The sequence below is a fragment of the Deinococcus radiopugnans ATCC 19172 genome, assembly GCF_006335125.1.
Classification (GTDB): Bacteria; Deinococcota; Deinococci; order Deinococcales; family Deinococcaceae; genus Deinococcus; species Deinococcus radiopugnans.
The window spans coordinates 1-115,343 of sequence record NZ_VDMO01000007.1; the positions used below are offsets into that span (position 1 = coordinate 1).

General features: G+C 64.7%; 99 protein-coding genes, 2 tRNA genes and 6 pseudogenes (1 of these 107 running past the window's edge). 56 read left to right on the top strand and 51 right to left on the bottom strand.

The genetic code is table 11. The features are described from left to right. Nucleotides 1-486 precede the first annotated feature (486 nt). Both FHR04_RS07585 and tnpA read right to left on the bottom strand, forming a co-directional pair. Nucleotides 487-1,608 (bottom strand): RNA-guided endonuclease InsQ/TnpB family protein, encoded by a 1,122-nt coding sequence (locus FHR04_RS07585; protein ID WP_139402166.1) that lies wholly within the window; start codon nt 1,606-1,608, stop codon nt 487-489. Beyond that, nucleotides 1,609-2,007, bottom strand: a complete 399-nt coding sequence (gene tnpA, locus FHR04_RS07590; RefSeq protein WP_139402168.1) for an IS200/IS605 family transposase — start codon at nt 2,005-2,007, stop codon at nt 1,609-1,611. 29 nt (nt 2,008-2,036) lie between these two features. Here tnpA and FHR04_RS07595 point away from each other — a divergent pair, with 29 nt between their 5' ends. The 8 genes from FHR04_RS07595 to FHR04_RS07630 all read left to right on the top strand — a co-directional run bounded on the left by FHR04_RS07595 (nt 2,037) and on the right by FHR04_RS07630 (nt 11,057). Beyond that, nucleotides 2,037-2,873 (top strand): RNA-guided endonuclease InsQ/TnpB family protein, encoded by an 837-nt coding sequence (locus tag FHR04_RS07595; protein WP_249039027.1) that lies wholly within the window; start codon nt 2,037-2,039, stop codon nt 2,871-2,873. A gap of 62 nt (nt 2,874-2,935) precedes the next feature. Then, nucleotides 2,936-3,883 (top strand): nucleoside hydrolase, encoded by a 948-nt coding sequence (locus FHR04_RS07600; protein ID WP_170213891.1) that lies wholly within the window; start codon nt 2,936-2,938, stop codon nt 3,881-3,883. A 62-nt stretch (nt 3,884-3,945) separates the two neighbouring features. Then, complete coding sequence (locus tag FHR04_RS07605; RefSeq protein WP_139402171.1) at nt 3,946-5,115, top strand: GGDEF domain-containing protein; 1,170 nt, start codon at nt 3,946-3,948, stop codon at nt 5,113-5,115. A 129-nt stretch (nt 5,116-5,244) separates the two neighbouring features. After that, on the top strand, nt 5,245-5,946 hold the full coding sequence (gene ddrC, locus FHR04_RS07610) for a DNA damage response protein DdrC (RefSeq protein WP_139402173.1): 702 nt from the start codon (nt 5,245-5,247) through the stop codon (nt 5,944-5,946). Nucleotides 5,947-6,059: 113 nt separating this feature from the next. Then, a complete protein-coding gene (locus FHR04_RS07615) occupies nt 6,060-6,377 on the top strand; it encodes an LptF/LptG family permease (protein WP_476699082.1) in 318 nt (105 codons plus the stop codon). 1,670 nt (nt 6,378-8,047) lie between these two features. Then, entirely contained in the window at nt 8,048-9,481 is a 1,434-nt protein-coding gene (locus FHR04_RS07620; RefSeq protein WP_139402177.1) for a zinc ribbon domain-containing protein, read from the top strand. After that, nucleotides 9,478-10,398 (top strand): phage NrS-1 polymerase family protein, encoded by a 921-nt coding sequence (locus tag FHR04_RS07625; RefSeq protein WP_139402179.1) that lies wholly within the window; start codon nt 9,478-9,480, stop codon nt 10,396-10,398. The genes FHR04_RS07620 and FHR04_RS07625 overlap by 4 nt, the downstream gene beginning before the upstream one ends. After that, entirely contained in the window at nt 10,395-11,057 is a 663-nt protein-coding gene (locus tag FHR04_RS07630) for a hypothetical protein (protein ID WP_139402181.1), read from the top strand. The genes FHR04_RS07625 and FHR04_RS07630 overlap by 4 nt, the downstream gene beginning before the upstream one ends. A 74-nt stretch (nt 11,058-11,131) precedes the next feature. Here the strand turns inward: FHR04_RS07630 and FHR04_RS07635 are convergent, their stop codons facing one another. Continuing rightward, nucleotides 11,132-11,794: a hypothetical protein gene (locus tag FHR04_RS07635; protein ID WP_139402183.1), complete on the bottom strand. Its 663-nt coding sequence runs from the start codon at nt 11,792-11,794 to the stop codon at nt 11,132-11,134. 1,324 nt (nt 11,795-13,118) lie between these two features. On the opposite strand from FHR04_RS07635, the gene FHR04_RS07640 reads away from it, so the two are divergent. Next, nucleotides 13,119-13,370, top strand: a complete 252-nt coding sequence (locus tag FHR04_RS07640; protein ID WP_139402185.1) for a hypothetical protein — start codon at nt 13,119-13,121, stop codon at nt 13,368-13,370. A 557-nt stretch (nt 13,371-13,927) separates the two neighbouring features. Here FHR04_RS07640 and FHR04_RS07645 read toward each other — a convergent pair. Together FHR04_RS07645 and FHR04_RS07650 are read right to left on the bottom strand one after the other, a co-directional pair. Next, complete coding sequence (locus tag FHR04_RS07645) at nt 13,928-14,506, bottom strand: hypothetical protein (protein WP_139402187.1); 579 nt, start codon at nt 14,504-14,506, stop codon at nt 13,928-13,930. 625 nt (nt 14,507-15,131) lie between these two features. After that, nucleotides 15,132-15,872 carry a hypothetical protein gene (locus FHR04_RS07650; protein ID WP_139402189.1) on the bottom strand — a complete coding sequence of 247 codons (741 nt, stop codon included), beginning with the start codon at nt 15,870-15,872 and terminating at the stop codon, nt 15,132-15,134. A gap of 1,233 nt (nt 15,873-17,105) precedes the next feature. Between FHR04_RS07650 and FHR04_RS07655 the strand changes: the two genes are divergently transcribed. The 6 genes from FHR04_RS07655 to FHR04_RS07680 all read left to right on the top strand — a co-directional run bounded on the left by FHR04_RS07655 (nt 17,106) and on the right by FHR04_RS07680 (nt 28,393). After that, nucleotides 17,106-18,392 (top strand): hypothetical protein, encoded by a 1,287-nt coding sequence (locus FHR04_RS07655; protein WP_139402191.1) that lies wholly within the window; start codon nt 17,106-17,108, stop codon nt 18,390-18,392. A 1,102-nt stretch (nt 18,393-19,494) separates the two neighbouring features. Next, complete coding sequence (locus tag FHR04_RS07660) at nt 19,495-22,239, top strand: RNaseH domain-containing protein (protein WP_139402193.1); 2,745 nt, start codon at nt 19,495-19,497, stop codon at nt 22,237-22,239. A 217-nt stretch (nt 22,240-22,456) separates the two neighbouring features. Continuing rightward, on the top strand, nt 22,457-22,987 hold the full coding sequence (locus FHR04_RS07665; RefSeq protein ID WP_139402195.1) for a hypothetical protein: 531 nt from the start codon (nt 22,457-22,459) through the stop codon (nt 22,985-22,987). A gap of 241 nt (nt 22,988-23,228) precedes the next feature. After that, nucleotides 23,229-24,275: an LptF/LptG family permease gene (locus tag FHR04_RS07670; RefSeq protein WP_139402197.1), complete on the top strand. Its 1,047-nt coding sequence runs from the start codon at nt 23,229-23,231 to the stop codon at nt 24,273-24,275. Nucleotides 24,276-24,378: 103 nt separating this feature from the next. Then, entirely contained in the window at nt 24,379-25,485 is a 1,107-nt protein-coding gene (locus tag FHR04_RS07675; RefSeq protein ID WP_139402199.1) for an LptF/LptG family permease, read from the top strand. Nucleotides 25,486-26,236: 751 nt separating this feature from the next. Continuing rightward, a complete protein-coding gene (locus FHR04_RS07680) occupies nt 26,237-28,393 on the top strand; it encodes a recombinase family protein (protein ID WP_211344179.1) in 2,157 nt (718 codons plus the stop codon). Between the two features lie 14 nt (nt 28,394-28,407). Here FHR04_RS07680 and FHR04_RS07685 read toward each other — a convergent pair. Continuing rightward, nucleotides 28,408-29,145 (bottom strand): annotated as a pseudogene (locus tag FHR04_RS07685) (transposase family protein); the annotation flags it as partial. Nucleotides 29,146-29,316: 171 nt separating this feature from the next. Beyond that, nucleotides 29,317-30,564, bottom strand: coding sequence for a lipopolysaccharide biosynthesis protein (locus FHR04_RS07690; RefSeq protein ID WP_170213892.1), 1,248 nt, complete (start codon nt 30,562-30,564; stop codon nt 29,317-29,319). A 164-nt stretch (nt 30,565-30,728) separates the two neighbouring features. On the opposite strand from FHR04_RS07690, the pseudogene FHR04_RS07695 reads away from it, so the two are divergent. Continuing rightward, nucleotides 30,729-31,847 (top strand): annotated as a pseudogene (locus FHR04_RS07695) (IS3 family transposase). A 131-nt stretch (nt 31,848-31,978) separates the two neighbouring features. Here the strand turns inward: FHR04_RS07695 and FHR04_RS07700 are convergent. The 21 genes from FHR04_RS07700 to FHR04_RS07800 all read right to left on the bottom strand — a co-directional run bounded on the left by FHR04_RS07700 (nt 31,979) and on the right by FHR04_RS07800 (nt 55,996). Further along, a complete protein-coding gene (locus tag FHR04_RS07700) occupies nt 31,979-32,773 on the bottom strand; it encodes a hypothetical protein (protein WP_139402203.1) in 795 nt (264 codons plus the stop codon). Between the two features lie 53 nt (nt 32,774-32,826). Beyond that, nucleotides 32,827-34,080 carry a hypothetical protein gene (locus FHR04_RS07705; RefSeq protein WP_139402205.1) on the bottom strand — a complete coding sequence of 418 codons (1,254 nt, stop codon included), beginning with the start codon at nt 34,078-34,080 and terminating at the stop codon, nt 32,827-32,829. A 160-nt stretch (nt 34,081-34,240) separates the two neighbouring features. Further along, complete coding sequence (locus tag FHR04_RS07710; protein WP_139402207.1) at nt 34,241-35,443, bottom strand: DegT/DnrJ/EryC1/StrS family aminotransferase; 1,203 nt, start codon at nt 35,441-35,443, stop codon at nt 34,241-34,243. A gap of 2 nt (nt 35,444-35,445) precedes the next feature. Then, entirely contained in the window at nt 35,446-36,105 is a 660-nt protein-coding gene (locus tag FHR04_RS07715; RefSeq protein WP_139402209.1) for an acetyltransferase, read from the bottom strand. Next, nucleotides 36,105-37,934, bottom strand: a complete 1,830-nt coding sequence (locus tag FHR04_RS21585) for a sugar transferase (RefSeq protein ID WP_276341359.1) — start codon at nt 37,932-37,934, stop codon at nt 36,105-36,107. Before FHR04_RS21585 ends, FHR04_RS07715 begins: the two co-directional genes overlap by 1 nt. A 9-nt stretch (nt 37,935-37,943) precedes the next feature. Continuing rightward, nucleotides 37,944-39,095, bottom strand: a complete 1,152-nt coding sequence (gene wecB, locus FHR04_RS07725) for a non-hydrolyzing UDP-N-acetylglucosamine 2-epimerase (protein WP_139402213.1) — start codon at nt 39,093-39,095, stop codon at nt 37,944-37,946. Next, nucleotides 39,092-40,195, bottom strand: a complete 1,104-nt coding sequence (locus FHR04_RS07730) for a polysaccharide biosynthesis C-terminal domain-containing protein (RefSeq protein WP_139402215.1) — start codon at nt 40,193-40,195, stop codon at nt 39,092-39,094. The genes wecB and FHR04_RS07730 overlap by 4 nt, the downstream gene beginning before the upstream one ends. After that, on the bottom strand, nt 40,192-41,211 hold the full coding sequence (locus FHR04_RS07735) for a polysaccharide biosynthesis protein (protein ID WP_183944818.1): 1,020 nt from the start codon (nt 41,209-41,211) through the stop codon (nt 40,192-40,194). The genes FHR04_RS07730 and FHR04_RS07735 overlap by 4 nt, the downstream gene beginning before the upstream one ends. 21 nt (nt 41,212-41,232) lie before the next feature. Further along, nucleotides 41,233-42,381 (bottom strand): glycosyltransferase, encoded by a 1,149-nt coding sequence (locus FHR04_RS07740; RefSeq protein ID WP_139402218.1) that lies wholly within the window; start codon nt 42,379-42,381, stop codon nt 41,233-41,235. After that, nucleotides 42,378-43,484 carry a glycosyltransferase gene (locus FHR04_RS07745; protein WP_139402220.1) on the bottom strand — a complete coding sequence of 369 codons (1,107 nt, stop codon included), beginning with the start codon at nt 43,482-43,484 and terminating at the stop codon, nt 42,378-42,380. The genes FHR04_RS07740 and FHR04_RS07745 overlap by 4 nt, the downstream gene beginning before the upstream one ends. A gap of 148 nt (nt 43,485-43,632) precedes the next feature. Beyond that, a complete protein-coding gene (locus FHR04_RS07750; RefSeq protein ID WP_139402222.1) occupies nt 43,633-44,736 on the bottom strand; it encodes a DegT/DnrJ/EryC1/StrS family aminotransferase in 1,104 nt (367 codons plus the stop codon). Beyond that, complete coding sequence (locus FHR04_RS07755) at nt 44,733-45,335, bottom strand: acyltransferase (protein ID WP_139402224.1); 603 nt, start codon at nt 45,333-45,335, stop codon at nt 44,733-44,735. Before FHR04_RS07755 ends, FHR04_RS07750 begins: the two co-directional genes overlap by 4 nt. 1 nt (nt 45,336) lies before the next feature. After that, complete coding sequence (locus FHR04_RS07760; RefSeq protein WP_139402225.1) at nt 45,337-46,296, bottom strand: Gfo/Idh/MocA family oxidoreductase; 960 nt, start codon at nt 46,294-46,296, stop codon at nt 45,337-45,339. Further along, complete coding sequence (locus FHR04_RS07765; protein WP_211344180.1) at nt 46,293-47,609, bottom strand: nucleotide sugar dehydrogenase; 1,317 nt, start codon at nt 47,607-47,609, stop codon at nt 46,293-46,295. Before FHR04_RS07765 ends, FHR04_RS07760 begins: the two co-directional genes overlap by 4 nt. A 153-nt stretch (nt 47,610-47,762) precedes the next feature. Further along, entirely contained in the window at nt 47,763-48,827 is a 1,065-nt protein-coding gene (gene galE, locus FHR04_RS07770) for a UDP-glucose 4-epimerase GalE (protein WP_139402230.1), read from the bottom strand. A 31-nt stretch (nt 48,828-48,858) separates the two neighbouring features. Continuing rightward, nucleotides 48,859-50,133 (bottom strand): cation:proton antiporter, encoded by a 1,275-nt coding sequence (locus FHR04_RS07775; RefSeq protein WP_139402232.1) that lies wholly within the window; start codon nt 50,131-50,133, stop codon nt 48,859-48,861. Nucleotides 50,134-50,324: 191 nt separating this feature from the next. Next, complete coding sequence (locus tag FHR04_RS07780; protein WP_139402234.1) at nt 50,325-51,680, bottom strand: ArsB/NhaD family transporter; 1,356 nt, start codon at nt 51,678-51,680, stop codon at nt 50,325-50,327. Nucleotides 51,681-51,902: 222 nt separating this feature from the next. Next, nucleotides 51,903-53,408, bottom strand: a complete 1,506-nt coding sequence (locus FHR04_RS07785; protein WP_139402236.1) for a SulP family inorganic anion transporter — start codon at nt 53,406-53,408, stop codon at nt 51,903-51,905. Between the two features lie 290 nt (nt 53,409-53,698). After that, on the bottom strand, nt 53,699-54,205 hold the full coding sequence (locus FHR04_RS07790) for a multidrug DMT transporter (RefSeq protein WP_139402238.1): 507 nt from the start codon (nt 54,203-54,205) through the stop codon (nt 53,699-53,701). A gap of 132 nt (nt 54,206-54,337) precedes the next feature. Next, a complete protein-coding gene (locus FHR04_RS07795; protein ID WP_139402240.1) occupies nt 54,338-55,543 on the bottom strand; it encodes a S1C family serine protease in 1,206 nt (401 codons plus the stop codon). 72 nt (nt 55,544-55,615) lie between these two features. After that, nucleotides 55,616-55,996, bottom strand: coding sequence for a hypothetical protein (locus tag FHR04_RS07800; protein WP_139402242.1), 381 nt, complete (start codon nt 55,994-55,996; stop codon nt 55,616-55,618). 147 nt (nt 55,997-56,143) lie between these two features. Here FHR04_RS07800 and FHR04_RS07805 point away from each other — a divergent pair, with 147 nt between their 5' ends. Further along, nucleotides 56,144-56,857 carry a S24 family peptidase gene (locus FHR04_RS07805; RefSeq protein ID WP_139402243.1) on the top strand — a complete coding sequence of 238 codons (714 nt, stop codon included), beginning with the start codon at nt 56,144-56,146 and terminating at the stop codon, nt 56,855-56,857. A 26-nt stretch (nt 56,858-56,883) separates the two neighbouring features. Beyond that, on the top strand, nt 56,884-57,336 hold the full coding sequence (locus FHR04_RS07810; protein ID WP_276341364.1) for a gamma-glutamylcyclotransferase family protein: 453 nt from the start codon (nt 56,884-56,886) through the stop codon (nt 57,334-57,336). 69 nt (nt 57,337-57,405) lie between these two features. Here the strand turns inward: FHR04_RS07810 and rpsO are convergent, their stop codons facing one another. Next, entirely contained in the window at nt 57,406-57,681 is a 276-nt protein-coding gene (gene rpsO, locus FHR04_RS07815; protein WP_039685017.1) for a 30S ribosomal protein S15, read from the bottom strand. A 182-nt stretch (nt 57,682-57,863) separates the two neighbouring features. Between rpsO and FHR04_RS07820 the strand changes: the two genes are divergently transcribed. After that, nucleotides 57,864-57,947: transfer RNA gene (locus tag FHR04_RS07820), tRNA-Leu, on the top strand. A 57-nt stretch (nt 57,948-58,004) separates the two neighbouring features. On the opposite strand, the gene FHR04_RS07825 is transcribed toward FHR04_RS07820, so the two are convergent. The 3 genes from FHR04_RS07825 to FHR04_RS07835 form a co-directional block, all read right to left on the bottom strand. Further along, entirely contained in the window at nt 58,005-58,532 is a 528-nt protein-coding gene (locus tag FHR04_RS07825) for a GNAT family N-acetyltransferase (RefSeq protein WP_139402247.1), read from the bottom strand. Then, complete coding sequence (locus tag FHR04_RS07830) at nt 58,522-59,442, bottom strand: carbon-nitrogen hydrolase family protein (protein WP_139402249.1); 921 nt, start codon at nt 59,440-59,442, stop codon at nt 58,522-58,524. Before FHR04_RS07830 ends, FHR04_RS07825 begins: the two co-directional genes overlap by 11 nt. A gap of 76 nt (nt 59,443-59,518) precedes the next feature. Further along, nucleotides 59,519-59,989 (bottom strand): hypothetical protein, encoded by a 471-nt coding sequence (locus tag FHR04_RS07835; protein WP_139402251.1) that lies wholly within the window; start codon nt 59,987-59,989, stop codon nt 59,519-59,521. Between the two features lie 101 nt (nt 59,990-60,090). On the opposite strand from FHR04_RS07835, the gene FHR04_RS07840 reads away from it, so the two are divergent. The 7 genes and pseudogenes from FHR04_RS07840 (at nt 60,091) to FHR04_RS07870 (ending at nt 69,000) form a co-directional block, all read left to right on the top strand. Then, nucleotides 60,091-60,693, top strand: coding sequence for a 5-formyltetrahydrofolate cyclo-ligase (locus FHR04_RS07840; RefSeq protein ID WP_039685011.1), 603 nt, complete (start codon nt 60,091-60,093; stop codon nt 60,691-60,693). 56 nt (nt 60,694-60,749) lie between these two features. Further along, entirely contained in the window at nt 60,750-61,367 is a 618-nt protein-coding gene (locus FHR04_RS07845; protein ID WP_139402253.1) for a DinB family protein, read from the top strand. A 276-nt stretch (nt 61,368-61,643) separates the two neighbouring features. Further along, a pseudogene (locus tag FHR04_RS07850) lies at nt 61,644-62,723 on the top strand (PilT/PilU family type 4a pilus ATPase); the annotation flags it as partial. Nucleotides 62,724-62,815: 92 nt separating this feature from the next. After that, nucleotides 62,816-63,565 (top strand): acetylglutamate kinase, encoded by a 750-nt coding sequence (argB, locus tag FHR04_RS07855; RefSeq protein ID WP_139402257.1) that lies wholly within the window; start codon nt 62,816-62,818, stop codon nt 63,563-63,565. Between the two features lie 78 nt (nt 63,566-63,643). Next, nucleotides 63,644-66,844 (top strand): ATP-binding protein, encoded by a 3,201-nt coding sequence (locus FHR04_RS07860; RefSeq protein WP_139402259.1) that lies wholly within the window; start codon nt 63,644-63,646, stop codon nt 66,842-66,844. A 164-nt stretch (nt 66,845-67,008) separates the two neighbouring features. Then, complete coding sequence (locus tag FHR04_RS07865) at nt 67,009-67,461, top strand: cupin domain-containing protein (protein WP_139402261.1); 453 nt, start codon at nt 67,009-67,011, stop codon at nt 67,459-67,461. A gap of 126 nt (nt 67,462-67,587) precedes the next feature. Then, the gene (locus FHR04_RS07870) at nt 67,588-69,000 is read left to right on the top strand and encodes an FAD-binding oxidoreductase (protein ID WP_139402263.1); all 1,413 of its coding nucleotides are present in this window, start codon (nt 67,588-67,590) and stop codon (nt 68,998-69,000) included. Nucleotides 69,001-69,031: 31 nt separating this feature from the next. On the opposite strand, the gene FHR04_RS07875 is transcribed toward FHR04_RS07870, so the two are convergent. Genes FHR04_RS07875 through purE form a run of 3 tightly spaced genes read right to left on the bottom strand, consistent with a single transcriptional unit; the run spans nt 69,032 to nt 71,183 of the window. Beyond that, nucleotides 69,032-69,589 (bottom strand): GNAT family N-acetyltransferase, encoded by a 558-nt coding sequence (locus FHR04_RS07875; RefSeq protein ID WP_139402265.1) that lies wholly within the window; start codon nt 69,587-69,589, stop codon nt 69,032-69,034. Beyond that, complete coding sequence (gene purK / locus FHR04_RS07880; RefSeq protein WP_139402266.1) at nt 69,586-70,689, bottom strand: 5-(carboxyamino)imidazole ribonucleotide synthase; 1,104 nt, start codon at nt 70,687-70,689, stop codon at nt 69,586-69,588. The genes FHR04_RS07875 and purK overlap by 4 nt, the downstream gene beginning before the upstream one ends. Beyond that, the gene (purE, locus tag FHR04_RS07885) at nt 70,686-71,183 is read right to left on the bottom strand and encodes a 5-(carboxyamino)imidazole ribonucleotide mutase (protein ID WP_375782584.1); all 498 of its coding nucleotides are present in this window, start codon (nt 71,181-71,183) and stop codon (nt 70,686-70,688) included. Before purE ends, purK begins: the two co-directional genes overlap by 4 nt. A gap of 79 nt (nt 71,184-71,262) precedes the next feature. Here purE and FHR04_RS07890 point away from each other — a divergent pair, with 79 nt between their 5' ends. After that, nucleotides 71,263-72,420 (top strand): glutamate ligase domain-containing protein, encoded by a 1,158-nt coding sequence (locus FHR04_RS07890; protein WP_249039030.1) that lies wholly within the window; start codon nt 71,263-71,265, stop codon nt 72,418-72,420. 26 nt (nt 72,421-72,446) lie between these two features. Then, nucleotides 72,447-72,522 (top strand) — tRNA-Lys (locus tag FHR04_RS07895). 373 nt (nt 72,523-72,895) lie between these two features. Here the strand turns inward: FHR04_RS07895 and FHR04_RS21670 are convergent. Beyond that, nucleotides 72,896-73,015 (bottom strand): annotated as a pseudogene (locus tag FHR04_RS21670) (IS3 family transposase); the annotation flags it as partial. Nucleotides 73,016-73,592: 577 nt separating this feature from the next. On the opposite strand from FHR04_RS21670, the pseudogene FHR04_RS07905 reads away from it, so the two are divergent. The 7 genes and pseudogenes from FHR04_RS07905 to FHR04_RS07935 all read left to right on the top strand — a co-directional run. Further along, a pseudogene (locus FHR04_RS07905) lies at nt 73,593-74,266 on the top strand (IS5 family transposase); the annotation flags it as partial. Between the two features lie 84 nt (nt 74,267-74,350). Next, complete coding sequence (locus FHR04_RS07910) at nt 74,351-74,620, top strand: transposase (protein ID WP_139402272.1); 270 nt, start codon at nt 74,351-74,353, stop codon at nt 74,618-74,620. 20 nt (nt 74,621-74,640) lie between these two features. Continuing rightward, nucleotides 74,641-75,528 (top strand): IS3 family transposase, encoded by an 888-nt coding sequence (locus FHR04_RS07915; protein WP_139402274.1) that lies wholly within the window; start codon nt 74,641-74,643, stop codon nt 75,526-75,528. Nucleotides 75,529-75,573: 45 nt separating this feature from the next. Then, nucleotides 75,574-75,672 (top strand): annotated as a pseudogene (locus FHR04_RS07920) (IS5-like element ISDds9 family transposase); the annotation flags it as partial. Between the two features lie 295 nt (nt 75,673-75,967). Continuing rightward, nucleotides 75,968-76,123 carry a nucleotide-binding protein gene (locus FHR04_RS07925; protein WP_170213894.1) on the top strand — a complete coding sequence of 52 codons (156 nt, stop codon included), beginning with the start codon at nt 75,968-75,970 and terminating at the stop codon, nt 76,121-76,123. Between the two features lie 74 nt (nt 76,124-76,197). Beyond that, entirely contained in the window at nt 76,198-76,548 is a 351-nt protein-coding gene (locus tag FHR04_RS07930) for a ParA family protein (RefSeq protein WP_139402278.1), read from the top strand. A gap of 367 nt (nt 76,549-76,915) precedes the next feature. Beyond that, nucleotides 76,916-77,755 (top strand): hypothetical protein, encoded by an 840-nt coding sequence (locus FHR04_RS07935; protein WP_139402280.1) that lies wholly within the window; start codon nt 76,916-76,918, stop codon nt 77,753-77,755. Here FHR04_RS07935 and FHR04_RS07940 read toward each other — a convergent pair. Then, entirely contained in the window at nt 77,697-78,395 is a 699-nt protein-coding gene (locus FHR04_RS07940; protein ID WP_139402281.1) for a hypothetical protein, read from the bottom strand. The genes FHR04_RS07935 and FHR04_RS07940 overlap by 59 nt on opposite strands. Before the next feature lie 221 nt (nt 78,396-78,616). On the opposite strand from FHR04_RS07940, the gene FHR04_RS07945 reads away from it, so the two are divergent. Further along, the gene (locus FHR04_RS07945) at nt 78,617-79,054 is read left to right on the top strand and encodes a hypothetical protein (protein ID WP_139402283.1); all 438 of its coding nucleotides are present in this window, start codon (nt 78,617-78,619) and stop codon (nt 79,052-79,054) included. Between the two features lie 81 nt (nt 79,055-79,135). Next, nucleotides 79,136-80,317: a tyrosine-type recombinase/integrase gene (locus FHR04_RS07950; protein ID WP_139402285.1), complete on the top strand. Its 1,182-nt coding sequence runs from the start codon at nt 79,136-79,138 to the stop codon at nt 80,315-80,317. 232 nt (nt 80,318-80,549) lie between these two features. On the opposite strand, the gene FHR04_RS07955 is transcribed toward FHR04_RS07950, so the two are convergent. Both FHR04_RS07955 and FHR04_RS07960 read right to left on the bottom strand, forming a co-directional pair. After that, complete coding sequence (locus FHR04_RS07955; RefSeq protein ID WP_139402287.1) at nt 80,550-82,379, bottom strand: DUF262 domain-containing protein; 1,830 nt, start codon at nt 82,377-82,379, stop codon at nt 80,550-80,552. Between the two features lie 78 nt (nt 82,380-82,457). Beyond that, on the bottom strand, nt 82,458-83,039 hold the full coding sequence (locus FHR04_RS07960; RefSeq protein ID WP_139402289.1) for a hypothetical protein: 582 nt from the start codon (nt 83,037-83,039) through the stop codon (nt 82,458-82,460). 145 nt (nt 83,040-83,184) lie between these two features. Here FHR04_RS07960 and FHR04_RS07965 point away from each other — a divergent pair, with 145 nt between their 5' ends. Next, the gene (locus FHR04_RS07965) at nt 83,185-83,445 is read left to right on the top strand and encodes a helix-turn-helix domain-containing protein (protein ID WP_139402291.1); all 261 of its coding nucleotides are present in this window, start codon (nt 83,185-83,187) and stop codon (nt 83,443-83,445) included. 701 nt (nt 83,446-84,146) lie between these two features. Then, nucleotides 84,147-84,434, top strand: a complete 288-nt coding sequence (locus FHR04_RS07970; RefSeq protein WP_139402293.1) for a type I restriction-modification enzyme R subunit C-terminal domain-containing protein — start codon at nt 84,147-84,149, stop codon at nt 84,432-84,434. 57 nt (nt 84,435-84,491) lie between these two features. Here FHR04_RS07970 and FHR04_RS07975 read toward each other — a convergent pair whose 3' ends face one another. Together FHR04_RS07975 and FHR04_RS07980 are read right to left on the bottom strand one after the other, a co-directional pair. After that, entirely contained in the window at nt 84,492-84,917 is a 426-nt protein-coding gene (locus FHR04_RS07975; RefSeq protein ID WP_139402295.1) for a hypothetical protein, read from the bottom strand. A gap of 7 nt (nt 84,918-84,924) precedes the next feature. Further along, nucleotides 84,925-85,560, bottom strand: coding sequence for a hypothetical protein (locus tag FHR04_RS07980; RefSeq protein WP_139402297.1), 636 nt, complete (start codon nt 85,558-85,560; stop codon nt 84,925-84,927). A 167-nt stretch (nt 85,561-85,727) separates the two neighbouring features. On the opposite strand from FHR04_RS07980, the gene FHR04_RS20945 reads away from it, so the two are divergent. The 4 genes from FHR04_RS20945 (at nt 85,728) to FHR04_RS08000 (ending at nt 88,345) form a co-directional block, all read left to right on the top strand. Then, nucleotides 85,728-86,009: a helix-turn-helix domain-containing protein gene (locus tag FHR04_RS20945; RefSeq protein WP_260170164.1), complete on the top strand. Its 282-nt coding sequence runs from the start codon at nt 85,728-85,730 to the stop codon at nt 86,007-86,009. Nucleotides 86,010-86,095: 86 nt separating this feature from the next. Further along, the gene (locus tag FHR04_RS07990) at nt 86,096-86,815 is read left to right on the top strand and encodes a CBS domain-containing protein (protein WP_170213896.1); all 720 of its coding nucleotides are present in this window, start codon (nt 86,096-86,098) and stop codon (nt 86,813-86,815) included. Nucleotides 86,816-86,897: 82 nt separating this feature from the next. Beyond that, complete coding sequence (locus tag FHR04_RS07995) at nt 86,898-87,329, top strand: type I restriction-modification system subunit M (protein ID WP_139402303.1); 432 nt, start codon at nt 86,898-86,900, stop codon at nt 87,327-87,329. Continuing rightward, the gene (locus FHR04_RS08000; protein WP_139402305.1) at nt 87,326-88,345 is read left to right on the top strand and encodes a PDDEXK nuclease domain-containing protein; all 1,020 of its coding nucleotides are present in this window, start codon (nt 87,326-87,328) and stop codon (nt 88,343-88,345) included. The genes FHR04_RS07995 and FHR04_RS08000 overlap by 4 nt, the downstream gene beginning before the upstream one ends. A 313-nt stretch (nt 88,346-88,658) precedes the next feature. Here the strand turns inward: FHR04_RS08000 and FHR04_RS08005 are convergent, their stop codons facing one another. From FHR04_RS08005 to FHR04_RS08015, 3 genes are all read right to left on the bottom strand, one after another. Further along, a complete protein-coding gene (locus tag FHR04_RS08005) occupies nt 88,659-89,906 on the bottom strand; it encodes a DnaB-like helicase C-terminal domain-containing protein (RefSeq protein ID WP_170213897.1) in 1,248 nt (415 codons plus the stop codon). 61 nt (nt 89,907-89,967) lie between these two features. Continuing rightward, nucleotides 89,968-90,912, bottom strand: coding sequence for a bifunctional DNA primase/polymerase (locus FHR04_RS08010; RefSeq protein ID WP_170213898.1), 945 nt, complete (start codon nt 90,910-90,912; stop codon nt 89,968-89,970). Nucleotides 90,913-91,127: 215 nt separating this feature from the next. After that, complete coding sequence (locus tag FHR04_RS08015; RefSeq protein ID WP_139402311.1) at nt 91,128-92,117, bottom strand: adenylosuccinate synthetase; 990 nt, start codon at nt 92,115-92,117, stop codon at nt 91,128-91,130. A 649-nt stretch (nt 92,118-92,766) separates the two neighbouring features. Between FHR04_RS08015 and FHR04_RS08020 the strand changes: the two genes are divergently transcribed. Continuing rightward, nucleotides 92,767-93,672 (top strand): hypothetical protein, encoded by a 906-nt coding sequence (locus FHR04_RS08020; protein ID WP_139402313.1) that lies wholly within the window; start codon nt 92,767-92,769, stop codon nt 93,670-93,672. Between the two features lie 366 nt (nt 93,673-94,038). On the opposite strand, the gene ppsA is transcribed toward FHR04_RS08020, so the two are convergent. After that, nucleotides 94,039-96,411, bottom strand: coding sequence for a phosphoenolpyruvate synthase (gene ppsA / locus FHR04_RS08025; protein WP_139402315.1), 2,373 nt, complete (start codon nt 96,409-96,411; stop codon nt 94,039-94,041). Between the two features lie 169 nt (nt 96,412-96,580). Beyond that, nucleotides 96,581-97,684, bottom strand: a complete 1,104-nt coding sequence (locus tag FHR04_RS08030) for an RNA-guided endonuclease InsQ/TnpB family protein (protein ID WP_249039031.1) — start codon at nt 97,682-97,684, stop codon at nt 96,581-96,583. Between the two features lie 247 nt (nt 97,685-97,931). Here FHR04_RS08030 and FHR04_RS08035 point away from each other — a divergent pair, with 247 nt between their 5' ends. After that, a complete protein-coding gene (locus tag FHR04_RS08035; RefSeq protein WP_039684997.1) occupies nt 97,932-98,747 on the top strand; it encodes a pyruvate, water dikinase regulatory protein in 816 nt (271 codons plus the stop codon). 1 nt (nt 98,748) lies between these two features. Here the strand turns inward: FHR04_RS08035 and FHR04_RS08040 are convergent, their stop codons facing one another. Together FHR04_RS08040 and FHR04_RS08045 are read right to left on the bottom strand one after the other, a co-directional pair. Further along, complete coding sequence (locus FHR04_RS08040; RefSeq protein ID WP_139402319.1) at nt 98,749-99,711, bottom strand: nuclease-related domain-containing protein; 963 nt, start codon at nt 99,709-99,711, stop codon at nt 98,749-98,751. A 37-nt stretch (nt 99,712-99,748) separates the two neighbouring features. Continuing rightward, entirely contained in the window at nt 99,749-100,507 is a 759-nt protein-coding gene (locus FHR04_RS08045) for an AraC family transcriptional regulator (RefSeq protein ID WP_139402321.1), read from the bottom strand. 79 nt (nt 100,508-100,586) lie between these two features. On the opposite strand from FHR04_RS08045, the gene FHR04_RS08050 reads away from it, so the two are divergent. From FHR04_RS08050 to FHR04_RS08080, 7 genes are all read left to right on the top strand, one after another. Further along, nucleotides 100,587-101,561 carry a proline racemase family protein gene (locus FHR04_RS08050; RefSeq protein ID WP_211344181.1) on the top strand — a complete coding sequence of 325 codons (975 nt, stop codon included), beginning with the start codon at nt 100,587-100,589 and terminating at the stop codon, nt 101,559-101,561. After that, nucleotides 101,558-102,667, top strand: a complete 1,110-nt coding sequence (locus tag FHR04_RS08055) for an NAD(P)/FAD-dependent oxidoreductase (protein ID WP_139402323.1) — start codon at nt 101,558-101,560, stop codon at nt 102,665-102,667. The genes FHR04_RS08050 and FHR04_RS08055 overlap by 4 nt, the downstream gene beginning before the upstream one ends. Beyond that, the gene (locus FHR04_RS08060; protein WP_139402325.1) at nt 102,660-102,914 is read left to right on the top strand and encodes a (2Fe-2S)-binding protein; all 255 of its coding nucleotides are present in this window, start codon (nt 102,660-102,662) and stop codon (nt 102,912-102,914) included. Before FHR04_RS08055 ends, FHR04_RS08060 begins: the two co-directional genes overlap by 8 nt. Next, nucleotides 102,904-104,202, top strand: coding sequence for an FAD-dependent oxidoreductase (locus FHR04_RS08065; RefSeq protein ID WP_375782571.1), 1,299 nt, complete (start codon nt 102,904-102,906; stop codon nt 104,200-104,202). Before FHR04_RS08060 ends, FHR04_RS08065 begins: the two co-directional genes overlap by 11 nt. A gap of 58 nt (nt 104,203-104,260) precedes the next feature. Then, the gene (locus FHR04_RS08070) at nt 104,261-105,178 is read left to right on the top strand and encodes a dihydrodipicolinate synthase family protein (RefSeq protein ID WP_039684988.1); all 918 of its coding nucleotides are present in this window, start codon (nt 104,261-104,263) and stop codon (nt 105,176-105,178) included. Beyond that, the gene (locus FHR04_RS08075; RefSeq protein ID WP_139402327.1) at nt 105,175-106,695 is read left to right on the top strand and encodes an aldehyde dehydrogenase (NADP(+)); all 1,521 of its coding nucleotides are present in this window, start codon (nt 105,175-105,177) and stop codon (nt 106,693-106,695) included. The genes FHR04_RS08070 and FHR04_RS08075 overlap by 4 nt, the downstream gene beginning before the upstream one ends. Nucleotides 106,696-106,801: 106 nt before the next feature. Continuing rightward, nucleotides 106,802-108,250, top strand: coding sequence for an alpha-amylase family glycosyl hydrolase (locus FHR04_RS08080; protein WP_139402329.1), 1,449 nt, complete (start codon nt 106,802-106,804; stop codon nt 108,248-108,250). A 10-nt stretch (nt 108,251-108,260) separates the two neighbouring features. Here the strand turns inward: FHR04_RS08080 and FHR04_RS08085 are convergent, their stop codons facing one another. Continuing rightward, nucleotides 108,261-109,151 (bottom strand): MDR/zinc-dependent alcohol dehydrogenase-like family protein, encoded by an 891-nt coding sequence (locus FHR04_RS08085; RefSeq protein WP_139402331.1) that lies wholly within the window; start codon nt 109,149-109,151, stop codon nt 108,261-108,263. 55 nt (nt 109,152-109,206) lie between these two features. On the opposite strand from FHR04_RS08085, the gene FHR04_RS08090 reads away from it, so the two are divergent. After that, nucleotides 109,207-110,028, top strand: a complete 822-nt coding sequence (locus tag FHR04_RS08090; protein WP_139402333.1) for a MerR family transcriptional regulator — start codon at nt 109,207-109,209, stop codon at nt 110,026-110,028. Between the two features lie 39 nt (nt 110,029-110,067). Here FHR04_RS08090 and FHR04_RS08095 read toward each other — a convergent pair whose 3' ends face one another. Next, nucleotides 110,068-110,763, bottom strand: coding sequence for an amino acid ABC transporter permease (locus tag FHR04_RS08095; RefSeq protein ID WP_139402334.1), 696 nt, complete (start codon nt 110,761-110,763; stop codon nt 110,068-110,070). Nucleotides 110,764-110,839: 76 nt separating this feature from the next. On the opposite strand from FHR04_RS08095, the gene FHR04_RS08100 reads away from it, so the two are divergent. Both FHR04_RS08100 and cysS read left to right on the top strand, forming a co-directional pair. Further along, nucleotides 110,840-112,057: a 23S rRNA (cytosine(2499)-C(5))-methyltransferase gene (locus FHR04_RS08100; protein ID WP_139402336.1), complete on the top strand. Its 1,218-nt coding sequence runs from the start codon at nt 110,840-110,842 to the stop codon at nt 112,055-112,057. A gap of 229 nt (nt 112,058-112,286) precedes the next feature. Then, nucleotides 112,287-113,753, top strand: coding sequence for a cysteine--tRNA ligase (cysS, locus tag FHR04_RS08105; RefSeq protein WP_276341367.1), 1,467 nt, complete (start codon nt 112,287-112,289; stop codon nt 113,751-113,753). A 53-nt stretch (nt 113,754-113,806) separates the two neighbouring features. On the opposite strand, the gene FHR04_RS08110 is transcribed toward cysS, so the two are convergent. Next, the gene (locus tag FHR04_RS08110; protein ID WP_249039032.1) at nt 113,807-115,129 is read right to left on the bottom strand and encodes an MFS transporter; all 1,323 of its coding nucleotides are present in this window, start codon (nt 115,127-115,129) and stop codon (nt 113,807-113,809) included. Between the two features lie 184 nt (nt 115,130-115,313). Here FHR04_RS08110 and FHR04_RS08115 point away from each other — a divergent pair, with 184 nt between their 5' ends. Next, nucleotides 115,314-115,343, top strand: partial view of a hypothetical protein gene (locus FHR04_RS08115; protein WP_039684969.1) — the 5' end (the start) only. It continues 228 nt past the right edge of the window; the window shows 30 of its 258 coding nt (coding positions 1-30); it begins with the start codon at nt 115,314-115,316; its stop codon lies off the right edge, out of view.

Consider the following 115,343-nt stretch of genomic DNA (forward strand, 5'->3'; position numbering starts at 1 on the left):
GCACTTTCGGGTGGACATGCACATTGAACTCCAGTGCATGGAGCTGTTGGTCGGCGGCTTCGCTGATCTCGATCTGTCGTGCGGGACGACCCATCCCTAATTCTACTTCTTATTCGCGATCTACTTAGGTTGGGGGAGAGCCGTCTGTGGCCTGGTCAGTCAGGTGGCCCGGCCACAGGGGTATGCCCGAACCCTCAACCCTCTGGCCGCCTCCGCCCCAGCAAAACGCCCACCGGAAAGGTGGGCGGAAGGTGTGGGGGTGGGGGCCGTCAGCGGTCGCGCACACGGACGGGAATGGGGACTGGCTGGGGCTGCGGTGCGCCGCTCAGGATTTCCCGGAGCCAGTCAATAAATTCTCTCAGGCCCTTCATGACCACAGTTTAGCCAGTTGGGGCCAGGACAGTTGGCGTGCAGCTTACCTTGCGCGGCCCCACGGGCCGAGTGTTAAACCTGCGTGACCTACCAACTAATAAATCCGTTGGCTTTTCAGGCAACGCTTGCGTTGACTACCGCTACGTTGATGCCTGAAGGGGCGGCCCGCCCCAGAATGTTCCGCGCGGCGTTCAGGTCTGCGTTCTCCTGATGCCCGCAGGCGACACACCGAAACCGCGACTGACTCGCCCGGTTCTCTCGGCAGGTGTGGCCGCACTGGTTGCACGCCTGCGAGGTGTACCGGGGGTCTACGCGAACAACTTTCCGAGCGGCCCATGCTGCCTTCTGGGAAAGGAGAGAAAAGAACTGACCCCAGCCCACATCATGGATAGACCGGGCCAGAGTGCCCCGCCCCATCCCGCCGACGTTGAGGTCTTCGTGAGCAATCAGGTCGTTCTCCCGGACGAGCTTGAGCGCGGTCTTGTGGTGGAAGTCGAGCCGCTGCCTTGCGACCTTGCGGTGCAGCTTGGCGACCCGCTGAACGGCCTTCCGCCTGCGGTTGCTGCGCTTGTTTCTCTTGCGGGCAACCGCACGCTGAGCGACCCGCAGCTTCTTCATGGCGGTCTGGAAATGTCGGGGATTCTCCACAAACTCCCCATCCGAGGTGATGCAGAACCAGGTGGTGCCCACGTCCACCCCCACCGAGCTTCCCGTTTCGGGAAGCGGCTGGGCGTCCACCTCGCAGATGTAGGAGACGGACCACTCGCCGCAGTCCCGCGTGATGGTCGCAGTCTTGACCTTGCCTTCCAACGGGCGGTGCAGCCGGATTCGGATGTTCCCGATTTTGGAGAAGAAAGCGGTCTTGTCCGAAACGCTGAATCCCGACTGCGGGTAGCAGATGGAATCGTACCTGTCCCGGCCCTGGAACCGGGGGTAGCCGGGCTTGCTGCCTTCCTGGACCCTGCGGTAGAACGCCCTGAATGCTTTGTCCAGCCGCTTGAGAACGTCTTGCAGCACCTGGCTGTAGACCCCCTTGTACTCCGGCAGCGCGGCCTTGATTTCCGTCAGGTCCTTCATCTGGTCGTACCCAGTGACGGTCTTCCCGGCCTTGCGGTAGGCGTCCCGGCGTTCTTGCAACGCGCAGTTGTACAGGTTGCGGCAGAGACGCAACTGTTCGTTCAGCGCGGCTTCCTGAGCCTTCGTGGGGCGGAGACGGTAGCGAAATGCCTTGAACATTCAGTCCCTCGTCTTCTGTTCTGCGATGTATCGCTGAATGACTTCTGCGCTGACGTTGCCCGCCGTGCTGACCCAGTAGGAGCGTGTCCACAGCGACGGCATGGTTTGCAGCTTCGGGAACTCCTGACGCAGCACGCGGGAGGTGTAGCCCTTGAGGGCATGCATCACCTGCGTCGGGGACACGTCCGGGTCGGTGCCGAGGCAAAGGTGAACGTGGTCGGGCATGATTTCCAGAGCCACGATTTCCCAGCCTTGGGCAGCGGTCTTCTCTTCCAACAGTTCCTTCAGCCGCAGCGCCACATTCCCAATCAGCACCTTCCGGCGCCGCTTCGGGCACCACACGAAGTGGTATCGCAGCAGCGAGACAGAGATGTTCTTGTGAAGATAGGGCGTCGGCACTTCCACAGTTTACCACGGAGGGGCGGTGTGTGGGTAGCGCCCCAGCATCAACACTCAGCATTCGCACCCCGCCCTTTGGCTGGCTGGGCTATCCATTTTTCTGTAAGCCCGTGGACGAGGGGAGGCGCATCAACATCCCCAAAATTGGCTCGGTGAAGTGCAAGTTTCACCGTCCGCTGGAAGGGACGCCCAAGACGCTGCAAATCGTCCACGACTGCAGTGAGTGGTACGCCGTATACACCTGCGAAGTCCACGTCAATCCGCTCCCGCAGGCGGGCAGCACGGTGGGCGTGGATGTGGGGACGCGGTATTTCGCCATCACCTCAGACGGCGAGTTCGTCCACAACCCCCGACACCTGGGGAGTGCCCTGGGGAAGCTCCGCATTCAGCAGCGCACGGTGTCCCGCCGCAAGAAGGGCGGGAACCGTCGCCGGAACGCCGTGCAACAGGTCGCCAAGACGCACCGGAAGATTCGCCGCTCAAGGCAGGATTTCCACCACAAGACCGCCCGGAAACTGGTGAGCGAACACGACCTGATTGCCCACGAAGACCTCAAGGTGTCCAACATGATCAAGTCCAACCTCGCGCGCTCCATCTCCGATGTCGGGTGGAGTGCATTCTTCGACATCTTACGCGGCAAGGCTGAGAGTGCTGGGCGCGTGGTGGTTCGGGTTCCCCCGCAGGACACCTCGCAGCGCTGCAACGCCTGCGGGCATACGTGCCGGGAGAACCGCGACAACGAGGTGTTCAGGTGCGTTTCCTGCGGGCATGAAGACCATGCCGACTGGAACGCCGCAAAGAACATCCTGGGACGGGCCGTCCCTTTAGGCGTCAACGGGAGCGGGGTATCGCATACCGTCGTCTGAGGAGCCCCGCACTTCAGTGTGGGGAGTGGTCACACAATGCAGCCCATGACACAATGCGCGGCATGACCGATTCCGCTGCTGTTCCGCTGCCCGTGATTCTGGACGGGGACCCCGGCCACGACGACGCCCTCAACATCCTGCTGGCGCTGGCCAGCCCCGAACTGCAGGTGCTGGGCCTGACCACCGTGTTCGGCAACGTGGGCCTGGACCGCACCACCCTCAACGCCCGCATCACCCGTGAATTGATCGGCGCAGATGTGCCCATCCACGCCGGGGCAGACCGCCCGCTGGTGCGGCCGCGCATCAGTGCCGAGGCGGTGCACGGCGACAGCGGCATGGACGGCCCGGACCTGCCCACGCCGACGCGCGGGGTGGAGACGCAGCACGCCGCGCACTTCATCATCGAGCAGGTGCGCGCCCGGCCCGGTGAGGTGGTGCTGGTGCCCACCGGGCCGCTGACCAACCTGGCGCTGGCCTTGCGCCTCGCGCCGGACATCGCGGCGCTGGTGCGCGGGGTGGTGTGGATGGGCGGCAGCACCGACACCGGCAACTGGACCCCGGCGGCCGAGTTCAACGCGCTGGCCGATCCGCACGCCGCGCACGTCGTCTTCACGTCCGGCGCCCCGCTGACCATGTTCGGCCTGAACGTCACGCATCAGGCCATCGCGCACCCGGCGCGCGTGGCGGCGTTCCGGGCGCTGGGCACGCGGGTGGGCGAGTTCGCGGCGGTGCTGCTGGAATTCTTCGCCGAGCACCACCGCGAGCGCTACGGCTGGGAGGGCGGGGCGCTGCACGACCCCATGACCGTGGCGTGGCTGCTGCGCCCGGAGCTGTTCGAGTCCCGCCCCATGCACGTCGCGGTGGACCTGACCGACGGCCCAAGTGCGGGCCGCACCGTGGCCGACGTGTGGAACGTGACCGGGCAGCCGCAGAACGTCCGGGTGGCGACGGCGGTGGACGCCGACGGCTTTTTCGCGCTGCTGGTGGAGCGGCTGGGACGCTACCCCTGAACGGCGGTTGCCGCAGTGGACGCGGTCAGACTCGTGTGACCGCCGCCCCTTAAACTGTGTGGATGCGACTTCCGGCCCCGGACCGGTCCGGCCGTCCCGCCCCGCCGCGGTCTGCTGGTGGGCCATCGGACGGCACCGGCGGCCCGGCTCGCCCGCCGGCCACCGGACCTGTCATCGCGCCGGGGGACGAGCTGAGGCACGCCCTGCACCGCCGGCTGGCGCTGGCGGCGCTGGCCTGCGGGCTGCCGGTCCTGACCATCCTGGGGGTGCTGGAGGCCCGCAGCGCCCCGGCCCGCGCCGAGCTGCTGGGGCTGTACGCCGTGACGGCGCTGCTGTGCCTGTGGGCCATCGTGCGGGTGCTGCGGCGCAGCCCGCTGGACGGCGCGCTCAGGATCATCATCGCCGTCAACCTGGTGTTCGTCGTGGTGCAGGCGTATGAGGGCGGCGTGGGGGGAACGGCCAGTGCGGCGCAGGCTACCTTCAGCATGCTGCTGATGCTGATCGCCAACGCGGTGCTGGGCCACCTGACCTTCGAGGCCCGCCGGGCGGGGCTGCTGGCGCTGGGCAGTTTCGTGCTGGCGGTGGGGGCCAGCCTGCTGGGTGCGCGCCAGGGCGGCCTGGCCGGGGCGCTGCCCAGCGCGCAGCTGTACCTGTCCACCGGCACCATCCTGCTGCTGCTGCAGGCCCTGGCGTGGTACAAGGCCCGCTTCGTGACCCAGGCCCAGGCGCAGCTGCGGCTGGAGCATGAGGCCTCCACCGATCCGCTGACCGGGCTGGCCAACCGCCGCCGCATGTACCAGCAGGTGGCGGAGCTGCTGGAGGCCGCCGGAGAGCCGCCCGGCGCGGGCGCGGTCAGCGTGGTGATGTTCGACCTCGACCACTTCAAGCGCGTCAACGACCAGCACGGCCATCTGGCCGGGGACAGCGCCCTGGCCCACGTCGCGGACCTGCTGCGGGCCTCGGCGGGACCGGGCGAGACGCCAGGACGCTGGGGCGGCGAGGAGTTCATGCTGGTGCTGCCCGGCGCGGACGAGGCGGGGGCGCGGCGCCGCGCCCAGGCGGTGCGGCAGCTGCTGGCGGCCTCGCCGCACCCGCAGGTCGGCCTGCTGACCGCCAGCTTCGGCGTCAGTGCCAGCCGCGTGGGCGACGACCTGACCCGGCTGGTGGCGCGGGCGGACGACGCGCTGTACCGCGCCAAGGCCGGAGGCCGGGACCGCATCGAGATCGCCTGAACGGACTCTGTCTATGCCCCGCGCTAGCCAGGCTGAGAACCGTAAAATGCCGTGCTGCTGGTTGTCGGGCGGGCTTTCGCAGGCCGCCATTCGTTACGCTAAAAACAGAATCTATGCTATACTCTTCGTATGAAAAACGCTCCGCTGACCCTTGAATTCGGCACCGTCCGGCTGCCCATCAGCGCCGACGGATTCCTGCTCGCCTCCTCCGCCCTGGCCCAGCTGGGCCTGACCGATCTCGACTGGACCACGCTGGCCGCAGAACATGACCTGACCTCGCCGGCCCGCGACTTCGGCGCCGGCCCTGAGGCCACCCTGAGCCTGCCCGAGTTCACCCGGCTGGCCTTTGTGCTGGACACCCCGCAAGCACGGCGCTGGCGCCGGCGGGCGCAGGACCTGCTGACCCGCGCGATGGGCGGCGACGTGAAGCTGGCCGCCCAGATCGCCGAGCGCAGCGCCGACCCCGAGGCGCGGCGCTGGCTGGCGTCCCGGTTGGAGAGCACCGGCGCCCGGCGCGAGCTGATGGCGACGGTGGCCCGCCACGGCGGCGAGGGCAACGTGTACGGGCAGCTGGGCAGCATCAGCAACCGTAGCGTGCTGGGCATGGACAGCGCGGGCATTCGCCGCGAGCGGGGCGTCAAGGCCACCCGCGACGGCCTGAGCAGCACCGAACTGCTGCGGCTGGCCTACCTGGACGCCGCCACCGCCCAGGCCATCACCGAGCGCGGCGCCCACGGCAACGCCGCCATTCTGCAGCTGCACGAGCGGCTGGCCCGCCACGAGCGCCGGGGCTGGGCTGGGGAGGCTGCGGGCTCCTCGCAGGCCGGGTAGCGGCGCCCTGCGCTGAGGCAGCCCTCTCCCCGGTGGAGGGGGCTTTTTGATGTTCCGGGACCGGGGCGGGGGAGAGGCCCACGCCCATCCTGACCCGAACCGTACTCGGCGAGATCGCCCGCTGGTATCTGGGGGGCGTGGCGCTGTTCCTGACCCTGCTGATGACCGACGCCCTGAGCAGCACCGTGGGCAAGCTGCTGGTCTACCACCCGCCGGTCACGCAGGCGCTGGCCGCGTTTCTGTCGATCCTGCCGCAGAGCCTGAACAAGACGCTGGTGCTGGCGGTGCTGTTCTCGATCCTGCTGGCCTTCTCGCGCATGCAGCGCGACAACGAGCTCAAGGCGGTGCTGGCCAGCGGCATTCGCCCGCTGCCGATCTTACTTTTCCTGAGTTCGCCGGTTGCGGCAGCTTTCTGCTCAGCACAGTCTTAGAGATCTCCTGCTCAGCATTTCCGCATAAAAACTGTTCCAGACGGCCTGAATTCTCCACTTTGTACGCTGGGTGGTCACTGACGGTTTCATCGCGAGTGCCACTCCTCTGGCCCAGCCCAAGCCGGACCGAACGTCGCCTCAAACCAGGCCGTATCGGTACAGACGTGCATGCAAGCAGAAGCGGTGATCGGCACCACGACAACGGATACAGGGTGACCCCCAGCACAGGGGGTGGCAGACGCGGTGAAGCCCGCATGGGCCGTGACCTCGCGCGTCCGCCGGGTGGGGGGAGAGCATGGCGCGCTAGTGGGAGGGAGCCACCGCGTAACGCTGTGAGAGGACGGAGCCTGCACCGAACTTAAAAAGAGATGACCGCGCGCTGCAGAAAACAGACTGGACAGTGCGACACCCAAACCAGACCAGCCGCCGCACGCTGCAGTGAGCCGGTAACTGATGCGAGGACGGGGGAGAGGGCGTACAGCGTCAGGAAGGCCAACCGGCCCCGCAGCGCACAGGGACGGCAAGGGGAAGGGGCCTGCAGAGACCGAGTGGCTGCGCCGATTCATCGAAGGGGAGCAGTTGCGCCGTTCTACAGGACACAACACATACAGACGAGAAGAACCATGCAGCAGCCACCACGCCGGTATCGGCAGCACACGACATCGGCAACCGAGACGACGCATGACGGCACGGCGTGGCAGCACACACCTGATGCACGTCGCGTCTGTGCACAGCCCGGAGCGCGGGCAGCGACAGTCATTTCCGAGCAACCTCGACGCCCCCCTGGGTTTTACCCGCAGCGCTGGGGACCGACGCCCCACCACCCTGCTGCTGGTCTGACGTTCTCACGTGAAAGCTGCGGAACCATTGACTGCGCCACCTTCCTTATCAGAACAGTCCTAGAGATCTCCTCTCCAACTTTTCCGTAGAAAAGGCTGTTCCAGACGGGTTGGATCGCCCGCTTTGTGGGCCAAATTTCCATTCATGGTCTCATGGGCCCCCGCCTGTCCCTGAGGCCCCTCCAGCCAGGCCGCAACGGGCGCGCACAGCGCAAAGGCGTCCGCAGATCCGGGTCACGGCGCGCGCGGCAGCAGACGCAGACCCAGGCTCCAGCACAGCGCTGCAGCAGACGCAACATGACGCTGGAGTGCGACAGGTGCACCAACACAACGGCGGTCAACACCGGCCGGGAGACAGCGGCGCAGCGCAGTGAGGACAGGCGGGTGGCCAGTCCACCGCGCAGCGACACCGTCCGCACACGGAGAGAGACGGCAGACCAGCACGTCGCCGAGAGTGAACCACGGCGGTGCAGCGCGGCCAGGGGACACACGGTGCCGCACGCCAGGAGAGGTGCGCGTTGCACGGCGAAAGTGGACGGCCCAACGCATCACCCGCACCAGACCAGCAGGTCTGTTCGTTCGGTGGGACGGCAAAAGATGTAGGCACGGGGAGAGGGGACCAAAGCGCCAGGAGGAGAGCCAACAAGCCCTGCAGAGCGAGAGGGAGGGAAGGGGAAACGTCGTGAAGAGACCAAGGAGACGCGCCGATGGATGAACGAGACGCACCCGCGCAGGCCGTGAAGAACCCACAGCAACCACGGTGGGTGCGCCACGACAGCGGTCCGTTCGCAGCGCCGTCCTGACGCCCACAACACGACACAAGGAGGCGACATGCCTGCATCAACCCACCTGCGGGTGCGACACGCGTTGCACCCGGACCCGGACCAGACCGCCGCGCTCGACACCCTGTGGCACCTCGGCCACCACCTCTGGACCATCCTCGCGCTGCACGCCCGGCTCGAGGCGATAGGCCAACCACAACCCATGCAGCGGGTGGCGGCGCTGGCCGCCAGTCCACCCCCCACCAGCCGGGCCCCCGTGAGGCTGCCCCGGCGCAGCGCCGCCGAGCGCCGCCGCGAACTCGAGGTGCTCGCCCGGGAACGCGGCTGGCGGGCACACCTCGGCAGCGCCACGCTCGGCGGCCTGGTCAGCGATTTTGGCCGGACCCTCAAGCGCCTCGGTCCGGTGGCCCCACCGAACGCCATCCCGCTCACGCCGCCGCCTGACTTCGCCCTCGCCCTGGGGGGGCTGGCCCGACCCGTGGGCGAACTGCACGCCGAGATCGTCGGGGTTCCTGGCCTCGTCCGGACGCCGCTGTTTCTCCTGCCTGGCCCGGCAACGGCGGCGGTCCGGATGTGGCGGCGGACGTTCAGCGGCCATCTGAGTACCCTGCGGGAGGCGCTGGAAACCAGGCTGCTGGCTGGGGATCCCGAAGCGGACGTGGGCTACCTGGCCCACGTGGCTCGCTACGGGCGGATCGAGAGCGGCCTCGGTGCGCGGCCGAGTGACCCTCCGGCCACACCCCCAGCCTTGACCCTGACTTTGGCGGAAGCGGCGCAGTTGCACCGCAGCGATGCGGGCGACTACGAGATCGCCTGGGCGTTCCGGGTGGCCAGTCTGACGCCGCCGCTGTATCAGGATCTGGTGGCGCTCGATCCCGGAGTGCGCTCGCTCTGGGCCTGGGTCAGTGGCCGCCACAGCCATGGACGATCGCCGATGCCGGTGGGCCTGCAGCGCCCGTGGGCACCGGCCATGCCAGGGCCGTCCACTGGACTGCTCACGCAACCTCAGGACCTGACCTACGCCCGGCTGCGCCGCCATCAGCTGCTGCACCGCACCCGGTTGGGACCTGTTCTCGAGGCTGGACTGACCCGGTTTCTGCAGTTCGCGGCGCTGGCCGTCGAACAGACCGATTTCGGGGGAATGCATCGGCGGGGAGAGGACTACCCAGCAGCGGCCGATTTTCTGGGCACCCGACTCTACGAGCAGTTTCTGTTCGACTGTTTCCGGCTGGATCCGGTGCACCGGATGGCCGTGTGGGTTCCCCCCGCGTGGACGAGCGCCGACTGTTCGGTGTGTGGCTCGCGCGGCGCGGTGCGTTACCGGGGACGCCAGGGGCGCTGTCAGGTCTGCGGGCTGTGCCTGGACCGGGACCACAACGGCGCGCGCAACGTTTATCAGCGCGGGGCGGCGCAGCTTGTGGCACGCGGGCTGACCTGGACGCCGGCACCGTTGCCGATCCCCCCACGCTGGAGACGGCCGTGACACCAGGCCAGGTGGCGCAGTTGGAAGCGGGCTGGCCGAACGCCCTTCGGTCCATGCGCGCCTACCTGCCGTATGAACTGCGCCGGCGCGCGTCCGGACGCTGGGGCAAGGTGCCCTGCCGCTGGGCCGGGCGGCTGTATCCAGTCAACGCCCTGGATGGCCGCTTTCACCTGACCTTTGAAGACGCGCTGAGCCTGCTGGGTGCTGGACGGTGTGACGGGATCGGCGTTGTGCTGGGGCCACAGCTCAACCTGGGCGGCGTGCCCCTGGTGGGCCTGGATCTCGATGACGTCGTGACACGGGGCCGTCCCCTCCCCGGGGCCCTGGAGTTGCTGGCCCCGCTGGCCAGCTATACCGAGTTCAGCATTTCCGGGCAGGGGCTGCATGTCGTCGTGGCCGGCCGACTGCCACCGGCAGGGCGGCGCGGGCATGTCGCTGGCATCGGCGTCGAACTGATCGACTGCGGGTATCTGGCGATGACCGGCAAGCGCCTGCCCGGAACGCCAGCGGACGTCGCGCCGCACCCGGAGGCGCTGCTCGCGCTGCACCGCCAGCTGATTCAGGTCACATCGCCGGCCGCGCGCGCGTGCCCTGTCCCGAATGACCTGGACGACGAGGCGGTGTTGCGGCGTGCCCGCAGTGCCCGCAACGGCGCGCGCTTTACGGACCTGTTTGACCACGGTGACCTGTCCACACACGGCAACGATCCTAGCCGGGCCGATCTGGCGCTGCTCGCCCACCTGCGCTGGTACACGCACGATCCGGACCAGCTGCGCCGCCTGTGGGCACGCAGCGCCCTGCACCGCCCCGAGCGCTGGACCCGTCGCGCCACCCGCGATGGCCTCGATTACGCCGCCGCCACCATCACCCGCGCGCTGGCCCTCGGCCAGCCGCACTCTACAGAGGAGAACCCATGACCCCGAACCATCACGAGTACACCATTCCGCTGTCCCCCACCCCCACTCAGGAACGCGCCCTGGACGCGCTGAGTGCACTCACGCACCGCCTCGAGTGCGCCGCCCTGCAACAGGTGCAACTCGGCGTGACCACGTCGCTCTCGGCGTTGTTGGGCGGCCCGGACCACCCGGAGCGCGGCGACGAGGCCGAGATCCTGGCCCTGCTGGCGCTGTCTGAGCTGGCGGCCGCACCATTGGGCCTCGTCCAACAGGCGGTGAGCGGGCGGCGGGCACGAATTGCGCGCGGGGATCTCGCAGCGCCGCAGCAGCCTGCCGCAGTGGCGGGGGAGGGGCTGATCGTGCCGGCCACGCCAGGTGACCTGACCCTCGCCGGCGTTCCAGGCATCGTCAAAGTCGGCATCGACCGTCTACCCCCGTGGGCCGCGCAGGTGTGGTGGCACGCGGCCGGCGGCGCCAAACCCGACCTCGATCCGAGGCTGGTGACCGCCAGCGTCACCGGCTGGGCCTACATCGAGCGCGGCAGTTACGCTGGCGAGCGTGGCTGGCTGATCGATATCGCGCTGGACTGGGACGCCTACCCCACCTGGCAGCTGGTGCGCGACGGCGACGGGTGGGATGACGAGCCGTGGCGGCGCGAGGTGCGTCACCTGATGGTCTAGCCAAGAGAGCGGCGCGCCTATGGCGCGCCGCTCTGTCTGTTTTCAAGACGTGTTGTCCTCGGCGTGCCACCCGCTCAGGGTTGCACTGCGCGGGCCCGCGCCTGTGCCAGCGCCGTTTGCGCCTCCTCCATCGTCCTGACGTGGACTGGCACCGTCAGGACCCACGGGCTGCCATCATCCTCGCCGTACAGGTAGCCGCCCTGAGCCGGCTCCGAGCGCCCGCCGAAGCGCGCGCCCCTCCGCACCCGCTGGATCAGCCACTGGACGCCGTCGCTCGACGTGGCCACCACCTCGGCGTCCCACCACGTCCAGTTCGGATGGCTGCCCACCCCGAGGTCCACCACCACCCGTGCCACGTGGTCGAGCATGGCGCCCTCTTCGAAGATCTGCATCAGGCTCGTCGGCGTCTTTCTCGTCCCGAGTCGCAGGTGCCGCTGCAGGGGCAGCAGCCGCATTCCTTTCGCGAGGCCCTGGGCGGTGGGCACCGGACCGCCCTCGGCGATGTTCTCCAGCAGACGGCGGATCTGCTGGCCCTGTGGGCTGCGGCGGCCCAGCTGGCCGGTGTGGGGGCAGCGGATCTCGTCCTCGGCGACGTACACCTCCTGGCGAAGCAGGTGACGGGCGGCGCGCTCGCAGCGCGCTTCGAGGGCCTCTTCGGGCATCATGTCCGCCGCCAGGAGCAGCAGGGTGAGGAGCTGGCCGACGGGCAGGCTGACGGGGTGCTGAAAGGATTTCATCCCCTCGACTCTGGCACCACCCCCTTTCGCGGAAATTTTCGGGTGGGAGAACAGCACATTGAGGTCAGAACACAGTGCTCCAAGAACGCTCCAAGAACACCGTGCCCTGGGAGTCGGCAGGGATCACCTGCCGCGCTGGGCCGCGTCGGCGTGGGCGCGTGCCGTGGGCGTTCCGGACCCGGCGCCTGAGCTGGACCTGAGTGGGACGAGCGTCAGCGGTTGGACCTGTGTTGAGCGCGGGCCATACACCGGCGTCGACGGCTGGCTGATCAACGTGGAGCCGCGCTGGGACGCGTGGCCTGTGGGCGCTCTGTTGCGCGGGCTGGATGAGGAGCAGTGGCCGCCATCGGACGCAGTGCAGCGGTTGATGGACCCGGGCACGCTGAACATGAAACGGCCAGCCGCTGGCCCGGGGGCCGGCCGTTCCCTTGGCGGTGGGCTGCGGGGGCGGACTGGGTCGCCCGTTTCGCCGAAAACAAGGAGCGTCGCCTGAGCGCACGTGTCGGCAGGCGTGGACCACCGCACAACAACGGGCCGCGGCCGCCGGAGCGTCACTGAAGGCCTGGCCAGACGTCTGGCCTTTTTGAGTTCCAGCCGGTCGCAGCCCTGGTGGGCGTCATGGCCCAGCCGCGCACGCTGATCGCTCCTGGTTGCGGCCGCGGCCCCCCTCGTGAGTCCCCGGGTCACACCTGACCCCACGCAGGCGGCCCTGAACGCCCACACGCCGGTCCTGCCACCCATGCTCAGCCGGACCTGGCGCGGACCGGCACCCTGCTGGCCCACACCAGCACGCCGCCGGACTGGCTGCGCGCGCGATCCCGCCGCGGTTCAGTCCAGCAAACACCTGGCGCTTTACCGGCGGCTCGGTGGCGGGGACGCCATCGGCCGTCAGCGGCGTGGGGACCGGTCTCCCCAGGACCCGCAGGCGGTGACGGCCACAGGTGGTGGGGTCCGAGGGTCAGCTGGAAGGGGCGCTGGGGGAGCGCCCGCCCGCGCGCCCAGCTGGACCTCGCTGACCTGAGAAGGGCGCACGGCGAGATTCTGAACCTCATGGCCGACGACGTGACCCGCTGCCAGTGGGCGGCAGTGGCACGGACACAAGTCCCTGAAACGGACCGAGACGGCGCAGGCCGGGGAAGTAGGGGACGGACGGGGGCGGGACCCTCCTGAGGCCGCCTGGTCTGAACAAAGACCGCCTGAAAGGGTGAACACACTGCACGTGCGGTTCCGTACGCCATCAGACCACGCATCAAGGTGCGCGGCAGGAACGGCAAGGTCACCTTCAGCGCCGGCACTGCGGTTCCCCGGTCCGACGCCCGACGCCATGACCGTCATGCTTGACCGGGAGCGCGCATCCTGGGGCATTGCGGCCAACGGGATCTCGCTTGCTGCGCTGGTCGCGGAGGGAGGGGGCGGCTCGGCGCGCAGCGAGAGCGGACAGTGGAGTCACCTGGGCTGGCTGGCCCACGGCACGCTGAACATCGCCGATCCTGCAACTGGCCTCAGGACCTGGGCAGCTGCCATCCTGCGTGTTGACCGGGCGGGGTCATTCACCGCTCTGGGGGTGGGCAGGTGAGCGCCGGTCCGGTCCACAGTTCCTCAGACAGGAGCGGGCACCGCACATAGGGGGTCACGCCGGGTCATCCTCGCCGGCACCACCCGCCACGGCCGCCCCCTCTGGCAACCTCCGCAGCGTCTGGAGCCAGGCCTCGTCCCCAGTTCAGGATGGGGGGGCCGGCCTGGCCCAGCAGCGTGGCAGGCGGACAGGACCACGCGGCATTGGACCGGCCGCGAAAGAGTGCACCCGGTGTTGTGGCGCAGGTCACTCCGCCACCTGTACAGGTCCGGAAGAGGCGCGTCCGGGTAGGGCTTGGGGGAAGGCGGGGGCCCATGAGACCATCAACGGAAAGTCGGCACACAAAGTGGGCGATCCAACCCGTCTGGAACAGCCTTTTCTACGGCAAAGTTGGAGAGGAGATCTCTAGGACTGTTCTGATGAGGAAGACGGCGCACGCGGGCGGTCACTGAACGTGAGGCGTTGATTCTGGGCCCGGGCAGTACGTCAGGCCTGGCCCTTACCCCCGTCCAGTCTCATTTCTCATTGGAATGGGGGTTCTTCAGCTTTTCTGGGCGCTAGATGATTCCCTCCAGGGACCGACGCTGGATGACCTCAGCGTCGACCAGTGGAAAATCCAGGGTGCGCAGGTCCAGCGGCGCGCCGGTGAGCAGCGCCACGCCGGTGCGCAACTTCATGCCGGCCAAATCGACGAGCCACCGTTCCGCCTGAGCCATCTTCAAAGCCATGGCGGGCGCAACGGGCCCGCCCGCCCGGATGAACTGGGCCACGGCAAGCTCGGCTTCGCGGATGAACTGGGCCTCGTCGGGTAAAAACAGGCTCAGAACCGACGGTCTGTCACTGAAGTACAGGCGGTCCCGCACGCCGTGAAGGATGGTCAGATGATGGGCGTGGGCAGCGCCGCACACCGCTTCGGTCAACGGAGAGTGGTCTGGCACCGCCGCCAGCGGGACGACGACACCAGCCACGGGGTAGGCGGCGGCGGCGAGGACGCGGCATCCGGCGACATTGACGTGCAAGAAAGCCAGCGTGCCGCTGCGGGACATCGCCACCCGGTCCACGCCGGGCAGCATCTTGAGGGCGGCGCGCAGGGCCGGCAGGGCGGCGGTGGTGCTGGAGCTCGGGGGAGTTCGCATAAGCTGATCCTTGCACCACCCCCTTGAACGGTCTTTGGCCGCGGTCGGCCACCAACGCAAAAGCACTCAGGCCAGAGACTGAGCGCCGTGTCGGTGGAGGGCCTGCGCCAGATTCCGGCCCAACGCGCCTGGCCGAACGGCGACGTGAGCAAAGCGGATGTGCCTGCGGGTGACCACCGACGGGCGCTTCCTGACCGCGCCGCCCGGTTGCCGTGGGAGACAGACGCATTCTCTCGCAGGTCACCCGTGATCTGCTGGCCCCGTGGCCCACTGTTGCTGAGACGGGAGCGTTGCGTCAGCCCTGAACCACCCCGTGACGTCGCCTCGAGAGGATGCCCCGACCCCTGGGTGGATGACGCCTTGATGTCGTCGGCCCAGGCCTGGACTTTCCCTCCCCTTTCTTCTGCCGTTCAGCAGGTGAAGGCCGGCGTTGAGCCCGCGTCTTCCGGATCACTGGCGGCCCCCCGCGTGTCCAGGCAAACGGCGGTGGGCGCAGTGCCGCTCAGTCAGCCGCGCGGCGGGCGTCCCGCTGGCCTGGGGGCTGAGGCGTCAACCCTCCGCGCGTGGCACGGACTGGCCTCCCCTGTTTCACGTTGCTCCTGAATGCACGGGGGGCTGGGAACCGCTAGCGAGCGGCCTGTGGGCTCAGCGCCATGGTCCGGATCAGGTCCAGAATCCGCGCCTCCTGCCAGCGCACCCAGATGCGCTTGTCCTGCTCCTCTTGGTCCATCAGCCAATTCAATTCTGCGCCGTACTCCCACCCCTCCTGCACGTCTTCCTCGGAGCCATACCCGCAACTGCCGCCAGCCTGATCCACCACGTCCTTGCAGACCTTGTCAAAGAAGGCGCCCAGTGCCGACGTCGACGCGAAATCCCCTGGCGAAGCGGTGTCCATCACCTCATTCCACGTCACCTCCTCGGTCAACAGGAGTTCTATGCGCGGCAGCGGCTGACCGTGGCAGACGGACGCCCACACGTAGCACGCGATATCCTCGGTGTTCAGATCGAGCCGGTCCCCCGTGGAGAGGCAGCGGTTCCAGTCCCAGTCGCCCAGCGCCAGGTGCAACAGGCCGCGCTCAACGGGACCATCGCTCAAGACCCTCTGCAATTCGCAGCGGTCCGCGCACACCTGGATGGTCCGGGGGCCCGCCCGCCTGCCCCCATCGGCCACCGGCTGGCGGGTCACCGCGTACTGGCCGCCGCCCAGGTCAAACACGGCCAGGTCCTCGCGGCGGGTGGACGCAGCGGGGTCCAGCGTCAGCAGCTGTGCCGGCGGCGCGCTGGCCTGGGCCATCAACGTGCCGGCCAGAGCCAGGGTCGGCGGACGGTGCCCGGGCAGGGTGGGCGTGAACAGCTCCTTCTTCATCTGTGCCTCCTGGGGTCAGTCCAACGTTGCCCCCGAACCAAAGACTGGCACAGGGGGGTTGGCCGCAAATTTCAGCGCAGCGAGAACCAGACCCTCCAGGACTGGAGAAGAGGCCGCCCCCGGGAAAACCACGGCACACCCGGGAGCAAGGCGTCTTGCGGGGGCCAGGTGGGAAGACCGGTTCCGGCGGAGCGGCGCTCAGCCCAGCACCCGGACCCGGCGCGTTGGCCCTGGGCGCCAGGTGGCCTGCGGAGCGCGTGGTTGACGGCGGCGGCGTCCACCGTTTGCGCGTGGTGCAACGCCGCATTCGCCTGCTGCGCCGTCTGGGTGTGGGCCGGGTCCGGCCATGACCCACGGGTCACCCGCCGCAGCCGTACAGCTGACCGTCCTGGCGGCGGCGGGGCGTCTATCCAGGACCGCGTGCCCGGTCACCCGCCGCAGCTGACTGTCCTGGCCGTGACGCGAGATGTCGGTCACGCGTCCTGCCGGATCCACCCCAGACACGAGATCGATTCGCCGCCCGTGCCTGGGCCATGACGCTTCTTCGGAGGTGAACGCCGGTCAGGGCCAGGGCGGTCAGCCGGTGCCAGACCCGTTTGCCCTCGGGGCTGGGGTGGGGCACCTGGCCGCTGGCAGGGCAGCCGAATTCGTTTTCGGCCACGGACAAGTTCAGAAACCTTCAGCTGGTCCAGGCGCGGTCTGGTGCCTTCCGCAGGCGTCATCTGCCAGGTCAGGGCCCGCAGGGTGAGACGTGGCGCGGCACGGAGGGGAGCGGCTTGATGGGACGTCTTCACGCCCCTGACTCCTGCGCCACGCCTTTGGCCTGGATCCCGGCAGAACCAGGGTGGCTGGTCTGCCGCTCAGGCCGCGCGCGTCTCGGCTGAGGGTGTCCGCCTGTCTCGGCGCAGTGGAAAGACCCCCCGGCCCGCACCAGCCGCCCATTTCCAGGATCTGTCGCCTTTGAGGGGGTGGGGTGAGGGGGTTGTCGCGGCTGAGGGCCACCATGTCTGATCTGAGGGGATGCACCTTGAACAGTGAGGGGAAACCCGTCTCGGTTGAGGGATTCCGGCGGCCCTCCCCGCGTCAGGCACGGCGTTTCTGCCCTGCCGGCCCCGGCTCTTGTGTGTTGGTGTTGTTTTTTCTTTAAAGAAGAACACACACCAAAGGCCAACCGGCAGGCCAAAAAATCGCCCAACCCCCCCCTGCCAGGATGCAGACATGCAGGTTGATCCCATGGCTCCCCTCTTCCTCCTGGCCCTCGTCAGCGCGGCGCGGTCCAGCACCGACACCACCCGCTCGGTGGACGTCCTGCTCGGCACAGTGGCGCTCGCCTACACCGCCCGCAGCGCCACGGCGCTGCCGTATGGCGCGGACCTGCGCGTCCTGCTGGCCCTGATCCAGCAGGTCACCGAGACCGGCGAGGTGCGCCTGACCGTGCCCGCGTTGCTCCAGGCGGCCGGGCTGGGGTACGGCGGCCGCCAGCACGAGGCCCTGTTCGCCGCGCTGGATCGTCTGGCAGCCGTCACCTACACGGTCCAGCAGGCCCCGGCCGCCCTGGGCCTGCCCGGCGCATTCCGCCTGGTGATGCCGGCCTTCCGCCTGCCGGGCGGCGAGTTGCAGATCGAGGTCTCGCCGGAGATGCTGGCCCAGGTGCTGCGGGTCCGGGCGAACCCCGCGCCCACCTTCCGGCCTGAGATTCCCAGCAGCGCGCTGGCGTTGTACGGCGTGCTGGACACGCTGCAACAGCTGCCGGGTCAGGGCCAGACCGGGGCGCTCAGCCTGCCGCTTCTGGGGCTGTGCGAGCTGCTGGGGCTGTCCGGCCGGCCGGACAACGCCCGCCGCGCGCTGCTGGCCATGGTGGAGGACCTGCGCAGCGCCGGATACATCAGCCGCGCCGAAATCAGGGGGCAGGGGCGGCGCGCGCGGCTTGAGATCGCCGACGCCGGCCCCGACGCCGAATCGGTGGCGCTGCTGTGCGGCGAGCGGGTGTCGCGGTCCCGGGCCACCACCTTCGTGCGGCGGCACGGCGCGGCGGGCGTGCGGCGGTGCCTGAACCGCGCGCGCGAGGTCCGCGCGGACATGGAAGACCGGGGTGGACAGGTCAAGAACTGGACCGGCCTGCTGTGCAACGTGCTGGACGATCCGGACCGTTACGGCGCGCTGGTGGCGCCGGTGGTTCCTGCCCCGGTGGCACCGCCGAGCGCGGTCACGCCACTGGCAGAGCCGGACGTCGTCTACGACAGTGCGGACGTGATCCGGCTGGTGCGGGCTCTGGGCAAGGGCACCCTGAAGGAGCCGCATCAGCAGGCGCTGCGCCAGCGCCTCGACGGCGGACACGAGGATCCGCAGGCGTGGGGCCGCCGCCTGTCGCAGGCCGTCGCCTCAGACACGATCGTTGAGGTCCTGGAACAACTGGCACAGGAGCTGACCCGCGTGGCGTCGCCGCGTCCTGGGGGCCCCCTGGGTCAAGACGTGTTGATCGCCGCCGGGGAACAGCGGTCCGGCGCACTGGAAGGCTGAGCACCGCCCAGGTGTCCGGTGGCGGTGGACGGCCTGACCGGGCCCGCCCCCTGGGGACGCGCGGTCCTGAACCGCCTCGCCCCGCCCACGCGCGCCCCGCAGACGCTGCGGCTGATGGCTGCCCTGCTGGCCGAGGTCAGCCCGCTGTTCTGGCCGCGGCCCGTCGGTCAACGGCCGCACACCGAACACCTGGCGGCCCGCCGCCTCGAAGAGGGCCGTGTGGTCGTCACCCGGCAAGCCGACCGGGAAGGCGAAACCGTGGCCGAGACCCCCTGGGTGTCCGGTACCGCTGAAGACCCCGGAAACGGGTTGCGGGCCGGTCCCCTGCGCGCGCCCTGGACGGTCTGGGGGATCTGGACGCCCCGTGCGGCCGGGATGACGGCGGGCCCGTCAGCAGCTGCGCCGGGGCCAGGGACGGCGCGGTGTGGTCCGGGCGGCCGCATGCCCCGCCCTGAACACAGCTGATCCAGGAAAGCGGCGAGGTTCAGGCCGCCCCCGAGGCGAGCGGGCGCCGCCTGAGCCGGGGGGGGGCGCCGGGCGATGTCGGCGACACCTGGATGGTACGCGCCCAGACCGGGCAGCCTGGGGGGCCACGAGGGTCCGCGGGTGCATGACGCTGCCGAGCGGTTCTGCCTGGACGCGTGGCGGCGGCGACAAGAGCCGCGCGCACTTGCCCTGATCAAGCGCCGCCCCCCTCTTTTTCGGTGGCGTGGTCCCTGCTGCGTGGAGTGTCCGGCAGGGCAGCCTTGAGGGCGATGCAGGGTTGAGGCGCGCCAGCCGTGTCACCAACGCAGGGGTGGCCCGGGCCGTGTTCAAAGCCGCGCGGCTGGGTTGACTGCGCCGTCCACTGTGCCATCCACTGCGTCAACAGCGGCCGGCGACGCGGCAAAAACCCTGTGCAGGGGGCCGCTCCGGGAAACAGACGCGCCGTGGGCAGTCACCGCCCGCCATATCCCGCCTCCAGTGTGGATTCAGGGCGTCCAGCAGGCCCACCCCCACTTTGGAAACGGCATTCGCGCGTGCGGGTGGGTCTGGAGGGTTGACCTCTGGAGAGGAGTTCACAGGAAAAACCGCAAAAGGGGGGGGTGCCAGGCTGAATGCCATGGCTAACCCCCTGACTTCCACCACCACCGCCCAGTCATGCTCGCAGGCGGCCACGGAAACTGGCGCGGCACCCGACGTGTGCGGGGCACCGCCCGCCCCCACATCCGGGCCGTCCACCCTGACCTGGGAAAAACCCCAGCAGAACATGCCGCAGTGCTTCGTGCCGTCCGTGGGCGTCACGCTGCGCGCCCCCTCGCTGCACGTTCTGAGCTGGCAGTCGGACGCCGCTGAGGCGCTGGGCCGGCTGAAGGTGCTGTCCCGGCCAGGTGCCCTGCCCATGCGCTCGCTCCGCGCTCTGGCCGAATGCCACATTCCGGGCCTGCAGCGGCTGTCTGACCAGCTGGGCACCGCCAACAGTGACCAGCGGAGGGAACTGGCCTGGTCCACCGAGCCTGACCGGGACCACCTGCTGGCCGGGGGCATGGCCATGACGCAGGCCTGGATCACCGGCGCCCTGGCCGGGATCGACTCGCAGAAGGCCAAGCGCGCGGCTGTGCGGGAAGCGGTGCAAGACCTCCAGGACCTCCTCGACAGGAAAGCGCTGTTTGACGTCCAGACCCTGCCCGGCAAGGTTTACGCCTGGAGCCAACATCCGAACGGAACGACCCAGCCTGGCCATCATTTCCTGTCGTACCAGGCGCTGCCCGACGCCTTGGCCCAGGTGCTGCACGGCCAGGAAATCCTGCCTGGCAACGGGGCCATGCGCCGCGTCATTCCCCGTCACACCCAGGGCCAGGCCGAACTCATCGGTGCCCCGGTCCGCGAGGGGGAGGGGCAGGCGTCCAGCCTGGTGGTGTGCATCCGCATCCGCAGCCTGCCCAGCTATCCCCAGCCGCTGATCGCCCTGGACCTGTACCGGAAGCACTGGGTCACCCCCCGGGCGCCTGATCAGCGGCGGGGCAACCTCACCGGCTACGTCCTGGGCCAGTCCGCCCACCCCTGGACCATCAGCGCCGGGGCCAGCCCCCAGAGGGTCGACAGCGAATACGGGGAACTGGCGCGCGCCTACGGGCTGGACGAGACAGTCAGTGCCGCCGACCTGGCAGCTCAGCGCAGTGGCCGCGCCGAGGTGGTGCTCCACCGGCACACCCGTGGCGGCCAGCGCGTGCTCACCCGCGTGTCCGAGCGCGACAGGGCCGAGGCCATGCGGAACGTGGCCCGCCTGCTCGCGCCGTTGGGCCTGGAGGCGTGGACTGGCGTCAGCGAGATCAAGGCCTGCGGCGCACCGACCGGCACCGCCTTCACTGCCCTGGACCAGGACGCTGGTCAAGACATCTTGCCCAGGCGGGCCCGCACCCCGGGTATGGCCGGGCAGCCGGACCTCGCCAGCGACGTGCTGATCATCGTCCACCACCCATCGTGCGGGGCCGAGGCGGCGCTGGCCCGCGCCACCATCGAGGGGTCCACCGGTGACCGGGTCACCGTCGCCACCCTCCCGCTGCTGGCGGGCGTTCATGGTGTGGCGTGGCAGGACACCGTCCAGGCCATCCGGGAGATCGACATTGAGCAGGGTGTGCTCGGCGTGCTGCTGATCGCGCCGCACGGGGACCAGGCGTCTGGCGGCAGGACTGGGGCTGACCCCCAGGCCCACCGGAGCGCCGCGCTGCAGGCCCTGATCCGTCAGGCCCAGTTGCCGGGCGAGCACCTGCTGCCATTGGACACCGGGGCGGTTGATCCCGCCGGGGAATTCCACCGACGGCTGTGCCACGCCTGGACGCACCTGACCCGGGGACAGCACGGCGCGCTGGATTCGCTGGATGGTGTGCCTGGGCCTTCACTGCCGGGTGACGCTCCCAGGGTGGTCCTGGGCTTCACCGCCATCCAGCGCGACAGCGGCCAGTTCGGGCGTCACTTCGTGGCGCTGGCGTTCCGGCTCTGCACGCGCACGGCCCGGACTGAGGCCCGCCTCGCCTACGAGGACCGTACCGCGCCGCACAACCTGCAGCTGACCCCGTGGGAGTCGCCGCGCCAGATCCTGACGCGGTTGGCCGGGGCCAGCCCGGTGACACTGAACAGCGACGTGCACCCGCGCCAGCGTCAGGCGCAGTACCAGCGCTTCGTCGATCAGACGATTGAGGGCGAGATAGCCGGGGGCGAATCGCCGCTGGTGATCATCGACAGCACCCACGCGGTGAACCTGTGGCCCTGGCTGGCCGACAAGCGCATTGACGTGGAAAACATCACCTTCGGTGCGCTGGACCACCGCAACATGAAGGTGCTGTGGCAGCGCGCCGGTCTGCGGCTGGTGCGCGTCCGCCAGGACAATGCCCCGCAGGTGATCCTCGGCGGGCCTGGCTGTGGCGCCGCCCTGCCCGGCCAGGCAACCCACGCTGGCGAGCCGGCGCAAACCTGTGGGCCCACCAGGGCGGGCCCCAGGCTGCTGCGGGTTCAGGGGTGCCGGATCCCCACCTACCTGTCTGTTGACAGCGGGCCGTCCTGCACGGGCAGGCGCGAGGGGGGGCAGCACGGTGAGGCGAACGCGGGCCGGGGCGTTCTGCCTGCCTCCAGCCCAGCCAGGCCCGCTGCCGGGCCGCGCCCGCTGGAGCTCAGCGTGCTGCTCACGCAGCCGGGCGACGATCCTGACCAGCTGGCCGGACTGCTGGGCCGCCTGAGCAGTGGACACGGGGGCCACGGCGGGGGCACCACCCTGCCCACGCCGCTGTCTTTCGAGCGCGTGATTCGCGGGCACCTCGCGGCTTTTGAGGGTTCGAACCTCGGCGGGGGGCGGGGGGGCGCGCATTAGGGACTGTCCCTTGAGCTGGGCCGGTTTTCGGGGGGCCGTGTGGTCCTGCGACCAGATCGGTCCAGTGACCCTCACCAGGGTTCACCCGGCTCAGCGCGGCCCGTTCAGCGCACTGGGTCTCGCTGACTCCGCCTGGAGAGTCTGCAGATCAGTTGAGCAGCGTCTGGCATCACGGCGTGACGATGTGGGCAGTCTCCGGCGCCGCTGCACAGGACTGTTGAAGCTGGACGCGCCCGATGAAGTTGTGCAGCCCACCGGACCTATTGGACGCGCCTGGACCCGGCACCCGGTCACCCGGCCCGTCCAGCCACGCTACGAATGGCTGTATCTGTATGCCTTCGTCTGCCCTGAGAGCGGAGCCAGCCAGTTCCGGCCGGTGCCAGAGGTCACCAAACGCGCCTACCAACCCACGACCGCCGCGTTTGCGGCCAGTCTCGGGGGGAGGCCAGACCATCACATTTTGCTCGTTGAAGATGGCGCGGGATTTCATGTCCCTCCGGTGGAGGGCCATCCCCCTGGCCTGGAAACGGTGACGCTGCCGCCTGACTCGCCAGAAGTGCAGCCGGGAGAACGCGCCTGGAACCTGACGGACGAGCCGCTGGCCAACCGCTGTTTTGAATCACCCGCTGAACTCCAGGAAGCGCTTGGAGAATGGTGCGCCTGGCTGGAAACCCAACCCGATCCCATCACGCAGCACACCCTGTTCCACTGGTGTCCTCTCGGTACGAATTCATCGGAGTCCGTATAACCCCTGCCCCTTCGGGGGGACCTCCCTTTAGAAGGGAGGCAAGAGTCTCGGAATTGCTCGGCCAGCAGCGCTTTCTTGGCCCCCTTTGAGGGAAGCTGGCTGCGCAGCGGACTGAGGGGGCAAACCGTGGGGGCAGGCCAGGAACGCCGCCAAACGAAAGGCTCTGTTCCCCCACCCACTGCCCCCGGCAAAACCGCATTCCGCCGCCTTTTCCTCATGCGGGACCGCTAGAATCGCGCCCGTGCCCATCCTGACCCGAACTGTACTCGGCGAGATCGCCCGCTGGTATCTGGGGGGCGTGGCGCTGTTCCTGACCCTGCTGATGACCGACGCCCTGAGCAGCACCGTGGGCAAACTGCTGGTGTACCACCCGCCGGTGACGCAGGCGCTGGCCGCGTTTCTGTCGATCCTGCCGCAGAGCCTGAACAAGACGCTGGTGCTGGCGGTGCCGTTCTCGATCCTGCTGGCCTTCTCGCGCATGCAGCGCGACAACGAGCTCAAGGCGGTGCTGGCCAGCGGCATCCGTCCGCTGAGCCTGGTGTGGCCGCTGGCGCTGCCGTTCGCGCTGGTGGGCGTGGTGGCGTACTTCAATGCGGGCACGCTGGTCCCGGCCGGGCTGGCCAACTGGGACCGCGCGTGGTACACCATCTACGATCAGCCGCCGCCGCCCCCGCAGCAGGAGAAGTACATCTATGCCCCGCCCGGCGCGCTGTACTACGCGGGCCGCGTGAGCGCCGACAGCGCCGGCAGCCCGGTGGCGCAACTGAGCGGCGTGATGGTGCAGCGCGGCGACGAGACCCTGACGGCGCAGTACGGCACCTGGGACTCGGGCCAGCGGACCTGGACCCTGAACAGCCCGTGGATCACCCGCCCCGGCCAGAATCCCCGGCAGGAGGAAGGCGACGTGGTGGTGCCGCAGACCGACACCCTGCGCCCGCCGCCGCCCGCCGCCCAGCAGGTCAGCAACGCCGAGCTGCGCGCCGCGCTGTTGAGTGACACCCTGAGCCGCAAGGGCGTGCGCGACTACACCTTCCAGCTGGCCGCTCGCGTCGCGGACCCGGCCACCCCGGTGGTGTTCGCCCTGGCCGCCGGGATGCTGGGCCTGCTGATCCGCAACCGCGCCGCGGCGTTTGCCGCCGTGCTGGTCTTCATCGTGTGCTTCTACATCCTGTGGACCACCATGCCGGGGCTGGCCGGGGCGGGGGCGCTGAACCCCACGCTCGCTGCCTGGGTGCCCAATCTGGCCTTCCTGCTGCTGGCGGGCGGGCTGGCCTGGAGGTTGAGGTGAGCGGAATGGTGTGGACTGGGCGGAAGGTCCGTATTCCCGCCGTCCCAGGGTTGTCTTGCGCCCCCTCCGCCCCGCAGCCCCCCAGATCGACCGAGGCCCAGCCATGAAACTGTTCGAGCGTTACGTCCTGGCCGAGATCCTCCCCCTCCTGCTGGGGGCGCTGGCCGCCGTGATCGTGCTGCTGGTGCTGGCGGCCTTGCAGGACGTGATCGCGCCGCTGCTGGCCAAGGGGGCGGCCCCCCTGCTGGTGGCCCGCGTGCTGGCGCTGAACGTGCCGGAGGCCGCCGCCCGCGCGCTGCCCATCGCCCTGATGTTCGCCACGCTGCTGGGCCTATCGCGCCTGAGCAGCGATTCGGAGCTGAAGGGCGCGCTGGCCGCCGGGATTCCGGCCACCCGGCTGCTGCGCCCGGTGCTGGCGCTGGGCCTGGGCGTGACCGTGCTGGCCTTCGCGCTGGGCGAGGGGCTGGTGCCGCGCGCCAAGGTGCAGGAGCGCAAGGTCAAGCAGGAGATCGTCTTCGACAACCCGCGCGTGATCGGGCTGGACGGTGCGGCGGCCGACGGCCAGAGCATCGTGCTGCGCGACGCCCTGGACCGGGCCATCAGCGTTGGGAAGATCGGCCCCGGTGGGGAACTGGAAGACCTGCGGATCGTGACCATGCAGCGCGGCCAGCCCCCGCGTGAGGTCATTACCGCCGCCAGTGGCCGCCTGCCGCCGGGCAGCAACGTGCTGGAACTGCGCGACGGCCAGCGCGTGACCTACCAGGACGCGCGCCCGGTGACCATCCTGACCTTCAAGACTGGCAGCCTGCCGGTGCAGGACGTGCAGGCCGATCTGGACGCGGGCGGCGGCGAGCTGAAGCCGATCTACACGCCGCTGCGCGAGCTGTGGGCCAAGACCGCCCAGTACCGCGCGCAGGGCGTGCGCTCGCCCGCCGACTTCACGGCGCTGCACCGCAAGTTCGCCGAGCCGCTGGCGGCCCTGGCGCTGGCCTTCTTCGCGGTCAGTCTGGCGGTCTTCACCTTCCGCAGCGGACGTGACCTGGGACTGGTGTGGGCGCTGCTGCTGACGTTTGCGTATTACGCCACCTGGAGCGTGTTCCGGGTGATGGGCGAGAACGGGGCGGTGTCCGGCGTGGTGGCGGCCTACGCCCCGGACCTGATCGCCGTGGTGGCGGGCGCGGCGCTGCTATGGCGGACGGGGCGACGGTGAGGCGCAGGGTGCTTTGCGATTGTCTCGCCAGGACAGCCGAACGACAAGAAGGTCGAAAGCAAACGTATGGCGGCCTCAAAGGAACAGCCATTGCTCTGCTAATCCCACGCTTGAGGTCTTTCTTTCGGACTGTATGCAGTGCACTTTAACTATTCCTCCTCAGCACCTGACACTTTGGGGATCTGACGTTCTGGTCGTAGGGAATGGCGTTTCAAGAAGCTGAAGGTAGCCCCAGGCCTTTTCCAGTCCCCACCGCACCGCCTGACTGAGCTGCATCCAACCCTGCTGAGAGAGACTGAGCATCAGCCTCCCTCGATTGTCGCGTCTTGGTGGTGCTTTCTGCTGGTCTTAAGCCCCTACCCGGGTCATCCAGGCCAGGGCAATGCACAGCAACCCCAACAATCTGGAGATCCGGTCTGCCGCCATCATGTGCGTCGCTTCCAGGTCCAACCCTCCGGTCTTGAGCGCTGAACATGCCGATTCGACGCACCAACATGGATGCACCTGTAGCCGTACCGGGTTCGCCGCCTATCATTGGGATTGACGGCCTGATCCGCCTGGTCGCCTTCATTTCACGCGCGAAATGCGCTTTACAGGAAGGTGCTGCATGCCTGACCCCGCTGTCCCCCCCCGCCTGCCCTCTGGGTGAATCTCCCGAAGGCCCAGCAGCGTCGCCTGCTCCTGCTGCTCGCGCAGCTCGTCGAGCGGCAGATGACGCCGGAGACCTCACCTCCGCAGGAGGTGAAGTCTCGTGAACGTCCCCGTCACCGGTAAACTCCTCAGTCACCAGAAGATCCAGCGCAGTCATCTGGATGGTCTGGCCATCGTCTATGTGCGGCAGTCCACGCTGGGCCAGTTGCAGCGCCATCAGGAGTCCACCCGACTGCAGTACGCCCTGGTTGAGTACGCTGAGTCTCTGGGCTGGACGCCCGACCGCATTGTGGTCATTGATGATGATCTCGGAAAGTCCGGCAGCTCCGCTGCTGGACGGCCCGGCTTCCAGCGCCTCGTGACCGAGGTCAGCCTCGGTCATGTCGGCTTGATCCTGGGGATCGACATGAGCCGTCTGGCCCGGTCCAATCGCGACTGGCATCACCTCCTCGAAGTCTGTGCCCTGTTCCGCACCCTGATCGCGGACATGGACGGTCTGTACAATCCAATGGACTACAACGACCGCCTCCTTCTCGGCTTGAAGGGCACCATGAGTGAAGCGGAGCTCCACGTCCTGAAAAATCGCCTGCACGAGGGCAAATTGTGCAAAGCCCGCCGGGGTGAACTGCGCTCCCGACTCCCGACGGGGTACGTCCGGGCGGCGGATGGTCAGGTGCAGTTCGATCCGGATGAACAGGTCCAGCACGTCATCGCGCTGATTTTCCGCAAGTTCGACGAGCTCGGCACCATTCATGCGGTGCTGCGGTATCTCGTCGCCCATCAGGTCAAGCTGGGCATGCGTGGTCAGAGTCGCGCTGATGCGCGACTCGAGTGGCGGCGTCCAAACCGCATGACCTTACAGAACCTGCTGCACCATCCTATCTATGCGGGAGTTTATGCCTATGGGCGTCGGCAAACCGACGCCCGGAAACTCCAGGCTGGCCGTCCAGCCACGGGCCGGGTGGTGATGCCGATGGACGCGTGGCACGTCTGTCTTCGCGACCAGGTCCCGGCGTACATCAGTTGGGAAGCGTACCAGTCGCATCTGGCACGGTTGGCTGCCAACCGGAACGTGGCGGGTCAGGCGGGTGTGGCCCGCGGCGGCACCGGACTCCTGAGTGGTCTAATCGTCTGTGGGCACTGTGGAAACCGCATGTCGGTGCGGTATCAGGGGACGCGTGCCGCCTACAACTGCTCGCGCGACCAGGGGAACTACGGTGGGAGCACATGTTTCCACTGTGCGAGCACGGCGCTCGAGGCGTGGGTGGTGTCCCAGGTCCTGGAGGCCCTGAGTCCAGCCAGTCTGGCGCTGTCTCTGGAAACCCTGCAGCATGTGCAGGCTGAGCGCACCGCCCTCAGCCTGCATTGGGCACATCAGCTGGAACGGGCCGAGTACGAGGTCAGTCGTGCTGCACGGCAATATCAGGCAGTGGAGCCAGAACACCGGCTGGTGGCGCGTTCCCTGGAACGCGCGTGGGAACAGGCGTTGGAGGCCCAGCGAAGCGTGCAGGAAGAGTACGCCCGAGTGCACCAGCACCGTCCTGGCACCCTATCGGAGGCGGAGATCGCACAGATCAATGCGCTGGCAGAGGATCTGCCAGCCCTATGGTTCGCCCCGACAACGACGACCGTTGAGCGCAAGGAGATCATGCGCATCGTGATCGAGCGGGTGGTCGTGTCATCCGACCATGCGGACGAACGCGTCTCCGTCGTGATCCAGTGGTGTGGGGGTCACACCACGGTTGGGACCGTGACGCGTCCCGTAGCGCGCATCAAACAGCTGAGTTACTACTCAGAACTGGCGGCCACCGTGCAGCAGGGAGTCGCGGCGGGCCAGACAGCGCAGCAGGTCGCGGACGAACTCAACGCCCTGGGGTATCGACCAGCCAAGCGGACGCTGGTGTGGAAGGCAGAGATGGTGGGTTCGCTTGCGGGTGATCTGGGGCTGTCGTTTTCGCGCCTCGCCCGTGTGGCGACGGCGCGACTGCAGCGCAGAGGTGAATGGTGGAGGTTGCCGGGGCTGGCCGTGACGCTTGGCATGCCAAGCGTCACCCTGTACCACTGGTTGCGACAGGGGCAGGTTCAGGGGCGTCGTGAGGACGGCGACCCGACCTGGTGGATCTGGGCCGACGAGCAGGAGTTCGCCCGGCTGAAAATGAGACGGTCCAAACCGCGGGGCGAACTGGCACATGACCGTTGGATTCACCAGGCGAATGCCGTTGACTCGCACCACTTGAAGGAGGGTACCGATGTATAGGGGTAATCAGCTTGGCTTGTCTCAATGCCCCAACTGAGCCGATAGGTGATCAGGACGTCCAGGACAGGTAAATCCGAGGCGACGATCACCCTGTCCCCCGCAGGGGACAGGGTGATGACCACGTTCATCCAACCGCCATACACCCACGTGTGCTCAAATAACGTCCGCATCTCACCCGGCTTCAGGGTGCTGAACAGATCACGAACGGCCTCGTCGTCGACGCGGGTGTTTTCCCGGATGCGCAAACAGGACCGAATGCGTTTCCAACGCAGGAATCCACACCACTTCTGTCCGATGAACTCACGGTCCGCAATCAGCACGCTCCAACGCTTCGCGGGGAATACCTTGAGCAGTCGAGCGACTAGGATGAGGGCGGCGGTGCAACTGTTCCCTTGATGGGGGAGAACCGGCCACACCAGCGGAATGACCGCACCACCCAAAATGGCACCCGGGATGAGAAGATTCATCGGGGTCTGACCGGAATGCCAGGTCGTGAGGTCCATCACCAGGGTCAGTTTGCCTTCGGGAAGCAGGGGAAGTAGGACGTCTTGCGGCGTGAACTGCGCATCGTGCAGGGCACGCGCAATGACGCGGGTTTTGGATTCGAGATTGGCGTCCCGGGGAAGATGCAGTGCAATTTTCCGGTGAAGAGTGGATTCGACTTGGATCACGGCCGGGAGCACTTCAGCCAGCCGCTGAAGTGCGTCAAGACGTCGGTGTGGGAGTCGACTTTTCAGATGGGCAGCCAGCATATCAGCATGAAGCAGGGCGGTATCTCAGTCTGTGACGAACGGAGAGACCGCCCTTTGTACTGCCTTACGGCGTCCTGGACGCCATTCCCATCAAAGTGTCAGGTGCTGAGCTATCCTTCAATAGATTTTCTAGATGATATTATCAATGTTTTTAATTACTCAATTTTTGTCTTATGTTTTATGTAGATTTCCGACGATAAGTCGATAACAAAGTATGAGCAAAATCACATACTGTATTACTCCTTGCATTCCATAGAAAGTGATTGCATAGAATGATCCCATATTTAAGTAATAAGCTATTAGTATAGAAGCTATTGAAGTTATCATAAAACCAATTTGCCAGAGTAAATAGGGCTTCGGTTTCTCAACGATGTTAGGCACAAAAGTAATCGGGGCAGTAATAAACCTGATAAACATCATAGGCGACAGAATTCTGAGGTATATACCCGCTATATACCATTCTTTCCCGAAGACAAGAGAAAACAATACCGGCGCCAACAAAAACATTATAGAGAAAGGAATTATTCCTATCATAAATAACCGTCTGACGGTAGATGAGAAAATTGCAACTATGTTTTTACCTGCATTTTTAACAACAGTTGCCTCTTGGTAAAATACTTGGCCGACGCTGCTCCCGATGATTTGAGTTGGTAGCCCAAGCAATCGAGTGGTCATGCTTAAGAATCCTAATGAAGCTACACCAAAAAAAGATGAAAACAGAATATTTACGATGTTGAAACCTAAAACATTCGCTAAAGTAGCAGGCATTAGATAAAGAGCGAAATCTTTATATTTTGTTATTTGCTCCACGATGCGTTTGAATGTTATAGATTTTATATTTTGATTTTTAACTGCGTGACTAAGAAGCGTGTGACTTGAGACAATCTGCATAGTAAATTGACCCAATATTAGGCCGAATGAACCAAAATTTAAGAAGCCAAGAATTACTTGTACAACAGCACCTGATATGCTTTTTATTGCATTCGCATCCGATATGGCTCGATAATTTTCTAATCTTGTATTATAAAAATTTAGCACGTTAAACACCCCAATCAAAAAGACTATTGGGGGAGCTAAAAATATCCACCACTTTAAACTAGTTGCATTAAGTAGCTCCAAAAATTGTTCCCAAGAAACTAGTAAGAGCAGGGCAAGTGCAATAGAAAGTAGGAGAGCAATAACGACGCCTCCTGCTGCCACATTTAGAGCGTCATCATCGTCGATTGGATTCATAATCGCTGTCTCATAACGTAAATTTATTACAGAACCGAAAACGGTTATAATACTTATGAATAAGGCTAGTGTTCCAAACTCACTTGGACTGTAGAGACGAGTGAGAATGGGAGTGACAATTAGAGGTACTGATTGTGCCACGATTGTTCCGCTCATCAAGGTTAGGATTTTCTTTCTGTAATTCATCTGTGAGTAGATTCTACTGTTTATCGATCTTCTCTTGACCGATGGTTGAAGTTTGACTGTCCCCAAAACGAGGCGTTGACCTGACTTGACCTGAACCCGGAGAAGCTGTCCACATGAGAATGGAGCCTCTGGCATGATCGGGGAAGTTCCCCAGGAGGCCCGCGATGCGTGGAAAACGATTCACCGAAGAACAGATTGCCTTCGCGCTCAAACAAGCGGAAACCGGCGTCTCTGTGGCCGAAGTCTGCCGGAAGATGAGCATCGCAGAATCGACGTTCTTCAACTGGAAGAAGAAATTCAGCGGCCTGGGAGTCAGCGAGTTACGCCGTCTCAGACAGCTTGAAGAGGAAAACCGCAAGCTCAAACAGCTGGTGGCCGATCTGAGTCTGGACAAAATCATGCTGCAGGACGTGATTCAAAAAAAGCTCTGAAGCCGGCCCAGCGCCGCGTTTTGGTCGATCACCTGCGGACGGGCTATCGGGTGAGCGAACGGCGCGCCTGCGCCGTTCTGAACGAGTGGCGGACCATCTACCGCTATCAGGGCATGGCCCGTCCAGAGGAACAACCCATCCAGAAAAGGATGACCGAGATTGCCCAGACCCGGGTACGGTAAGGGCACCTGCAGAATCCACGTGCTGATGGCACGGGAAGGGTGGCACATCAATCACAAGCGATTTTTCAGGCTGTACCAGTTGGCCGGGCTGAACTTGCGAATCCAGCGTCCCAGACGGCATGTGAGCGCTGCACGTCGTGCAGCGCAGCCGACAGCGCAACAGCCCAATGAGGTGTGGGCGATGGATTTCGTCTCTGATGCGCTGTTCAATGGGAAACGGTTTCGGGCGCTGACGCTGATCGACACCTGGACGCGAGAGTGCCTGGCTGTCCATGTGGACCTCAGCATCAAGGGAGAGCGCGTCGTGGAGGTGGTGCAGGAGGTGAGCAGGCACCGGGGGGTGCCTGCCCGGATTCAGGTAGACAATGGCAGTGAATTCATCAGCAAGGCCCTGGACCTTTGGGCTTATCAGCAGGGGGTGACCCTGGATTTTTCGCGTCCTGGACGGCCGACCGACAATCCGTTCATCGAATCGTTCAATGGCAGTTTCCGGGATGAGTGCCTGAACACCCACTGGTTCCTGTCGCTGGACGACGCGGCAGAGAAGATTGAAAATTGGAGGGTCGACTATAATGACCTCAGGCCGCATTCCTCGCTGGAAAATCTCGCGCCCAGCGCGTTTCGAGCCAGGATTGCACCGACCTTTCGCCCGTCGGAGGCTCCATCCTGACCCGGACAGGTTTTTGGGATCGGCTCACGCCCGTCGGAGGCTCCATCTTGACCCGGGCAGGTTTTTGGGAGCTGCTCAATGGCGCCAAACGCGTTATTCTCAGGTGGATCGGTTTTCCGGTAGCCGGTCAATCAATAATCAACTGCTGTATTAGGAATGAACTCTACGTGTCTAATGTGTAGATTTCGATCTGCCAGCGTCCCAACATATGGATTGCGTATGACAATTGTGATTGGTGCATCAGAAACAAGCATCTTTACTTGACGTAAATATTGAGTTGTTTCAATATTTGCAATCACCATGCCGTTTTGGTAAATGGCCAGTACAGGCAACACGCCTTTGCCTTCGTGGCCTTGCACAACCATAGAAATCTTTCCAGGTCCACAGGGCACCAGCGTAAAGGGGATCAGTGGTGCAGCGCTAATCAAGGTGGCTATACTATTTTTTGAGTCCCATTTATCTCCTTTCTCTCTCGATAATTCAGTATTCTGGAAACCCTTACAAGAAGAACCTTCGAAGTCAATTTCACTTAAGACGGCTTTCCGTATATCACTTCTATAGTAATCATTCAAGAAAGCAAAAAATACATCTCTTTCATCGTGAATTTTAATATGTATAGTCCGAGCTCTGGAGAAAGCGTAATCTATTGGTGCTGCCGTCCCAATACTTACGGTCAATCGAGGCGGTTCATTGCCTGCAAGATCGGGTGTGCCGGTTATACTTAAAACGCCTGCTGAGCATAATTGAATTTGGACAACTGATGTACTCTTAAAGCTAAATCCATCGTCCTCAGACGATATCGAACCCTCTTCGTTTTTATAGATCGGACTAAAGATAGGCGAGTCAGAACAGACCATACTAGTATCGTGTGAGGATTCTGTCAGCGTTTGTGTACTCTCACTTTTGCCTGAAAGTAAGTGCATCATAGTCACTAATATGATGAGTGGTCCTATGAGCTGCAACCTGATCAAGCTCATACTCATATCGACCTAGATTCGATAGGGGAAGTGATCAAACCGAATAAAAAAATCCATGTAATTATACATGCACGATTGGCGGTCAAGGCAGGTGCGCCGAGCGATGCCGCAATCACAAAGATAGCTAACAATATCAATAAGCGTCCTTCAGGTGTGTTCCCTTTCCGTAAGCCGACGACGAGTATCGTTAGCAGAACAGCAATATAAAGTAATAATGCTAGCACACCGCCTTGAGCATAGGCATCCAAAAAGCCGTTGTCCAATATCTCTAATGATCGGAAGCCGTAGCCTGAAAATGGCTCATCTCGTATCACCTGCTTGAACAACATTGCCAGCCCAGTGTCATCACCCAAACGTGAGGCGGTATAGAGCTCAAATAAGCTGCCACTGCTTTGACTCGGCATTAGCAAGCGTATTGCATAATCTGCCCCACTCCAGCGTGTGCCAATTAGTCCACCAGCCGTGATGATAACTGCCACAAGCAGCACTCCACGACTCAGACCTGACCAGGTGGGCCGCCATCCAGAGACAACACGTTCCCAGAATACAGCGGTCAGGAATAAAGGCAAGCCAAGAACCAGAAAAATCTTCGATACAGTAAGCGTTCCTCCTATAAGCAGAAGAGGTAGGGCCAGCCAAAACCACAGACCCTTTCTGCCATTCCATAATAAGTAGAGCCATAGGAATAACCCTATTGTAAATGAAATCCCTGCCTCTACCGGTTGATTAAAAACGCCCATAAAGCGTCCATTGGTGAAGCTATTGTAGGCGGTACTGCCTCCGGTTTCAGACACGCTGATCCAGGCTGACATGATGGCAAAATTATTGGTAACTGTTTGGTAGATTTGAATACAAGCATTCAAACACAGAAGGCCCAAAAGCCAACCAAAAACTAGTCTCAATCTGGCACCCCATGCTAAAGCAATTACAGACACGGCAATAGGCTGTAACCAGTTGTCGGCTTGACTTAATATACGGCCAAAGCTTACTGGATAGGGACCAAAAAATGTGCTAAGAATGCTTGATAGCAAAATGCCGGATAAAAGCCAGATCACTATTAGCGGTAGCGACGGGTGCCGAGATTGACGGGCATAGACTATTACTATAGCAGCAAGAAGTGCACTTGGATATAGAATAAGATGCTCTACGCGGAAGCTGTTCGTGATATATGGACCAAATATAGCGATGACCAACAGAAGAAGGAGTTTTGATACAGGTAATGTAAATTCACCTGCATAGTATTTGTTGATTGGCATAGAGATATTAATTTTGATTAGTTTTTAGCATATAGAGCCAAGAATCCAACTTCCATCTACCTATGAGCTTTAGACGGAATACACTTATGATGCCAAAGCTTGAAATCATATCATCACTCCGATTTTATTATACTGCTTAAAATGGTAGCTGTTCACGTTATTAAAAGTCAATCGTGCTAAGAAATAACACTTCTTCCACTATATCCGCTATGGCGTTCATATCTGCCTCGCTTAAAGTGGGATGAACCAGAAACATTAGTGAGGTCTCGCCTAGCTCACGGGCCACGGGCAATCGCTCTTTTGGTCCCAATCCGGCATCGACGAACGCTTTTTCCAGATAGATCTCGGAGCAGGTGCCTGTGTAGCACGGTGCACCGCGCGCCACCATCTCGGCCATAATCCGGTCCCGGTTCCAGCCCGCGCGCAGACGTTCAGGCTGCACGTACACGTAATACTTGTACTGGGCGTGTTCGGAACCTTCGGGAACGACGGGAACGCGCAGAGCAGGCAGCTTCGAAAAGCGTTCGGCTAGCACCGCCGCGTTGCGCTGGCGCTGCTGCGTCCAGGCGGGCAGCTTCTGCAGTTGCAGGCGGCCAATCGCGGCCTGCACTTCCAGCATGCGCCAATTGGTGCCAAAGGATTCGTGCAGCCAGCGGAAGCCTAGCGGGTGTTCCTTGTTGTACACGGCGTCAAAGCTCTTGCCGTGGTCCTTGAAAGCCCAGGCCTTACGCCACAGATCCTCGTCGTGCGTGACCAGCAGACCGCCCTCGCCCCCGGTGGTCATGATCTTGTCCTGGCAGAATGAGAAGCACCCGATGTGCCCAATGGTGCCCACATGCTGGCCGTGGTACTTCGCGCCGTGCGCCTGGGCGCAGTCCTCGATCACGTACAGGTTGTGTTCGCGGGCTAGCGCCATGATTGGATCCATGTCGGCGGGCCACCCGGCCAAATGCACCACGATAATCGCCCGCGTGCGCGGGGTCAGCACGGCGCGGATGGTCTCGGCGGTGATGTTGCCGCTGTCGCGGTCAACCTCGGCGATCACAGGCACCGCCCCGCGCATCACAGCGGCGCTGGCCGAGGCGATAAAGGTGCGCGGCGTGGTGATGACCTCATCGCCCGCGCCCACGCCCAGGGCGTACAGAGCCAGCTCCAGTGCCTGCGTTCCGTTGTGCAGGGCCACTACGTATGGCACGCCGAGCACGGCGGCGTATTCCTTCTCGAACTCGCGGCCCTCGGTGCCGGTCCAATAATTGACCTTGCCCGAGCGCATTACTTCGGAGACGGCTTCGATCTCGTCGGGTTCGAAGACGGGCCAGGGAGCCAGGGTGCGGTCCAGGGTGCGAACGGTTTGTTGACTCATCATTACTCCTGATGCCAGCCTGTGGGACGTTCCTTGATGACCTTAGCGGGGATACCTACGGCGGTAACATTTGCTGGTAAGTCTTTGCTAACCACCGCGCCTGCTCCTAGAATTGACCATTCTCCCACGGTTATGCCTTGAATAATCGCACCGTTGGTTCCCAGGTCAGTTCCTTCGCCCACAACGACATTGCCGGAAATGGTTGTTCCAGGCGCAACCGTAACGTAATCATGCAGATGGGTGTCATGACCCACCGTGCAATTGATGTTAATGATGACGCCGCGGTCCAGGCGAATATCAGTGGTGATCGTGGCACCTGCACAGACGATGGTGCCTTCGCCCAAGTCAACGCGGTTGCCTACCCAGGCCAACGGATGAACCAGCGTGGCGCACTTCGCATCCAGCTCGGCGATTTGTCCCATGATCTTGCGCTTGGCTTTCGGATTGCCCACGCCCATGCCCACGGTCACATTTTCATTCTCACGCAGCCACTCCACGCCGCCCAGCACGGGAAAACCATGGACTTGGGTTTGATGCAGGCTTTCGTCGCCGTCCAGAAATCCAAGGAAATTTAGTGCGTCGCCGCGCTTCTGAAGGTCTTCGATAATTTGATGGACTTCCCGCCCAAAGCCGCCCGTTCCGAACACCACGATGTCTTGCATTACATCTCTCCTTGTCCCTCGAACTTGGGCATGGTGGCCTCGCCTGCTGCGCTGATACCGTCGCGCTTGAACACCTTTTGTACCGTCATCCACAAGATTTTCATGTCCAGCGCAAAACTGCGGTTCTCCACATACCACACGTCCAGCCTGAACTTTTCTTCCCAGGAAATAGCGTTGCGCCCGTTGATCTGTGCCCAGCCGGTGATGCCGGGTCGGACTTCGTGCCGCCGCGATTGCTGGGGCGTGTAGCGGTCCAGATATTCCATTAGTAGTGGGCGTGGCCCCACCAGGCTCATGTCGCCGCGCAATACGTTAAACAATTCGGGCAATTCATCCAGCGAAGACGCTCGCAGAAAGCGGCCCAGAGGGGTCAGGCGTTCGCTGTCGGGCAGGGGCTGGCCGTGACTGTCTATCCCTTCGCGCATGGTGCGGAACTTGTACATGGTGAAGGGCTTCCCGTGCAGGCCGGGGCGCTGCTGGCTGAATAAGACGGGGGAGCCCAGTTTGAGTCGAACCAACGAGGCCAGGCCCGCGAGCGGAATACCTAGGACAAGCAGACCTCCACCTGCTGCTATCACGTCAAGGAGGCGCCTGGAGCGATCTGAATGTTTGTTTGTCGCCACCTGGGCGAAAACCCGTACAAACTCATTTGTCCCGACTTCTAGCGACAGCTTTTGCCAGTAGTACGCCTGACCACTGACACCCATGTGGTCCCGCTCGGACGCCGTCATACCAATCAGGCGCTCAACGGCGTCGGCCAGCGTCTGCGGGTGCTGTGGCTCAAAGGCGTACCCGGCTCCTGCATCCTCAACCATCTGGGCTGCGTCGCCACGTACGCCCATCAATATGGGTTTGCCGACCATCAGATACGCCTGAGTTTTGGAAGGAATGGTAATGGAGAACAGAGGGTCGTCTTTTAAGTGAACCAGCAGGGCGTCTGCCAAGTTCAGAATCTCGCCGATTTCCGAGGGCGGACGGCGCGGCAAGAAGACTACGTTTGAAAGTTGTCGTTCCAGCGTCTGCGCTTGGAGCCTTTCGACTTCTACACCGCCGCCGATCATCACAAAGCGGGCTGTTGGCTGAGATATTTGCAACAGTTCGGCAGCTTCCAGTACCGTATCCAGCGCCTGCGCCTTGCCCATCGTTCCAGCGAAGACCACATTGAATCGGCCCTCAAAGCCCAATTCGCGGGCGCGGGCTGGGTCTGGTGCTGCCAGATCAATCTGGCCCTCGTCCGTCCAGTTCGGAATGACGCTTAGCTTGTTTTCTGGCACGCCGCGCTGCTGAAGCCGTTCCTTAAAACCTTCCGAAAGCACTGTAATGTGCGCCGCCTGTCTGTAGACCTGGTTCATCCAGCCGCCCACACCCTTTAGAACAGCGGCGTTCTCCATCATGCCTGTTGCTGCCAGGGTGTCGGGCCATAAATCCTGAATGTCATAGACAAATGGCACACGCCTTAGCGCCTGCAAAACCATTGCCGGAAGGCTGACGGTGGCAGGCGGATGGTAGACATAAGCTACATCTGGCCGACTCACGAACAACGTACCTATCGAGGCTGCCGCTGCGAAAGACAGATAATTCAATGCGCGTTTGACCCCCGATCCGTCATGGCTGGGATACAGCGGGACGCGAAGAATAGGAATACCGTCCATGATCTCGCGTTGAAAAGGGCGAACGCGGTATCCGGGGTAGACCTTGCCCCCCGGATAGTTGGGAAACCCAGTCAGCACCTCGACCTGATGGCCCTGTCGGCGCAGTTCCTGGGCGAACAGTAGGCCCTTGAAGCTCGGCTCTGGGTCAAACCATTGGGTAATCAACAGTATCCGCACGGCCAGACTCTAACCCTTCCGCCATACCACACGGTTAACGTAATCCGTGTAGCTGATCAGGATTCGCAGCACCTTATCCGAGACATTGGGCATGCTGTAGTCCGAGACCTGCCGCAGCATCCGCGTTTCGCCGCGCGGCTGAGCCTCCAGAATTCGCAGGCCCTGCATAATTCGCTCAGGCGACAGGCCCACCATCATCACGCTGGCCTCTTCCATCCCTTCGGGCCGCTCATGGGCCTCACGGATGTTCAGGGCTGGGAAGTTCAGGATGCTGGATTCCTCGGTGATGGTCCCACTGTCGGACAGTACGGCGCGGGCGTGCATTTGCAGGTGGACATAATCGTGAAAGCCCAGCGGCTTGAGTAGCTCCACGTTCGGGTGGAATTCGATGTCCCGCGCATCGATGCGCTTCTGCGTGCGGGGGTGCGTGGAGACGATCACGCGCCGCCCGTAGGTCTGGGCAATGGTGTTGAGTGACAACGCCAGCCCGTCCAGATTAGTGTCGGAGTCGATGTTCTCCTCGCGGTGGGCGCTGACCACATAGTATTCCCCGGTTTCCAGGCCCAGTCGCGTCATCACGTCCGACGCCTCGATCTGGGGCAGGTAATGGGTCAACACCTCGAACATCGGGCTGCCGGTCTTGATGATCCGGTCTGGCGGTAGGCCCTCGCGCAGCAGGTATTCGCGGGCAATGTCGCTGTAGGTCAGGTTGATGTCGCTGGTGTGGTCCACGATCTTGCGGTTGGTTTCTTCCGGCACACGCTGATCGAAGCAGCGGTTGCCCGCCTCCATGTGGAAAATGGGCACCTTGCGCCGCTTGGCGGGAATGGCCGACAGACAACTGTTGGTGTCGCCCAGGATGAGTACCGCGTCCGGCTGCTCCTGCGCCAGTACCGCGTCCACCTTGATGAGGATATGCCCGATGGTTTCGGCAGCGGTGCCCGTGGCCGCATCCAGAAAATGATCGGGCTTTCGGACGCCTAGATCAGAGAAGAAAATTTCGTTCAGCTCGTAATCGTAATTCTGGCCGGTATGTACGATGACGTGGTCGGTGTACTCATCCAATTTCGCCAGTACCCGTGACAGCCGAATGATTTCCGGGCGGGTACCCACGACGCTCATGATCTTCAGTTTCTTTGGCGTCAGTTCTTCCTGACTCATACACGCTCCACGGGTTCAGCCACCGTGTCGGGCTGGGCCGGGTCAAACAGTTCGTGCGTCCAGAACAGCGTGGTGAGCGTGCCGTCGCCAATATTGGTGATGTTGTGCGTGTGCAGCGTGGGAATATCCACGTAACTGGGGCGTTCGCCCGATACCCGGAAGGTCTGGACCTCTTCGCCGAACAGATGGCGCAGCTTGATCTCGGCCTCGCCGCCCGTGACCAGAAACCGCTCGACTTTGCGGGTGTGATAATGGTTGCCGCGCGTAATGCCCGTATGGGTGGTGGACATGAAGCTCTGCCCGCCGTTGGGACTCTTGACCGCCTCGAACAGGCTGCCGCGCGGGTCGGTATGCAGGGTCAGCGCCACCGGGTAATGCTTTGGATACAGGTAAGAGCGGTAGGTGTTGAACAGGTCACGCCGGATGTCCTCGCGCAAGTCGGGGATGATGTGCTCGGCGTATAGATTGTGCATGCTGCCTAGGGCGTCCAGCAGGCCATACACAGTCATGTTGTGGCCCTGAACGCGCACGTCGCCCAACGTGCCGTCCCGTATCAGCGCTTCAAAACGCCTCGCCACTTCCTGCGCGTGAATCTGCTCGATGGGGGCGTCATTGTGAGGCGTGGGCTTCTCGGCGCTGGCCAGCTGGTGACAGAAAGTGGAGACCACTGAGTTGTAGAAGGGTTTTCCGCCTTCGCCAAACACGCCAGGCAGGATGACGTTGGTGAATCGGCCACCGTTGCGCTGCGCCCAGTCGGAAAGCAGAGCCGCCGCCTCGCGCTTGGAGGTGCCGTAGGCGGTGTCGCGCTCGATGTGGGTGGATGAGGAGAACAGGATGTGCGCCTTGCTGTGACGTGCTTCCAGTGCCTCGATTAGTTGCCGGGTCAGGTCCAGGTTGGTCTGCGCCACCACATCGTCCTCGCCCCGGTTCATCCCCGCGAGATGAATCACGGCATCACAGCCATCCACAAAGTCGGCAAGCCTCCCCGAAGCGAAGGTCTGGCGATCTGCGGTGGGGACTTCCAGATCTTCCAAGCCACGAAAATAGGCGCGGACATGGGTTCCCAGCATGCCACCTGCGCCGGTAAGGCCTACCTTCATCTGGCCTGCCACGCGGCCAGTTCGCGTTGCACGTCCGGCAGGGCCAGCAGAAGTTCCTCGACTTCTGGCACGGTCAGGCGTTGGGTGTTGTGCGAGGTGTAATCGTTTAGGGTGGATTCTTCCGGGCTGCCCTCGGTGAAGTACTTTGCATAGTTCAGATCGCGATCATCCATGCGGACACGCATGTACTCGCTCATGTCCTCGGACTTGGCGATCTCTCCCGCCGTCGCCAGCGTCTCGAACAGTTTCTCGGCGTGACGTGTACCGATGATCTGAATGGGCACGTCTGACTTGAAGAGGTGCTTGAGAGCCTGGGCCAGATCCTCCACGGTACATGCTGGGGCCTTGCGAACGAAGATATCGCCCTGCTCAGCGTTCTCGAAGGCGAACAGCACTAGATCGATGGCGCTTCGTAGAGAAAGCAGGAAGCGGGTCATGTCCGGATCGGTGACTGTAAGTGGCTTACCCTGCTTGATCTGGTCAATGAACAGCGGAATGACAGAGCCCCGCGAGTACATCACGTTGCCATAACGCACGCTGGAAATCATGGTGTTGCCCTCGTGCAGTCGCCGCGCTGCGGCTGTCGCCACTTTCTCCATCATGCCCTTGCTCATGCCCATGGCGTTGACTGGGAACACAGCCTTATCGGTGCTGAGGCACACCAGCGACTTAATTTTGTGGGCAATAGCCGATTCCACCACGTTGTGGCTGCCCACGATGTTGGTTAGGACTGCCTGCATGGGGAAGAACTCACAGGACGGCACCTGTTTCAGCGCTGCTGCATGAAAGGCCATATCCACGCCTTCCATCGCCGCGTCCACGCTGGCGCGGTCCCGCACATCCCCAATGTAGAATTTGACCTTGGGGTTGTTCAGGCGAACGCGCATCTGTTCCTGTTTCAGTTCATCACGGCTGAATATACGGATTTCACGAACTTCGGTGTCCTTGATGAGTTGGACGAGTTCATTGCCAAATGACCCAGTGCCACCTGTAATTAGGATAGTTTTGTCTCGCATTTCTACTCTCATAAAATCTCCCTATATCTCGAATAGCTCTATGTGCTTGCGGATAATTTCCTCGTAGTCGACTTTATTATTCGCATATCTCCAACTTCTTTCCGAAAGCTTCGTTTTTTCTTTTAAGCTCATGCTGTTTATCTGCGCCAGCGTTTTTACGTATTGATTTTCATCTACTAAAGGAATAGTCCATCCTGCGCCATATTTTTCTAAATCATCCCATGGAGTCATATCACTTGTCAGTACGGGACACCCACTTGCCAATGCCTCATAAATCACATGTCCGAAATTCTCTCCCAGAGTTGGGAAGAAAAAGACGTCATACTGTTTAAAAACTGATTGCGTTTTATCAGGCTTCACTGCACCTCTATAAAAGACCTTATCTTGAAGATCATGTTTATCTATGTAGGCGACACAACTTTCCCAATATTTTTGATCTTCGATAGGTCCGTATATGTCAAAAGTAAATCTATGGTCCAACATAGTTAGAATCTTCAGAGCATACAAGATGTTCTTTTTTGGAGAAATTCTGGATATAAAAACAATGTTTAGAACATCGTTCCCGATTTTAGTATTTGGAAGATGTGGCATTGTTGGATCCGGTATATCACTAGCGATCCTAATATGCGTATCCGGACCAAGAGTCTTCTCAATATGTAATTTTTCCATCTCGTTTGAAGCATGAAAAACAATTTTCAGATTATTGAAAATAATCTTAAACACTTTGATATATATATACTTCTTAAAACGGGACTGTTCTAATGCGCCGGGGGAAAACTCCCCTCTCGGGGCTAACAATAGCTTGCTCCTCCTTGTTCCAATTAGCGAGCATGCGATTAACACATTTATTGTTAACAGTGAGAAAAAACTATTTAAATATATCAGCCGATAGGGATTTCTTCTCAAAAACTTATATATATTTAAAATGCCAACATTATCGCTGCTCATATAATATACTTTATAATTATTCAGTTTGTTCCAAGAATTTGATTCTATATTGTTGTATGGATTTTCGTCTCCTAAATCCCTATCCTTTGTTAAGACATCTATTTGCTCGCGATCCAATAGGCCGTTCAGAATGTTGGCGATACTTTTTACTGGTCCTCCTGACTTAAAGCCCGGCAGATAATGATCTACAATGATGAGTATTGCTTTTTTTTTGACATTCATGTGTGTCCTACAAATTCTTTGTATAATTTTACGTGTTCAGAGATTGAGTAAGGTAAGGCTGTCTGATACGCAGCTTCCATCATCTGTGTCAGTGTGTTTAAATTTAGATTCGGTAGCGATCTTATCGCATTAATGAGTTGATCAATATTACCCTCCTCAACTAGTATGGAATTCGCCGAGTTCAAAAGTTGCCTGTGTGTCGCATTGTCCCAAGCAATAACTATCCTGCTTAAGGCAAGAGCCTCAAGGATACTGTGGGATATCCCGCCAGCAGCGTTTGATGTGTTATTATTGAGAAAGACGAAGCATAAACTGTTACTGGCAATTATGGGAAGCTCTTTCCGTGTATAAGCGCCGTGATATAATATATGATCTGAATCTTTAATTACTTGATTTACATTTTCTCCCCAAGCATGAAAAGTCATTTTTGTTTCCCGCATACGATTTGCTGCTTCAACGAAATACTGAAACCCCTTTGTGTTCACTAAGCGGCCAGTGTAGGCTACTGAATGCACTAGATTGTTATCTATGTGTGTATTTAAAGAGGGTTCTAGATCAAGAGCATTCGGAATCGTCTTTGCATTTTCTCGTATACCATATCGTTGCTCAAATGTAACTCTAGTATCTTCGCCATTATATATAATGTACTTGCTCTTCGCGAAAGAATATCTTTCCACCAAAGTGGCTATGTATAACTTAATCCTGTTGCGCATTGATTTATTTGACCAAAAATATTTCAACTCACCAATTCCCGTTCCCCTTATCCAGATTATATGTTTAAGATTTATATTTGTTATTTTATTCAATATAAAGATCATAGCTTCAATATTAATGCCGCAATATATGCACTCATCACCCTCTGCACTATGCTTTTTAATCGCCCTAAAGGACGAAAAAAGATATCCCGGTAAACTCTTATGTTTGCTGTCAACAAAAATCACATTGCTTGGGAAATCAATATCAGAGTATGCAATACAATATACATATATATTAATATAGTCGGAGTGTATGCTATTAATAAAGTATTCCAGCCATGTTTCCTTTCCGCCGGACGTCTTTGACACGTCAGAAAATATAATAATATGCAGAGAATTTTTAATCACCTATATCTCCTTGATGAATTTGATCGCCGACATAAATGGCAATGTGTGAAAAGAGTGATTTAGGCAGAAATGAGTTTTCACAACATCCATGGAGCAAGACACATAATCGATCTACACCGATAAAGTTGACACTAAAATGATAATTGCATCATTTGTTAAATCTGTCTAAGATGTAAAATATGGACTTAGACTCCATAAAATGGCTAATCGGCAAGCTCAACGCCTCCTTCGCAGCCAGACTGCTGTATTCATAAGTCCGATACTGCCCTTTGTAAATTGGTAGCTCGTCCTGTGGGACCGGGTAATAGACCATCGTACCAATGCCCAGCTCAGCCAACTTGCGCTGCAACTCATCCCGCCGGCCGTTCTGCACCCGAATGGTGTACTGGTGAAACGCATGGCCATCTGTCAGTTCAGGCGTCACAATGCCCTCTACGCCTTTCAAGCCCTCGTTGTACTGCCGCGCCACCTCGCGGCGGTGGGCGTTCCACTTCTCAATGTGCGGCAGCTTCACGCGCAGAATCGCGGCCTGAATGGTGTCCAGACGGCTGTTGTAGCCCACGGTTTCGTTGTGGTATTTCTTGCGGCTGCCGTGGACCCGCAGCATCCGGGCGGTGTCGGCCAGCGCGTCGTCGTTGGTGGCCAGCAACCCGCCGTCGCCGTAGGCCCCCAGGTTCTTGCTGGGAAAGAAGGAATACGCCCCGAAGTCCCCAATGGTGCCGGTCTGCGTGCCCCGCCAGCGTGCGCCGAAGCTCTGGGCACAGTCCTCCACCACCTTCAGGCCGTGCTTGTCGGCAATGGCCATGATGCGGGTCATGTCCACCGGGTTGCCGTACAGGTGAACGGGCATGATGGCGCGGGTGTTCGGCGTAATGGCCGCCTCGATCAGTTCCGGATTCAGGTTCAGCGTGGCCGGATCGATGTCCACGAAGACTGGCTTCGCCCCCACCATGCTGATGCTCTCGGCGGTGGCGAAGAAGGTAAACGGCGTGGTGATCACCTCGTCGCCGGGGCCGATGCCCAGGGCACGCAGGGCGATCACCAGCGCGTCGGTGCCGCTGTTCACGCCGATGGCGTGCTTGACGCCCAGGTACGCGGCCACCTCCTGCTCGAACAGGTGGACGTCCTCGCCCATGATGAAGTCAGTGCGGTCCAGCACGCGCCCGATGGCCGCCATGATCTCGGGGCGCAGCTCGTCGATCTCGGGCTTCAGGTCAAGAATGGGAATCTGGGGATGTGCAGTGGTGGTCATGCGAGCCTCCTGACGTCGGTGTCGCTGAATTTCTGGTAGGTGTGGCCGGCAGAATCGGTCACGGTGTCGCCGCCGGAAAAATCCAGTCGGTCCCCGCTGGCGCTCATGAAGCCGATGGGCCGGGCCGGCACGCCCGCCACGATGGTAAACGCGGGCACATCGCGGGTCACCACGGCACCCGCCGCGACGAAGGCGCCCTCATGCAGGGTCACGCCGGTCACGACGGTGGCGTTCGCACCGATGCTGGCCCCCCGCCCCACCCGCGTCACCGTGTAGTCGGCGCTGGTGTTGCGCGGAAACTCGCTGCGCGGCGTGCGGACGTTGGTAAAGACCATGCTGGGGCCGCAGAAGGCGTAGTCCTCCAGGATCACGCCCTCGTACACGCTGACGTTGTTCTGGATCTTGACGCCCTTCCCGATACTCACGCCGTTCGCCACGTACACGTTCTGGCCCAGCGAGCAGCCCTCGCCGATGGTCGCGCCGCCCATCACGTGGCTGAAGTGCCAGATCTTGGTGCCGTCGCCGATCTGCGCGCCGTCGTCCACGTAGGCGCTGTCGTGCTTCCACCAGGGCCTGGACTGGGTGTTTTCTGGAGTCATCTCAGCCCCTCAGGAAGCGGTGGCGCGTGTCGGGCGCCGCACTCACGACCGGCTGCTTGCGGATCTGGGCCACCGTGGCGATCGCCTGGTAGGTGTCGTCCAGGCTGAAGCCCTGCCCCGCCAGCGTGCGGCGGTAGACCTCGGTGTGCAGGTCCGTGAAGCCCTCGCTGAACTCAACTTCCTGACCGTCGATGGTGATCGAACGGTAGGTGCGCTGGCCCTTGGCAATCTGCTCCTCGGGCAGGTAGCTGGGGTCAATCGACAGGAACCAGCGCACGCGGGCGCGTTCCAGTTCCAGATACCCGGCGCACACCGTCTCGCTGCGCTGGTGGACCTCGACGTGCTCAATGTCCCCGAACAGCCAGCTCAGCATGTCGAAGAAATGCACCCCGATGTTGGTCGCCAGCCCGCCGCTCTCGTCGGTGCGGCCCTTCCAGCTGCGCAGGTACCACGTGCCCCGGCTGGTCATGTACGACAGGTCCACGTCGTACTTGTCGCCGCTGCTGGGGCTCAGCTCGGCCTTGACCTTTTCCAGCGCGGCGTGGGCGCGCAGTTGCAGAATCGTCCACACCCGCCGCCCGGTTTCCTCCTCCACTTCCTTCAGCGCCGTGATGTCTTCCGGGTTCAGCACAATGGGCTTCTCGCACAGGGCGTCGGCCCCGGCCCGCAGCGCCATGCGGATGTGCGCGTCGTGCAGGTAGTTGGGGCTGCAGATGCCCACATAGTCCACGCCCTGGCCCTGACGCCGCGCGTCGTACAGGTAGCGCTCGAAGATCTCCGGCTGCGTGAAGAACTCGGCGTCCGGAAAGAACGAGTCCATGATGCCCACCGAGTCGAAAGGGTCCAGGGCCGCCGTCAGCACGTTCCCGGTGTCCTTGATGGCCTTGAGGTGCCGGGGCGCGATGTACCCGGAAACGCCGGTCAGGCCGAAAAGTGTCGGGCCAGAGGTGGGCGCGCTCACAGGAGCGTCACCTTGTCGCTGGTCATGCCGCGCGTGGCGTAGCGGGTGTCGAGAATCGCCTGCGACTGCTCGATCACGTTGGCGTAGTCCACATCGCTGTGCTTGGTGGTGATGATCACCAGATCGGCGTCCTGCAAGACCTGATCGGTCAGGTCGATGCCGGTGGCCTGAATGCCGTGCTCGTTGACCTCCGGCGTCCACGAGTCGTGAAACGACACCTCCGCCCCCGATTCCTTCAGCAGGCGGTAGACCTCCAATGCCGGTGACTCGCGGTAATCGTCCAGATCGCTCTTGTAGGCCATGCCCAGCAGCAGCACTTTCGAGCCGTTCAGCGACTTGCGCGCCCCGTTCAGCACGCGGGCGGCCTTGTCCACCACAAACTCGGGCATCTTGCGGTTGGTCTCGCCCGCCAGCGCGATGAAGTGCGTCTGGAAGTTGTACTCGCGCGCCTTCCACTCCAGGTAGTGCGGGTCCAGCGGAATGCAGTGGCCGCCCACGCCGGGGCCGGGGTAGAAGGGCATGATGCCGAAGGGCTTGGTAAACGCCGCGTCCAGCACCTCCCACACGGAAATCCCCATGCGGTCGCACAGCAACGCGATCTCATTGGCCAGCGCGATGTTCACGGCGCGGAAGGTGTTCTCGTAGACCTTGACCATCTCGGCGGCCTTGGCGCTGCTGACGGCCACAACATGCTCGATGGTCTGGCGGTAAAAGGCCAGCGCGACTTCCAGGCTGGCCGGGTCGTTGCCGCCCACCACCTTGTTGGTGTTCTTGGTGGTGTAACGCGCATTGCCCGGATCGACGCGCTCGGGCGAGTGCGCCAGAAAGAAGTCCACCCCAGCTTTGAGCCCACCGGCTTCCAGGATGGGCTTCATGACTTCCTCGGTGGTGCCGGGATAGGTGGTGCTTTCCAGGCTGATCAGCTGGCCGGGGCGCAGGCGCTGGGCGATTTCCTGGGTCACGCTGCGGATGTAGCTCAGGTCCGGCGTCAGGTTGCGGTCCAGCGGTGTGGGCACGCAGATCACGATCACGTCCAGCTCCGGCACCACGTCAAAGTCGGTGGTGGTGGTCACCAGCCCCTGCTCCACGACGGCCTTCAGGTCCTCGTCGCGCACGTCGCCGATGTAGTTCTCGCCGCGCGCCACCATGCCCGCGCGCTCGGCGCTGCGGTCGATGCCCACGACTTCAAACCCCACCTTGGCCTTCTCCACCAGAAAGGGCAGGCCGACGTAACCCAGGCCCACCACACCTACTTTGGCCGTATGGGCCACAATCTTTTCCACAGCAGCGGAGACGGGGTCGATCTTAATCACGCCCTGTAGCATAGCGGATCAATTTTAAAAAGATATAATGAAGTTCATACGTGTCCAGGACTGCAGAATCGATCTGGCACAACAATTCATGGAAACGCTCGTGACATGGCTCAATCCCACTGAGTCCTTGTAAAAGATGTGGGTTCTCTGAGATCAGGGCTGAAACTGCCGCTCCTGGGTGGCCGCTGGGTTCAGCCGCTCCCCTCGCACCGCTTCCCACGCGAAGGCCGATTGCATCGCCTCGGCCACCGTGAGCTGTGCCTTCCACCCGAGGGAGTCCCGCGCCCGCGTCGTGTCCGCATACGCGCCCGCGCTGTCGCCGGGGCGGCGCGGCCCCTCCCGCACTGTGACCGGCGTCGGCGAGGCCTCCTTGAAAGCCGTCACCAGTTCCCGTACCGTCACCCCGTTGCCGCTGCCGACATTGATGGGCAGGAACGACACCTGGCCCCGCCCCTCTCTGGCCGCCGCCTCGAAGGCCCCGTCGAAACCTTCCAGCGCCGCGACATGCGCCTGCGCCAGATCCCAGATGTGAATGTAGTCGCGCAGGCCGGTGCCATCGCGGGTGGCGTAGTCGGTGCCGGTGATCTCGAAGGCCTCCGCGCGGCCCTGGGCGGCCGCCATCAGCCGGCCCAGGATGTGGGTGGGGTCCGCGATGTACGGCCCGCTGCGCAGTTTCGGGTCCGCGCCCACCGGATTGAAATAGCGCAGGGCAATGGCCCGCATCGGCGTGGGCGTGGTCTGCGAGGCGGCGCACAGGTCCCCCAGCATCTCCTCGGTCATGCGCTTGCTGCGGGCGTAGGGGCTCAGCGGCTTTAAGGGGCTGTGCTCGTCCACCCGCAGGTCGGCGGGGCTGTCGTAGATGCTGGCGCTGGAACTGAAGATCACCCGCGTCTGCCCCAGCGCCAGCAGCGTCTCGAACAGCGTCAGGCTGCCCACCACGTTCTCGCGGTAGTACAGCGCGGGCTGGGCCACCGACTCGGTCACCACGATCCGCGCGGCAAAGTGCAGCGTGGCGGCGATGTCGGGATGCTCGGCGAAGATGCGCCGGACCAGGGCAGTGTCGGCCATGTCGCCGTGGTAAAAGAGGCGCCCCCGCGTGAACGCCTCCGGCCCGCTGACCAGCGAGTCCAGCACCACCGGGGTATGGCCCGCGTCCTCCAGCGCCGAACACGTCGTGCTGCCGATAAACCCCGCCCCACCGGTGACCAGAACCTTCATGGCCTGAGAGTACACGCAGTCGTCTGCCGCGTCACGCCGCCCCGTCCTGATTGCTGTCCACCGCCCGCGCCGCCAGCCGCCCCACCGTCAGCCCCTGCACGATGATGGAAAACACCACCACCACGTAGGTCATCACCAGGAAGAGGTCGCGCTCCGGCCCAGCGGGCACGGTGAAGGCCAGCGCCACGCTGATCGCCCCGCGCAGCCCGCCCCAGATCATCAGGCGGCGGGTGTAGGGGTTGAAGTCACGCCGCCGCCCCAGCACCATCACCGGCAGTTGCACGGAAATGGTGCGGCTCAGCAGCACCAGCGGAATGGCGATCAGCCCCAGCAGCAGCGATTGCCCGCTGAAGCGCACCACCACCACCTCCAGCGCCAGCAGCGCGAACAGGAAGATGTTCAGCAGCTCGTCGGCCAGGTGCCAGAAGCCCTCGAAGCGCTCGCGCGAGGACAGCCCCGCCGGGCGGCGGTCCGCCAGCGAGCCGATCAGCAGCCCGGCGGCGACGGCGGCCAGCGGCGCGGAGACGTGCAGATTGGCGGCCACGGCGGTGCAGGCCAGCACCACGCTCAGGGTGACCAGCACCTCCACCACGAAGTCGCTGACCGAACGCAAGGCCAGCCAGCCCAGCCAGCCCAGAAACAGTCCCAGCGCCAGCCCCCCCAGCGCCTCCTGCGCGAAGAACAGGGCCACACCGCCCGCGCTCATCGCGGGGCCGTGCAACTCGCCGCCGCCTCCCGCCGCCGCGATCCCGGCCAGCACCGCGAAGGCCACCACGCCCACGCCGTCGTTGAACAGCGATTCGCCTGCCACCAGCGTTTCAATCCGTTTGGGCACCCCGGCCTGCTTGAGCATGCCCAGCACCGCCACCGGATCGGTGGGGCTGATCAACGCGCCGAACAGCAGGCAGTACACCAGCGGCACGTCCAGCCCGAACAGGCCCAGCAGCGCGTAGGTGGCCCCGCCCACCAGCGCAATCGAGATGGCCGTGGACAGCAGCGCGAAGGTCAGCACCGGCCCGCGCAGCCCCCACAGCGCCTGCGAGTTGACGCCCAGCGCCCCCGCGAACAGCAGGAACGACAGCACGCCCTGAAACACGAAGTCGCTGAACTCGATGCCGCGCACCAGCGCCACCGCTTCCCGCGCAAACGGCACGTCCAGGCTGACAAACGCGAAGATAATCAGGCTCACGCCCAGGCCGCCCACGGTCACGCCGATCGAGGCAGGCAGCTTCCAGTAGCGGGCATTGACGAAGGCCAGCGCGGCGGTCACGCAGACCAGCAGGGTGGCGAGATCGAGGATTTGCATGGGGCGCTCCTGCGGAGGTCTGAAGGTCTAAGGGTCAAAAGGTCTGAACGCTGACGGGGTGACCTTTCTGGTTCCGCCTTGAAGTCAAGGGACTGGGGGCGTCTGGAGCCGCAGGCTTGAATGTTGGGAAGTGGCTGCGTCTCAGCCTTTAGCCTTTCAGGCGTTTAGACCTTCAGACTGGCTGCCACAGCCTACCCACCCCTCAGCACGAACGCCGCGTAGAACAGCCCCAGCGCCACCGTCACCGTGATCAGCGCCACCGGGGTGCCGTACCGCATGAACTCCACGAAGCCCATCGGGTGTCCCTCGCGGGCGGCGATGTCCGAGACCACGATGTTGGCCGACGCGCCGATTAAAGTCAGGTTGCCGCCCAGGCACGCGCCCAGGGACAGCGCCCACCACAGCGGGTCCATCGCCGGCCCCAGCGTGACCTGCAATTCGCGCAGCACGCTTGCCATGCTGATGGTGAAGGGGATGTTGTCCACGAAGCCGCTGATCAGGGCGCTGGAAAAGCCCACCGCCAGAATGCCCGCGCCGATGTTGCCGTCGATGGCGTTGGTCAGCCCGGCGGCCACCGTCTGGAACACGCCCACATGCTCCAGGCCGCCCACCACGATGAACAGGCCCATGAAGAACAGCAGCGTCGTCCATTCCACCTGCTCGAACAGTTCCACCGGCGTCAGGTCGGCGATCAGCATCAGAAAGGTGGAGGTGGTCAGCGCCACCAGCCCGGCCTCCAGGCCCAGCGGGTGCCCGATCATGAACAGCAGCAGCGTGACCGCGAAGACGCCCAGCGCCTGCTTCATCAGCTTGGGGTTGGTCTTGATCGGCGTGTTGTCGGTCAGGGCCGCCCGCAGCCGCTCGCTGTCGCCTGCCCCGGCCAGATCGCCGCGCACCCGCATCAGCAGGTGCATCAGGCCGATGCCCAGCACCGTCGCCACCGTGGCAAACGGGGCCACGTTCACCAGAAAGTCCCCGAAGCCCTTGCCCGCCACCGAGCCGATGATGATGTTGGGCGGGTCACCCACCAGCGTGGCGGTGCCCCCGGTGTTGCTGGCCAGGATCACCGCGATCAGGTATGGCATCGGGCGCAGGCCCAGCCGCGCCACCACCGTCACCACCACCGGGGCCATGAACAGCACGGTGGTCACGTTGTCCAGAAAGGCGCTGAACACGGCGGTCAGGATGGAGAAGATCCACAGCACGCGGGCCGGTTCGCCGCGCGTGACGATCATGGCACGCCTCGCCACCACGTCGAAAAAGCCGCTGCGGCTCAGCACGTTGACGATGTTCATCATCCCGAACAGCAGAAAGATGGTGTTGAAGTCGATGCTGGCCCACGCCTGGGTGGGGGTCAGGATGCCCAGCACCATGACGGCGCAGGCCCCCAGCAGCGCGGCCACCGTGCGGTGAACGTACTTTTCCAGCAGGATCATGGCGTAGGTGGCGACGAACAGCGCGATGGCCAGCACCGTCAGCGTCTGCGGCGACAGGTTCAGGCCCAGGCTGGACAGCAGGTTGAGGGTCTCGCCGCCGGCCTCATGCATGGCGGCAGACCGGGGGACGGGTGGGGTAACGGCTGAGTCGGACAGGCAGATCGTTCACGGCAACACTCCTTGACAAGCGGAACAATGGGGGGCGGAAGATCGGGAAAAAGCGGCCCGGCACGCCCTGGGCCCAAAAAAGGGAGGAAGCCGCGGTAGCAGACTTCCCCCAGTTCGGCGTATGGCCGCCGGCACCCGTGATGGTGGTCACAGGATTGTTGAGCCCTAGTGTATATCAACCCCTGCCGCGCCGGGCTTGTCGTGTGTAGCGAGGCGGTCCAGCAGGTGCGCCGAGGCCTCGTTCAGGCCCACCACCTCCACGGGAAGGCCCAGTGAGCGGAATTTCAGAATCACCTTGTCCAGCGCCCCCACGGCGGACCCGTCCCAGACGTGCGCGGCGCTCAGGTCGATGGTGACCCGCCCGCTGGCCTGATGGAAATCGAACTGCTGCACGAAATCGTGCGTGCTGACGAAGAACAGCTGGCCCTCCACCCGGTAGGTGCGCCCGTCCGGGCCGTCGCTGTACGTGACCCCCGACATCTTGGACACCTGCCGCGCGAAGAACAGCGCGCTGAGAATCACGCCCACCAGCACGCCCTTGGACAGGTCATGCGTGACGACGGTGGTCCCCACGGTGGCCAGCATGACGATGCTCTCGCCCTTCGGGAACACGGTCAGCGTCCGCAGGCTGCCCCAGTCGAAGGTGTTCACGCTGACCACGATCATCACCGCCACCAGCGCGGCCATCGGAATCTGCACCAGCAGCGGCTGCAGCACCAGGATCAGCAGCAGCAGGAACGCCCCGGCCACGAAGGTGGACAGCCGCCCGCGCCCACCGTTGCCGACGTTGATCATGCTCTGGCCGATCATGGCGCAGCCGGCCATGCCGCCGAAAAAGCCGGTGACGATGTTCGCCACGCCCTGCCCGCGCGACTCGGTGTTCTTGTCGCTGGTGGTGTCGGTGCGCTCGTCGACCAGCTGCGCGGTCAGCAGGCTCTCCAGCAGCCCCACCAGGCACAGCGTCAGCGCCACCGGAAAGATGATCTGGAGTGTCTCCAGGGTCAGCGGCACGTTCGGCAGGTGGAAGGGGGGCAGGGCGCCGGGCAGCGCGCCCATGTCGCCCACGGTTTTGACATCCACGTGGCCGAACACCGCCACCACCGTCAGCACCACGATGGCCACCAGGGCGCTGGGCAGCGCCTTAAAGACGCGCGGCAGCAGGTAGATGATCGCCAGCCCGGCGGCCACCATCGCGTACATCGGCCAGCCCGCGCCCACGAACTGCGGCAGCTGCGCCGAGAAGATCAGGATCGCCAGCGCGTTCACGAAGCCCACCATGACCGGGCGCGGAATGAACTTCAGGTAGCGGGCCAGCCGCGCCCAGCCGAACACGATCTGCAACAGGCCGGTCAGAATCGTGGCGGCGAACAGGTACTCCAGCCCGTAGTTCTTGACGAGGCCCACCATCAGCAGTGCCATGGCCCCGGTCGCCGCGCTGATCATGGCCGGGCGGCCCCCGATAAAGGCGATGGTCATGGCGATGATGAACGAGGCATACAGCCCCACCTTGGGATCGACGCCGGCGATGATCGAGAAGGCAATCGCTTCCGGGATCAGCGCCAGCGCCACCACGATCCCGGCCAGAATGTCGCCGCGCGGGTTCTGGAACCATTCGTGCCGGTAGGTCTGGAGGTTGAAACTGGGTTTGGAAGGTCTGGGAACGGCGGTCAAGGGACACCTCTTGAAACGCGTGCCAGCGCGGGGCAGGCACGGACGGCGGCGGAAGGGTACGTCGGTTATCGTCAGGGGGCAACGGTTGGGGGGGCCAACGCGCCAGCCTGCGGCGTCGGAAAGTATGCCGGACGGCGGGGGCGCCCCGCAAGGGTTCGGGTCACGGTAGGGGAGAGCCGGGCGGAGTCGCCCGCCTCATGGCCGGTCTCCTGGGGAAGCCAAAAACCGCGCCCCACGCGGTCCCGCTGGCAGCGGGGCGTGGGGCGTGGGGCGCGGTGGGGCTGGTGGGCTTACGCGGCCGGCTGTTCGGAGGTCTCGCCGGACTCGGCGGCGCGGCGGCTCCGGCCCGGACGCTCGGCGGGGGCCTCGGCGGCAGGGGTGGGCACGGGGGAGGCGGACGCGGCCGCCGGGGCGGTGCCTCCCGCCCCGATGCGGGTCAGCGTGTCGGCGAAGGCGCGCAGGGCGTCGCCCCCTTCCAGTTCGGCCACGGCGCGGGCGTTCAGCGCGCCCAGTTCCTCACGGGTCACGGCGTACTCGGGGGCGTCGTGGCCCTTGAGGCCCTGCAGCACCCGGTAGGCGGTGGCGGCCTCGATCCTGGCCCCCTTGCCGGTGGTGATCCCGGCGTCGCTCAGCATCTCCGCGCCGATCAGGGTGATGCTCTCGCCGCTGATTAAAGTCACGCGGTCCCCGCGCTCCTCCATGTGGGCGGCCAGTTGCAGCAGACCCCGCAGGTCCAGCATCTGGTGGAAGAGGTCGAGATGGGCCAGCATCGCACCTGCTTTCTTGAGGGTATCCATACGGCTATTATTCTGTTTTGGACGTAAATGTCAAGGGGTATTCTTAAGAATTCAGACACTGGTCTTCTGAACCCCCGGCTATCACGGCAAAAGAAGGGGAAGGCGCGGCGGCCTCCCCCCATGCATCTGCCCTCAGGGCGTGGTCTGACTGCGTCCGATCAGCGTGAGCTTGACCGTCAGCGGCTTGTCGCCGCGCAGCACGCTCAGGGTGATGGTGTCGCCGGGCTTGTAGGTGCGCACGGCGTACTGGAACTCGTCGAAGTTGATGATGCGCTTGCCGTCCACGGCCGTCACGATGTCGCCGGACACCCGCCGGTCCTGATCGTCGAGTTCCAGCGGTTTGAGGCCCGCGCGGTCCGCCGGGCTGCCCCGCACGACGCTGGTGAAGAATGCGCCGGGCGTGTCGCCGAGCTTGAGGACGTCGCTGAGCCGCCTGAAATCCGCGGCGTCGAGGGTAAGGAACGTGGTAAACGGTCCGTTCAGGCCGATGCCGATGATCGGCGCGTCCAGTTTCTTGCCGGCGCGCAGGTCCGCCAGCCGGGCGTCGCTGGCCGTGACCGGCACGGCGAAGGAGGCCGGTCCGCTGTTGCGGCTGATGCTGATGTAGCTGACGATGCCAGTCAACTCGCCTCTGGTGTTCAGAATCGGGCCGCCGCTGTCGCCGGGCACCAGCGGGGCGCTCATCTGCAACGTGCCGGGGGGAAAGGTGGCCCCGCCGGGGCCGGCGCTGGCTTCCAGCCCGGTCAGGCGACCCGATTTGGGCTGCAGGAAGCCGCCGCCGCCGTTGCCCACCGCCAGCACTGCGTCGCCCACGCCCGGGCGGGCGCTGGCCAGCGGCACGAACGGCGTGCCCCTGGGCACCGAGACCCGCAGCAGCGCCAGATCGTCCTGATCGTCGTAGCCGACGACCTCCACCGCGTAGCGTTTCTTGTCCGCCGTCTGGGCGCTCAGGAACCTGGCCCCCTCCACCACGTGGTAGGCGGTCAGCGCCAGCCCGTCCGCCGAGATCAGCACGCCGGAGCCGATGCCGTCGGGATCGTCGCAGGCGCCGGGTTGGTTCAGGTCGCACTGCTCGATGCGCAGGGTGGCGGGCCGGACCTTGCTGAACAGCGTCTTCAGGGTCTGTTTCTCGGCGTCGCTCAGCGGTTTGGGGGTAGTTCTCGCGGTGCTGACCGGGGCGCTCTGGGCCGGCTTCTGGGCGAGCGGCGTAACCGCCTGGGCCTGCACGCCGGGCAGGGCCAGCCCGCCCAGCAGCACGCCGGACAGCAGCAGGGAACGAGGGTTGAGGTCCCGGCCCCGGACATCCCGGCGCGGGAGACGGTCGGTCTCAGCGGTCATGGTTCATTGTGCGTGGCGCGGGGCGGGGGGTCTGTGGCCGGACTTTCCATCTTGAGGCCCCCAGACCAGGGCCTACGCTGGCCCGCGTCCTGGCGGGTCATCCGGCGCCGGGTCCGGCGCGAACACGCTGGGGGCGGGGGACAGACCCACGCGGCGCTCGATCACCGCGCCCAGCCGCGCCAGGATGCCGGGGCCGCTCCAGCCGGTCACGCAGGCGGCGGCCAGCAGCAGGGCCGGCGCCGGATCGGGGCGCAGGGTCACGGTCATCAGGGCCACCACGGTCAGCGCGGCGATGCCGGCGGCCACCGCCAGGGCCAGTGCGGCGCGGGCACGCGGGGCGGTGTCCTGACCCAGCAGCCGCGCCAGTTGCGTGACGCCGCCGGCCACGAAGGCCGCTCCCAGCAGCGGGGCCAGGGTCAGCAGCGAGAGGGGAACGGGGGAGTGGTCGGACATGCGGACCTCCGGTGCGGCGGGAGAGGACGGAAATCGACGCCGTATTCTGCTCAGGGCGTATTCAGGGACCGAGTGTAGTATGTCTACAGACATAATTCAAGTGATTCAGATTCCAGTGCCCGTCTCGCGGCCCGCTAGACTCGGCGCATGACGGGCGCATCTTCCTCTTCTGAACTGGCGGGCTGGCTGACGGCGCGGCGCACGGCTCTGGGGTTGCAGCAGGGCGAGGTCAGCGCCCGCACGCTGGACCACGGTGGGCCGGCGGGGCGCGTCACGCAGCCGTACCTGAGCCGGCTGGAACGCGCCGCCCGCCCGCTGGAGGCGCTGACCCCGGCCCGCCAGGACGCCCTGCGCCGCGCGCTGGAAATCCCGGCGGGCGAGTGGGTGGCGCGGACCGGGTTGCCGCTGCTGCAGCCGGCCCCCAGCGACGACGCCCTGCAGGTGCTGGAGCTGGTGCGGGTGCCGGTGCGCGCCCTGGCCAGTGCGGGGCTGCCGGTCACCGAGGACCACGCCAGCGTCATCGACCACGAACTGGTCCCGGTGCGCGATCACCGCCCCGGCATGCTGGTGCTGGAGGTGGGCGGCGAGTCCATGACCACCGCCGCCGGGGGCGGCATCCGGCCCGGGGACCGCATCTACGTCGATCCCGGCGATCTGGACCTGCGCGAGGGACTGGTGTACGTGCTGCATGTCCCGGGCCTGGGGCTGACCGTCAAACGCCTGCGCCGCTATGGGGGGGGCCGCAACGGGGGCGCCCTATGGCTGACCAGCGACAACCCCGATCACCCGCCGGTCAAGCCCGAGGAGGTCACCGTGGTGGGGCGGGTCTACTTTCACCAGCCGCGCGGCGTGCGCCTGTGACGGGCGTGGGCGCTCCAGACCGGGACGTGTCCGACTCGCCTCCCACCACTGTTTTCGTGTACGGCACCCTGATGCCCGGCGAGCGCAACGCCCACGTCGCCGCGCAGGGGGGCCGTTTCCACGCCCGCCCCGCCACCCTGCCCGGCTACCGCCTGCTGCACCTGTGGCCGGAGGCCTACCCCGCGGTCATCCCCGGCGATGGGGGAGAGGCCGTGCGCGGTTTCGCCCTGACCTACGCGCCCGCCGACTGGCCGCTGGCCCTGCCGTTTCTGGACCGGCTGGAGGGCGTGGACGAGGCGCCGCCGCTGTACACCCGCGAGCGGGTCACGCTGGCGCTGGAGAGCGGCGAAACGCTGCCCGCCTGGGTTTATGTGTACGCGCTGGCCGAGCGGCTGGAGCGGCCCGGCGTTGTTCCTGTTCCGGGTGGCGACTGGACGGTCGTCCCAGACCGCAGCCGCAACCGCGAGAGTGACCGCTGAGCAGGAGGTGGGGCCAAGAGGAAACCGCCGCCCCATGGTCTGGGCGGCGGCTTCCGGAAACGCTGGACCTCAGCGGACGATGCGCTGGCCGCGGCGGATCTTGAGCTGATCGGTCAGGGCGATGTACTCGTCGTAGTTGGTGCGCTCCAGGTACTTCAGCAGGCGGCGGCGCTGACCGTTCATCAGCTGCAGGCCGCGCTGGCCGTGCTTGTCCTTCTTGTTCTCGGCCAGGTGGGCGCCCAGGTTGTTGATGCGGGCGGTCAGCAGGGCCACCTGAACGGCGGTGCTGCCGGTGTCCTTGTCGCTCTTGGCGTGGGCCTGGATGGTGGCTTTCTTGTCGATCATGGGTGTTGCCTCTCTTGTTTGAAGTCCCGCGCGCAGCAGCCTCGGCAAAGTCCATTCCGCCGGGGGCGGGCCTGGGCCGGACCGCTCGCGGCGGCAGAGAAAGATACCACAGCCGCCGTGCTCTCGTCTTGACATGGGCAGGGGCCACCCCTAGTATTGCTTCTGCCCTCGTTTCACGGTCTGCTCGGGTGGCGGAATTGGTAGACGCGCACGCTTGAGGGGCGTGTAGCTTAGCTGTGTGGGTTCAAGTCCCATCCCGAGCACCAGATCTGAAGATGCAGCGCCGGACTCTTTTGGGGGTTCGGCGCTGGTCTTTGGGCCGTTCAGCCCCCCGGCTCGTCCAGCCGCAGGCACAGGTGATGCTCGCTCAGGGCGCGGCCCGCGTCGTCCCGCACCGCGTCGGGCTGCGTGCCCCAGACCCGGAAGCCGTGGCGTTCGTACAGGCGCCGGGCCGCCGTCTGGGGTTCGGTGACCGCCAGATGGAGGGAGGTCACGGCCCAGCGCCGGGCCTGGGCCAGGGCGGCCCGCAGCAGCGCGTCGCCGCAGCCCTGGCCGCGCGCCTCCGGGGCCACGGACACGCCGAGGAGGTTGGCCCGGTGGCTCAGCCGGGGCCGCTCCTCGCGGGCCAGGGTGGTCAGGCCCACCAGTTCGCCATTCAGGAACGCCCCGTAGGTCACGAAGCTCTGCCGGGGCGTGAGTTGCGCGGCGATGGAGTCCGCCGTTCTGGCCTCAAATTCAGCAGCAGTCGTGATAAAGGCGTCGGGGTCAGCTCTCAGCGCGGCCAGCCTCACCTCGCGGTAGACGGCGGCGTCCTCGGCCGTCAGCAGCCGAACGTTCAGTTCACCCGACAACGCCCGCCCCCAGGGTCACGACTTCGGCGGGGGTGGCCCGCTCTGCCGCCGCCGCACGGTCCCGCCAGTTCAGCACGTGGCCGTCCGCGCGCACGTGGCGGGTCAGGGCCAGATCGAGGTCACGGATCAGCCAGCCCGGTTCATTCCAGCCGCCCTCGGCCACCACGCCGTCCTCCGGTAGGCCGTCGTCGGCGGGGGCGTAGACCGAGGCGCGGCCCACGGCGTCCTCCAGCGCGTAGGACCACGGCGCGTCGGCGATCAGCGGAGCGTGCACCGCGTAGCACTGGCCCTCCAGGGCGCGGGCCATGCTGCCCACCCGCACGCGGGTAAAGCCGGCACGGCTGCCGGTGAAGGACGGCACCAGCAGCAGTTCGGCGCCGCCCTCGGCCAGCCGGCGGGCCAGACCGGGAAACTCGCTGTCGTAGCAGGTGGCGACGCCGAAACGCAGCGTCGCGCCGCCGCGCAGGCCCAGCGCGAAGACGCGCACGCCCGCGCCGGGGGAGATCTGCCATTCCTCGGCCTCGAAACGGGTCATCAACAGTTTGTCCTGCCAGCTATGCGTGCCGTCCGGCGCGAAGACGTGGGCGCGGTTGACGTAGCCGACCGCGTGCGCGACCGGCACGCTGCCCGCCACGATGCAGACCGCGTGCTGCCGCGCCAGCCGGGCGTGCAGGGCCAGGAACTCCGGCAAAAATTTCTGCAACGCGGGGCGCATGCCCAGCACGTCGTGGTGCAGTTCGGCGGGCAGCAGGGCGACCAGCTCCAGCGCCGCGTATTCAGGAAAGACCAGCAGTTCCGCGCCCGCATCCGCCGCGTCCTGCACCCACGCGCCGATCTTCGCCTCGTAGGCGGCCCAGTCGGGCAGAAAGTCCACCCCATACGCCGCCGCCGCCACCCGTACCCCTGTCATGCCCAGAGTGTAGCCGGGGCGGCGGCCCGGCCGCTTCCCTCTTCCAGCGGCCTACAGTCCGGCGAACCGCCCTGCATCAATGCACGCTGTCCCACTCCTCGATCAAGTCCTCCAGCAGAAACTCCAGCTCCTCGGCGGCAGCGTCGGCCCCGTCGCCCGCGTCGAGGGTGCCGTAATAGGCGTCGCGCCAGAGGGTCACGTCGGTGTAGGGTCCGTCGGTCTGGAGCCAGCCTTCCAGCGCCGCGCTGAAGGCCGCGCCCGATTTGGTGGTGGAGAAGTTGAAATACACGTTGAGCTGTGAGCGCCCCGCCACGCCGTTTTCCGTGCGGCAGTTGTCGTCCACCTGGATGCCGGCGTCGTCCAGCGTGAGGGCCATCTGCCCCAGCAACTCGTCCAGCACGTCGACGTTCTCCTTGTCCTGATCCTTGAAATCCCCGGTGATACAGACCGTCTTGAAGGGTTTCAGGTTCTCGGCCTGGTGGTCGGCCAGGGCGCCTCCGGAGACGGCGAGAGACAGCACGGCAGCGAAAAGCAGCGGTCTTTTCATGGAAACCTCCGGGGACCAACAGGCATGATCTTCCTCTCATCCTACACTTAGCTTTCTCTGGCTGTCCCCCCCGTCGGGGGCCGTGGGGGCTAGCCTGAAGCGTGGACCCTTCCGTCACGCCCGGCGCGTACCGGGAACAGCTCTGGACGGCCCTGCTGCGGGCGCGGGCCTGCGCCTACCCGCTGCCGCCGCACGGGCACCATCCCAATTTCAGCCGCGCCCGGCAGGCGGCCCGCGAGCTGCTGGCCCATCCACAGGTGGCCGGGCTGCGGACCCTGATCGTCGGGCCGGACCGCGTGCTGGCCCCGCTGCGCAAGCTGGCGCTGGAAGCCGGAGTCACGCTGTACGTGCCCCACCAGAAGCGGGTGGCGCAGCACGGGCAGGTGTGGTACTGGCGGCTGACGAGTCCAGCGGGCGCCCGCCTGAGTGCCATGCCGGGCGTGGGCGAGCCGGCGCTGTACGTGCCGGGCAGGGCCGGGCTGGAGGGTGCCCAGGCCGCCGTGCTGGGCAGCGTGGCGGTGGGCCGCGACGGCGCGCGGCTGGGCAAGGGCTTCGGCTGGGGGGCGCGCGGCCTGGGCCTGGGACTTCCCGAGTTCACCCTGGCCCACCCGCTGATGCTGAGCCCCACGCTGCCGTGCCCCGCCGACTCCCGCGTGGCCCTGATCGGCACGCCGGACGGGGTGCTGGAACCGGCGACTCCCTAGCAGTTCAGCCCCCCCCTGGCGGGAACCTTCCGGCCCCCACCCGCGTACACTGCACCATGACCAAGTCGAGCAGCAGCAAGGCCCTCGTTCCCGCCCTGATCACGGTGGCGGGGGTGGGACTGGCCGCCGGGGCCGCGTACCTGGCCCGCCAGCGCAAGGAAGAGGTCAAGGAATTCGTGGTCTCGCGGGTGCTGGAAGCCCCGGCCGGGCGCAGCAGCTACACCGATCTGGGTCAGGGCCTGGAGCGCGGCGGCATCGCGCTGGCCGGACGTGCCGCGCGGGCCGCCGACACCCCGGCCAACCGCGAGGTGCTGTCGCACATCATCGGCATCGAGCGCTGGGGCCAGAACCGCCTGCGGATGGCGCTGGGGCAGCGGGCGCACGACTCCGACAGCTACCACGCCTACCGCCCCGCGCCGGACGCCAGCCTGAACGATTTACGCAACCTGCTGTCGCAGACCCGCGCCGGCACCGTCGATCTGGCCCGGCAGCTGCATACAAACCCGCCGGAAGAGGGCGCCACCGTGAACCACAATGGCCTGGGGCCGCTGACCGCCAAGGCGTGGCTGCGCTACCTGACCCAGCACGCGGACCTGGAAAGCCGCAGGTTGCGCGGTGAGAAGGAGGGCGGCCGCGCCCAGGACGAGGTGATGCCGGAGGCCGCGCCCTCCTGACCCGGCACGGGCCGGGCTCAACATTGGTCTGATCATCGGGACAGGAGGGAGGCAAGGCCTCTGGAACGCCCCGCCGCGTGGTCAGGCTCTGCCCAGAAGGTGTCGTGCGCTCAGGCCGAGTACAGGGGGGAAGTGCGGCTGCACGGGCGGTGTTGCCCGTCTTTCGCTCGCCTGGCGGACGTTCTGCGTCCCGTCCTGAGGGCAGCATTCGCCCGTCCAGCCACGCAGAAAACTGTAAGACCCGGACCCCTAATCTGACACTCAGATGACGGTGTCCAGATGAGTGTTCTCAATTCCATATTGACGGCCATCGTGCGGGACCGGGCCAGCGACATTCACCTGCGGGCGGGCAGCGCCCCGGCGGGCCGGGTCAACGGCTCGATCAAGCGTTACGGCGACGGCCGCCTGACCCCCGAACACGTCGCCGACTTTGCGCGCGAAATGATGCCGGGCGCGATGTGGACCCTGTTTCAGGACCGCCGCGAGGCCGATTTCGCCTACGGCATCGCCGGGCTGGCCCGTTTCCGGGTCAACGCCTACTACCAGCGCGGCACGGTGGGATTGATCATGCGCGTGATCGAGGACAAGGCCATTCCCACCTTCGAGCAGCTGGGGCTGCCGCAGGGCACCTTCACCGAGCTGACCCAGCACGAGCGCGGCCTGGTGCTGGTCACCGGCCCCACCGGTTCGGGCAAGACCACCACGCTCGCCAGCATGATCGATCACATCAACGCGACGCAGCCGGTGAACATCGTGACCCTGGAAGACCCCATCGAGGTGCTGCACCGCGACCGCGTGGCCATGATCAGCCAGCGCGAACTGGGCATGGACACCCTGAGCTTCTCGGCGGGGCTGCGCGCCAGCATGCGCCAGGACCCCGACGTGATCCTGATCGGCGAGATGCGCGACAAGGAAACCGTGGAGGCTGCCCTGAGCGCCGCGCAGACCGGGCATCTGGTGTTTTCCACGCTGCACACCCAGGACGCGGTGCGGACGGTCAACCGCATCATCGACTTCTTCGCGCCGCACGAACGCCTGCAGGTGCGCCAGAGCCTCTCGGAGAGCGTGGTGGGCATCGTGAGCCAGCGCCTGCTGCCGCGTCAGGGCGGGGGCCGGGTGCTGGGCATGGAGATCCTGCTGGGCACCCCCACCGTCCGCGAGTGCATCAAGGATCCCGAACGCACCGAGGAGATCAAGCAGGCGCTGCTGGAAGGCGGCGCGCGTGGCATGCAGACGTTCGATCAGCATCTGGCGCGGCTGGTGCAGGACGGCCACATGACAGTCGAGGACGCCATGGCCACCGCCACCAGCCCGCACGAATTGAAGATCCTGCTGATGCAGCGCCAGTTCGTGTAAGGGACAGGCTGAACGCTGAAGCGGGCCGGGGCCTGGGTCTCTGAACGCACGGGCCTTTTGACGGCCCCCACGCCGCCAAATACACTTGCCCCATGATCATCAAGTACGGCGGCAACGCCATGAAAAGCCCGGAACTGCGCCGCGCGGTGGCCGCCGAGATCGCGGCCCTGCGCGGCGAGCACCTGCCGGTGGTGGTGCACGGCGGCGGCCCCTTTATCGAGCGGGAGCTGGCGGCGCGGGGCCTGAGCAGCACATTCAAAGACGGACTGCGCGTCACGCCCCCGGAGCTGATGGACGTGGTGGAGATGGCGCTGTGCGCCCTGAACAAGCGCCTGAGCCAGGAGGTGGGGCAGGCGGTGGGGCTGATGGGCCGCGACAGTGATCTGCTGCGCGCCGAGACGTTCGATCCGGCGCTGGGCCGGGTGGGGCGCGTGACCGGGGTGAATGCCGGGCTGCTTCGGACCCTGCTGGGGGCAGGCCTGACCCCGGTGCTGGGTTGCGTCGCCGTGGGGCCGGACGGCGAGGCGCTGAACGTGAACGCCGACACCGCTGCCGGGGCAGTGGCCGGGGCGCTGGGCCAGGGCATCATCTTCCTGACCGACGTGGACGGGGTGTACCGCGACTACCCCGATCCGGCCAGCCGCGCCGCCCAGCTGTCCCGCGCCGAGGCCGAGGCCGGCATCGCGGCGGGCTGGATCGCCGGGGGCATGATTCCCAAGGTGCGCGCGGCGCTGGACGCCCTGGAACGCGGCGCGCCATTTGCCACCATTGCCAGCGGCATGACGGCCGGCGTGCTGGCGGCAGCCGCGCGCGGCGAGGCCGGGACGCGCCTCACGCCCTGAATCCCCGCCCCAGCGCTTCCGTCTGCCCCGGCGCAAGGGTACAGTGGACGCGTCGCAGCCAGCGTCCAGGGAGACCGGATGAAGCCTGAAATTCAGCTGTTTGGCGGTTTGCAGATCACCCGGCTTGGCCAGCCCCTGACGGTGCTGACGGCTCCGCGCCAGCAGGCCCTGCTGGCCTGGCTGGTGCTGCATGCGGGGACCCCACAGCCCCGCCGGCAGGTGGCCTTTGCGCTGTGGCCCGACTCGTCGGAAGGGCAGGCCCTGACCAACCTGCGCCGCGAGCTGCATCACCTGCGGCGGGCGCTGCCGCAGTGCGAACGCTCGCTGGACGTCACGGCGCAGACGCTGTGCTGGCGGCGTGACGCTCCCTACGTCCTCGATGTGCAGGAGTTTGAGCGCGCGGCGGCGGGCCTGGGGCGCGGCACGTCCTCCCGCGCCGAACTGGAGCGGGCCGCCGAGGTGTACACCAGTGATCTGCTGCCGGCGGCGGACGACGGGTGGCTCGAACCGTACCGCGACACCCTGCACACGCAGGCGGTGGCGGTGCTCGAGGCCCTGGCCGCGCAGCTCGAACGCGGCGGCGAGCGGGCGCGGGCGCTGCAGGTGCTCGAACGGCTGACGCGGCTGGAGCCTCTGCGCGAACACGCCTACGCCGGGCTGATCCGCCTGCACCTGGACGGCGGCGACGCGGCGGCGGCGCGTCAGAGTTACGGGCGCTGCGTGACGCTGCTGCACACCGAACTGGGCGTGACGCCCGGCCCAGCGGTGCGCGCCGAGTACGACCGGGTGCAGCGCAGCGCGGACCCCACGCCCCCCGCGCTCCCCGGCCAGGGCGCGCTGATCGGCCGCCGCGACGACTGGCCATCCGTGCTGGGGGCGTGGCAGGCGGCCAGCGCGGGGGCCTCGCGGGCGCTGCTGATCGCGGGCGAGGCCGGGATCGGCAAGACCCGGCTGGCCGAGGCGCTGCTGGCCCTGGCAGAGGCCCAGGGCGCCCACACCGCCCGCGCCCGGTGTTACGCGGCCGAGGGCCGGCTGGCCTACGCCCCGGTTCGCGACTGGTTGCGCAGCCCGGCGCTGGGTGCGGGCCTGGCGGCCGTGGGCGAACCGTGGCGGGGCGAACTGGCCCGGCTGCTGCCCGAACTCGCGCCGCAGCGTTCATCTACCGCCGAAGAGCCCAGCCAGGGCTGGCAGCGTCAGCGGCTGTTCGAGGCGCTCGCGCGGGCGTTCCTGGCCGCGGGCCGGCCGACGCTGCTGCTGCTCGACGACCTGCAGTGGTGTGACCGCGACACGCTGGAATGGCTGCATTTTCTGCTGCGGTTCGCGCCGCACACGCCGCTGCTGCTGCTGTGCACCCTGCGCCACGAGGAACTTCCGGCCCAGCCCGCGCTGCGGACCTTCTTGCAAGACCTGCAGCAGCGCGGGGGGCTGGAGCGCGTGACGCTGGGACCACTCTCCCGCCCGGAAACCGCTGAGCTGGCCGCCTCGGTGCAGGCCGGGGCCTTGCCGGCCACCGTTCAGGCGCAGCTGTTCGAGGCCACCGAAGGCCACCCGCTGTTTGTGGTGGAGGCGGTGCGCGCGGGGCTGGACGTCGGCGGCGGGGCCGGCCCGCTGGCCCTGAGCGCGTTGCCACGGGTGCAGGCCGTCATCGCCGCTCGGCTCGAGCAGCTCTCGCCCCAGGCGCTGGGCGCGGCGCAACTGGCGGCCACCATTGGCCGGGCCTTCGAGATCCAGGTGCTGCGTGACGCCAGCGATCTGGAAGAGGAAGGTCTGGTGGCCGCGCTGGACGAGTTGTGGCAACGCGCCATCATCCGCGAGCAGCCGGGTGTGGGGGGCTACGATTTCACCCATGACCGTCTGCGAGAGGGGGCCTACGACTCGCTCAGCCCGGCCCGCCGCCGGCTGCTGCACCGGCGCGTGGTCCAGGCGCTGGAGCGGCGCCACGCGCCGGAGCTGGGCCCGGTGGCCGCGCAGCTGGCGGCGCACCATGAACAGGCGGGGCAACCCGAGCAGGCCGTGACCTTTTACCTGCGCGCGGCGCAGCTCGCCAACGCGGTCTCGGCCAGCCAGCAGGCCGTCACGCTGGCGCGTCAGGCCCTGCGGCTGATCGCCCGGCTGCCGGCGGGGAAGGGGCGGGACCAGCGCGAGCTGGACGCCCACACCAGCCTGGCCGCCGCCTTTAACGCGCTGCGGGGCTTTGCCTCGCCCGAGCTGGAAACGCACCTGAACCGCGCGTTGCATCTCGGCGAGCAGCTGGGCGACGAGCGCGCCATCATCGCCAGCCTGTGGGGGCTGTACGCCCTGCAAATCGTGCGCGGCGACGTGCCACTGTCGCGCCGCCTGGCCGAGCGGGCGCTGGGGCTGGCCGGCACCGACCGCGGCCTGCTGACCGACTGCCATCAGGCGCTGGGCGGGGTGGACATGACCGAGGGGCGGCTCACCCAGGCGGCCGAACACTTCGCGGTCGCCAACCGGCTGTACCGCCAGCACGGTGGCCGCCGGGTGCTGTTCGGCGCCGACGTGGGGGCCTTCAGCCTGTCGTGGGGCGCGCACGGGCTGTGGCTCCAGGGCCTCATCGAGGAGGCGCGCGAACAGATCGCCCGCGCCGCCGACATCGCCGCCGCGCTGGACCACCCCTTTACCGCCATGCAGACCGCCGCCTACCGCGCCATCTCGCACCAGCTGGAGGGTGACGTGGCGGCGGCCTGGGCCAGCGCCGAGACGGCGGTGAGCGGCTGCCAGCGCTATCAGATCGCGTACTACCACGAGTGGGGTGTGATTGTGGGCGGCTGGGCGCTGGCGCGGCGCGGCGAGGGAGCGGCGGGTCTGGAACGCCTGCAACGTGGCCTGGGCGCCCTGCGCCAGCAGAACGCCGCGCTGCGACTGCCGTACTACCTGGCGCTGCTGGCCGAGACCCAGCAGCGCCTCGGGCAACCGGAAGCGGCGCGGGCCACGCTGGACAGTGCCCAGGCGGTGGCGTCCCAGAACGGCGACGTCTGGTACCTGCCGGAACTGCACCGCCTGCATGGGCTGAGCGCGGCGGCCAGCGCTCAGCCCAGGGCCGCCGAACCCTGTTTCCGGCGGGCCCTGGCGCTGGCCGCCGCGCAGGGCAGCCGCTCGCTGGAACTGCGGGCCGCGACCAGCCTGGCCGCGCACCTGCACGCCGCCGGCCGCGCCCCTGAGGCGCTGTCCATGCTCGCGCCTGTCGAGGCGGCCTTTGCCGCTGCGCTGAGCACCCCCGATCTGAGCGCGGCGCGGACGCTGCTGCACACCCTGTCCTGAGCGCCGGGCGAACGGCGCCGTCCCCGGCCCGAACGCGCCTGCGAACGCTTTCCGAACGGGGCGGGGCCTACGCTTGAGGCACGGACAAGGGCCTGTCGCCGGACGCGCGGCGGGCGCCGGGGCACCCCCCACATTCCGCCCCTCCGTTCAGGAGTTGATCCAGGATGCTCAAGACCCGTGTGCTCTCCCTGACCGTGTGCGCCGCCGTGTTCACCGCCGCTCTGGCCGCCAGTCAGGCCATGAACGAGGACTCGCTGAAGTGGGGACCGGTGCCCGCCTTCCTGCCGCCGGGCGCACAGATTGCCGTGCTGGACGGCGATCCTGGCAAGGCCGTGCAGATCACTCTGCGGCTCAAGATGCCCGCTGGCTATCAGATTCCCGCGCACTGGCACCCCACCCAGGAGGACGTGACTGTCCTGTCCGGCAGCCTGTCGGTCGGGATGGGCGACGTGCTGAGCAAGACCGGCGCCACCCTGCTCAAACCCGGTGGGTTCATGCCCTTCGGCGCAAAGATGAACCACTTCGTCTGGACCGACGAGGCCACCATTGTGGAGGTGCATCTGAACGGTCCCTTCGAGATCACCTACGTCGATCCGGCCCTCGATCCGAGGAAGTGAGCGCGTGAGCCGCCCCGTGACCGTCCTTGCCGCGGCGGTCTCCGTGCCGGCGCCGTCCCGTGAGTCGGCCGACAGGGACGGGCTGTGGGCCGCCGGCGCGCCCCACCCAGCCCATCAGGAGAAGGTATGACCGTTCTACAGCACAGCTTTACAGCAGCGGACCTCGGCCTCCTGGGGGCCTCCGTGCGCGGCGAGGTCATCGCTTCCAACAGCGCCAATTACGATCAGGCCCGCGCCGTGTACAACGCCATGATCGACAAACACCCCGCGCTGATCGTGCGCTGCACCGACGTCGCGGACGTGCAGGCCGCCCTGAAGTTCGCGGCCGGACATGACCTGCGCGTCGCCATTCGCGGCGGCGGCCACAACGGCGCCGGCCTGGGCAGCGTGGAGGGCGGCCTGGTCATTGACCTCGGCCCCATGCACGGGGTGCGGGTCGATCCGCAGGCCCGCACGGTGCGCGTGGAGGGCGGCGCGACGTGGGGACAGGTGGATCACGCCACCCACGCGTTCGGGCTGGCCGTGCCGTCGGGCATCATCTCGACCACCGGGGTGGGCGGGCTGACGCTGGGCGGCGGACTGGGCCACCTGACCCGCAAGTACGGCCTGACCATCGACAACCTGCTGGAGGCGGATGTGGTGCTGGCCAGCGGCGAACTCGTGACCGCCAGCGAGGAGGATCATTCCGACCTGTTCTGGGCCATCCGGGGCGGCGGCGGGAATTTTGGCGTCGTCACCTCGTTCCTGTTCCGGGGTCAGCCTGTCCGCACCGTTGTGGGCGGGCCGACGCTGTGGACGCTGGACCAGGCCCCGGAGGTGATGCGCTGGTATCAGGCGTTCATCCGCCACGCCCCGGAAGAGCTGTCCGGTTTCTTTGCCTTTCTGACGGTGCCGCCCGCGCCGCCCTTTCCTGAAAGCCTGCACTTGCAGAAGATGTGCGGCGTGGTGTGGTGCTACACCGGGCCGCAGGACCGGGCCGAGGAGGTCTTTGCGCCGATCCGCGAGTTCGCCTCGCCCGCGCTGTACGGCATTCACAAGATGCCGTTCCCGGGTCTTCAGGGCGCCTTCGATGGGTTATATCCGCCGGGCCACCAGTGGTACTGGCGCGCGGACTTCGTCAAAGAGCTGAGCGACGACGCCATCGCCGCCCACATTCAGCATGCGGCGGCCATGCCCACCATGCAGTGCACCATGCACCTGTATCCCCTGGGCGGCGCCGCGGGGCGGGTGGGTCAGGAGGAGACCGCCTGGAGCTACCGCGACGCCACCTGGGGCGAGGTGATCGTGGGCGTTGATCCCGATCCGGCCAACGCGCAGCGCATCAGGAACTGGTGTGTGGACTACTGGGAGGCGCTGCACCCCTACTCGATGGGCGGCGCCTACGTGAACATGATGATGGACGAGGGTCAGGAGCGGGTGCAGGCCGCCTACCGGGGCAACTATGCGCGGCTTCAGCGGATCAAGGCCCGTTACGATCCGCACAACGTCTTCAGCGTCAACCAGAACATCCGGGCCGAGGAGGTGGCCGGCGCCGGATGAGCGGCCCCCGCGCGCTGGGGGACACAGCCTCTCAGCGCACGACGCTGAACACCAGGGTGTCGCGCAGCCGGGCCGGATCGTCGACCGCCACCGCGTTGTGGCGCAGCGTGGCGTCCAGGGTGTAGCCCAGCGCACGGGGAATGCGGGCGCTGCGCTCGTTGGCGCTGTCGCAGCGGATCTCGATGCGGCGCAGGCCCAGGGTGTCCAGGCCGAAGGTGGTCAGCGCGCCGGCCACCTCCTGCGCGTGGCCGTGGCCGATGTGGGCGCTTGAAATCCAGTACCCGATCTCGCCCTTCGGCACGCGCCAGTCCAGGGCGTGAAAGCCGCTGCTGCCGATCAGTTCTCGGCCGTCCGCAGTCCAGACCAGCAGCCGCAGTTCCTCGCGGGCGGCGTAGCGTTCGGCGGCGGCCTGCAGGTTCTGGGTGGTCGCCGGCAGATCATCCGGTTCCTGCGCCCACACCATCCAGGGCCGCAGTTCGGGCAGCGAGGCCTGAACCGCAGCGTGGACGGCCGCCGCATCCTCTGGGCGGGGCGCCCGCAGCAGCAGCCGGGGCGTGCGCAGTTCGCTGGGGACATGGGGGGCGGTCATGGAATCAGCCGTTCCAACCGGGCCAGCCGCTCGCGTAGCGTCGCCGCGTCCGGCGCGACGAGGTTGACGTGCCCCAGCTTGCGCCCCGCGCGCCAGCCCTTGTGGTACAGGTGCAGGTGCGTGCCCGCTAGCGCGTCGATGCCTGCCCAGTCGGCTTCCTGGTCCTTCACCCCGATAATGTTGACCATCGCGCAGGGCAGCAGGGGCCGCCAGTCGGCCAGCGGCAGGCCCAGCACGGCGCGCACCTGGGCCTCGAACTGGCTGACGCCGCCGCCGTCCTGGGTCAGGTGACCGCTGTTGTGGACGCGCGGGGCCACCTCGTTGACCAGCAGTTCGCCGTCCGCGAGCTGAAAAAATTCCAGCGTCATCAGCCCTTCCAGGTCCCAGGCCGCCGTCACCCGCCCGGCGATCTCGCGGGCCTGCGCCTCGTGCGGGTCACCCTCCAGGCAGACACTGGTTCTGAGGATGCCGTCCCGGTGGACATTCTCGATCAGCGGCCCGAACGCCACGCGGCCGCCAGGGCCACGCGCCACCGCCAGACTGACCTCGCGCTCAAAGTCGATCAGCCCTTCCAGCACGCACGGCACCCGCCCCATCTGCTGCCACGCGGCCCGCAGCCCGTCCTCGTCCGACACGCGCGCCTGCCCCTTACCGTCGTAGCCCAGTTCCGAGGTCTTGAGAAGGCCCCGCCCGCCCACCTGCCCCAGCGCGCCGTCCAGATCGGCCCCGGTCTCGATGGCGACGAAGGGAGCCGTTCGTGCGCCCGCCGCCTGGAGCGCCTGTTTCTCGCGGGCACGGTGCTTGCTGCGTTCCAGCAGCGCGCGGCCCGGCCGCACCGGCACGCGGCCCTCCAGCGCGCTCAGGGCCTCGCCCGGCACGTTCTCGAATTCCAGCGTCACCGCGTCGCAGGCGGCCAGGGCCTCCAGACCCGCCCGGTCGGTGTACGGCGCGTGAAGGTGGGCGGCGCACAGCCGCGCGGGGGCCTGGGCGTCCGGCTCCAGCACGGTGACGCGCGCGCCCAGCGGCAGGGCGGCCAGTGAGAGCATCTGCGCCAGTTGACCGCCGCCGAGAATGCCCAGGTGCGGCGGGACAGGGGTCATTCCGCACCCGCCTGGGGATGGCCCTCGAAGAACGGGTCGTCCAGCACCGCCTGGGTCTGCCGCTGGCGGTAGGCGTTCAGCCGCTGCCGGACCGCCCCGTCGCCCACCGCGAGCATGGCAGCGGCGAACAGCGCGGCGTTCTTTGCCCCGGCTGGCCCGATGGCAAAGGTGGCCACCGGAATGCCGCCGGGCATCTGGACGATGCTCAGCAGGCTGTCCTGGCCGCTCAGGGCGCGCGACTGCACCGGCACCCCCAGCACCGGCACCCGCGTGAAGGCCGCCAGCATGCCCGGCAGGTGCGCCGCGCCGCCCGCCCCGGCGATGATGCACGCCAAGTCCAGCCGCTCGGCGCGGGCCGCGTAACTGGCCAGCAGTTCCGGCGTGCGGTGGGCCGACAGCACCCGCACCTCGTAGGGCACCTCCAGGGCAGCCAGCACCTCCAGCCCTGCCTCCATCGTCGGGAAATCGCTGCGGCTGCCCATCACCACGCCCACGCGTGGGGGCGGGGTCTGACCTTCGGACGGTGTTTCACTCACGCCCCGCATGCTACCCGGACGCGCTAGCCTCTGGCCTGTGACGGCGCCCGACTACGACTGGCTGTACTCGCGCACCCGCGCCGGCCGGGCGCGCGGGCCGGCGGGGGCGCGGGCGCTGCTGGACGCGCTGGGCGTACCCGACACCCATTTCCGCTCGGTCCGTGTGATCGGCACCAACGGCAAGGGCAGCACCTGCGCCATGCTGGAAGCGGGCCTGATCGCCGCCGGCGTGCGGACCGGCCGCTTCACCAGCCCGCATCTGCACGCCTACGAGGAACGCATCCGGGTGGACGGGGTCAACCTCGATCCGGCGCGCACGCGGGCTTTTATCGGGTGGGCCAGGGTGCACGCGCCGGACGCGGCCTTTTTCGATCTGACGCTGGCGCTGGCGTGTCAGGTGTTCGCGCAGGACGGGGTTGAGGTGGCGGTGATGGAGGCGGGCGTGGGGGGGGTCAGCGACGCCACCCAGGCGCTGTCGCAAGTGGCCACTGTGGCCCTGACCAACGTGGACCTCGACCACACCGGGGTGCTGGGGGCGACGGTGGCCGACATCGCCCGCGACAAGGCGGGGGCGGCCCGGCCCGGCGTGCCGCTGCTGACCACCGCCACGGGAGAGTCACTGGACGTGGTGCGGACGGTGGCCCTGGAGCGGGGAGCGCCGCTGCTGACCCCGGCCACCCATCCCGAACTGTTCGCCCTGCCCCACCCGCCCCGTCTGGAGGGACCGCACCAGCACGCCAACGCGGCCCTGGCGGCGGCCACCCTGCGGAGTCTGGGGCACGGCGAGGGAATAAGGGCGGCCCTGAACGCCCGCCACCCCGCCCGCCTGGAACGCCTCCCGGTGGATGGCAAGACCGTGCTGCTGGACGGCGCCCACAACCCGCACGCCACCCGCGCGCTGGCCCTGGCGGTGCCCCGTGCCGACGTGCTGCTGTTCGGCAACCTGGCCCGCAAGGACACCGACGCCACGTTGAAGCCGCTGCTGGCGCTGACGCCGGTGCGGGTGTTCACGGCGCCGGGCGATCTGGCGACGCCGCCGCAGGCTCTGGCGGCCCGGTACGGCGGCGACGCCTGCCCCGATCCCGCCGAGGCGCTGGCCCGCGCCCTGGCCCTCACCCCGCCGGGCGGCACGCTGCTGGTCACCGGCAGCCTGTATCTGGCGGCAGGCGTGCGGGCGCGGCTTGACAGACATTGAAGACCTGCTATACTTCGCTCTGCTCTGGATCGTTAGCTCAATTGGCAGAGCAGCTGACTCTTAATCAGCGGGTTGTAGGTTCGATTCCTACACGATCCACCACTACATCCCCCGTTCTGTACGGGGGATTTTCTTTTGTGTCTTTCTGCGATGACTGGAACTGCAACAACAGTGCAACAACGGACTGGAGACGGGTACAGGCGCACGCAGCAGCCTGCCCAATGAAACTGGTGAGATGCCGTGGACTCAGTTGACTGTCCCCAGTTTGAAATAAGGTCCGTCGCCTCCTTCAAATTGGAGGGGCTTCCGTCGGGAGGCCCGTACCGTCCCCCGGTTGCTGAGCTCACCTGCTGTCTTTCGGGCTGTTGGCTGGTGAACCGTTGTGTGACGAATCAAAATTACGCCCTCGTGCCCATAGCGGACGGTCCTCTCGCCTTGGAGTGAACCCATCACTTAGACCAGTGGGCAAGCACTTCTAGGCTGCATGAGAGTGGGCGGCGAACTCGGTGGGGGGGATGCAACCCAGACTCGAGTGCAGACGTTCCCGGTTATACAGCGACAGCAACCGAGCCGATCTCCAGGCTCTTCGGGTTGCTGTGTGTCGCGCTTACCAGGATGGCTCAGGTCAGTGGGCAGACCGTGCGGGAAGCTACACTCAGGCGGGACATCGAAACGCTTGCCATGACCGCTGAACGTTTGACTGAGGTCACCGTCGATTTGATGCCGCTCCCGTTTGCTGTCCCAAACGGACCCGCAGCTGTGCGTTTGCAGGTGCGCGTTGGGGCTATGGGACCCAGGGCGATTGCTCTGGGGACAAGCTGCATGCTTGGGCCCGTGCGAGAGGGATCGTCCAGTACGCTCTGCGGCCAGCCAATCCTCATGACGTCACGGTCGGGTTTGAACTCAATCGCCGGCGGCTGGAATTCAGTGGTCCCGAGATCATAGGCGACAATGGGGTGGCGGGAGACCTGCCACCCCAACTCCGGAAACGCATCGAGACCGCCTGCTTTCACCTGGTCGCCGTATAGGTTCGCACTGCTCAGGCGAAAATGCTCTCTGGCTTACGAATTCGCGTTGTGTTGGCCTCCCTTGTCCACGAGCTCACCAGACCATAGAGGTCATCCGGAAATTCGATAACAGTGTGCCGCCCCAGGGAGCGGCACACTCTGGCGATGCGGCTGAACGACAATCAGTGGGCCGTCCTGGCGCCCCTTCTCCCCCAACCCGTCAAGCGCACCAAACGTGGACGGCCTCGCTGTCCAGACCGTGAGGTTCTGGACGGCAGCCTCTGGATCTTGCGGACCGGGGCCCAGTGGAATGCCCTTCCCAAAGGTGAATACCCTTCCAAGACCACAGGTCATGCCCGCTTTCAGGAGTGGACCGAACAGGGTGTGTTTCCCGCCATCCTGGCCGCGCTGTACGAGATGATTGAGGAGCTGCAGCTCCTCGATCTCCGAGAAGCGTTTATCGACGGCACGTTCAGTGCCGCCAAAAAGGGGGCGCAGATGTCGGTCCCACCAAGAAGGGGAAGGGCACCAAGATCATGATCATGGTGGACGCGAATGGTGTGCCACTCGCAGTTCATACCTGCAGCGCCCGTCCCGCCGAAGTGAAGCTGGTCCACGACACGCTCGATGGTTCCTTTGGGATGGATTTTCCAAAGCGCTTGATCGGCGATAAAGCGTATGACAGCGATGGCTTGGACGCCGAACTGGCGACGTTTGGAATTTCGATGATCGCACCCAATCGTCGGAATCGGCGAAAGACCCAGGACGGGAGGCCGTTGCGCCGCTATAAGCGGCGCTGGAAGGTGGAGCGGACCATCGCATGGCTCCAGAGCTTCCGTTGGTCTGCCCCCCGAAAACTGGACGGTCATTGAGTAGAGACGAAGACTCGGTCCCAGCCCTAAGCTGGAAAGCGAGGCCCAGTCATGAAAACCCGTCAGTTCACCGAAGACCAGATCATCAAACTCCTCCAGGACGGCAAAAAGGGCGAGAAGCCTGTTGAGGACCTGTGCCGCGACTTCGGGTGCAGTACCGCGTCCTACTACGCTTGGAAGAAGAAATACGGCGACACCAACGCTGACGAAGCCCGCAGGCTTCGTCGACTGGAGAAGGAAAACGCCCGTCTGCTGCGCATCGTCGGTCAGCAGCGCCTGGAGATCGACGCGATGAAGGACGTCATCGGAAAAAAGCGGTAACGCCCACTCAGAAACGCGCCGTGGTCAGGCAGCTGGTCGCGGCGCACCTCAAGCCCGAACGGGCTTGTGTTCTGGTGGGCCTGGCCAAATCCTCCTGGCATTACCGTCCACAACCGCGCCAGGACAGTGAACTCCGACAACAGATCCGTGACCTGGCCCGGCGGTATCCCCGGCGGGGATACCGCTTCATCCATGCCCTGCTCGTTCGAGCAGGGGTCACCATCAACAAAAAGCGAGTTCGACGCCTCTGGCGCGAGGAAGGCCTCGCCATCAAACCCAAAGTGTCCCGGAAGATTCGCACTGGAGCAGCGATTCCCATGCAGGCCGAATACGCGAATCACGTCTGGACCTACGATTTCATCTTTGACCAGACCCTAGAAGGCAACACCCTGAAAATCCTGACCTTGACGGACGAATTCACCCGGCAGTCCCTGGCCTTGCAGGTGGGGACGTCCTTCACTTCCTTGGAGGTGAAGGACGTGCTCCAGGACGTGATTGACGGGCGTGGGGCGCCAACCTTTCTTCGCAGCGACAACGGTTCTGAATTTATCGCCCGTGACCTCGGGATCTGGCTCGCGGTACAGGACATCGGCACACGGTTTATCGAACCGGGAAAACCGTGGCAGAACGGCTTTGCTGAGAGCTTCCACTCCCGGCTGCGCGCAGAATGTCTCAATCAGGAGGTCTTCTATTCCGCCAAACACGCCCAGGTGCTCCTGGACGATTGGCGGGCGTTCTACAACGCCCGCAGACCCCACTCATCACTCGGCTACCGGACCCCGGACGAGTGTGCTGAGCAGGCCAGGGGGCGGCCTGCCACCCCCCTTTGCGGAGACAACACCGCAAATGTGGCCGTCAGTCCGTCCCCTGGGCGAGCAGGGGAAGCCAATGTTGTACCTTTGACCTGAGCCGAGTCTCTACTCGAAACTGTCCAACTTTTGGGGCCAGCCCACCGTCGTGTCCGGACCCGTGACGAGGTCAAAGCGCAGAACTTCCTGGGGATGGTGCTGCTGGCATGCATCATCATCCTGCTGCGCCTAATTTCCGGATGACCTCTACAGCAAATGACAGAATAGTTGCAGTGTAGAGCGAAGCCTGGGCCACTCCTGGAGCAGTTCGGAGACCAGCAAAAATTTGCTCAGGGTAGAGCTTCTTTTCTGTCAAGTGCTCTAAACGGCGTTGAAAATCATTCAACCTCACCTTACAGGGCACGACTTGACAGACACAGAAAATCAACTTGCAACCAAGTTAAGTAGGAAAGTCGATACATAAATGTTCTTCAACACATATACATACTTATTTCTCTGCTTATCTAAATAGCTGAGTAGGATCTAAAGTATGAAATGCATGGCAGTGCTATCTCTCAAGGGAAGTGTGGGCAAAACCACCCCGGCGCTGTATCTGGGCGACGTCGCCTCCGCCCAGGGGGGGCGCATCACCGTGGTTGACCTGGGGAGCGGACGCAGTGCCTACCACTGGGCACGGCATGTGTCGCTGCCATGAGCCGTACAGCCTTGCCAGTTCGACTGGCTCACCCAGCAGGTTCAAATGGTACGGAAGAAGGGGATCAGGTGATTATGGAAACCCCGCCCCTGCCTAACTCCAGGGATCTGCTGACGCGGGCCGGGACGCTGGTTGATCTCGCCGTTGTCCCGGTGGCCCCGAACGGTCTGGACGTGAACCAGTTGCGCCCCACGCTTGAGCCGCTCTCCGAACTGCAACTCCAGCAGCCCGAACTGGAGATCGCAATCCTCGGGACTCGCCACAACTCACGGCGACCGCTGGCCCGCGAAGCGCAGCAGGCCCTGATAGGGCGGCGAGTCCTGAGCCAGTGCGTGCGAGAACGGGAAATCTACAAGGCGGCCTTTAGTGTGCTGCCCACACCACTGGGCGACGATCAGGCTGTGTGGGCGGAGTGGCAGCGGTGAGCAGCCGTCCCTCGCTCAGTGCGGTCCCTGAGCAGAGCCAGGCAGCCACACCATCGGTCAGGCCCAACCCCAGACAGACGATGGTGCAGCTCAACGTTTCAATTCCGGTCTCTCTGCGTAAGGCGGCGAGGCTCAAGGCCCTGCAAGAAGAGCGTGAAATTGCCAGCGTGGTCAGAGAGCTGCTTGAGGGGTGGGTTGGAGACGACGCCACCAGGGAGGACACGAATGTGTAAAGACACACGGCCGAACGACGTGGGTGTCACTCAGGCGCTGCCAGACGATCCAGGTTTTAACTGCGCAGGCGATCTGCGAATTGCCGCGCAGGCATTTGCCCCCTGCACATGGGCACATCGGCGTCAGGATGACAATGATTCTGCCTGACCCCGGCCCGGTGCCCCGCCCGTTACCAAAGCCAGGCCGCACCGCACCGCAACTCGCCAGTGAGGTGGCGTGGGCGGTGGCCAAGCACGGCGCGCTCACCACCCGGCGGCTCATCCACACATACGGTCCCAAACCACTGTGGCAGGACCTGATTGAGCGGGGCCTGCTGCGTGAAGTGCTCACTCTCTACGGCCCGGTGATTGGACTTACCGATCAGGGCCGCCTGCGCGCCGCCGAACTTAACCGCAAGGCGTCCAGCAACATCTACATCCCCTATGTGTCGGGGGCGAGTAGCCTGGCAGACCGAGCCTATCTCATGGACGCTGTACAACACCTCGAGCGATTGGGCTACCAGTGGGACCACTACACCTACAAACGCGCAGGCCGGGTCGGACGGGCCGCCAGCACGGGCATCAAGCATACCGATCAGATTATTTGCACCACCATGCAGATCCCTGAACAACAGATGCGCGAGTTGCTGATCCATTACCGCCCACTGCGTCACCCCACCGGCAACGCCGGGTACCGTCCCGAGAAGCTCGGTTGCCCATCGTTGTACGCCACCGTGGCCCACGGGGGACTGTCGGCGGCCCGTGTCCGCCGCCTGCTGCGGGTTCACAAAAGCCATCTCGACGTTTGGCATTCACCCCTGTTGCTGGCTGTTCCCGATGCAGCCCCCCTGTTGCCTCTGGTGCGGAGCGTCAACAACAAGCATCGACTGAACATGGAGCAGGCCATTCGGAATCGTCTCGTGAGCCCGCGCCAGATCAACCTGAGGATCTGCCTGCTGATCCTGCCGCTGCCCCGTACGACTGATGCAGGGTGAACGGCTTGTGGCAGCGGGGACGCCCGTCATAAGGGTTGCGCGTCCGCCAGAAATTGACGTAGTACGTCTCCACGCGCGTCACATGTGGCAGCTTCCCACCAGCCTGAAGCCGCTGCGCCAGGTTTATGACGGCGCGCACGCGACTGTGAATGGTCGTCGCCCAGAGCAGCCGGGAGTACCCGTGTTCCGCGAAGGCGCACAGCTTGCGCTCGACGCGTTTGAGGTCGTATCCCGCATCGAACTCCACCGCCGCGTCCGAGGCGTGGGTCAGGTCAAGGGTCTGGACGATCTCGGCGTCAGGGTGCTGTTCCCGTGTGCGGCCTGAAAGCGACACGTGCCGCCACTGCTCTCCCGGGGTCAGGGTCAGCCGACTGCGCGCTTCGGCTAGTCCGGCCAGGTGCATCAGCTCTCGCGGCGCAGCACGCAGGGAGGCAGTATCCTTTCCAATAAAGGTCAGTTCCAGGTCACTCCCCGCGTCATTGACCCGGGTCCGGCAGGTGTACGTCACCCTCGGCAGGGCCAGCCCATCCGCTGCCCTCAGCAGACCACGGCGCTCCAACTGGACAGTCGTCAGGACCAGGTCATCGGCCAGGGTCCGCCGCAACTGCGCCTTGCGCCGGTTCGGGTGAAGTCGTTGCATGAATCCAGAGTAGAAGCCTTTGATTCACTTTTGCTGAAAAACTATGTTTCTAGCTGATCTGGTCGGCTTCTTGCTGTACCGGAGCTGACGGCTGGATATTTAAACAGTTTAGGGTTTTGTAGGAGGCTTTATGTGAAGCAGCCGTATCAAGTCGGATGAAGTCAGACGAATTCTTATACACTTCCTATCAATCGCTTGTGGACAGTCGTTATCTTTTAACCATGCTTGCTTCTGAATTAGGCCGTGAACTGGGTTGGGATCCCAGTACGATGTCCAAGCGCCTGACCATCTATCTGGACGAGTCGGGGCGCTCCAGAAATACCTCACCTTACCTTGATGACCTGACAATCAAACATATACGGGAGGCCAATGACCTTAAGGAGGCAGGTGAAGCAAAAACATTTCGCGTGGCCGTCCAGAAAATCGTGGGGAGCTATACAGAGCCTGTACCACCGGAATCGGTCAAGCAGATTGAACGCCGCTTGGATGCCATTGAGCAGTCACAGGCAGGTCTGCACGGCAAGCTCAACGAAATGCTGACGGCGGTCCAGCAGATTTCGCTGGACAGTGGCCCGGAATTGAGCAGCAGGCTCACTGAGTTACTGACCTATCTTCGGCAGCTCACGCCATCCGCCCAGGAAACGGATGGGCTGTCCTGAGCCAGTGGCCGGACTGTAACGCTGAGAAAAAACATACTGCAGGTGACCGTCTGGGTTGCCCCGTCACAGAGGAAACAATGCATGGGCAAACGGGCGAATGGCGAGGGCACCATCACGGCGCGCAAGAAGAATGGAGTGGTGGTCGGCTACCTCGGCGCAGTCATTGTCGGTTACGGAAAGGACGGTCACGCGGATCGCCGTTGGGTCAGTGGCAAGACCAAACAGCAGGTGGTGACGAAGATGGAGCGCCTCAAGGCGCAGCGCTTTGCTGGCACACTGGTGCCGGGGCAGAAGTGGACCCTGAGCAAGCTGCTTGAACACCACCACCAGCTCAAGGAGCAGGAGGGCATCAAACCCAATACCGTGCGCAGCTACCGGGACACCACGCGGCTGGTGATCGCGCCTTACCTCGGTCACATCGAACTGGAAAAACTCCGGGCGCTCGATGTCTCCAACTGGTTGACCACCCTCCAACGCGAGGGCAAGTCGCCGCGCCGCCGTGAGTACGCGCTGCGGGTGCTCAAGATGGCGCTGCGTCAGGCGGAGCGGCTCGAACTCGTCAACCGCAACGTGGCGGCGGGCGTCCGGCCACCGCGGGTCCAGCAGCAGGAGATGAAGTGCTGGACCCTTCAGGAAGCCAATGCGTTCACAGCGTCCACTCAAGACCACCGCCTGCACGCGGCGTTCTACCTGGCCCTCACCACGGGCCTGCGCCGGGGCGAAATTCTGGGCTTGCAGTGGCGGGACATCAACTGGCAGACCTCACAGCTCAAGGTCCGGCACAACCTCGTCGAGGTGCGCGGAGAATCCGAAGGGCGCATCTATCAGGGAAAGCAGACCGTTTCCAAAATCGGAGTTATTCTCCAGAGTCCCAAGACCAGGGGATCACGCCGGACGATTCCCCTGTCTCCCAAGACCATGGACAAACTGCGCGCCCACCAGCGCCAGCAACATCAGGAGAAAGCCAACGCCGCTGAGGGATGGACCGAGAGCGATTTTGTCTTCGCCTCTACTATTGGTACGCCCACCCATCCGCGCAACTTCTATACCGTGTTCATTGACCTGGTAACCGCTTCGGGTCTCCCGCGTATTCGGATGCATGACCTGCGCCACACCGCCGCCTCACTGATGTTTCAGCGTGGCCTGCCGATCAAAACTATCGCCCAGCGGCTGGGCCACGCGAGTGTGGCATTCACCCTGAACGTGTACACCCACCTGTACGAGGAGCAGAAATCCGAGGCCGCTTTCGACCTGGACGATTGAGGAGGCCAGGCCGCTGGGCCGACCTGCCGGAGCCACCGGATTCTCAACGGCACCCACCTCTCAGACCAGGCAAAACGCGCAGGAAAACGGCAGGATTCACTCCCGGTAAACCGCAAAGTCACGAAGACTCTGTCCTTGCCAAACTACAAACTGGCCGCACGACAAGCCCCTGCGCCCTCCAACTTTCTTGAAGAGCGCAGTGGCTGATCAGGTGTCTGAGCGGTCAGCTTGCTCAGTCTCCAGCTGCTGGACGTTCCGGAGCGTACAGACTGCGGACGACAGGTTCGGCCTCCAGGGTTTCCCGGCGGATCAGCTTCAGGATCTGTTCGGCACGGCGGTAAAGGGTCAGGTAAACCTGAGAACTCATCTGCTCGTTGTCGAGAAGTTCAGGCGCAACCAGGTGGCTGCTCATGCTGTGGCGGAGCTGGGGATTGACCTGAAGGAGGTCATTGAGATACCGGTACGGGGCCTTGTCACTGGCCCGCAGGTTCGTGCCTTTCGGCATCAGCACGCGGTTGACCACGCTGTCACGCACGGCCTCCACCTCCTCAGGGCGGTCCTGCTTGGCCATGGTACGGCGCAAGAAGGCCTGCGGAAACACATGGTGGTCCTGCAATTCCAGGCTTCCGAGAGTGCTCACCGAGAGCAGGTTGTCGCTGGTCCAGTCGCGCAAGCCCTCGGCGGCAAAATGCACGAGGTTGAGCACGCCCTTGTAGATCACGCTGCTGGCCGAACCGTAGGTGAACAACTGTTCTGGATCGCTGAGATTGGGCCGCATGCGCAGAAAATACGAGTGGTCAATCTGCTCACCCCGCGCCACCCGTTGCATCAGCCGGGTGTCTGTCAGGATCTTTTCATTGCTGGCAGCAGAGTAGTGTTCCGCGAAGGTGGTGGACCAGTACCACCAGCGCACGAACATCTGCTGCTGCTGGGTCATGCTGCTGTTGCGGCGCTTATCCAGCTCGAAGAAGAACATCATCAACGGCAGCATCATGGTCTCGGACGGCAGCCAGCGGGGACTGACCATGTAGCGCTGTTCGTGCAAATAATCCAGGGTACGGATGTACAGCCGGGCCACGTCCGGCCAGTGTTTCTTGAAATCGTTGGCTGTGAGTTCACGCAGGATGTGGGTGCGCTCGACGCGCGGCAGCCGCTCGGTAAACACAGCCACAGCGCGCACCAGCAACTCGCGTTTGATGGGGATACCCGGATGACGGTCCAGCAGGTCTTCAAAGGCCTGACGCAGGTTGAAGTGGCCGTACAGTTTGGCCGCCAGGACATCGGTGAAATTGAGCTTGAGGCCAAGCTTGTTGTACCGCTCGAAGAAAATAACGAACTTGTCCAGTCCCATGTCGAGCAGGTAATAGGACATCAGGCGGGGCTCCTCGTAGAGGGTCTTGAGCTTGGGCAGCACCTGACGGAAGATCTTGAACGCGGCCCTCTCGGCGTCCACATCCCCCTCCTTGACGAGGGCGCGGCCATAGGCTGTTTCCCGGCGGAAATACTCCTGGACCTCGTCATCAAATGGCACGCCCTGCGTGTAGAGGTAAGCGTAGTCCAGGGGCACGCAGACCTGGTTGCGCAGGTCCTCGCCCTGAATCCCGAGTTCGGGGTGCAGGAGCTGTTCGAGACTGAGCTGACGCATGCCCTCAGCGGTCACGTCACTGCGCACCGTGAAATACACCTTGTCGTGTCCCTTGAGGGCGCGGTAGATGCTGGTCAGGCGCTGCTGACCGTCCAGGATGATGCGCAGGCCAGAAATCTGACTGGCTGCCTTCATTCGCTTTTCGTCGTACAGGAGCCGCTCGACCTTGGCCCGGCTGCCTTCGCCCCGGCGGGGGCGAACGTCCACGCGGCGCAGCGCCATCTCAAAGTCCGGTTTGCCGTATTTCAGGGAACCGATGTAGAGGCCCTGTACGATGGAATCGAACAGCGTGTAGCTCGATTCGAGGTCCCAGGCGAAGTCGCGCTGGAATTCCGGCAGCAGCAGGGCGGGCGGGTCGGCGCTGAGCTGGGTCATGATCTGCTGGATGCTCTCACTGTTGGAATATTCGTGTGACATGGCAACCTCGGCAACAGGGAATAGAGGAGTTTGCCTGGTCTGGGGAAAAACCAGATCAGGACGGGACGTAAGGAGGCGTCAGGTCAGCAACACTGGCAGTGCGGTGGCCTCGTCGTTCACGTACACGTAGGCCGCATACACCAACTGATCGGCGTTCTGGCCCACGAACATGAAGAAATGCTGCCGGTCGACCAGTCCCAGCCGGTGAGCCCGACGCAGCCACCCATAGTGCTCCAGTGCGTCGCCGATCAGGTTGTCCGGGCGAATCATCCAGTGCCCCAGCCAGTCCACATCGTTTGTGCCGTAGATGCTCAGGCAGTCGCTCCAGCCCAGCAGGTACTGGGGGTCAACGGCCAGGAGCTGGCAGGGCAGGCCCTGCCGGAACTGCGGGTAGCCGGCATGAGACGCGTCGGCGATATGGGCACTCGTGCCCAGGCGCGTGCCGAAGAGTGCGCCGCTGCGGTGATGGCCGGGACTGTCGAGCATGCCCAGAATGACCCGGCTGGCGGTGTCCTCAAGCCGGACGTGTGTCGGGGCAGGCGCTGAAACCAGATCACGTTCCAGTGCGGGCCAGCCCAGAAAGCGCTGTGTTGCTCGTGGAATGTAGGTAGCCTGGCCCTCCTGCGGGCCGGGAGAAACGTCTGCGGGGTACTCTGTCATTGATCCACCTCTCCAATGAATTGGGTCCTGAAGGGGCCAGAGCCTGAGAACTCCCCCTTCAGCTTCAATACTACCATATCCCGCAGCCTCACCAAGCGGGAGTATCACGTTAATGCAGCCTTGCAAATACGGCAGAATGCGTTTTATGTCGGCCACCAGATGGCGTTTAGCCACTTTCCTGCGCGAGCGAGGGCTGAGCGCCTACGCACTTGCCAAGGCCATGGAAGCCCCTCGTCCAACGACCATTTACAGGCTCGCCCGTGAGGACCATGAGCCAACCCGCGTCGATCTGCCCACCCTGACCGCCGTTCTCGACGGCCTCCGGCGGCTGACAGGCGAGGACATTCAGCTCACTGACGTCCTGGAATACGTCCCGGATGTTGGGGCTGGCGAGGAAGCACAGTAAAACGTGCGGGTGGTGGTGCGGCGGCCAAGGGATTGACCAATTTGGGGCATGCGTGACTGCTCCTCTTGATTGCGGGAGAAGGCCAGTCCTGTGCGGCTGACCAGCTCCTTAAGCCGCGCCAACCTGCGACAAACTGGTCAATATCCTGGACTGAGCGTTGCCAAGAAGCTTCCAAAAGAAACCGGGCGATGTAGAGTTCACACGCCTGGTCCGTTGATCAGTCACACGTCACTGGCCGCCGTCCGGAACCGTCCAGCCCCAGGTTTCGATGTGGACCAGACCGTAGGCCGTCTTGTCCCCCCTCCCCGGTGTAGCGGGCGTAATCGGCGAGCAGCCGCATGAAGCTTGACTCGAAATCCCTCGGCGGCGCAATCTGATACTGGACGTCACCGACGCAGGCCCTCAGGGGCGCCTCGCGCATGCCTTTGAAGTAGACGCTGCGGGGGCGCAGACCAAAATCCCTGATGCACACCGATCGGCTGATCCACACGATCAGATCTGGGCCAAATTGTCAGCGTCGCCCACGGCAGCTGACCCACACTGAGGCGCGGGATTTTGAGAAACCGCGAGCGGCGGCCTGAGCGCAGGAGTTGCGTGTGCTTGAGCTGGAATTGTGTGGACGGGATTCACGCCCGTGCAATTGGACAGGGCCTGAAATGAGTTGGCCAACAAGGAGATGGCCGCCGGGTTGATGGGGTTACATCCGGCAGGCCGCACTTGGTGGGGACTTACGCGCCCTCGATGACCGCGTTGAGCGCGACCTGAGCCGCTTGCTGGCGTCGGCACCGTGGACTCCGCCCCAGGAAAGCTGGCTCAGGGTGCTGGCACAGCAGACCCAGGCCATCGGACTGGTGGACGAAGCTGCGCTGGATGAACCGGACCTGCTGCTCAAGCGGGACTACGGCGGCGCCGCCTGTCTCGACAAACCGTTCGGAAGAGACGTAAAGGCAGCCCTCCGGCGCTTTAATGCAGAGATCTGGGCGTCTTGATGCAGTGTGTGTCGAGGGGGCGATGGAGGCAGCCCCTCGCTCCATGCCGTCGCACTTTTACTTCATCCGGATGAATTTCGCGTCTAGCTTGGCGAAAATGTCGCTGACTGCTGCGGCGTAAGCGCTGCTATGGGTGGCTGTGACCGTGGTGATGCCCCCGGCGCTGATCACATTCCAGCTCATCTCCTGCGGATAGTTGGCAAGCGAGAACGTAGTGTTGGCAACAGTGTTGGGATTGGAGCGCAGGACCACGCTGTTACGCTCAATGTCCTCGGCCCGCCAGGGCTGACGCGTAGGCTCGTGGGGCGCTGTGGGCGCAATCGCTACAATCGCGGCCAGCACGGAGTTGTCTTCGCCTGCCTTGGGCGGCTGCGTGGCGTAGCTGACGCTGGTGGTGATCTGGACGGGTGCGGTGCTGTTCAGGGTGGGGGCGCAGGCGGCTAGGAATAGCCCGAGGGCGAGGACAGCTGGAAGGTTGTTCATAGGAATCTCATGGATAGACCTGAAAGTTGTCGATTTTTTCGGGCAGCAGGGCTACGACTGTCTTTTCCACGCCGTAATTGGCGGGCAGCATGGAACCGGGTCTCAAGACATTGGGCGTTGCCCTCAGGGCTTTTGCTGCGGCGCTGGACACACCGTCGAGCTTGAAGGTGATGCGGACGGAGCGCGCCCTGGTTCCGGCGATCAGATAAGGCTCGCTGCTGCCTGCAGTGACGGGTTCAGCGTCTGGAACGGGTTCCGCCTTGACGATAGTGAACTTGCCGAAGCAGTACACCCCCCGGTCACCGTCAACAATCCAGTTGTCCTGCTCAGCCTGGGTGGGAACCATGCTGATCCGGGTGCGGCCAGCGCCGTCTGACGTCCGGGTGACCTCTGCCAGTTTTTGACGCTCAATGAAATCCACGGCAGCCACCGAACCACCGAATAGGCCGCCCAGAACGGTATTCTTCAGGTTCACACCGCGCAGACATGGACGCTCGTAGGGTTCGCCGCTCCGGGCGTTGAGGGCCAGGCCACCCTGATCAACGTAGTACTGGGCTACCTTGCTCAGCTCAGCGGTGTCCACGCTGCGACTGTTTTGACAGGCCGTCATTGCGAGGGCAGCAGGAAGCAGCAGTCTCAGCATTTTGAGAGGCGGTGACGCAAGGAAAAGGCGTGGGATGTTGACCTCCTGGATAAGCCGTACGTCGCACAGTCAAGGCGTCCGTATATGCAAATTATAAATGGCCTAAATCTAAAATGCCAATTTCTAGATTGTCGCTTCTGAATTGGAAGTGCGGAACGCTTGGCGTTATGTCCAAGCGAAATTACACGACCCACACGCCAACGGCTGAGGAGTTGTTGTTGCGCTCCGCTCTGGGACGCAGGATTCGCAGACTGAGACGGGTGGGGGAAATCGCCAATCAGGAATCCTTCGCAGACGCCATCGGTGTCAGCCGGGTTCATATGAGCAAGATCGAACTCGGTCGGGCAGACCTCCGGTTCTCGACGCTCCTGAAGATTGCCCAGGGCCTGGGGCAGCCGCTTGACGAGTTGCTGCGGGACCTGGCGTCGGAAGTACCCCTGCCCGAGTGAGTCTGGCAGGGGCGGTTGGTCATCGGTGCGCTCCAGGCGGGGTAAGCCTGGACAGGGCGAGAGCTGGTATGTGTACCCTCGAGGTCATGAAAGACCTGCACGAGCTGACCCTTGAGGAGTTGCGGTATTTCCTTCGCTTGCTGCGCCAGGCGCGCTATGCGGCGCTCGATGACGCCGAGGACTTCATCTCCATCTGCTTCGCGCTTGAGGAAATCGGGCTGCGCATTCTGGGGGAGAAGCGGACGGGGCTGGGCGGCTACCAGGACGCCCTGACGTTCTGGGTGAAGGATGCCCGGCAGGATCAATTCAGCGCCAACCTGCGCCGGCTTATTGGCGCTCGCAACGACAAGTCGCATACTGGGGCGTACGCCCGTAACGCCGTAACCAAGGCCGTCGCTGTTGGCTCCGTGCTGGAGGATTGTTTGATGGCGCGTCTGATGACGGTGGAGGACATCATGACCGAAGGGGTGGTCTTCGCTGAACCGTTCATGTCATTGGCGAAGGTGCGAGAGCTGATGCTGAGCCACTCTTTTTCCTTTCTGCCCGTGAAGTGGGGCGAGAAATTCGGGCTGCTCTCGGACCGGGAGGTGGCCCGCCTGTGGCGCACCTACGCCAAAAAAGACAGTGAGCCACACCTCACCCCCCTGCGTGACCTGATAGCCCAGGGCAAACTCAGCCCTGGACCGGTGAATGTCATTGAAATTGATACGAAGCTCCAGGATCAGGTGATTTCCGCCGAACCTCAACTTGTGGTTAATGCAGAAGGGTATGTGGTGGGCATTATCTCGGCTTTCGACTGGCTTTAGCTCCGGCAGTGCAGGCACGGCACAGCCGCCGCACCAGACCTGATGCAGCTAATTTCTGGCCCATCCGCCACAATAGGGAGCGATGACGCAACTGCAAACCACCCGTGACGGCGTCGCCAAGCTGTGGGGGCTGTGTGATGGGATGTGCGACGACGTGGCCTATCACCAGTACGTGACAGGGCTGACCTACCTGCCGTTCTTTAAAATGGGCGAGGAAACTGGCAGCGAGTTGCCCCTAGGGTACCGCTGGCGTGACCTGAGGGTCAGGTACGGGCTGCAGCAGCTGGATTTTGACAAGGCGATGCTGCATCTTGGCACTGATACACGCGGGGTGGTTCAGGGGATTTATGCCAACGCCAACAGGATGATCACCAACCCCACCACCCTCGTGAACGGCATGGACAACCTCGACTGGTGCAGCGCCAGGAGTGAGGGCCTGGGAGACCTGTATGAGAGCCTGCTGGAGCTGGGCGAGGACGAGGCGGCACTTGAAGAGACCGGGGTTCTGGGGTGACCCGGTCCAGTGGGAGAGGGGAACAATCGGCTACGCCCGCCCCGGCTGATTTCGCCCCGGTCCTGATCCTGATTCAGCAGGCCCAGGCCCGCGCGTTGCACAGCGTCAACCGCGAGCTGATCGAGCTGTACTGGCAAGTTGGCGAATACCTGCAGCAGAAGATCCAGACAGACGGCTGGGGACGCGGCACGGTCAAGGAACTGGCGGACTGGCTGACCGCGCAGAACCCAGAGGCCAGAGGTTTCTCGGCGTCCAATCTGTGGCGGATGCGGCAGTTTTACGAAACCTACCGCCAGAATCCAAAACTCGCAGCACTGCTGCGAGAATTGAACTGGACGAATAACCTCGCCATTATGGGACGCGCGAATACCGATCAGGAAAGGGAATTTTATCTACAAGCGGCCATCCGTGGCCGCTGGAGTCAGCGGGAACTAATTCGGCAGATTGATGGCGGCCTGTACGAACGCGCCCTGCTGAATCCGGCGCAGCTCTCGCCCATGTTGCAGGCCCAGCAGCCTACCGCTGCACAGATTTTCAAAGACACCTATCTGCTGGATTTCCTGAAGCTGCCCCGGACACACAGCGAACAGGACCTGCAACGCGGTCTTGTGGCCCATTTGAAAGATTTTCTGCTGGAGCTTGGCCCGGATTTTGCTTTCATGGGGGAGGAATACCGCCTGCAAGTGGGTCAGCAGGATTTCTTCATTGACCTGCTGATGTATCACCGCCGCCTGCAAGCGCTGGTGGCGTTTGAGCTGAAGATCACGGCCTTTGCGCCGTCCATGATGGGGCAACTGGATTTTTACCTGGAGTCGCTGGACCGGGACCACCGGCTCGCTCACGAGAATCCCAGCATTGGTGTGCTGCTGTGCCACAGCGCTGATACACAAGTCGTGGAATATGCCCTGGCTCGTAGCGCCAGCCCCGCGCTCGTGGCCCGCTATTTAACGGAACTGCCGGACAAAGCCCTTCTTGAAGCCAAACTGAATGAGTTCTACGCTCTAGAAGAGGGCTGACTGCGCCTCAAAACGAGGGTGGAGCTTCGCCAATGCCCACTAGAACACTGCCGAGGGCCAGAACATCAGGCCCTGAAGATGGTCGAGATCCAACCTGAAGACGCTGACCCCACAGTTGTGGTTCTCAGTCCCCAACACTCTCCACAGCTGTCGTCTGGCGTGGTATCCAGCATCGAATCACGCGGAGCTGTTCGTCCTCTGAGGCTCAGTCCTGACCCGCCTTCGCAAGACACGGACCGTTGATGAACTCTTTCCTATTCCCCACGCGCGTGGGGAACAGGTCTTGACTTCGCTCAGGCCGCCCGCATCGGACTTACTGCTTCATGCTCACACGTCCCACATCGATTTGCTCAATCAACGCATATCTGCCCGAGCCAGGGTGCCATTTCACGAGGTACTGCATGCCCGCCTCCCCCTCCCGGTTTTTCACCAAGTCCAACACCAGATAGCGCCACCTATATTCCAGAGTCGCCGTCTCTGAAGGCAGCTCATGGCCTAGGGCCAGGGCATGCTCGGGATTGAGCGGATACAGCAGCAGCGCCGTATTTGCGGTGTATTCGATGCCCCCGGATTCTTTCCAGACGGCCAGCCGGTCATCCAGGCTGCGGGTCAGGAGTTCCCCGTAATGACCACGGCTGACGCTGGACAGGAGCAGGATCGGCGTCTGCTCTTCACGCCCGAGACGCACCTGCAATGACATCACGATGTCGTCAATCTTGTGCCGCTTCTCGGCGTCGATGTCTGAAGGCATGCGTTGCAGGTAATCGAGAATCACCAGCGGCGACTGACCAGAAAGGCTGTGTTGCCGCCGCACCTCAGCAATGATACGGTCAATTCCCCATTGCTGGGATGACCGTGCGCCGTTCCCTTCGTGAATCTGGAGTTGGTAGGCCGTGGAGGTATGAAGGTGATCGAAGGCTGGATGACCTTCAAGCAAGGGGCGCAAGGCCTGGTTCTTGAACTGCCCTGTTCGGAATGCCGAGAGCGGAACTTGGATGAGGGGAGCAATGATACGTGACCAGAGTTCCGCTTTGGACTGCTCGAAGGTGATGTATAGAACTGGTTTTCCTGCCTCGGCGTTGAGCAGGGCGATGTGAAGGGCCATGGCCGTTTTGCCGCCAGATGTGCCTCCGCCCAGCAGATGCAGGCCGGGGTAGAAACCACCCCCCAAGGCCCGGTCCAGCTCTGGAAAAGTCGCCGAGTACAGAAAACCATTCTCCTGCTCTGCCCGCCGGTCTATAAGGTGGGTAAAGTCGCCCCGGAGATACTGTGACTCACTGCTGAGGTGACGATTCACAGCTGTTTCTGCTGCGCTCTCCAGCCCCTGCGCAATCTCGGCAGGGGAGGAGATGTCGCTAAGTTCAGGGGTGAGCGCGTACCACTCCAGACCAGAACGATTCAGGGACCGGGTGAGTTCAGCATCCGGGTGTACGACGTAGAGACTGCGCTGGTCTTGGCGCAGGCGCGTGCGGGAGTCGGCGTTCAGTTGGCTGGTTGGAATGAATGAGCTGCCCGTTGGTGATCCTAGACGCTGAAACAGTGCTGGAGGAACGACGTACACTGCGCCATGTGCCGAAAGTTCTGGGGCGGAATCCGGCACTGTGACGGGGCGTCGGGACGCTTCAGGAGCCATTCTTTTTCCGCCAGGCGTAGCGTTTGGAGACGGTAAAGGCGCTGTGGAGCGACTGTTCGGCCTCCTTCCGGGTGTATGGTTCAATTTGATTCTTGGCATTTGTCGCTGGTACCCGGTCAGCGAAGGTGTGCATATGGGGCAATGCCTCTGAGAGCGTGTAGCCATTGTCTCTCAATTGCGTCGCCAGCCAAAAACCCGCCTTGTTGCGCCCAGTGGAAGTTTGGGCCAAGGCTCGCGTCACCAAGCGTTCAGGCGATGCTGACTGCGTTACGGGAAGCTCGTCAGATTGAACAGGCTGTTTCGCGCCTACAGGCGGCCTTGTACTGGGACTTGCCTCCTGTGCGTTCAGAAGCTGCCTCAGCTCAGAGGGCAGGATTTCCATATTCTCAAGATCATCGAATGAGCGGAGTTGCTCATAGGTCCCAGCGGCATTGTGGCTTGGGGGTAAAATGGCATACCCACCATCGCCCCGAATGTCCAGACCAGGCCACTCCTGTCCCAACACTCCAGCAACTTTTGCGCTGACCGTTCGTACCGGCGAACCCGGGTGTCGGAGGTAGAGGTGGTACCCACCGCTTCCCGTTCTCACATGTGGATTCCACCCCATACGCTTACGCAGAAGCTCTCCAGCCTCGCCATCGAGATCGAGAACCACGACACCGCTCAATGCACCAGTGATGACGGCAATGCCCTTTCCGGCAGGCTCTCCAAACCAGGTCTCCACGTCTGAGACGGTGGGCCGGGTGCGTTGCAGGGCGGCCCAGGAGGGGGCCTTGCGTTGTTTAACTGTCCGGGTGTGTCCTGTTGCTACCAAAATAGGGTGCGGCTGTTTGGCCCTTGCCCCATTGGCCTGGACAGGCAGGATGCTCCAGTCCCTTGCCAAGTAAGCCAGGGCAGCGTTCAATAACGTCGTGTCAGGTGTAGATGCGTTCATATCGTCATCCTTGCTGCCGTGTGGGCGGTAGCCACCCCTTCTCATCCTGCGGACGTAGTTCGCCGTCCGCCCATCCCGTAGGGTGGGCAGCGGCTTTAGCTCGTTACACTTCTTTGGATCAGCGAAGTCGATTTTTCACTGTCCCAGAGGCGTCCGCGAAAAATGAGCGAGTCAGTCGATTGTGGGAGGCGAGTCAGTTGGGTGTGGGGAGCAAGTCAGTCGCCTGGGGGAGATTTGTTCCGCTGGAGTGGCAGGCCACCGATCCAGGCCGGGGGGGCTTGAATAACAACGATGGAGGCCAGCCACTGATCCACGGCTCCTGACACCCCGGCTCCGGTTCGCATCTTCGCGGCGTCGCGCTCCGCGTAATGCCAGTGATCGAGGATGCCCAGACCCTCTAATTTATCCAATGCTGCCTCGAAATACTCGCGTGGTCGCCTGCGATTCCCCGAAGACCGCATATGTGCCACTGTGGGCAATAGACAGGCCCAGGTCAGAAGCTGCCCAACCCTGATGCGCTTTTCTGTTCTGCGCTGAGGGCCATGATGATCAATGCGGTACCAGTAGGCCAGTTCTTTGCCGATCTGTTTGGCCCACAGGTTTGATCCCCTGGCGCTCAGCGCAGTCAACACCGATGGCATGGGTGCGTAGGATCTGTGGAAATAATCTACCCACGCACCGAGCGCTATGTCCCAGATCACGTGACAGGTCACACCTCGCAGTGTGCGCTGTTCCCGTTTGCCCATCACAGCGATCAGCCGCTGGGAGTACACCCGCTGCAATCCAGATGTCTTTCGCCCGTTTTTCCCGACGCGTTTGAGACTTCGCTCCACGGGTGAAATCTCGATGCGGACGCGTTCGATGTGTTTCAACGCACTCTCGATTTCGAGGAGGTCACTCGTCCTGACCCCGCCGTGCGGGTGGAGCTTGTACCCCAGGTCTCTGGCCACCGTCCGCGCGTCGAGCGAAACCGCCTGGTAACCATCTGCATTCTTGCCCCTGTGAATCTCGGCCCGAAGAAGCGTCCAGACGTCAGCCGTCCGTGGACCGAGCTTGCTGAACTGCCTCATCAGTTCATCAAACAGGTCAAGGCCCTCGTCGTGATAGCTGATAGTTATCCCGGGCTGTCGTTCCCGGTAGACCGGCAAGCCACCTTCTATCTGCCACACATCAGATGTCCTCAGCGCTCTTTCAGCCACCATCATGGGCCGAGCCGATGGGACCAAAAGCATGTGCCCTGTCAGTTCAGGCTTATCTACGTTCATTGGCGCCCTGTGTCTTTCCTGCTCACTGACAAGGTGACGCGGGGGCGCTGCTCCTGATATGTATTGACCGGCTTACCTAACTTCTGACCTGCCCAGGGTGAGGGCAACCAAGATGCCCACGTGTCAACCACGGCTGGGGCGCTCACGAATCTTCGTTATCGCGAAGGTTGTCGGTGCAGCGACGGATAACATCATGGTATGGCAGTAGTGCGTCCGTTGCTCCTGTGCCGTTCACGGCAGGGAAACCGCTCATTTCAGTCGCCCTGGGCCATTTGGCCAGACATCATTCGATCAATAGTGGATACGGGGAAATACAGGTGACGCTTTCCAGGTCTGACAACAGGAACTGTGCCCGCCCTCGCAAGGGCATAGAGCGCGTCGCGGGAGTAAGCGATGTAACCGTAGTGCTCTTTCTGATATGTCAGGACTTCAGGAACAGTTAGCAACCTTTTCATGGTCATACCGATCTCCTTCGTACAAGCGCATTTGGTCTTGGCTTGTAAAAGAATCATATGACTTCGCCTATAACATAATCAACGCTCAAAACCGTGACGTTTGCGTGACCTGGGCGGACAAAATGGGGGAATCCATGGCAAAAATTCAATATTTCGACTTTGAGTGGCAGCGGCCCAAAGTCGTCTTACAGCTTTCACCCCTCGACGCGCGCCAGATTTTGGATCATCCAAGAGGACACTGGTCTGCTTCGGATGGCACTCCTATTGCGGATGCGATTGATGTTCAGAGTGGCCTTTTGCTACTTCCGTCAAGCACGGAATGGGAAACAGTTCGTTTGATGGACAGCAAAAACGTGATTGAAAATTTCATTATTCGTAATCCGAGTATCCGTCAAATTCGCCACTTAATCAAAAAATTTGGCCGTATGAAAAATAATGGTAGGGTCGAGGACGAACTAGAGCTCACACAAACTCGTGTCTCTGTGGCCCAAACTTTGGAAGACTCATATGTAGTGGAAAGTGCTGGCATCTGGATAGAGAATATTAGTCTTATTTATGCTGCAAATCGTGTATATATCTATAAATTGGGAATGTTAAGCACAGAAGAATTTATTTATGATATTTCCAGTATCCAGAATAAGGTGTTTCAGGATCATTTTTTGAAGCGGGCTGCGCTGAAAACTTCTGCTGACCGTATGAAGATCTTGACGGATAGTAAGAAATCTACAAAGGAACAGGATGACGTCCTGCAAGAAATATATGTATCGGTATATGAAGACATCTTAAATACAAAGTTATCCAATATAGATATCTCGATTACTTTAAGTTTTGGAAAAGAGGGAAAAGTGCAGACACATATGAAACCGAAAAATCTTGAAGATGCGCTTTGGCTCGCTTTCGCGCAGTATGTTTCTGGTGCTACGGAGCTACGCCAGTGTATCCGGTGTGAAAAAGTTTACCCGCACCGTGGCCATAAGGATCGCCAGTACTGCGGTGGGGCGTGCCGCCAGGCGGCAAGTCGAGCGAGAAGAGGCTTGTAGAGTGCAACATCTGTGCAACAACCGGACCCGGATGAGTACGTATCGCCTCAGGTGATTTCGGGGCTACGACTTGAAAATATGCCGCCTATACGTACTTTCTCCTACCACCTCCAATCAGCCTTGACTTTTGATTGGATACTCTTAATCAGCGGGTTGTAGGTTCGATTCCTACACGATCCACCACACGGAAACGCAGCCTCAGCGCTGCGTTTCTTTTATGTTGCCGCTCTTCTTGGAAATGCGCTGAAACTGGCAGGTGTATAGGTTTGACGGGGAGGCATCAGTCCGCCGTCTGTACGGCTGAAAGGCGGGGAAGCAGTTGAACTTCTGCTTCCCCGCCTTTCTCTTCCTGCTCGTCAACTCCACTCAGGCGCTGGCGGTCTCTCCCGGCTCCTGCGCCAGATGTAGCCAGGTGCTCAGCACCGAATCCGGGTTCAGGCTCACCGAGTCGATGCCCTGGTCCATCAGCCACTGGGCCAGCGCCGGGTGATCGCTCGGCCCCTGCCCGCAGATGCCGATGTACTTGCCCGCCCGCTTGGCTGCGGCAATCGCCTGCGCCATCAGCGCCAGCACTGCCGGGTCCTGCTCGTCGAACAGGTCCGCCACCAGGCCCGAGTCACGGTCTAGCGCCAGCGTGAGCTGGGTCAGGTCGTTGCTGCCGATGGAAAAGCCGTCGAAGTGTTCCAGGAACTGCTCGGCCAGGATGGCGTTGCTGGGAATCTCGCACATCATGATGATCTTCAGGTCATTGACGCCGCGCTTGAGGCCGTTCTTCTCCAGAATCTCCAGCACGGTTTTCGCCTCGCCCACGGTGCGGACGAAAGGAATCATAATCTGCACGTTGGTCAGGCCCATGTCGTCGCGCACGGCCCGCATGGCGTCGCATTCCAGCGCGAAGGCGGCGGCGAAGTCGGGGCTGCGGTAGCGGCTGGCCCCCCGGAAGCCGATCATCGGGTTTTCCTCGTGAGGCTCGTAGGCCGCGCCGCCGATCAGGTGGGCGTACTCGTTGCTCTTGAAGTCCGACAGGCGCACGATCACCGGTTTGGGCGCAAACGCGGCGGCGATGTTCGCCACGCCTTCCATCAGCTTGTCGCGGAAGAAATCGCGCGGCGAGGCGTAGCCGCGGATGCGCTCGTCGATGGCGGCCTTCACGTCCTGCGGGACGTCCGGGTAATCCAGCAGGGCACGCGGGTGAACGCCGATCACGTTCGAGCAGATGAACTCCACGCGGGCCAGCCCCACGCCCTCGTTGGGCAGCGCCGCGAACGAGAAGGCGCGGTCTGGCGAGGCCACGTTCATCATGATCTTCATGGGGACGTCGGGCATGGCGTCCAGCTCGATGCGGTGAACCTTGAAGTCACGCTGGCCCTCGTAGACGTAGCCGGTGTCGCCCTCGGCGCACGACACCGTGACGGTCTGCCCGCTTTTCAGCTCGCGGGTGGCATTGCCGCTGCCCACCACGGCAGGAATGCCCAGCTCACGGGCGATGATCGCGGCGTGGCAGGTGCGGCCGCCCCGGTTGGTCACGATGGCGCTGGCGCGTTTCATCACCGGTTCCCAGTCGGGGTCCGTCATGTCAGCCACCAGCACGTCGCCGTCCTGCACGCTGTCCATCTGCGAGATGTCGCTCACCACGCGTACCACGCCGCTGCCGACGCGGTTGCCCACGGCGCGGCCTTCGATCAGGACCGTGCCGCCGCCCTCGATCTCGAAGCGCTCCAGCGTGCGCCCGCTGCGGCTCTGCACCGTTTCGGGGCGGGCCTGCAGAATGTAGATCAGGCCGTCGCGCCCGTCCTTGCCCCACTCGATGTCCATGGGGCGGTCGTAGTGGTCCTCGATGGCGACGCACTGCCGCGCCAGTTCGGTCAGGTCATCGTCGGACAGGCAGAAGCGCTGCGCGTCTTCGGGGGAGACGTCCACGCTGTCCACGCCGCCGCCGTCCGCGTAGATCATCTTGCGGGCCTTGCTGCCCAGGGTGCGGCGCAGCACGGCCTGCTTGCCCGCCTTCAGCGCGGGTTTGTAGACGAAGAATTCATCGGGGTTGATCGCGCCCTGCACCACCAGTTCGCCCAGGCCGTACGCGGCGGTGACCAGCACGGCGTCGCGGTAGCCGCTCTCGGTGTCCAGGGTAAAGGCCACGCCCGACACGCCCAGATCGGTGCGGACCATGCGCTGAATCCCGGCGGACAGCGCCACCTCGGCGTGCGCGAAATCGTGATGGACGCGGTAGCTGATGGCGCGGTCGTTGTAGAGACTGGCAAAGACGAGGCGGACGTGGTGCAGCACGCTCTCGATCCCGCGCACGTTGAGGAAAGTCTCCTGCTGCCCGGCAAAGCTGGCCTCGGGGAGGTCCTCGGCGGTGGCGCTGGAGCGCACGGCCACGTCGGGATCACTCACGCCGGACTCGTGGGCCATGCCCTCGTAGCCCTCACGAATGGCGTCTTCCAGCGCTTTCGGCAGGGCCGCGCCTTCCACCCAGCCGCGAATCTCCTTGCCCGCCGCCGCCAGCGCCACCACGTCGTTGACGTCCAGCGCCGAGAGGCGGGCGTTGATCTTTTCCTCAATGCTGTTCTCGCTCAGAAAGGCGCGGAAGGCGTCGGCGGTGGTGGCAAAGCCCCCCGGCACCCGGACCCCGGCCCCGGCCAGCCCGTGAATCATCTCGCCGATGGAGGCATTCTTGCCGCCCACGGTGTCCACGTCGGTCATCCTTAGTGTCTGGAACGCTCTGGTCATCTGCATGGGTTTTCTCCGTTGATGTGGGGAAGAACGTGTAGAAAGCAGTCGGATTAGTGTTGGGGGAACGCCCGCAGTTTAGCGGGTCTGGCGGTTCAGGACGCGGGCTGTTCCGCTGAGGGAGACACCCGGCCATGAACGTGTGACCACTCCCCGTACTGAAGTACGGGGCTTCTCAGACCACGGCATGCGATACCCCGCTACCGTTGAGGGCTGAAGGGACGGCCCGTCCCAGAATGTTCTTCGCCGCGTTATGGTCGGCATTCGCCCTGTGACCGCACTGCACGCACCTGAAGTTCGCTTGATTCACACGGTTCTCCTTCCCCGTATGACCGCAGGCGTTGCACCGTTGGCTCGTGTAGCGGGGGTCTACAGCGATGACTCTCCGGCCAGCACTTTCAGCCTTGCTGGAGAGTTGAAACAGAAATCCGGCCCAGCCTGCATCGAGGATGGAACGGGCGAGGTTGCTCTGGGCCATGCTGCCCACTTGCAGGTTTTCGTGCGCGATGACGTCGTGTTCGTCGACCAGCTTCCGGGCCGTCTTGTGCTGAAAGTCAAGGCGCTGCCGCCTGACCTTGCGGTGTATTCTGGCGACCGACTGAACGGCCTTACGGCGACGCTTGCCGCCTTTCTTGCGGCGGGCCACGGTGCGCTGCTGGACGCGCAGCTTTTTCAAGCTGCGCCCCAGGTGGCACGGGTTTTTGATGAACTCCCCGTCCGAGGTGACGGCGAACCACGTCGTTCCCAGGTCAATCCCGACGCTGCAACACGTGGCCGGGAGCGGGGAAAGTGGGACTTCGCAGGTGTAGACCGCGTACCACTGATCGACGTCCAGCACGATTTGGAGGGACTTCGGCTTGCCTTCGAGCGGACGGTGCAGCTTGATCTTGACGGCTCCGATCTTGGGGATGTTGATACGGCGTCCCTCGTCTACGGGCTTGCCGCAGGCTGTCCAGTCGCCTTTTTTGTTGTTCCAGCACTGTTTGAACTTGAAACTATCCCACCTTTGGCGGGGTTTAAAACGGGGGAAGCCTGCCCGCTTTGCGCCCTTCTTGACGCGACTAAAGAACGCCTTATACGCTCTGTCCAGGCGGTCAAACACGTCCTGCAAAACGTGGCTGTAGACGCCGCCATACTCTGGACAAGCCTCCTTGAGGGCGGTGAGTTCGCGCTGCTGATCGTAAGCCGAGAGGGTCTTGCCGTGCTTCCGGTAGGCTTCCCGGCGCTGTTCCAGGCCCGCGTTGTACAGCGTGCGGGTGAGGCGCAATGTCTCAAACATGGCGGCCTCCTGAGGTTTAGTGGGGTACAGGCGGTATCGAAATACACGCACGGTGGTATTCTGTTGCATGTGAGGCGGCCTCAATCCGCTTCGCCACGCTCCCGGCTGCTTGAACAGCGCGGGGGCATTGCTCGTTTAGCTTAGCACAGAACCAGGGGCCTCGGCTTCGTCACCTTAGCGGGCTGGTGTCGCTAGACCCCGCTCTAAAGAACGGGGCATGTGCGTCACTTTCTGTCACCCTGGAGCCATGTCCACCCCGCCGCCCCGCCCGGTGCTGATCGTCAGTGATCACACCGGCCTGACCGCCGACAACATCGCCCGCGCGCTGCTGTCTCACTTTCCGGGGCAGCCGCTGCGCTACGTGGCCCGGCCCTTCACGGCGGACGTGGCGGCGGCGCGCGCCGTGGCGCAGGAGGTCACGGCGCTGAGTGAGGCGGGGGAACGCCCGATCCTCTTCACCACCATTACCCAGCCTGAAGTCCTGGCCGAGTTGCAGGCCGCCCCCGCCCGCCTGTTCGACCTGTTGACCCCCGGCATCAACGCGCTGGAGGACGAGCTGGGGCAACCGGCGGCGCGCACGGTGGGCGGCTATCACGACATGCACGACACCGGCGCGTACCTGGGGCGCATGGAGGCGCTGGACTTTGCGCTGGCCACCGACGACGGCGTCGGCGACCGGCAGTACGGGCTGGCCGATGTGATTCTGGTGGGCGTCAGCCGGGTGGGCAAAACCCCCACCAGCCTGTTTCTGGCGTTGCAGCACGGGGTCCGCGCCAGCAATTACCCGCTGGCCGAGGACGACTTCGAGCGCGACAGCCTGCCCCTGCCGCTGGAGAAGCACCGCGACAAGCTGTACGGCCTGACCATCGACCCGCGAAGGCTGCACGCCATCCGCACCCAGCGCAAGGCAGGCAGCCGCTACGCCAGCCCCGAACAGTGCGAATTCGAAGTGCGCCGTGCCGAACGGCTGTTTCAGCGCGTGGGCCTGCCGGTGCGCGACACCACCAGTACCAGCGTCGAGGAGATCGCGGCGGGGGTTCTGAACGCGTTGCGGCGGCGATAGCTCAGGGATTGGTCCAGTACGACCACTGATGTCCACCAGCACACGCCGCCGTGAACGCTGCGCCGCTTTTGCTCAGGCGGGCGGGTTGTTGGCAGGTGGGGCAGATGGGCCTGGCGGGGGTGTTGCCGCTGCAGACTGTGCACTTGAAGTAGTAATTCTTGCCGTACTGAATGGAAAGCTGGTCGGACCCGCACTGGCGACAGGTGGGTGTGTGCACAGCAGTAGGAAGGGCAGGTGCAGCAACAGGCACGCAGTGGGGAGGGAAGGTCACCCCGGTGAGTCCTCTGGGCGGGGCGGGATGGGGAACTGCCGGCGCTGACGCCGTATCAGCTTGAACGTCTCTGGCCGGGACATGCCTGTTCCGCAGAAAGGCGCAGATGCGGGTCATCTCGGTGTCGCTGAAAGCGAAAGCCGTGAGGCTTCCACGCAGCTGATTGACAGAGTTCTGTACCCGCTCGGGCACCTGATCGGCCTTCACCACCTCTGGGACCTCGGTCTTGCGGTTGATCCGCCCACCGTCAGAGATCGCCACCAGCACCTCGCGCCGCATGGCACCGAAGGTCCGCTGCTTCAGGCCGAACAGACCCCTGTCCAGCAGCTCGGCGGTGTGCTCGTCCAGCAGGGCGCACAGCAGCTCAAGCTGTCTGCGTCCCTGAAGCACAGGCGACGGCATGCCCCGGCCCTGACGGTTCCACCAGCGCGTCCACTCGCCCTGTTCGTTCACGCTGATCTGCCCGGCGACGCTCTTGCTTTCCACCACCACCAGTCCAAAACGCAGCACGATCAGGTGATCGATCTGGGCCACCTCGCCCCCACGCTCCACGCGCAGATTGTTCAGGACAAGTTTGTTCGGGTCTTCGCCAAAGGCCCGCTTCAGGTAATGGGCCATCTGCCGCTCGGCCTCGTACCCCGCGCGGCGCAGCGGATCGGTATGGTTCTGCGTCTCCAGCTCTTTGATGATCATGGACACGCAGTCTAGAAACTAGCGTCTGACATGACCCTCACCCCTCGCCCCGGATAAATGCCCGGTACCCGCTGGGTGTCAGGCCCACTGCGCCCTTGAACGCGCGGGTGAAGGCGCTGTGGTCAAAGTAGCCGCACTCGACGGCAATCTGCGCCACCGACAATCCGGTCTGCGCCAGCAGCGCCGTGGCTGCCCCAATGCGCGTGCGCGTCAGCAACTGCGTGGGCGTCAGGCCGTACACCCGCCGGATCTGGCGCTCGAAGGTGCTGACGCTCAGGCCCGCGCTCCGGGCCAGTTCCGGCACGGTGGGCGGCGCGGCGTACTCGGCCTCTATCCGGGCGGTGGCGGCGGCCAGCCCACGGGCGGAGGCGTGAGAGCGCGGCAGGTGAAGATCGCGCGACAGGCCCAGCAGGCCCACCGGCGCCTGCGCCTCAATCAGCGTGCGTTTGGTGGTGAGGCACCAGCCCGCCGCGCCGCCGGGGTACAGGTGCAGTTCCAGGTGTTCGGTCAGCGTGCGGCCCCCCAGAACAGCGGTGTCCTGCTGGGTGTAGGCGGCCCCCAGCGACGCCGGAAAGACCTCGTCGGCCCGCAATCCCGCAACGCTGGGCCGGCCCAGGCGCTCCAGCAGCGTGCGGTTGGCGTACAGGTAACGGCCCTGTGCATCTTTCACGAAGACCACGGTGTCCGGTAGATAGTCCAGCACGTCCAGCAGCGCGTCCAGGCCCAGCCGCCGGACGGCCTCTGGCAGCGCCTGATGCCGCTTTGTACCCGTGGGAAAGGCGGAGGGCGCAGGCATGCCCCATTGTGCCGGATTCGGCAGCTCGGCCTGCGGGTTTCGCCAAGACAGGCGGCCCGCCGGGGGCGTACCGTGAGGCATGTCGCCCGCCGCCCAGGTTCTGCACCGCCTCCGCTTCGTGGATTCCCATTCGGCGGGCGAGCCGACGCGCGTGGTGCTGGACGGCTTTCCGGAATTGCCGGGCGAAACCCTGGCGCAGCAGCGTGAGGCCTTGAGCCGCGACTTTGACCGCTGGCGCACCCTGGTCAATCTGGAGCCGCGCGGCAATGATGTCTTGGTCAGTGCCCTGCTGGTGCCACCCAAGTCGCCGGATTGCGTCACGGGCGTCATCTACTTCAACAACGCCGGGCCGCTGGGCATGTGCGGTCACGGCACGATGGGCGTGGTCACGACGCTGGCGTACCTGGGGCGCATCGGCCCCGGCGAGCACCGGATCGAGACCCCGGTGGGCGTGGTCACGGCGACGTTGCACGAGGATGGCCGCGTCAGCGTGGCGAACGTGCCCGCGTATCGCCATCTCAAGGATGTCGCCGTCACGGTGGACGGGCTGGGCGAGGTGCGCGGCGACGTGGCCTGGGGCGGCAACTGGTTCTATCTGGTGGACGTGGGCGAGCGGGCGCTGACCCTCGACGACATTCCGGCCCTGACCGACGAGACGTTGCGGATTCGCCGGGCCTTGCAGGAGGCGGGCGTCACCGGAAAGGACGGCGCGGAGATCGACCACATCGAACTGTTCAGCACAGTGCACAACCGGAACGGGGGCGGCGTCCACCGCAACTTCGTGATGTGTCCCGGCGGCGCGTATGACCGCAGTCCCTGTGGCACCGGCACCAGCGCCAAGCTGGCGTGTCTGGCGGCGGACGGCGGGTTGCGCCCCGGCGAGGTCTGGCGGCAGGAAAGCGTGATCGGCAGCGTCTTTGAAGGCGTGTATTCGCTGAACGACGGTCAGGTTCAGCCTGTGATCACCGGGCAGGCGTTCGTCACCGCGCAGGGCGAACTGATCGTGCAGCCGGGCGATCCCTTCGCGTGGGGCATCGGTGTGGAGGTGCAATGAACGCCATCGTCATCGGCGGCGGCATGGTGGGCGCGGCCTGCGCGCACGCCCTGGCGCGGCGCGGCGCGCGGGTCACGGTGCTGGAGCCGGGGCCAGTGGGCGGCGGCGCGACGGCGGCGGGCATGGGCCATCTGGTGGTCATGGACGACAGCCCCGCGCAACTGGCCCTGACCTCCCGCAGCCTGGAACTGTGGGAGGCGCTGGCCCCGGCCCTGCCCCCCCAGGCCGACTCCCGGGCGTGCGGCACGCTGTGGGTGGCGAGCGACGACGAGGAACTGGCGGCGGTGGAACCCAAACGGCAGGCGTATCTGGCGGTGGGCCGCGAGGCGACGCTGCTGGACGCCGCCCAACTGGCCCGCGCCGAACCGGGGTTGCGCCCCGGACTGGCCGGCGCCCTGCGCGTGCCGGGCGACGGCGTGGTGTATGCCCCGGTGGCCGCTCAGTTCTTGCTGGAGAGGGCGGGCGCCACCGTGCGGCGCGAGGCGGTCACGGCATTGATCGAGGGTGGGGTCAGGCTGGCGAGCGGCGAAAGCCTGTACGCCGACGTGGTGGTGGTGGCGAACGGCATCGGGGCGGTGGACTTGCTGCCCGACTTGCCCCTGCGGCAGCGCAAGGGCCACCTGCTGATCACCGAACGCGGCGCCCCCAGGGTCAACCACCAGCTTGTGGAACTCGGCTACCTGAAAAGTGCCCACGGCGGCGACGGGGACAGTGTGGCCTTCAACGTGCAGCCGCGTCCCACCGGGCAACTGCTCGTCGGCTCCAGCCGCCAGTTCGAGCGTCCAGACCGTGACATCGACTGGCCGCTGCTGCGCCGGATGCTGCGCCGCGCCGCCGAATTTCTGCCTGCGCTGGCGCAGACCTCCGCGCTGCGGGTCTGGACGGGACAACGCTGTGCCAGCCCGGATCACCTGCCGCTGATCGGGCCGCACCCTGATCTGGACGGCGTGTTCCTGGCGACGGGGCATGAGGGGCTGGGCATCACCACCGCGCTGGGCACGGCGGAGGTGCTGGCCGCGGGGCTGTTTGGAGGGTGCTCCGAACTGCTGGCGCACGACTTCTCGCCGGCCCGCTTCGCCCGCCTGCCGGAGGCCGTCCATGCCTGAGCTGACGCTGGACGGGATGCGGGTGACGGCTCCGGCTGGAACCACCGTGCTGGCGGCCCTTCAGAATGCGGGCCTCTCGCCGCTGCGCCGCAGCCTCGGCGGCGAAAGTCGCGGGGCGTTGTGCGGTATGGGCAGTTGCTCCGAGTGCCGCGCCGTGGTGGACGGCCAGACCGTGCGAACCTGCCTGACCCCCGTGCGCGACGGCCAGGACGTGCGGCGACTGCTGGCGGTGACCCGTGAAGCCTGAGCCCTGGGCCGCTGTGGTGGTGGGCGCTGGCCCCGCCGGACTGATGGCCGCGCGGACGGCTGCCGAGGGTGGCTTGCGCGTGCTGCTGCTGGACGCGCAGCCCACGCCGGGCGGTCAAATCTGGCGCGGCGCGGCAGCGGGTCAGCAAGGGGCGGCGGGCGAACTGCTGCGCGACGTGGCCTCCCATTCCGGAATCACCGTGCTGAGCGGCGCGGAGATCATTGCGGCGGAGGCCGGGGGGCAGGCGCATACGCTGACAGTGACCACAGCGGCTGGGACCACGGCGGCTGGACTGCGCCAGATTCAGGCCGAACGGGTGATTCTCGCCACCGGGGCCACCGAACGCTTTCTGCCCTTCGACGGCTGGACGCTGCCCGGCGTCGTCGGCGCGGGCGGCCTCCAGGCCATGAGCAAGAGCGGCCTGGACGTGCGCGGCCAGCGGGTGGTGGTGGCCGGCTCGGGGCCGCTGCTGCTGGCGGTGGCGGCGGGGCTGCGGCAGAAAGGGGCGCGGGTGCTCGCGGTGGCGGAGCAGGCGGGGTGGCCGGGTGTGGCTGCCTTCGGCATGGCGGCGGCGCGGCTGCCCGGCAAATCCCGCGAGGCGCTGGCCCTGGCCGCTGGACTGCTGGGCGTGCCGTACTGGGCCGACTGCGCCGTGGTGCGGGCCAGTGGTGCCGATCAGCTCCAGAGCGTCACCCTGCGGCGCGGGCGGCGCGAACTCACGCTGGACTGCGATTACCTGGCCGTCGGCTTCGGGCTGGTGCCGGACACCCGCGTGGCGGCGCTGCTGGGCTGCCCCCTGGATGACGTGGGCGCGGTGCGGGTCAATGCGTGGCAGGCGACGGGCGTGTCCGGTGTCTACGCCGCTGGAGAGGTCTGCGGCATCGGCGGCGTGGACGGCGCCTTGCTGGAAGGCTTCGTGGCCGGGTGCGCCGCCAGCGGTCAGATCGAGCGTCTGCACGATGCGCCGCGCCGCGCCGAGATTCAGCGCCGCTTCCAGATCACGCTGGAGCGCTCCTTCGCCCTGCGCCCGGCCCTTTTGCCCATGCCGTCCCCCCAAACCATCGTCTGCCGCTGCGAGGACGTGCGGCACGGCGACTTGCGCGGGTTCACCGATTGGACGGCGGCCAAACTCCAGACCCGTTGCGGCATGGGCGCTTGTCAGGGCCGGGTCTGCGGCCCCGCGTGCGACACCCTGTATGGCTGGCGCTTTGAGGGCGTGCGCGCCCCGCTGGTGCCGCTGCCGCTGGCCCAGTTGCTGGACGAACCCACCACCCTCAGCCCACCGTAAAACCTGGATGGTCTTCGACGCCTGAACCCCTCAGCCTCTCACCCAAAGGAGCCTCACCATGACCACTTCTCCCTCCCACCCCTTCCGCGGCGTGTTCCCCGCCATCACCACCCCCTTCAATGCCGACGGCAGCGTGGATCACGGCTTCCTGCGCGAGCACGCCCGCTGGATGATGGCCGCCGGCTGCGACGGCATGATTCCGCTGGGTTCGCTGGGCGAGACCAACACGCTGGAGCACGACGAAAAGATGGCGGTGCTGGAAACCCTGGTGGACGCGCTGGACGGCAAGCCGGTGATTCCCGGCATCGCCAGCCTCAGCACGGCAGGCGGAGTGCGGCTGGCCCAGGCGGCGCGGGACGTGGGCTGCGGCGGCCTGATGGCGCTGCCGCCCTACGTGTACACCAGCGACTGGCGCGAGATGAAGGCGCACATGGCTGCGCTGGTGGCGGCCACCGAGCTGCCGGTGATCCTCTACAACAACCCCGGCGCGTACCGCACCGACTTCCTGGCCCCCCAGATTGCCGAGCTGGCCGGGGAACACGCCAACCTGCGCGGCGTCAAGGAGTCCAGTGGGGACGTGCGCCGCGTGACCGCCCTGCGCGCCATTCTGCCGGAATCGGTGGACATTCTGGTGGGGCTGGACGACGCCATCGTGGAGGGGGTGGCGGCGGGGGCCACCGGCTGGATCGCGGGCCTGATCAACGCCTACCCCGCCGAGAGCGTGCGCCTGTTCGAGCTGGCCCGCGATGGCAGGGCGATGGAGGCGGCGGAGCTGTACCGCTGGTTCCTGCCTCTGCTGCGCCTGGACGTGGTGAACAAGTTCGTGCAGCTGATCAAGTTCGTGCAGGAGGAAACCGGGCACGGCAGCGCCCGCGTCCGCGCCCCCCGGCTGGAACTCACCGACGCCGAGAAGGCCGAGGCCCGCGCCGTGATCGAGGCCGCGTCCGGGCGCGTGCCGGTTGGGGTGGGCGCATGACCGCCCGCACCTTCCAGGCGACGAACCCGGCGACGGGGCAGCCGCTGGCCCCAGCTTTTCCGGTGACCACACCGCAGGAAATGGAGGCACTGGTGGCGGCGGCTAGGGGGGCAGCGCGGGCCTTTGCGGCCAGCACGCCCACCCAACGCGCCGACTTCCTGAACGCCGCCGCCGCCGCCATCGAGGCGCGGGCCGACGCCTTCGTCGAGGCGGCGATGGCCGAGGCGGGCCTGCCCGAACCCCGTCTGCGCGGCGAGGTGGGCCGCACCGCCAACCAGCTTCGCCTGTTCGCGGGGGTGGCGGCGGACGGCTCGTGGGTGGACGCCCGCATTGACCACGCTGACCCGGCCCGCAAGCCGCCCAAACCCGATGTCCGCAGCCTGCGCGTGCCGCTGGGGCCGGTGGCCGTGTTCGGGGCCAGCAATTTTCCGCTGGCCTTCAGCGTGGCGGGGGGTGACACCGCCTCCGCGCTGGCGGCGGGTTGCCCGGTGGTGGTCAAGGCGCACCCGGCACACCCGGCCACGTCCAAGCTGGCCGCAGAAGCGATCCGGGCGGCGGCGCAGCAGTGCGGCCTCCCGGCAGGCGTTTTCGGCATCGTCTACGAGGACGGCCACGAGCTGGGCGTGCAACTCGTCCAGCACCCCGACATCCACGCCGTAGGCTTTACCGGCTCGCGGGCGGGGGGCCTGGCGCTGGTGGCCGCCGCCCAGGCGCGTGAGGTGCCCATCCCCGTCTACGCCGAGATGAGCAGCGTCAATCCCAGCGTCTTTACGGCAGCGGCGCTGGAGGCGAACGGCGCGGCCCTGGCGAAAGGGCTGGCCGCCAGCATCAGCGGCTCGGGTGGGCAGCTGTGCACCCAGCCGGGGCTGCTGTTCGTGCCGGTGGGGGAGGCGGGGGATGCGTTCTTGAACGATGTCGCCGCCAAACTGGACGCGACTCCAGCCTGCACGCTGCTCACGGGCGGCATCCTGAACGCCTTCCAGAAAGGGGCGGCGGGACATCTCAAGGCGGCGGGCGTGCAGCCTCTGACCCAGGGTGCGAAGCCGGACAGCGGCGCGCAGCCCCAGTTGCTTAGTGTCCCCATCGCTCAATTCACCCCTGAGCTGGCCGATGAGGTCTTCGGTCCCCTCAGCGTGGCGGTGCGCTATGACCGGCTGGAAGAGGTCACGCCCCTTCTGGCGGGACTGGAAGGCCAGCTGACCGCCACCCTGCACGCCACCGACGCCGAGCTGGACGGGCTGGCGGACCTGCTGCACGTCATGGGCACGCGGGCCGGGCGGCTGGTGTTGAACGGCTTTCCCACCGGGGTAGAAGTGGGCCACGCGATGGTTCACGGCGGCCCCTTCCCGGCCACTAGCGACGGCGGTGCCAGCACCAGCGTGGGCAGCCGCGCCATCACGCGCTTTGCCCGCCTGCGCGCGTACCAGGACTTCCCGGACCGCGCCCTGCCCCCCGAACTGCAGGAGGCCAACCCTTACGGAATCTGGCGCTTGGTGGACGGCGAGCGGACGCGCTGAGGGCGGCAGCGCTCTGAATGCGGGCGAGGGGGCAATGGGGGAGCCATACCCCCATTGCTTCCCCCCGCCCTTCCCATCCGCCGGCATCGCCGGACTAACATGCCCCATGCGGAAAACCATTCTCCTTGGCCTGCTCCTCGGCGCAGCAGGCGCGGCGGCCCAGGGCGGCCTGCCCCTGTCCTCGTTCGAGGGGCAGGTCATGTATCAGGTCATGCCAGACCGTTTCTTCGATGGCAACGCGGCCAACAACGCAGGCGTCAACAAGGCTGACCCGCGCGCGTGGCACGGCGGCGATCTGGTCGGGCTGACCCAGAAACTGCCGTATATCAAGCGGCTGGGGGCCACCGCCGTGTGGCTGACCCCGGTCTACCAGCAACAGACACAGAATTCCTTCGATACCTCGCCCTATCACGGGTACTGGCCCGCCGATTTCCGCAAGGTGGACCCACACTTCGGAACGCTGGCCGATTTCGGGGGGCTGGTCCAGGCGGCACAGGGGGCCGGCATGCGGGTGGTGCTGGATCAGGTGATCAACCACTACGGGTATCTGGCCCCCGCCGTCAGAGAACATCCGGCGTGGTTCAACGGCAAGGCCGAGTGCGACGCCTCGCGCCAGAAGGACAGCGATTGCCCGCTGGCGGGACTGCCGGACCTGAAGCAGGGCAATCCCGAGGTGCGGGACCTGCTGCTGGGCAACGCCCAGTTCTGGCGCGATCAGGGGGTGCAGGGTTTCCGTTACGACGCCATCAAGAATGTGGACGGCATGTTCCTGGGCGACTTGCTGGCCGATGACCGCGCCGCCGGGATCTGGACGCTGGGCGAGTGGTACAACGCCGACACGGGCACGGTGGCCGAGTGGCAGCGCCGGGGCTTCGACAGCCTGTTTCTGTTCAGCCTGCAGGCGGCCATGAAGGGCAGCATCATGTCGGGGCAGGGGCTGGACAGCGTGGCTGCCGTGCTGTCGCGCCAGGGAGAACTGCCGCGCCCCGGTGAGGTGGCGCTGTTTCTGGACAACCACGACGTGCCGCGTTTCGCCCAGGGCTCGCTGTTCGAGGACGTGGGGCAGGCGCGCACCAAATATGGGTTGCGCGCCCTGATGACCCTGCGCGGCGTGCCCGTCATCTGGCAGGGCACCGAGATCGCCATGCGCGGCGGCGCGGACCCCGACAACCGCCGCGACATGCGTTTCGAGGAAAAGTGGACACCCCAGGAGAAGAGTGTGTTCGGGGTGGCCCAGAATGCCATCGCGGTCCGGCAGGCCAATGTGGCCCTGAGCCGGGGCACGCTGGCGCTGCTCAGGACGCCGCAGAGTCTCGCGGACCGGCTGCTGCTGTTCACGCGCGAACACGATGGCCAGCGGGTGCTGGTGGCGTGGCACGGCGGCAAGGAGCGGCGCAGCTATTCGGTCCGGCTGAGCAGCCTGGGCCTGAGCGCCGCGCCGGGCGCAGTCATCCCGACGCTGTTCGCCGGGCAGAACGCCAAGATTCGCGTCAGCAACGGCTTCCTGCACCTGAGCCTGCCCCCCGAGGACGCGGCGGCCTTCAAGCTGGACTGAAGGGTGCGCGTCAGGCCGTCCACTCCACCACCACCGACACCGGACGCGGGAAATGTCGCAGGCGGGCGAAAGTGATGGGCAGCGCGTCTGGCCGGATGGTCTCTGACCATAGACGCTCCAGCACTGGATCGGTGTTTTGCCACAGCCAAGCTGCGTAGGCCGCGTAATCCTCGCCGTCGCCCGAGGCCACGACGCTCAGTTCGCGGGCATGGAAGGCGGGCGGCAACGTGGGCGCCCCCCAGTTGCCGTCGCTGAGTACGCAGCAGCGTCCGCCGGGGCGAAGATGCGCGAGCAGTTCCGCGAAGCCGTGCGGGGCCGCGCTGCATTCCAGCCCCACGTCGTAGGCGTCGTGTGGGAGGTGGCCCGGTGTGGAGGCTGCCGCCGCGCCGAAGGCCAGGGCCAATTCGCGCCGCTGGGTGTCCGGTTCCAGCACCGTCACGTTCCGCACGCCGCGCCGGGTCAGGTTGAACACGCTCAGCAGACCCAGCAGGCCCGCTCCGGCCACCAGCACACGCTCGCCGGGCTGCGGCGTAACCCTGCGAATGCCCTTGTGGGTCTCCTCACCCAGAATGACGGCCAGCGCCTGCCGATCTGGAATGTGGTCTGGAACGGGAACCACCCTCCCGGCCTGGTGAATGCCTGTGCTGGCATGGCCCAGGGTGGTGATGACCCGCACGCCCACCGCTAACCCCACATCCGCCTCTACCTCTGTCACCACGCCCAGCGTCTGATAGCCCAGCCGACTGGGGAACGGCCCATCCCGCGCCACGCTCAACTCCGAGGCCACGCTGATGGCGCTCAGGATCGTTCGCACGCGGACTTCGCCGGAACCGGGCGGCGGCAGCGTCACCTCTTCCCAGCAGAATTCATGCGGGGCGGTCACGGTCAGGCGGCGTGGCACCCCCGTATTCTGCTCCCTTGACCCTCACGTCGCGTCAGCCCTTACGCTGCTGGGCATGGAGGCCACAGGCGCGACCGCAGAGCAGACCTGGACGGTAGGCGAGGTGGCGCTGCTGACCCGCCTGAGCGTCCGCACGCTGCACCACTACGACGACATCGGGCTGCTGCGGCCCGGCGCGCGGACGGAGGCGGGTTACCGCCTGTACACCCCGGCCGATCTGGCGCGGCTGTGGCGCGTGCTGAGCTACCGCGAGTTGGGCTTTCCGCTGGCCGAGATTGCGCGCGTGCTGGACGCCCCGCCCGGTGGCGAAGTGGCGGCCTTGCGAACCCAGGTGGCCCTCCTGCAAGAAAAGCAGCGCCGCACGCAGACCACGCTGGACGCCGCCCTGGTCTACCTACGGGCCGCCGAACGCGGCCAAGGAGTTCCGACTATGACCAACGCAGAACTGAAAGACATCTTCGACGGCTTCGATCCCGCCGAACACGAGGCCGAGGCCCAGGAACGCTGGGGCGACACCGACGCCTACCAGCAGAGCGCCCGGCGCACCAGCCGGTACACCAGGGCCGACTGGGAGACCGTCAAAGCCGAGATGAACGCCATCTACGCCCGCTATCTGGCGCTGATGCGTGCCGGCACACCGCCCCATTCTGCCCAGGCAAAAGCCGTGGCCGCCGATCACCGCGCCCACATCTCGGCCCGCTACTACGACGCCTCGCCAGAGATGATGCGTGGGCTGGCGCAGATGTGGGTGGCCGACGAACGTTTCACCGGCAACATCGACCGTGCGGGTGAGGGACTGGCAGCGTATTCCAGCGCGGCGGTGCTGGCTTGGGCGGAGGGGCTGCGGTCGCAGGACGCGGGAAGCGGTGCGCGGTAAGAGCTTTTTCCCGCCTCCTACATACTGCGTACCGCCCACCTAGATCACCCGCCGTTCCACGCCCATCTGCCCGCGCCCCAGCCGCCGTTCCAGCGCGCGCACCAGCCGGGTCAGGGTAAAGGTCAGCAGAAAGTATACCAGCGCCAGCACGGCGTAGACCTCGAACTGGCGGTAGGTGACCCCGGTGATGTACTTGCCCTGCGCGAACAGTTCCTGCAGGGTCACGGCGCTGGCCAGGCTGCTGCCCAGGATCAGGCTGACGAACTCGTTGCCCAGTGCGGGCAGCGCCACCCGCCACGCCTGCGGCAGCACCACGAAGCGCACGGCCTGCGCGCGGCTCAATCCCAGGCTGCGGCCCGCCTCGATCTGGCCCATCGGCACGCTATTCAGCCCGCCCCGCACGATTTCGGAGGTATACGCCGCCGAGTACAGGCCCAGCGCCAGCACCGCCGCCGGAAAGCCGTCCAGCGTGAGGCCCAGTGCGGGCAGGCCGTAATACACCACGCTCAGGAGCACGATCAGCGGAATGCCGCGCACCACCTCCACGTAGGCGTTGCCCAGCGGCCCCAGCCCCGGCACCCGGAACACCCGCACGATGCCCAGCAGCGTGCCCAGCACCACCGACACGCCCAGCGCGCACAGGCTGACCGCCAGCGTGAGGCCCAGCCCCGACAGCAGCAGGCGCGGATAGTCGCCCGAGAGAATGGTGCGGAATCCTTCGGCTAGATCGGCCATGCGCCCCGCAGTGTAGGACGCGGGGGCCGGGACGCGCCCGCCCACAGCCCCGCGCCCCATCTGCTAGCCTCCGCCCATGTCGGCCCCTGCCCCCGCCCGCCCCCGCCTGCGCCTGCGCGTCACGGCGGCGGCGGAAGGTTACGTGCGCGCCGGGCATCCCTGGGTCTACGAATCCAGCGTGCGCGAGCAGAACAGGAAAGGCGAGGCCGGGGAGCTGGCAGTGATCTACGACCGCCGCGACCGCTTTCTGGCCATTGGCCTGTACGATCCGCACTCGCCGCTGAGAGTGCGCGTGCTGCATGCCGGGCCACCGCTCACCCTGGACGACGCGTGGTGGGCCGCCCATCTGGACGCGGCCCTGCTGAGGCGTGAGCCGCTGTTCGGCCCGGTGGGCGGCGAAGGCGATACGGACGGCCACCGCCTCCTGAACGGCGAGTCCGACGGCTTTGGCGGTTTGGTGGTGGACCGTTACGCGGGTGTGCTGGTGTTGAAGGTCTACACGGCGGCGTGGTTTCCCCATCTGGAGCGAATGCTGGGCCTTCTCTCGGAACGCTTCCCCGACTTTGCGATGGTGCTGCGCCTCAGCCGCAATATCCAGACACTGGCGGCAGCCGCAGGCCTGGCCGACGGGCAGGTTCTGGCAGGTGACCTGCCCCAGAATCCCGTCGTGTTCCACGAATCCGGTTTAGCCTTCGAGGCCGACGTGCTGCGCGGCCAGAAGACCGGCTTCTTTCTGGACCAGCGCGAGAACCGGCGCCGGGTGGAGGGGCTGTCAAAGGGCAGGCGGGTGCTGAATGCCTTTTCCTTTTCGGGCGGCTTCTCGCTGTACGCGGCGCGGGGCGGGGCGGCCGGGGTGGTCAGTCTGGACCTCAGCCCGCACGCGCTGGCCGGAGCGGAGCGCAACTTCGCCCTGAATCCGGCCCTGACCACCCCGCACGAAACGGTGCAGGCCGATGTCTTCGACTGGCTCTCGCAAACGCGCCGCAGCTTTGATCTGGTCGTTCTTGATCCGCCGTCTCTGGCCCGCCGCGAAACCGAGCGGGCCGGGGCCATCCGCGCCTACGGACGGCTGGCGGCGGACGGCATCGCCCGACTGGCCCCCGGCGGCATTCTGCTGAGCGCCTCGTGCTCGGCCCATGTCAGTGCCGAGGAGTTCTGGAACGCGGTGCGCGGGGCGGCCACGGCCAGTGGGCGGAAATGGAAGGAACTTGCGACCACTCGCCACGCCCCGGACCACCACGCCAGCTTTGCCGAGGCCGAGTACCTGAAGGCGATTTACTTGGAGCTGGATTGAACCGGAGGCGGCCGAGGCGGGACGCGGGTGACCGGCGAGGGTTCACATCCAAAGCGTGCGCCTTTCCCCTGCGTGCCCGGCCGATCTGCTAAACTCCTGCCCATGAAGACCGTGTGTTGCCCCTGTTTGCGGTAAAGCAGCGCCTGTCTGCCGTCCGCGCCCTGACATTGCTGTTGAGGCGCGGCTTTTTCTTGCCTTCTCCAACTTTCAGCCCCTCAAGGAGCCGCCCGTGACCACCACCGCCCAGCCGGATTCGAACATCGTCCTGTACGACACCATGCAGCGCCGCAAGGTGCCGTTTACCCCCACCACGCCGGGGCACGTCGGCATGTACCTGTGCGGGCCGACCGTGTACAGCGACGCCCACCTGGGCCACGCCAAGAAGGAGGTGGCCTTCGATGTGATTCGTCGCGCCTTCATGCACTTCGGCTACGCGGTGCGCTACGTGGCGAACATCACCGACGTGGGCCACCTGCAGGACGACAGCGACGACGGCGAGGACAAGATCGCCAAGCGCGCCGCGCTGGAGCGTCTGGAGCCGATGGAAGTGGCCGACAAGTACTTCTGGTCCTTCATGGACGACATGGCCGCCCTGAACGTGCTGCGCCCCAGCATCAACCCGCGCGCCACCGGCCACATCACCGAGCAGATCGCGCTGATCGAGGAACTGATCGAACGCGGCCACGCCTACGAATCCGGCGGCAGCGTGTACTTCGACGTGCGAAGCTGGCCCGAGTACGGCAAGCTGTCGGGCCGCAGACTCGACGATCAGGAGGAAGGCACCCGCGAGGCCGTGCGCGGCGACAAGCGCGACGCCCGCGACTTCGCGCTGTGGAAGCGGGCGGAGGGGGGGCACATCATGCGCTGGCCGTCGCCGTGGGGCGAGGGCTTTCCGGGCTGGCACATCGAATGCTCGGCCATGAGCCTCAAGTACCTGGGCGAGGGCTTCGACATCCACGGCGGCGGCCTGGACCTGGAATTCCCGCACCACGAGGCCGAGATCGCGCAGGCCGAGGCGGCGGGCCACGCCTTCGCCCGCTACTGGATGCACAACAACATGCTGACCATCGGCGGCGAGAAGATGAGCAAGAGTAAGGGCAACTTCACCACCATCGAGGACGTCCTGAAGCGCCATGACCCGATGGTGGTGCGCTTCCTGCTGGTGGGCAGCCACTACCGCTCCATCACCGAGTTTTCCGATGCTGCCTTTGAGGCGGCCAGGAACGGCTATCGCCGGCTGACCGAAACCCTGCACGAGATCGAACGTCGGCTGGCCGATGCGCCGGACGGGAGCGACGCCGCGCTGGAGGGCAAGATCGAGAAGCACGTTCAGGCCTTCGAGGCCGCCATGCGCGACGACTTCAACACGCCCAAGGCGGTGGCGGCCCTATTCGGCCTGAGCGGTGACGTGAACGCGGCGCTGGCGGCGGGCAAGGTGGGCCGGGCCACGCTGACTCGGGCGCGGGGCGCCTTCCGCACCCTGGGCGGCGGCGTGCTGGGCCTGTTTGCCGGAGGCAGTGCCGAGCGGGAGGACGACTCGCAGGTGGTGGACACCCTGATGGAACTGGTCCTGAAGGCCCGTCAGAACTACCGACTGAACAAGCAGTACGCCGAGTCGGACGAACTGCGCGACACCCTGACCGGGGTGGGCGTGACGGTGGAGGACACCAAGGACGGCCCGCGCTGGCGGCGCTAAGGGCCAGCTGCGGGTTGCCAGATGCGGCCTGGACGCGGCGTGGGCTTTGTGCCTTAGAGGCGCGGCGCGGCGTCTGCCGGGGCTTTGAGAACCGTCACGCCCGATTCGGTCAGGTCGTGCGGCAGGTCATCCTCGATGTCGTCCAGATTCATGGCGCGCAGTTCGGGGGCCAGGTACGCGGTCACGCCCACCACGATCAGGGTCACGATGCCGCCCAGCCACACGCTGCGGGCGGTGCCCAGCAGGCTGGCCGCCACGCCGCTCTCGAAAGCGCCCAGCTCGTTGCTCGCGCCGATGAACATGCCGCTGACCGAATTGACCCGTCCGCGCATGTGGTCCGGCGCCTTGAGCTGCAGGGTGGCGCTGCGGATGACCATGCTGATGCCGTCGAACAGGCCGGTGGCGATCAGCGCGGCGACGCTCAGGTAGAAGTTGTGGGACAGCCCGAAAGTGATGATGCTGACGCCGAAACCCGCCACCGCCACCAGCAGCGTGCGTCCGGCGTTGCGGCCCGGCGGATGGCGGGTGGCGTACAGCATGACCCCCAGCGCCCCCACGCTCGGGGCGGCCACCAGCACGCTCAGGCCAATCGGCCCCACCCGCAGGATGTCGGAGGCGAAGATAGGGAGCAGCGCCACCGCCCCGCCGAACAGCACGCTGAACAGATCCAGCGCCATGCTGCCCACCAGCACCTGCCGCCCCACCACGAAAGCCAGCCCCTCCTTGATGCTCTGCCACAGGGGTTCGCCGGGGATGAAGCGTGGTTTCGGCTTGGGTTTCACGTAGGCCACGCACGCCAGCGACACCAGCAGCAGCGCGCAGGCCACGCCGTAGGCGCCCGCCGCTCCCACCGAGGCGTACAGCACCCCGCCCAGCGCCGGGCCGGTGATGGCCGCCGCCTGCCCCGCGCTGGAGCGCCACGCCGAGGCCCGCAGCAGCAGCTCGCGCGGGACCACCTGGGCCTGAAAGGCGGGCAGCGCCGGATCGGAAAACCCCCGCGCCACCCCCAACGTGAAGATCAGGGCCAGAATCGGGACGATGCCTCCCACCGTGGCGTGCGGCGCGTACAGCGCGAACAGCAGGGCGCACACCACCTCCACGCTGATGGTCATCAGCAGGATGCGGCGGCGGTCATTGCGGTCCGCGACCACGCCGCCGAACAGCGCCAGGCTCAGGGCCGGAATCGCCTCCACCAGCCCCAGGATGCCCAGCGTCAGCGGGTTTTTGGTGATCTGATACAGCTGGTAGGCCACTGTCAGGGCCACGGCGCGGCTGGCCAGCGTGCTGGTCACGGCCGCCAGCAGCATGGCGCGGAATTCCGGCAGGCGCAGCACATCCCGGCCTGCCGTGGTCTGGGCTTCGGGCGTGGAATTCACCCGCGCAGTTTAGGCCCGCAGTCCGCGGCTGTCTGAGTGCCACTGCTGAAGTGACATGGCGCTCCTCGCCCGCTCAAAACTGGACGGCGGCCACCAGCGGTGGAGCCACCGCCTGTCTCTCGTGACCCGTCCGGGGGGCGGCCTGGGAACATTCTTTTTCAGAGTTGTCCCGTATTCTGAAGGGATGCTGATTCTGGAAGGGAAATATGTGGTG

Coding starts and splice junctions, on each gene's coding strand:
- FHR04_RS07630 (WP_139402181.1), top strand. CDS start 10,395: ATGACCCCGAACCATCACGAGTACACCATTCCGCTGTCCCCCACCCCC.
- FHR04_RS08095 (WP_139402334.1), bottom strand. CDS start 110,763: ATGGCCGATCTAGCCGAAGGATTCCGCACCATTCTCTCGGGCGACTAT.
- argB (WP_139402257.1), top strand. CDS start 62,816: ATGATCATCAAGTACGGCGGCAACGCCATGAAAAGCCCGGAACTGCGC.
- FHR04_RS20945 (WP_260170164.1), top strand. CDS start 85,728: ATGTCCAAGCGAAATTACACGACCCACACGCCAACGGCTGAGGAGTTG.
- FHR04_RS07780 (WP_139402234.1), bottom strand. CDS start 51,680: ATGCATGAGGCCGGCGGCGAGACCCTCAACCTGCTGTCCAGCCTGGGC.
- FHR04_RS08075 (WP_139402327.1), top strand. CDS start 105,175: ATGACCGCCCGCACCTTCCAGGCGACGAACCCGGCGACGGGGCAGCCG.
- FHR04_RS07925 (WP_170213894.1), top strand. CDS start 75,968: ATGGCAGTGCTATCTCTCAAGGGAAGTGTGGGCAAAACCACCCCGGCG.
- FHR04_RS08055 (WP_139402323.1), top strand. CDS start 101,558: ATGAACGCCATCGTCATCGGCGGCGGCATGGTGGGCGCGGCCTGCGCG.
- FHR04_RS07945 (WP_139402283.1), top strand. CDS start 78,617: ATGCTTGCTTCTGAATTAGGCCGTGAACTGGGTTGGGATCCCAGTACG.
- FHR04_RS07805 (WP_139402243.1), top strand. CDS start 56,144: ATGACGGGCGCATCTTCCTCTTCTGAACTGGCGGGCTGGCTGACGGCG.
- FHR04_RS07740 (WP_139402218.1), bottom strand. CDS start 42,381: ATGAATGTCAAAAAAAAAGCAATACTCATCATTGTAGATCATTATCTG.
- FHR04_RS07755 (WP_139402224.1), bottom strand. CDS start 45,335: ATGACTCCAGAAAACACCCAGTCCAGGCCCTGGTGGAAGCACGACAGC.
- FHR04_RS07790 (WP_139402238.1), bottom strand. CDS start 54,205: ATGGATACCCTCAAGAAAGCAGGTGCGATGCTGGCCCATCTCGACCTC.
- FHR04_RS07940 (WP_139402281.1), bottom strand. CDS start 78,395: ATGCAACGACTTCACCCGAACCGGCGCAAGGCGCAGTTGCGGCGGACC.
- FHR04_RS08070 (WP_039684988.1), top strand. CDS start 104,261: ATGACCACTTCTCCCTCCCACCCCTTCCGCGGCGTGTTCCCCGCCATC.
- FHR04_RS07950 (WP_139402285.1), top strand. CDS start 79,136: ATGGGCAAACGGGCGAATGGCGAGGGCACCATCACGGCGCGCAAGAAG.
- FHR04_RS07965 (WP_139402291.1), top strand. CDS start 83,185: ATGTCGGCCACCAGATGGCGTTTAGCCACTTTCCTGCGCGAGCGAGGG.
- rpsO (WP_039685017.1), bottom strand. CDS start 57,681: ATGATCGACAAGAAAGCCACCATCCAGGCCCACGCCAAGAGCGACAAG.
- FHR04_RS07750 (WP_139402222.1), bottom strand. CDS start 44,736: ATGACCACCACTGCACATCCCCAGATTCCCATTCTTGACCTGAAGCCC.
- FHR04_RS07730 (WP_139402215.1), bottom strand. CDS start 40,195: ATGAAGGTAGGCCTTACCGGCGCAGGTGGCATGCTGGGAACCCATGTC.
- wecB (WP_139402213.1), bottom strand. CDS start 39,095: ATGAGTCAGGAAGAACTGACGCCAAAGAAACTGAAGATCATGAGCGTC.
- FHR04_RS07775 (WP_139402232.1), bottom strand. CDS start 50,133: ATGCAAATCCTCGATCTCGCCACCCTGCTGGTCTGCGTGACCGCCGCG.
- FHR04_RS07800 (WP_139402242.1), bottom strand. CDS start 55,996: ATGTCCGACCACTCCCCCGTTCCCCTCTCGCTGCTGACCCTGGCCCCG.
- FHR04_RS08060 (WP_139402325.1), top strand. CDS start 102,660: ATGCCTGAGCTGACGCTGGACGGGATGCGGGTGACGGCTCCGGCTGGA.
- FHR04_RS08035 (WP_039684997.1), top strand. CDS start 97,932: ATGTCCACCCCGCCGCCCCGCCCGGTGCTGATCGTCAGTGATCACACC.
- FHR04_RS08030 (WP_249039031.1), bottom strand. CDS start 97,684: ATGTTTGAGACATTGCGCCTCACCCGCACGCTGTACAACGCGGGCCTG.
- purK (WP_139402266.1), bottom strand. CDS start 70,689: ATGACCCCTGTCCCGCCGCACCTGGGCATTCTCGGCGGCGGTCAACTG.
- FHR04_RS07635 (WP_139402183.1), bottom strand. CDS start 11,794: ATGAAATCCTTTCAGCACCCCGTCAGCCTGCCCGTCGGCCAGCTCCTC.
- FHR04_RS07640 (WP_139402185.1), top strand. CDS start 13,119: ATGACCGTCATGCTTGACCGGGAGCGCGCATCCTGGGGCATTGCGGCC.
- FHR04_RS08045 (WP_139402321.1), bottom strand. CDS start 100,507: ATGCCTGCGCCCTCCGCCTTTCCCACGGGTACAAAGCGGCATCAGGCG.
- FHR04_RS07690 (WP_170213892.1), bottom strand. CDS start 30,564: ATGAATTACAGAAAGAAAATCCTAACCTTGATGAGCGGAACAATCGTG.
- FHR04_RS07655 (WP_139402191.1), top strand. CDS start 17,106: ATGGCTCCCCTCTTCCTCCTGGCCCTCGTCAGCGCGGCGCGGTCCAGC.
- FHR04_RS07700 (WP_139402203.1), bottom strand. CDS start 32,773: ATGATGCACTTACTTTCAGGCAAAAGTGAGAGTACACAAACGCTGACA.
- FHR04_RS07870 (WP_139402263.1), top strand. CDS start 67,588: ATGACCGTTCTACAGCACAGCTTTACAGCAGCGGACCTCGGCCTCCTG.
- galE (WP_139402230.1), bottom strand. CDS start 48,827: ATGAAGGTTCTGGTCACCGGTGGGGCGGGGTTTATCGGCAGCACGACG.
- FHR04_RS07990 (WP_170213896.1), top strand. CDS start 86,096: ATGAAAGACCTGCACGAGCTGACCCTTGAGGAGTTGCGGTATTTCCTT.
- ppsA (WP_139402315.1), bottom strand. CDS start 96,411: ATGCAGATGACCAGAGCGTTCCAGACACTAAGGATGACCGACGTGGAC.
- FHR04_RS07645 (WP_139402187.1), bottom strand. CDS start 14,506: ATGCGAACTCCCCCGAGCTCCAGCACCACCGCCGCCCTGCCGGCCCTG.
- FHR04_RS07845 (WP_139402253.1), top strand. CDS start 60,750: ATGACCAAGTCGAGCAGCAGCAAGGCCCTCGTTCCCGCCCTGATCACG.
- FHR04_RS08050 (WP_211344181.1), top strand. CDS start 100,587: ATGTCGCCCGCCGCCCAGGTTCTGCACCGCCTCCGCTTCGTGGATTCC.
- FHR04_RS08020 (WP_139402313.1), top strand. CDS start 92,767: ATGGCAAAAATTCAATATTTCGACTTTGAGTGGCAGCGGCCCAAAGTC.
- FHR04_RS07675 (WP_139402199.1), top strand. CDS start 24,379: ATGAAACTGTTCGAGCGTTACGTCCTGGCCGAGATCCTCCCCCTCCTG.
- FHR04_RS07710 (WP_139402207.1), bottom strand. CDS start 35,443: ATGAGTCAACAAACCGTTCGCACCCTGGACCGCACCCTGGCTCCCTGG.
- FHR04_RS07795 (WP_139402240.1), bottom strand. CDS start 55,543: ATGACCGCTGAGACCGACCGTCTCCCGCGCCGGGATGTCCGGGGCCGG.
- FHR04_RS08015 (WP_139402311.1), bottom strand. CDS start 92,117: ATGATGGTGGCTGAAAGAGCGCTGAGGACATCTGATGTGTGGCAGATA.
- FHR04_RS07980 (WP_139402297.1), bottom strand. CDS start 85,560: ATGCTGAGACTGCTGCTTCCTGCTGCCCTCGCAATGACGGCCTGTCAA.
- FHR04_RS07650 (WP_139402189.1), bottom strand. CDS start 15,872: ATGAAGAAGGAGCTGTTCACGCCCACCCTGCCCGGGCACCGTCCGCCG.
- FHR04_RS07930 (WP_139402278.1), top strand. CDS start 76,198: ATGGAAACCCCGCCCCTGCCTAACTCCAGGGATCTGCTGACGCGGGCC.
- FHR04_RS07865 (WP_139402261.1), top strand. CDS start 67,009: ATGCTCAAGACCCGTGTGCTCTCCCTGACCGTGTGCGCCGCCGTGTTC.
- FHR04_RS07705 (WP_139402205.1), bottom strand. CDS start 34,080: ATGCCAATCAACAAATACTATGCAGGTGAATTTACATTACCTGTATCA.
- FHR04_RS07960 (WP_139402289.1), bottom strand. CDS start 83,039: ATGACAGAGTACCCCGCAGACGTTTCTCCCGGCCCGCAGGAGGGCCAG.
- FHR04_RS07935 (WP_139402280.1), top strand. CDS start 76,916: ATGATTCTGCCTGACCCCGGCCCGGTGCCCCGCCCGTTACCAAAGCCA.
- FHR04_RS07910 (WP_139402272.1), top strand. CDS start 74,351: ATGAAAACCCGTCAGTTCACCGAAGACCAGATCATCAAACTCCTCCAG.
- FHR04_RS07735 (WP_183944818.1), bottom strand. CDS start 41,211: ATGCGAGACAAAACTATCCTAATTACAGGTGGCACTGGGTCATTTGGC.
- FHR04_RS07620 (WP_139402177.1), top strand. CDS start 8,048: ATGCCTGCATCAACCCACCTGCGGGTGCGACACGCGTTGCACCCGGAC.
- FHR04_RS08100 (WP_139402336.1), top strand. CDS start 110,840: ATGTCGGCCCCTGCCCCCGCCCGCCCCCGCCTGCGCCTGCGCGTCACG.
- FHR04_RS07975 (WP_139402295.1), bottom strand. CDS start 84,917: ATGAACAACCTTCCAGCTGTCCTCGCCCTCGGGCTATTCCTAGCCGCC.
- FHR04_RS07585 (WP_139402166.1), bottom strand. CDS start 1,608: ATGTTCAAGGCATTTCGCTACCGTCTCCGCCCCACGAAGGCTCAGGAA.
- FHR04_RS07660 (WP_139402193.1), top strand. CDS start 19,495: ATGGCTAACCCCCTGACTTCCACCACCACCGCCCAGTCATGCTCGCAG.
- FHR04_RS07875 (WP_139402265.1), bottom strand. CDS start 69,589: ATGACCGCCCCCCATGTCCCCAGCGAACTGCGCACGCCCCGGCTGCTG.
- FHR04_RS07860 (WP_139402259.1), top strand. CDS start 63,644: ATGAAGCCTGAAATTCAGCTGTTTGGCGGTTTGCAGATCACCCGGCTT.
- ddrC (WP_139402173.1), top strand. CDS start 5,245: ATGAAAAACGCTCCGCTGACCCTTGAATTCGGCACCGTCCGGCTGCCC.
- FHR04_RS07835 (WP_139402251.1), bottom strand. CDS start 59,989: ATGAAAAGACCGCTGCTTTTCGCTGCCGTGCTGTCTCTCGCCGTCTCC.
- FHR04_RS08080 (WP_139402329.1), top strand. CDS start 106,802: ATGCGGAAAACCATTCTCCTTGGCCTGCTCCTCGGCGCAGCAGGCGCG.
- FHR04_RS07955 (WP_139402287.1), bottom strand. CDS start 82,379: ATGTCACACGAATATTCCAACAGTGAGAGCATCCAGCAGATCATGACC.
- FHR04_RS08040 (WP_139402319.1), bottom strand. CDS start 99,711: ATGATCATCAAAGAGCTGGAGACGCAGAACCATACCGATCCGCTGCGC.
- FHR04_RS07715 (WP_139402209.1), bottom strand. CDS start 36,105: ATGCAAGACATCGTGGTGTTCGGAACGGGCGGCTTTGGGCGGGAAGTC.
- FHR04_RS07995 (WP_139402303.1), top strand. CDS start 86,898: ATGACGCAACTGCAAACCACCCGTGACGGCGTCGCCAAGCTGTGGGGG.
- FHR04_RS07600 (WP_170213891.1), top strand. CDS start 2,936: ATGACCGATTCCGCTGCTGTTCCGCTGCCCGTGATTCTGGACGGGGAC.
- FHR04_RS07830 (WP_139402249.1), bottom strand. CDS start 59,442: ATGACAGGGGTACGGGTGGCGGCGGCGGCGTATGGGGTGGACTTTCTG.
- FHR04_RS07605 (WP_139402171.1), top strand. CDS start 3,946: ATGCGACTTCCGGCCCCGGACCGGTCCGGCCGTCCCGCCCCGCCGCGG.
- FHR04_RS08090 (WP_139402333.1), top strand. CDS start 109,207: ATGGAGGCCACAGGCGCGACCGCAGAGCAGACCTGGACGGTAGGCGAG.
- FHR04_RS08010 (WP_170213898.1), bottom strand. CDS start 90,912: ATGAACGCATCTACACCTGACACGACGTTATTGAACGCTGCCCTGGCT.